We start from the raw sequence: 114247 nt of genomic DNA, 5'->3' as shown, positions 1-114247 counted from the left end.
AAGGGTTCTATGAGCGGAACCAGTGCAAACTGTTCGCCGGCGACGCGCGCTTCATCGACGCCAACACCGTCAGCGTCAGCTACATGGACGGCACCCAGGACACCATCCGCGCCGATCACATCGTGATCGCCTGCGGCTCGCGTCCTTACCATCCGGCCAGCGTCGACTTCAACCATCCGCGCATCTACGACAGCGATTCCATTCTCGAGCTGAGCCATGAGCCGCGCCACGTGATCATTTACGGCGCCGGGGTGATCGGCTGCGAGTATGCGTCCATCTTCCGCGGCCTAAACGTCAAGGTCGATCTGATCAACACCCGCGATCGTCTGCTGGCGTTCCTCGATCAGGAGATGTCGGATTCGCTCTCTTACCACTTCTGGAACAACGGCGTGGTGATCCGCCACAACGAAGAATTCGAGAAGATCGAAGGCACCGAAGACGGCGTGATCGTGCACCTGAAGTCCGGCAAGAAGGTGAAAGCGGACTGCCTGCTGTACGCCAACGGCCGTACCGGCAACACCGATTCGCTGGGGTTGGAGAACGTCGGCCTGGAGTCGGACAGCCGCGGGCTGCTGAAAGTAAACAGCATGTATCAAACCGCGCTGTCGCACATTTATGCGGTCGGTGACGTGATCGGCTATCCGAGCCTGGCTTCCGCCGCCTACGATCAGGGCCGCATCGCCGCGCAAGCGATCGCCTCCGGCGAAGCCAGCGGTCACTTAATCGAAGATATCCCGACCGGCATCTACACCATTCCGGAAATCAGCTCCGTCGGCAAAACCGAGCAGGAACTGACCGCGATGAAGGTGCCGTATGAAGTGGGCCGCGCCCAGTTCAAGCATCTGGCGCGCGCGCAGATAGCCGGGATGAACGTCGGCAGCCTGAAGATCCTGTTCCATCGCGACACCCTGCAGATCCTTGGGATCCACTGCTTCGGCGAGCGTGCGGCGGAGATCATCCACATCGGCCAGGCGATCATGGAACAGAAAGGTGAAGGCAATACTATCGAGTATTTCGTTAATACGACCTTCAACTATCCGACCATGGCCGAAGCCTACCGGGTGGCGGCGCTAAACGGCTTAAACCGCCTGTTTTAACGCGCTGTCGATGTAGCCCTGCATGTGTTCGCGGATCGCCTCGGCCAGTTGCTCATAACGGCTGCGCAAAGGGGAGCCGGGGCGGTACACCAGCGCGATGGTGCGCTTCGGCTCCGGCTTGTAGCAATCCAGATAGCAGACGCCGTCGCGTTCGCGCTGCGGCGGTACCGCCAGTGACGGCAGCAGGGTAATGCCGCTGCCGGCCGCGACCATATTGCGCAGCGTTTCCAGACTGGTGGCGCGGAAGTGGGTATCTTCGTCCGCGCCCGCCTGGAAGCAGAAGCCCATCGCCTGATCGCGCAGGCAGTGGCCATCCTCCAGCATCAGCAGTTTCTCACCCGCCAAATCCGGCATCGGCACGCGCTCGCGCTGCGCCCACGGGTGATCGGAGTACACCGCCAGCTTCATCGGTTCATCGAACAAAGGCACTTCGATAAACGCCTCGGTTTCCTTAACCAATGCCAGAATGGCGCAGTCCAGTTTGCCGCTGTCGAGTTGCGCCAGCAGCTGATGGGTTTGCGCTTCGTGCAGGTACATTTCCAGTTTCGGGAACGTTTTGTGCAGCGTCGGGATGATCTGCGGCAGCAGATAAGGCCCCACGGTCGGGATCAGGCCGATGTGCAACGGTCCGGACATGGCTTCGCCCTGCTGGCTGGCCATCTCCTTCAATACTTTCACTTCTCGCAGCACGGTACGCGCCTGCTCCACCAGCAACAGACCCGCCTGGGTGAACAGCACCTTGCGGCTGGTGCGTTCGAGCAGCATGACGCCCAACTCGTCTTCCAGCTTGCGGATCTGCCCGCTCAGCGTGGGTTGGCTTACATGGCATGAATCGGCCGCGCGGCGGAAGTGCCGGTGCTCGGCCAAGGCGACCAGATACTCTAAATCACGAATATTCATTGTTTCCCTCCATTCCATGATAGCTCATGGCGATAGATAAGATAGCAATGAGCGATTAGATCTATCAAGTCCCAGCGACAATAATGTGTCCCAACGAAGCGATATCGCGCTAAATGCTAAAAATTACTTTTCCTAATTAAGGGGTTAATCAATGTTTACCAGTCAAGAAGGCAAGAAAGTTCCTCAGGTTACTTTCCACACCCGTCAGGGCGACCAATGGATTGATGTGACCACTGATGACCTGTTCAAAAACAAAACCGTCATTGTTTTCTCGCTGCCGGGCGCGTTCACGCCGACCTGTTCTTCGAGCCACCTGCCGCGCTACAACGAACTGTCCAGCGTATTCAAGCAGCACGGCGTCGACAGCATTCTTTGCGTCTCCGTGAACGACACCTTCGTCATGAACGCCTGGAAAGCCGACCAACATGCGGAAAACATCACCTTCGTGCCGGACGGCAACGGTGAATTCACCAAAGGCATGAACATGCTGGTCGAGAAAGCGGATCTGGGCTTTGGCCCTCGCTCATGGCGCTACTCGATGCTGGTACGCAACGGCGTGGTCGAGAAAATGTTTGTTGAGCCGAACAAGCCGGGCGACCCGTTTGAAGTGTCCGACGCCGACACCATGCTGAAATACCTGGCGCCGGAATTCAAAGTGCAGGAATCGGTCTCCCTGTTCACCAAACCGGGCTGCCCATTCTGCGCCAAAGCCAAGCAGATGCTGCAAGAGCGCGGCATTCAGTATGAAGAGATCGTGCTGGGCAAAGACGCCACCACCGTCAGCCTGCGCGCCGTCAGCGGCCGCGCCACGGTGCCGCAGGTCTTCATCGGCGGCCGTCACATCGGCGGCAGCGACGATCTGGAAACATTCCTGTCAGCTTAATAAGTAATAACAAAGCCAACGTGAACTTTGGCGGGCTACGGCCCGCCCTTTTTTTACCTTTCAGGAGCGGATATGAAACTGTTGAACGTTGATGTCGCGGTCATCGGCGGCGGCACCGCAGGGCTCGGCGCCTATCGCGCGGCCAAACTGTCTACCCCCAGCGTGGTGATGATTGAAGGCGGGCCGTACGGCACCACCTGTGCGCGCGTTGGCTGCATGCCATCCAAATTACTGATCGCCGCCGCCGAAGCGGTGCATCAAATCGAACGTGCGCCGGGCTTTGGCGTGCACCCAACCGGCAAAACGCGTATCGACGGACGCGAGGTGATGGCGCGCGTCAAACGCGAACGCGATCGTTTCGTCGGCTTCGTGCTGGAAGGCGTGGACGAGATCCCGGCCGCCGACAAAATTCAGGGCTATGCCCGCTTTATCGACGACAACACGCTGCAGGTCGATGACCATACGCGCATCGTGGCGCAGCGCATCGTGATCGCCACCGGCTCTCGCCCCAGTTGGCCGGCGCCGTGGAATGAACTGGGCGATCGCCTGATCGTCAACGACGATCTGTTCAACTGGGATGACTTGCCGCAGTCCGTGGCGGTATTCGGCCCCGGCGTGATCGGGCTGGAGCTGGGGCAAGCGCTGCACCGCCTCGGCGTCGACACCAAGGTCTTCGGCATCGGCGGCGCCGTCGGGCCGCTGACCGACAGCGCCGTGCGCGATTACGCTGCGAAGGCGCTGGGGGAAGAATTCTACCTCGACGCCGACGTGAAAGTGGAGATGATGCAGCGCGAAGGCGACCGCGTATTTATCCGCTATCAGGATCTGCAGGGCCAGTCGCAGGAGATCCTGGTGGACTACGTGCTGGCCGCCACCGGCCGCCGCCCCAACGTCGATCGGCTGGGCCTCGAAAATACCGGCCTGCAGCTCGACGCTCGAGGCGTGCCGCTGGCCGACCGCCTGACGATGCAAACCAGCGTGCCGCATATCTTTATCGCCGGCGACGCCAGCAACCAGCTGCCGCTGTTGCATGAGGCCAGCGATCAGGCGCGCATCGCTGGCGCCAATGCCGGCAGCTTCCCGGAGATCAATCCGGGTCTGCGCCGCAGCGCGATTTCGGTGGTGTTCTCCGATCCGCAGATCGCCATGGTCGGCTCGACCTTCCGCGAGCTGAGCGAGAAGTTCAGCGCCTGCGGCTGTTTTGAAGTGGGCAAGGTCTCGTTTGAGAATCAGGGTCGCTCGCGGGTGATGCTGCGCAACAAGGGCGTTCTGCACGTTTACGGCGAGCAAGGCACCGGCCGTTTCCTCGGCGCGGAAATGATCGGCCCGGACGCCGAACACATTGCGCACCTGTTAGCCTGGGCGCACCAACAGCAGATGACCGTCGATCAAATGCTGGACATGCCGTTCTATCATCCGGTGATCGAAGAAGGCTTGCGCACTGCGCTGCGCGACCTGCAGGCGAAGCTCAAACTCGGCACGGCCGAAATCGAGCGCTGTCAGCGCTGTCCGGGCGAATAACGCCTCCTTCTCCGTTCACACCTACCGGGCCTTCAGGCCCGGTTTTTTTGCGCAGCGCTTTCCAGATTTTCCTCCCTCCTCTTGCCTCACGGCCCTCCTGCGCTCATTTTTTATGCTTTGATATTGAAGTGATATCAATAATAATACTAAAATGGAGGCAACATGAACGAGATCAGGGATGACATCGCTGATTTGCAACAGCGGCAGAACAGCATCAAATTCGCCGAGTTAGCGAAAATCTGCGTGCGATGGTTTGGGCCGCCGCGCATAAACGGTAGCAGCCATCACGTTTATCGCATGCCCTGGCCAGGCGATCCGCGCATCAATATCCAACGCGGCAACAACGGCGCGGCCAAGGCATATCAGGTTAAGCAGGTCATCGCCGCACTGGCCAGAATGGAGGAAGAACATGGAAAAGCATGAACACTATACCTATCGCATCACCTGGTCAGCGCAAGACCGTGAATATGTCGGGCTGTGCGCCGAATTCCCCTCGTTGTCCTGGCTGGCCGCCACGCGTACCGGCGCATTGGAGGGTATCGAGAAAGTGGTGAGCGAAACGATCGCCGACATGCTGGCGCAAGGCGAAACGCCGCCGCAGGCGTTGGCGGAGAAAAATTTCAGCGGCAAACTGGTGCTACGCATGACGCCGGAACAGCATCGCCGGCTGGCGATCGGCGCGATGGAAGAAGGCGTGAGCCTGAACCGTTATCTCTGCGCACGCCTGGCGGGGTAAAGGTTCAAGGGCGGCGCCAGGCCGCCCTCGTCGTCAAGCCAAACGCTGTTTCGCTGCGGCGATGGCCGCGGCCACCTGCTGCGGCGCGACGCCGCCTTTGGCCGCACGTTTGTCCAGGCAGGATTGCAACGCCAGGATCGGATAGACATCGTCGCCAATCGTCGCGCTGAACTGCTGCAAATCCGCCAGCGGCAGCGCTTCCAGCGGTTTGCCCTGGCGAATGGCTTCTACCACCGCCTCACCGACGATATGGTGCGCTTCGCGGAACGGCACGCCTTTGGCGACCAGGTAGTCCGCCAGCTCGGTGGCATTCGCATAACCCTGCTCCGCCGCTTCCCGGCAGCGCGGGCGCTTCACCTGAATGCCGTCCAGCACCAGCGCCGCCATCTGCAGGCAGTCCATCCAAGTGTCGAGCGCGTCGAACAGCCCTTCTTTGTCTTCCTGCATGTCTTTGTTGTACGCCAGCGGCAGGCCTTTCAGCGTCATCATCATGCCGGTCAGCGCGCCCTGTACGCGGCCGCACTTGCCGCGGATCAGCTCCAGCGCGTCCGGGTTTTTCTTCTGCGGCATCAGCGAAGAGCCGGAGGTCACGCGGTCAGACAGCTCGACAAACGCCGCCTCGCCGCTGTTGAAGAAGATCAGATCTTCGGCGAAGCGCGACAGGTGCACCATGCTGATGGCGGCGTTGGACAGCAGCTCCAGCACGTGATCGCGATCGGATACGCTGTCCAGGCTGTTGCGGGTCGCCGAGGCGAAGCCCAGCCAGCCGGCCAGCTGCTCGCGATCGATAGGATACGCGGTGCCGGCCAGCGCGCCGCTGCCCAGCGGGCTGACGTCCAGCCGTTTCAGGGTATCCTGCAGGCGGCTTTCATCGCGCGCCAGCATCTCGACATAGGCCAGGCACCAGTGCGCGAAAGTCACCGGCTGCGCGCGTTGCAGATGGGTATACCCCGGCATCACCGCATCCTGGTTGGCTTCGGCGGTCTCCACCAGCGCCTGCTGCAGCTGGACGATCGCCTGATGCAGATCGCCGATCTGCTGTTTGCACCACAGCTTCAGATCGGTCGCGACCTGATCGTTGCGGCTGCGGCCGGTGTGCAGCTTCTTGCCCAAATCGCCGACCTTCTCGATCAGCTTCTGCTCCACCCAGCTGTGGATGTCTTCGGCATCGCTTTGGACGATCGCCAAAGGATCGGCTTGGACTTCCGTCAGCAAGGCATTCAGCGCCTGCTCCAGTTGCTGTTGCTCCGTTGCCGTCAACACGTTAACGGTCACCAGCGCCTTCGACCAGGCCACCGAGCCCACGATATCTTGCTCCGCCAGGCGATAATCGAACCGCAGCGAATCGTTGAGTTGCTTGAACCGCTGATCCGCCGCCTGAGTGAACCGTCCGCCCCAAAGTGCCATACCTTTACTCCTGAATTTTTATGCGAAAGGGCGCAGCATGCTGCGCCCTTGCAGAGTCACGCCAATCGGTTATTTATTCTTTTTCTCGTTCAACGCGCGGATGCGTGAAGACAGAGAGAACAGGCGGATAAAGCCGCCCGCGTGGCTGTGATCGTAAACTTCGTCTTCGCCGAAGGTGGCGAACTCTTCGGAGTACAGGCTGTTGGCGGATTTTTTCTGGGTCGCCGTCACCTGGCCTTTGTACAGCTGCAGCACCACTTCACCGTTCACCTCTTCAGCCAATGCTTCGGCAGAGGCCTGCAGCGAGCGGCGCAGCGGCGCGAACCAACGGCCGTCGTACACCACATAGGACATCTCCAGGCCCAGCTGCTCGCGCCATTTGAAGCTATCGCGATCCAGCACCAGTTGCTCGATGGCGCGCAGCGCCGCCACCATGATGGTGCCCCCCGGGGTCTCATAGCAGCCGCGGGATTTGATGCCCACCAGACGGTTTTCCACGATGTCGATACGGCCGACGCCGTGCTTGGCGCCCAGCGCGTTCAGGGTTTCCAGGCACTGGTACGGCGACAGCGCTTTACCGTTAACCGCCACGACGCGGCCTTTCTCGACGGTAACGGTCACCTGCTCAGGCTGGTCCGGCGCTTCCTGCGGATCGACGGTCCATACCCAGCAATCCTTGTTTGGCGCGTTCCACGGGCTTTCCAACACGCCGCCTTCGGTGGAGATGTGCCAGGCGTTCTCATCGCGGCTGTAGATTTTCTCCAGCGATGCGGTGGTCGGGATATTGCGCTCTTTCAGGTAATCCAGCAGCGCTTCACGGGAACGCAGGTTCCACTCGCGCCACGGCGCTACCACTTTCAGCTGCGGCGCCAGCGCGGTGTAGGTGGTTTCGAAACGCACCTGATCGTTGCCTTTGCCGGTCGCGCCGTGGCACAGCGCGTCTGCGCCCACTTTCAACGCCAGCTCGACCTGCGCCTTGGCGATGATCGGCCGCGCCATCGAGGTGCCCAGCAGGTAGCTGCCCTCGTACAGGGCGCCGGTCTGCAGCACCGGATAAACGTAATCGCGGATAAATTCTTCACGCAGATCGACCACGTGACATTCAGAGGCACCGGACTGCAGGGCTTTTTGCTCCACGCCTTCCAGATCGCTGCGCTCCTGGCCGATGTCCGCCACGAACGCCACCACTTCACAGCCGCCGTAGTTCTCTTTCAGCCATGGAATGATGGCCGAGGTATCCAGGCCGCCGGAGTACGCCAGAACGATTTTTTTGATGCCTTGGTTTTGCATGATCTATTCCTTTCTAATTCTAAAATTAAGCGAGGATCCGGGTGCCAATCGACACGCCGTTAAACAAAGCAGGAAGCTGATCGGCATGGCGCCAGCTGGCGATATCCACCGGGCGGCCGAGGGTGCGGGCAGCGTCGAGCGCCGCATTCACCTTCACCACCATACCATCGGTGATGATGCCTTGCGCGATCAGTTGTTCCGCTTTTTGCGCCGTCATTTCCGCAATGCGTTGGCCCTTGCCGTCGAGGATGCCGCTGACGTCCGACAGCAGGATAAGGTCCGCCCCCAGCGTCGCCGCCAGCGCCGTCGCCGCCTGATCGGCGTTCACATTCATTAACTGCCCTTCGGCGGTGATGCCGATGGAGCTGACAACCGGCAGGTAGCCGGCGTCCAGCAGGGTATTGAGCAGCGCGGGCGAACCGGGCTGCGCGTTGCCGACGTGGCCCAATGCCGGATCGAGCGGGGTCACGACCGCGCTGCCGCCGTCCGCCAGGCTCAGGCCGACGGCGTTGATTTGGTGTTTAATCGCCCACGCCAGCAGCGTTTTGTTGGCGGTGCCGGCCAGCGCCCCGGTGATGATGTCGATCTGATCGGCCGGCGTGACCCGCAGGCCGTTCTTTTTCACCACCGGCAAAGCGAGCTGCTTCATCAGTTCGTCCACCACGCAGCCGCCGCCGTGCACGATCACCAGCGGGCGCTGGTGCTGCTGCCGATAGCTGTCCAACGCGGTAAACAGACGCTCCAGCGCTTCTTCACTGTCTAATAACACGCCACCTAACTTGATAATTAACGGGTTCATTGCTGTTTACTCACGCTGGTTTAAAGGAGTGATTGGGTTTCCGGGAAGCCGAAACGGATATTCAGGCATTGCACCGCCTGCGCCGCCGCGCCTTTCAGCAGATTGTCTTCCACCGCCACGGCGATCAGATGCTCGCCCTGCACCGCAAAACCGATGTCGCAGAACGGCAGCCCCACCACCGCTTTCAGCGCCGGCACGCCCTGGTCGTACAGCCGCACCAGCGGCTTGTCGTCATAGGCGGCATGATAGGCGGCCGCGACGTCCTGCGCGGTCACGCCGGCTTTCAGACGGCAGGTGATGGTTTCAAGGATGCCGCGCGGGAAATTGCCCAGGTGCGGCGTAAAGATGACCGGCACGCCCAGGTGCGCGGCGATCTCCGGCTGGTGCCGATGAGTGAAAATACCGTACGGCTGCAGGCTCACTTCGCAGAAGCTGGTGGTCATGCTGGCCTTGCGCCCGGCGCCGCTGACGCCGCTGGTGGCGTTGATCACCGGCCACTGATCCAGATTCAGCAGCTGTTTTTCGATCAACGGTTTCAGCGCCAGCTGCGCCGCCGTCGGGTAACAGCCCGGCACCGCGATCAGCTGCGCCTGTTTAATCTTGTCGCTCTGCCACTCCGCCAGGCCGTACACCGCCTGCTCCAGCAGAGCGCCATGCTGATGCTCGAAACCGTAGTACTGGCTATAAAAACCGGCGTCCTGCACGCGGAAGGCGCCGGACAGATCGAACACCACGCAGCCCGCCGCCAGGAAAGCCGGTGCGATATCGTGGCTGACTTCATGGGCGGTGGCGAGGAACACCACGTCGATGCCCTGCGCCGCCTTGGCGACGTCAGTCAACGGCTGCAGCGGCAGATCGACGATGCCTTTCAACTGGGGATGGAGATCGGAAAGCAACTTTCCTGCATCTGCACTTTGCGCTGAAACCGCTAAAGCGGTTATGTTCATGTGTGGGTGGCGATTCAGGTAAGCCGTGAGCTCCGCTCCGGCGTAACCGCTGGCACCAACGATCAGCGTATTCAACATGTGGCCTTTCACCTTCTAAACTGACGTGCGGTCGCTTGCGACCCAGGTAACAGGGCTAGCCAGCGTTGTTGCGCCGTTCACCCACGGAGCCAGGCGTTGATGCTTTTATAAACATCCGGGCATCGGGTTCCCTTACGCTTCGGCTTACTGTATTTTTATTCAAAATAAATGAATGAATATTGATACTATCCTAACCTAAGGCTGTCAACAGTGAAGATGAAATTACCTCCATTTATTGAGCTGTACCGGGCGTTGATCGCCACTCCGTCAATCAGCGCCACCGATGCCGGCCTCGATCAGAGCAATGAGGCGTTAATCAACTTGCTGGCCGGATGGTTTGCCGACCTGGGCTTTCGCGTCGACGTACAGCCGGTGCCGGAGTCGCGCCACAAATTCAACCTGCTGGCCAGCATCGGCGAAGGCAGCGGCGGCCTGCTGCTGGCCGGCCACACCGATACCGTGCCCTACGACGAAGGCCGCTGGACGCGCGATCCCTTCACCCTGACCGAGCACGACAACAAGCTCTACGGGCTGGGCACCGCCGACATGAAAGGCTTCTTCGCCTTTATTCTGGATGCGGTGCGCGATATCGACGCGAGCAAGCTGACCAAGCCGTTGTACATTTTAGCCACCGCAGATGAAGAAACGACGATGGCCGGCGCGCGTTACTTCGCCGCCTCTACCGCCATTCGTCCGGATTTCGCCATCATCGGCGAGCCGACCTCGCTGCAGCCGGTGCGCGCGCACAAGGGCCACATGGCCAACGCCATTCGCATCGTCGGCCAGTCCGGCCACTCCAGCGATCCGGCGCGCGGCGTCAACGCCATCGATCTGATGCACGAGTCCATCGGCCGCCTGATGGAGCTGCGCAAGACCCTGCAGGAGCGCTACAACAACCCGGCGTTCGCCGTGCCTTATCCCACCATGAACTTCGGCCATATCAGCGGCGGCGACGCGGCCAACCGCATCTGCGCCTGTTGCGAACTGCACCTGGATATCCGCCCGTTGCCCGGCATGACGCTCGACAACATCAACGAACTGATGCATCAGGCGCTGGAGCCGGTAAGCCAACGCTGGCCGGGCCGCCTGACCATCGAAGAGCTGCACGCGTCGGTGCCGGGCTACGAATGCCCGACCGACCACCGCATGGTGGCGGTGATCGAGGAGCTGCTGGGCACCCGCACGCAGGTGGTCAACTACTGCACCGAAGCGCCGTTCGTGCAACAGGTCTGCCCGACGTTGGTGCTCGGCCCCGGTTCCATCGATCAGGCCCACCAGCCGGACGAATACATCGACACCGCGTTTATCGAACCGACGCGCAAACTGTTGGGCCAGCTGGTCAATCACTTTTGCCGGCAATAAACCCGACATTTAGCAGGGGAAATGCTTTATGCTTCCCCTAACTCAAAATAAGTAGAAAGCAGCGAAATAAGCCACGCTGATAACCCACGCGGCGTAATTAAATTTCAGAAAATGCGCCGATTTTGATGTTTTTTTGCTAAAAATAGTGTCAATTGACGATTGGACAGGAACGCGATGGGATCAGGCAGGCGGTCTGCGCCTGACGCGTGAAATTTATTTACAAGATAAAAATCATACATACAGAACTGGGTCAGGGGTTATATGAACGAACAATATTCGGCAATGCGCAGTAATGTCAGTATGCTCGGCAAATTGCTCGGCGATACCATCAAAGAAGCGCTGGGCGAGCATATTCTCGATCGCGTTGAGACCATCCGTAAGCTTTCCAAATCCTCACGCGCCGGCAACGAAGCGCATCGCCAGGAGCTGCTCTCCACCCTGCAGAACCTGTCCAACGACGAGCTGCTGCCGGTGGCGCGCGCCTTCAGCCAGTTCCTCAACCTGACCAACGTCGCCGAGCAGTACCACAGCATTTCGCCCAACGGCGAAGCCGCCAGCAACCCGGAAGCGCTGGCCCAACTGTTCAGCCGTCTCAAAGACAAAAAGCTCAGCGACAAAGAGCTGCAGCACGCGGTGTCGCAACTCTCCATCGAGCTGGTGTTGACGGCGCACCCGACGGAGATCACCCGCCGCACCCTGATCCACAAGCTGGTGGAGGTCAACACCTGCCTCAGCCAGCTCGATCACAACGATCTGGCCGACTACGAGCGCAACAAGATCATGCGCCGCCTGCGTCAGCTGGTAGCCCAGTCGTGGCACACCGATGAAATTCGCAAACACCGCCCTTCCCCGATCGACGAAGCCAAATGGGGTTTTGCCGTCGTGGAAAACAGCCTGTGGGAAGGCGTGCCGGCGTTCCTGCGCGAATTCAACGAACAGCTGGAAAACTCCATCGATTACAGCCTGCCGGTAGAAGCGGTGCCGGTGCGCTTCACCTCCTGGATGGGCGGCGACCGCGACGGCAACCCGAACGTCACCGCCGAAATTACCCGCCATGTGCTGCTGCTCAGCCGCTGGAAAGCCTGCGACCTGTTTACCCGCGACATCCAGGTGCTGGTCTCCGAGCTGTCGATGACCGAGTGCACCCCGGAGCTGCGCGCCCGCGCCGGCGGCGATGAGGTGCAGGAGCCTTACCGCGAAATCATGAAGCAGCTGCGCAGCCAGCTGATGAGTTCCCAGGCTTATCTTGAAGGTCGCCTGAAGGGCGAGCGCGTGCTGAAACCGCACGACCTGCTGGTGAACAACGAGCAGCTGTGGGAGCCGCTGTATGCCTGCTACCAGTCGCTGCAGGCCTGCGGCATGGGCATCATCGCCAATGGTCAACTGCTGGATACCCTGCGCCGCGTGCGCTGCTTCGGCGTGCCGCTGGTGCGCATCGACGTGCGTCAGGAGAGCACCCGCCATACCGAAGCCATCGCCGAGCTGACCCGCTATCTGGGGCTGGGCGACTATGAAAGCTGGTCGGAAGCCGATAAGCAGGCGTTCCTGATCCGCGAACTGAACTCCAAACGCCCGCTGGTGCCGCTGAAATGGCAACCGAGCGCCGACACGCAGGAAGTGCTGGAAACCTGCCGGGTGATTGCCGAAGCGCCGCAGGGCTCGATCGCCGCCTATGTGATTTCGATGGCGCGCACGCCTTCCGACGTGCTGGCGGTGCACCTGCTGCTGAAAGAGGCCGGCTGCCCGTTCGCGCTGCCGGTCGCCCCGCTGTTCGAAACCCTCGACGACCTGAACAACGCCGACGACGTAATGACCCAGTTGCTGAACATCGACTGGTATCGCGGCTTCATCCAGGGCAAACAGATGGTGATGATCGGCTATTCCGACTCGGCGAAAGACGCTGGCGTGATGGCCGCTTCCTGGGCACAGTACCGCGCGCAGGACGCGCTGATCAAAACCTGTGAAAAGGCCGGCGTGGCGCTGACGCTGTTCCACGGCCGCGGCGGTTCCATCGGCCGCGGCGGCGCTCCGGCGCATGCGGCGCTGCTGTCGCAGCCGCCGGGCAGCCTGAAGGGCGGCCTGCGCGTCACCGAACAGGGCGAGATGATCCGCTTCAAGTTCGGCCTGCCGGAAGTCACCATCAGCAGCCTGGCGCTGTATGCCGGCGCGATCCTCGAGGCCAACCTGCTGCCGCCGCCGGAACCGAAGAAAGAATGGCGGGCGCTGATGGACGACCTGTCCGAGACCTCCTGCCGAATGTATCGCGGCTACGTGCGTGAAAACCCGGACTTCGTGCCTTACTTCCGCGCGGCCACGCCGGAGCTGGAGCTGGGCAAACTGCCGCTGGGCTCACGCCCGGCCAAGCGCAAGCCGAACGGCGGCGTAGAGAGCCTGCGCGCCATTCCGTGGATCTTCGCCTGGACGCAGAACCGCCTGATGCTGCCGGCCTGGCTCGGCGCCGGCGCCGGATTGCAGGAAGCGGTGAAAGCCGGCAAACAGGCGGAGCTGGAGGCGATGTGTCGCGATTGGCCGTTCTTCTCCACCCGCATCGCCATGCTGGAAATGGTGTTCGCCAAAGCCGACCTGTGGCTGGCGGAATACTACGATCAGCGCCTGGTGGATAAATCGCTGTGGCCGCTGGGCCAACAGCTGCGCGATCAGCTGGAAAGCGACATCAAGGTGGTGCTGACCATCGCCAACGATGCGCACCTGATGGAAGACCTGCCGTGGATCGCCGAATCCATCGCGCTGCGCAACGTCTATACCGACCCGTTGAACGTCTTGCAGGCCGAATTGCTGCACCGTTCGCGTCAGCAGGAGCAGCCGGACGCCCGCGTGGAGCAGGCGCTGATGGTTACCATCGCCGGCGTCGCCGCCGGGATGCGCAACACCGGCTAGTGAGCCTCATCGCGGCCCCGTTTACCGGGGCCGTTTTTTTATGTCCCCCCCACAAAAAAGGGCGCCGCGGTAAAGCGGCGCCCTTGTCAATGGAGCAAGCCCGTCAGGCGGCGGCCACCGGTCGCACACCCAGCGTGTGGCAGATGGCGTAGCTCATCTCGGCGCGGTTCAGGGTATAGAAGTGGAAATCTTTCACCCCTTCGCGGCTCAGGATCTTCACCATGTCCATGGCGATGTTGGCACCGACCATTTTGCGGGTCTCCGCATCGTCGTCCAGCCCTTCGAACATGCTGGTCATCCAGCTTGGCACCCGCACGTTGGTCATGGTGGCGAAGCGCTGCAGCTGCTTGAAGTTGGACACCGGCAGAATGCCCGGCACGATTTCCACGTCGATACCGGCGGCGACGCAGCGGTCGCGAAAGCGCAGGTAGCTCTCAACGTCGAAGAAGAACTGGGTAATCGCGCGACTGGCGCCGGCATCGATCTTGCGTTTCAGGTTAATCAAATCGGCCTGGGCGCTCTTCGCCTCCGGGTGCACTTCCGGGTAAGCGGCGACGGAAATGTCGAAGTCACCCACGTCTTTCAGCAGCGCCACCAGATCGGTCGCGTACATTTCCGGCTTGCCGCCGCCCGGCGGCAGATCGCCGCGCAGCGCCACGATATGGCGGATGCCGCTGTTCCAGTAATCGGTCGCGATGTCGCGCAGCTGCGCCGGGCTGGCATCGATGCAGGTCAGGTGCGGCGCCGCCTCCAGGCCGGTGCGTTCCTTGATCCCTTTGATGATGCTGTGGGTGCGATCGCGCTCGCCGGAGTTGGCGCCGTAGGTGACGGAAACGAATTTAGGTTTGAGAATGCTCAGACGATCGATCGACTGCCACAGGGTCTCTTCCATCTCGCTGGTGCGTGGCGGGAAGAACTCGAATGATACGTTAATCTGGCCGTTCAACTCCGCCAGACTCTGATTCAGCGCTTCCCGCTGGTTTGCGTGGAAAAAACTCATACCCTGCTCACCTCTTATCGATCACTGTTTTTATTTCATCTTGATGAGCGTCTATACGTTTAGACGTCTAGATAGAAAATGCCGCATGTTGGCTAAAGAGTCAACAGGAAAATGAGGGGAATAAGATGATTAATCCTCACCCGCTCAACGAGGGAATTTCATGATCGCGACAAAGATAAGTATGGCAGGAAAAGCCAAGGGGCGCGGTGAGCCCGCGCCCGCAGAGGATTAAAGCAGCTGCGCCAATCGGTTAAGGTCTGACTGGATCGCGCCGGCGGTCACATCGCGGCCGGCGCCCGGCCCGCGGATCACCAGCGGATTATCGCGATACCAGCGGCTTTCGATGGCGAACACGTTGTCGCACGTCAGCAGCGAGGCCAGAGGATGCTCAGGGCGCACCGCCTCTACGCCGACCCGCGCCTTGCCGTTGGCGTCGAAACGCGCCACGTGGCGCAGCACCAGGCCCATTTCGCTGGCGGCCTCAAAGCGCTGTTGCATCTGCTGATTCAGCGCCTCACCGTTCTCGAAGAACTGATCGACGGAGCCTAGCTCGCACCCCGCCGGCACCAGCGACTCGACCCGCACCTGGTTCGGTTCGATGTCGTAGCCCGCCTCGCGCGCCAGGATCACCAGCTTGCGCATCACGTCCTGGCCGGAGAGATCGACCCGCGGATCCGGTTCGGTCAGCCCCTGCTGCCAGGCCTGATCCACCAGCTCGGTGAACGGCACCGTGCCGTCATACTGCAGGAACAGCCAGGAGAGCGTGCCGGAGAAGATGCCGCTGATCGCCAGAATGCTGTCGCCGCTGTCGCGCAGATCGCGCACCGTGTGGTTGACCGGCAGGCCGGCGCCGACGGTGGCGTTATACAGCCAGTGGCGGCCGGTTTTGGCGAAGGCGTCGCGTATTTGGCGATAGCTGTCGCTGCACGAGGCCCCCGCCAACTTGTTGGCGCTGATCACGTGGAAACCGTAGCTGGCGAAATCCAGATACTGCCCGGCCAGCTCTTCGCTGGCGGTCACGTCGAGCACCACCAGATCGTCGAACGGGTGCGCGCGCATCCACAGGAACAGCGATTCTTCATCCAGCTCCTGCGCTTCGTCCTCAAAGAATGCCAGCGCGCGGCTTGCATCCAGCCCGTCATAGTTCAGCAGGCTGCGGCGGCTGTCCACCACCCCCGCCAGGATAAATTCGAAGCCGCTGCGCGCGGAGATATTGGTCTGCTCACGGGCGAACAGCTCCAGCCAGCGCGACCCGATATTGCCCTTGCCGAACAGCACCAGACCGATGCGCTTCTCGGCGCGGAACAGGCTTTGGTGCAGCCCCTGGATCAGCAGCGCGGTCGGCCCCTGGCGCAATACCGCCACCAGGCTGATGCCATCTTCCGCCTGCCAGATAAACTCGACCGGCTGATCTTTCAGCTGCTGATAGAAACGGTGGCTGTGCAGCGGGTTCTTGCACACCCCGGCGCCGACCATCGCCACCAGCGCCAACCCTTCGCGCAGGCGCAGCTCGCCTGGCAGCACCGCGGCCTGCAGCGTCGCCAGCGCGCTGTTGACCACCTCGGAGGTGTAGCACAGCTGCACCAGGTTGCGGTCTGGGTGGATGCCCACCGCCAGCGGTTTGATCTGCGCGCGCTTGAGCACCAGATCCAACTCTTTCTGCGCCAGTTTGAAGTCATGCTGAGCGGCAACGTGCAGTTCAATCAGGCACACATCGTCGTGGCTGGTGACAATCTTGGCGCCGGTGCCGGAAGCCAATACGCGCTCAATGCGCGTCGAGCCCTGCTCCGGCTGATAGCTGCAGCGCAGCTGAAGATCGATATCGCTACCGGAGACCGGCTGCAGGGTACGGGTATGCAACACCGGCGCAGCCAGACGCGCCAGCTCGCTGGCTTCGTCCAGACGCAGCAGCGGCAGCAGGCAGGCGTCTTTCACCTTGCGCGGATCGGCGCTGTAAACCCCGGCCACGTCGCTCCAGATGGTGACGCGCGCAGCGCCGGCCAGCGCGCCGACCTGAGTGGCGGAGTAGTCGCTGCCGTTACGCCCCAACAGCACGGTTTCCCCGGCGTCGTTGCGCGAAATGAACCCGGTCACCACCAGGCGTTTACCCGGGTGTTGGGCCATCAATTGTTGCAACAGCGGGTAAGAACGGCCTTCATCCACCTGCGGCTGCGCGGCGCGCTCGGCGCGCAGGAAGTCACGCGCATCCAGCCAGGCCGCCTGCATGTCCAGGTGGTTGAGCACCGCCGCCATCAGGCGCGCCGACCAAATCTCGCCGTGCCCGACCACTTCGGCGTAGCACACCTCGTCGACATTGCCGTCCAGCAGCGCCGCCAGGCGTTCCAGATCCTGAATGAACTCGGCGATCAGCGGCTCGGCGCTTTCCGGCGGCAACAGGCCGCTGATAAGATCGCTGTGATAACGACGCAACGTCTGCTGCACCTGGTGCGCAGACAGGCGATCGCTCTGGCTGAGCTTCAGCCAGTTGATCAACTGGTTGGTGGTACTGCCGGCGGCCGATACCACCATCATGTCGCCCGGCTGGCTGTATTCCGCCATAATCCCGGCCACACGCAGATAACACTTCACATCCGCCAGACTGCTGCCGCCAAACTTGTGCAGTTGACGCCCGCTCACCGGCCCTGCTACAGCAATTGCATTCATGCTTACCTCGTTGCCGCCGCCTGGAAAGCGCGTTCCAGATCGGCAATCAAATCTTCACTGTCTTCAATACCCACGGAAATGCGCAGCAGGCTCTCGGAGATGCCGGCCGCTGCCCGCGCCTCCGCCGCCATGCCGGCGTGAGTCATGGTCGCTGCATGCGAGATCAGGCTTTCTACGCCGCCCAACGATTCTGCCAGAGTAAACAGCTCAAGGGCAGAGAGAAAACGGCGCAGCACCGCTTCATCGCCGTCCAGTTCAAAACTCAGCATCGCGCCGAAACCGCGCTGCTGACGACGGGCGATCTCATGCCCCGGATTCTCCGGCAGGGAGGGATGATACAGCTTTTTCACCAGCGGTTGCTGCTGTAAATAGTCAACAATCGCTTCAGCGTTTTGTTGCGCCGCCTTGATGCGTGGCGACAACGTGCGCATGCCGCGCAGCAACAAATAGCTGTCGAACGCGCCGCCGGTCACGCCGATGTTGTTCGCCCACCAGGCCAGCTCGACCGCCAGCTCAGGATCTTTGGCGATCACCGCGCCGGCCACCACGTCCGAATGCCCGTTCAGGTATTTGGTGCAAGAATGGACCACCAGATCGGCACCGAGTTCGATCGGCTGTTGCAGGGCCGGGCTGAGGAACGTGTTGTCCACCACCGTCAACGCGCCCGCCGCGTGCGCGGCAGCGCAGATCGCCGCGATGTCCACCACCCGCAGCAGCGGATTGCTGGGGCTTTCTATCAACACCAGCTTCGGCTTTTGCGCCAGCGCCTGTTGCAGGGCGGCCTCATTGCCTTGATCGACGAACAGCACGCGATAAGCGCCGCGCTTGCTCAGGCTGTCGAATAACCGATAGCTGCCGCCGTAACAGTCGTGCGGTGCCACCAGCAGATCGCCGGGCTTCAGCAGTACGGTGGTCACCAGATGGATCGCCGACATCCCGCTGCCGGTCATCACCGCGCCGGCGCCGCCTTCCAGCTCCGCCAACGCGCGCTGCACCACGTCGCGCGTCGGGTTGCCGCGGCGCGAGTAGTCATGAGCTCGGGGTTGATTGAAGTCGGTAAAGTTATAGGTGCTGGACAGATGAATCGGCGGGACAACGCAGCCGTACTGTTCGTCGTCGTTCAGGCCGCTGCGTACGGCAATCGTGGCTGGTTTACGCGTCATGGGCTCGCTCGGCTCTCGGTTCGGTGAATGAGGCCTAAAGAGTAATCGCAGGATTGATAGACGTCAATACATCTGGACATCTAAACTTCTTTGCGTATAGATTGAGCAATGACACAATACCCGCTAAAATTATGCCGATATGACATGACGATAAGATGTTAAGCGGCAATGCCTAGCCGAAGCGGGGCATTCAGTGACCCTGGTCGCGTAAAATTGACATTTATTTAGTGAGAACAGTGAAGATCGGGCATAATTGGCCGGTTTTTAGAATTTTGTAATTTTTCTGACAAAGTTAAGGTGTCCCATGGCTGAGTGGAACGGCGAGTATGTCAGCCCTTACGCTGAACACGGTAAAAAAAGCGAGCAAGTCAAAAAGATCACGGTATCCATTCCGCTGAAGGTCCTGAAAATCCTCACCGACGAACGGACCCGTCGCCAGGTGAACAACCTGCGCCACGCCACCAACAGCGAACTTCTGTGCGAAGCGTTTCTGCATGCCTTTACCGGCCAGCCGCTGCCGAACGATGAAGACCTGCGTAAAGAGCGCAGCGATGAAATCCCGGAAGCCGCAAAAGCGTTGATGCGCGAACTGGGTGTCGATCCCGATACCTGGGAATATTGAGAACCGCCCGGCGAACGCCGGCGGCAGAAAAGAAAAAAGGCGCCCAGGGCGCCTTTTTCATCGGTCGATAAGAAATCTTATTTCTTAGCGCCTGGTACGCTGAAACGCTTGTTGAAGCGGTCAACGCGGCCACCGGTAGCAACATCACGCTGCTTGCCAGTGTAGAACGGGTGGCATGCGCCACAAACGTCCAGGTTCAGATCGTGGCCCACGGTGGAGCGGATCTTCATCACGTTACCGCAAGAGCAGTTAGCAGTAACTTCTTCGTATTTTGGGTGGATACCTTGTTTCATGGGAAACCTCAGTTAAGGCCGTGTCGCTATCCAGCCCTGTTTCGCCAGACACCACACGTGGTTGATAATAGAATTTTGGTATCGAATTATACCAAAGGCGGCAAATTATACAGCATTAGTCGGGGCGCGCAATCGGAACCGTACATTTGCCGATGCGCCGTGTAAACTGATGCCCACTTTTTTTCAATTTGGATGAGATCATGCCCGTCGTACACGTTGCTTTGCCGGTCCCCCTCGCCCGCACCTTCGACTATCTGCTGCCGCCCGGCATGCAGCCGGTGGCCGGCGCGCGCGTGGGCGTGCCCTGGGGCAGGCAGCATGCAATCGGCATCGTCACCGGCTGCAGCGACACCAGCGAACTGCCGTTGGACAAGCTCAAACCGATCGACAGCGTGATCGACACGGAATCGCTGTTCTCCCCCAGCCTGTGGCGCATCCTGCGCTGGGCCAGCGATTACTACCACTATCCCATCGGCGAAGTGCTGTTCCACGCGCTGCCGATCCTGCTGCGCCAAGGCAAACCGGCCGAGGCCGCGCCGCTGTGGCAGTGGTTCGCCACCGAAGAGGGGCGCGCCACGCCGCCCGAAAGCCTGAAACGCGCGCCGAAACAGCAGCAGGCGCTGGCGGCGCTGTTGCAACGCCCGGTCTATCGCCATCAAGTCAGCCAGCTTGAGCTGACGGAAAGCGCCCTGCAGGCGCTGCGCGCCAAAGGGCTGATCGATCTGCGCGCTCAGGTCGCGGCCACGCAGGACTGGCGCCCCAACTTTGCGGTGCTCGGCGAGCGGCTGCGGCTGAATACCGAACAGGCCACCGCCGTCGGGGCGATCCGAAGCGAAGATGAGCAGTTTGCCGCCTGGCTGCTGGCCGGGGTCACCGGCTCCGGCAAGACCGAGGTGTATCTCAGCGTGCTGGAGAACGTGTTGGCCAAAGGCCGGCAGGCGCTGGTGCTGGTACCGGAAATCGGCCTGACGCCTCAAACCATCGCCCGCTTTCGCGAGCGCTTCAACGCGCCGGTGGACGTGCTGCACTCCGGGCTGAACGACAGCGAACGGCTGGCGGTTTGGCTGCGCGCGCGCAGCGGCGAAGCCGCGATCGTCATCGGCACCCGCTCGGCGCTGTTCACACCGTTCCGGCAACTGGGCGTTATCATCATCGACGAAGAGCACGACAGCTCTTATAAACAGCAGGAAGGCTGGCGCTACCACGCCCGCGATCTGGCGGTGTTCCGCGCCCGGGAAGAAGATATCCCGATGGTGATGGGCTCCGCCACGCCGGCACTGGAAACGCTGCACAACGTGCAACTGGGCAAATATCGCCAGTTGAAGCTCACCCAACGGGCAGGCAACGCCAAACCGGCGGCGCAGCATCTGATCGATCTGAAAGGGTTGCCGCTGAAGGTCGGCCTGTCGCAGCCGCTTTTGAAAAGCATGCAGCACCATTTAAAAGCCGGCAATCAGGTGATGCTGTTCCTCAACCGCCGCGGTTACGCCCCGGCGCTGCTGTGCCACGAGTGCGGCTGGATCGCCGAGTGCCAGCGCTGCGATCACTATTACACCTTCCACCAGCATCAGCGCCAGCTGCGCTGTCACCACTGCGACAGCCAGCGACCGGTGCCGCACCAATGCCCGCAGTGCGGCTCCACCCACCTGGTATCGGTCGGCGTCGGCACCGAACAGCTGGAACATGAGCTGGCGCCGCTGTTCCCCGACACGCCGATCACCCGCATCGATCGCGACACCACCAGCCGCAAAGGGTCGCTGGAGCAGCACCTGGCGGATATTCATCGCGGCGAAGCGCGCATTCTGATCGGCACGCAAATGCTGGCCAAGGGCCACCATTTTCCCGACGTCACGCTGGTGGCGTTGCTGGACGTGGACGGCGCGCTGTTCTCCGCTGACTTCCGCTCCGCCGAGCGTTTTGCTCAGCTCTATACCCAGGTCTCCGGGCGCGCGGGGCGAGCGGGCAAACAGGGTGAAGTGCTGCTGCAAACCCACCACCCGGAGCACCCGTTATTGCAGGTGCTGCTGCAACAAGGTTACGACGCCTTCGCCAAACAGACGCTGGCGGAGCGCAACAGCGTGTTTCTGCCGCCCTACACCAGCCACATCATCGTGCGCGCCGAAGATCACGATAACCAACAGGCCCCGCTGTTCCTGCAGCAGCTGCGCAATCTGTTGGAAGCCAGTCCGCTTAAGGACGATTCGCTGTGGGTGATGGGCCCGGTGCCGGCGCTGCAGTCCAAACGCGGCGGCCGTTTCCGCTGGCAGCTGCTGCTGCAGCATCCGACACGGCGCGTCCTGCAACAGCTGATGAAAAGCTCGCTGCCGCTGATCGGCACCCTGCCGCAAACGCGCAAGGTGAAATGGACGCTGGATGTCGATCCGATCGACAGCTGATCCCGGAAAAGTCCGATTTAGCTGCCGTCATGCAAACGTTTACCCTTTAAATTGCGAGCGAACGCTAAAAAACCTTCTCAGGTCACATTTTTTATGCAAATTAGGTAACAAAGGCGGGGCGTATTCTGTTTAGAATGTCTGCGAGGGCAAATTTTGTCGCCACATCGCAGCGCGACGGAGTGCTCGAACGCGAGTGGCGCTCAATGACAACAATCCCGCCACCGCATGCCGGACATTGTGAGCAAACAGCAGTAGTGGCGTCGGCATGGGGCTGACGCAAGGAGAAAGGCGTTGGAACACAAGAAAGAGTTATCCATGGCGACCATGAAAGACGTCGCCGAAATGGCGGGCGTTTCAACGGCTACCGTATCGCGTGCGCTGATGAATCCGGAAAAGGTGTCAACGCCAACGCGTCAGAAAGTGGAACAGGCCGTGCTGGCCGTGGGTTATTCTCCTCATGCTCTGTCACGCAATATCAAACGCAACGAATCTCGCACCATCCTGGTGATCGTGCCCGACATCTGCGATCCGTTTTTCGCGGATGTGATCCAGGGGATCGAACAGACCGCCGCCCAACAAGGCTATCTGGTGCTGATCGGCGACTGCGCGCAGCAAAACCAGCAAGAACGCACCTTCGTCAATCTGATCATCACCAAACAGATCGACGGCATGCTGCTGCTGGGCTCTAATCTACCGTTCGACGCCAGCAAGGAAGAGCAGCGCAACCTGCCGCCGATGGTGATGGCCAATGAGTTCGCGCCCGAGCTGGAACTGCCAACGGTGCATATCGACAACCTGACCGCCGCCTTTGAAGCCGTGCATTATTTGCATCAATTGGGCCACCGGCAGATCGCCTGCGTCGCCGGGCCGGAACAGATGCCGCTGAGCCATTATCGGCTGCAAGGTTATGTTCAAGCGCTACGCCGTAATGGCATTACCGTCGAAAGCAGCTATATTACCCGGGGTGATTTTACCTACGAAGCCGGCGCGCAAGCGCTGACCCAGTTGATGGCTCAGCCGAAACCGCCGACGGCGGTGTTCTGCCACAGCGACGTCATGGCGATCGGCGTGCTGTCCCAGGCGAAGAAAATGGGGCTGCGGGTACCGCAGGATCTGTCGATCGTCGGCTTTGACGACCTCAAGCTGGCGCAGTATTGCGATCCGCCGCTGACCACGGTGGCGCAGCCGCGCTTCCAGATCGGCCAGCAGGCGATGTTGTTGCTGTTGGAGCAGTTGAACGGCCAGACGGTGGCCAGCGGCTCCCGACTCTTGGACAGTGAATTGATTATCAGAGGCAGCACCGCTGCTCCGAAACGCTAGTCAAATATTTTAGGGTTCAGTAACATGACGGACTTATCCTCTCATCAGGACACAGCGGAATAATAGTGGCACAAAAAGACTATGTAAGCCGTGGGCGCGCAGCAGGAGCTAAGCGCAAAACCCCCAGCCGTAAAAAACGCAGTTCTCCGAAGGTTTCCAAAACCGTGCTGGCGTTAGCCGTCGCGTTGCTGGTTGTCTTTGTCGGTGGCCTCTATTTCATTACGCACAACAAGCCGGAAGACGCGCCGTTGTTGCCTGCGCACACCACTCGCCCAGGCAACGGCCTGCCGCCGAAGCCGGAAGAGCGCTGGCGCTATATCAAAGAGCTGGAAAACCGACAGATCGGCGTGCAAACCCCGACCGAACCGACGGCCGGCGGCGAGCTCAATTCCAAAACTCAGCTGACCGCCGAACAACGGCAACTGCTGGAGCAGATGCAGGCCGACATGCAACAGCGCCCGACGCAGCTGAATGAAGTGCCGTATAACGATCCGGGCCAGGCCAACGCGCGCGGCAACCGCCAGCAGCAGATGCAACAACCGCAAATGCAGCAGCAGCCGGTACAGCAACAGCAGCAGGTCACTCAGGCGCCGCGCAACCCGTTCAACAACGGGGCCGCCACCGCGCCGGTGCAGCAGCACCAGCAGCCGAAGCAAGTCACCCCGCCGCCGGCGCAGGTGAAACAGCCTGAGCCGAAGCCGCAACCGAAGCCGGAGCCCAAACCGGAAGTGAAACAGGAAACGGCCAAGCAGGACACCAAACCGGAATCGAAACAGAAGTGGATGGTGCAATGCGGTTCGTTCCGCGCCACCGATCAGGCTGAATCCGTGCGTGCGCGCCTGGCGTTCGAGGGCATCGAGAGCCGCATCACCGCCGGTGGCGGTTGGAATCGCGTGGTGCTCGGCCCCTACAGCAGCCGCGCCGCAGCGGACAAAACCCTTTCGCGCCTGAAGGGCGTCGGCATGTCGAGTTGCATTCCCCTCTCCGTTGGGGGTTGAAAAGCGTCAATCCCCCCCCATCTATACTCTCAATATGCCTCGTAGCGTCTGCGAAAGCAGGCGCTGCGGGGACTTCTTTCCGTCTTTAACGAGGGTCTGCTCGTGACAACAATTGTAAGCGTACGCCGCAACGGCCAGGTCGTCATCGGTGGTGATGGCCAGGCAACCCTGGGTAATACGGTGATGAAGGGTAACGTCAAGAAAGTGCGTCGCCTGTATAACGACAAAGTGATCGCCGGTTTCGCCGGTGGCACCGCTGACGCCTTCACGCTGTTTGAACTGTTTGAACGCAAACTGGAAATGCATCAGGGCCACCTGGTGAAAGCCGCCGTCGAGCTGGCGAAAGACTGGCGCACCGACCGCATGCTGCGCAAGCTCGAAGCGCTGCTGGCGGTCGCCGATGAAACCGCCTCGCTGATCATCACCGGCAACGGCGATGTGGTGCAGCCGGAAAACGATCTGATCGCCATCGGCTCCGGCGGCCCGTACGCCCAGGCCGCCGCCCGCGCCATGTTGGAAAATACCGAGCTGAGCGCCCGCGACATCGTTGAGAAATCCCTCAACATCGCCGGCGACATCTGTATTTACACCAACCATTTCCACACCATTGAAGAATTGCCTTCCAAAGCGTAAGGATCGAATACCATGTCTGAAATGACCCCGCGCGAGATCGTCAGCGAACTGGACAGCTATATCATTGGCCAAAACAAGGCCAAACGCGCTGTCGCCATTGCCCTGCGCAACCGCTGGCGCCGGATGCAGCTCAACGAGATGCTGCGTCACGAAGTGACCCCGAAAAACATTCTGATGATCGGCCCGACCGGCGTCGGTAAAACCGAAATCGCCCGCCGTCTGGCGAAGCTGGCCAACGCGCCGTTCATCAAGGTTGAAGCCACCAAGTTCACCGAAGTGGGCTATGTGGGCAAAGAAGTGGACTCCATCATCCGCGATCTGACCGATGCCGCCATCAAAATGGTGCGCATGCAGTCGATCGAGAAAAACCGCACCCGTGCCGAAGAGTTGGCCGAAGAGCGCATTCTCGACGTGCTGATCCCGCCGGCCAAAAACAACTGGGGCCAGCCGGAAGAAGGCCAGGAACCGTCCGCCGCCCGCCAGGCATTCCGCAAGAAGCTGCGCGAAGGCCAGCTGGATGACAAAGAGATCGAAATCGATCTGGCCGCCGCGCCGATGGGCGTGGAAATCATGGCGCCTCCGGGCATGGAGGAGATGACCAACCAGCTGCAGTCGATGTTCCAGAACCTCGGCGGCCAAAAGCAAAAACCGCGCAAGCTGAAGATCAAAGAAGCCTTCAAGCTGCTGGTGGAAGAAGAAGCCGCCAAGCTGGTGAACCCGGAAGAGCTGAAAGAGCAGGCGATCGAAGCGGTTGAGCAACACGGCATCGTGTTTATCGATGAGATCGACAAAATCTGTAAGCGCGGCGGCCAAAGCTCCGGCCCGGACGTTTCCCGCGAAGGCGTGCAGCGCGATCTGCTGCCGCTGGTGGAAGGCTGCACCGTGTCCACCAAGCACGGCATGGTGAAAACCGACCACATTCTGTTCATCGCTTCCGGCGCGTTCCAGACCGCCAATCCGTCGGATCTGATCCCGGAACTGCAGGGCCGTCTGCCGATCCGCGTTGAGCTGCAGGCGCTGACCACCGAAGACTTCGAGCGCATCCTGACCGAGCCGAGCGCGTCGCTGACCGAACAGTACAAAGCGCTGATGGGCACCGAAGGCGTCAATATCGAGTTCACCGCCGACGGCATCCGCCGCATCGCCGAAGCCGCGTGGCAGGTCAACGAAAGCACCGAGAACATCGGCGCGCGTCGTCTGCACACCGTGCTGGAGCGTCTGATGGAAGATATTTCCTACGATGCGAGTGAAATTAATGGCCAATCCATTACAATTGATGCGGATTACGTGCGCAGTCATCTGGATGAACTGGTGGCGGATGAAGATTTGAGTCGTTTTATCCTATAATCGCTCAATCATTGTCTTGTCAGTCATCTGTGTGGGAGGCATTGCCTCCCACAATTATTTCTAACGGACACCGCAACTTACTGACAGAAGCGAAACATGAGCTCATCAACCTCCACCACCCCGATTTCCGCCTGGCTCGAAAGTCTACGCCCCCGCACCCTGCCGTTGGCCTTTGCCTCCATCGTGGTCGGCTCGGCGATCGCCGCCTGGCACGGCAGCCTGAAACCTGAAGTGGCGCTGCTGGCGCTGGTGACCGCCGGTCTGCTGCAGATCCTCTCCAACCTGGCGAATGACTACGGCGATGCGGTCAAAGGCAGCGACAAAGAAGATCGCATCGGGCCGTTGCGCGGCATGCAAAAGGGCATGATCACCCAGGCGCAGATGAAACGGGCGCTGGTGGTGACGGTAGTGCTGATCGCCCTCGCCGGCTGTTCGCTGATCGCCGTCGCCTGCGAGCAACCCAGCGACGTGGTGGGCTTCCTGGTGCTGGGCGGGCTGTCTATCGTGGCGGCCATCACCTACACCGTCGGCAACAAACCCTACGGGTATTTGGGGCTGGGCGACATCTCGGTGCTGGTGTTCTTCGGCTGGCTGAGCGTGGCCGGCACCTACTATTTGCAGACGCACACCTTCGACAGCGTCGTGATGCTACCGGCTACCGCCTGCGGCCTGCTGGCGACGGCGGTACTCAACATCAACAATCTGCGCGATATCGAAAGCGATCGCGAAAACGGCAAGAATACGCTGGCGGTGCGTCTCGGCCCGCACAAGGCGCGCATTTACCACGCCCTGCTGCTCGGCGGCGCGGTGCTGTGTTTCGCGCTGTTCACGCTGTTCAACCTCCACAGCCCGTGGGGTTGGCTGTTCGTGCTGGCGATCCCGCTGCTGGTGCGCCACGGCCTGCGCGTGCTGCGCGATCCGACGCCGGTCGGCATGCGGCCGATGCTGGAGCATATGGTCAAGGCGGCGTTGCTGGCCAACCTGCTGTTCGCCATCGGCGTGGCGCTCAGTTAAAAACTGATGATTTTGCCAACAGGGCGAATAAAGGGATATACTGAACATTCCTGCGGCAAACAGACGTAAAATCCTATGAAATACGATACTTCCGAACTTTGCGACATCTATCATGAAGAGGTGAACGTTGTTGAACCTCTGTTCTCCAATTTTGGCGGGCGTACTTCATTTGGCGGGCAGATCACCACGGTGAAATGCTTTGAGGATAACGGCCTGTTATTCGATCTGCTTGAAGAAAACGGTCGCGGCCGCGTGCTGTTGGTCGATGGCGGCGGTTCGGTACGCCGGGCGCTGATCAACGCCGAACTGGCGCGCCTGGCCGCCCAGAACGAATGGGAAGGCATCGTGGTGTACGGCGCGGTGCGCCAGGTGGACGATCTGGAAGAGCTCGACATCGGCATTCAGGCGATGGCGGCGATCCCGGCGGGTGCCGTAAGCGAAGGCGTGGGCGAAAGCGATATCCGCGTCAACTTCGGTGGCGTCACCTTCTTCTCCGGCGACCACCTGTATGCCGACAACACCGGCATCATCCTCTCCGAAGACCCGCTCGACATCGAGTGATTTTCAGACATGAAAAAGGGCGCCTCAGGCGCCCTTTTCGTTGCTGCATGGCGTAAGGAATCAAACCTCTTCCATTTTGCCCAGCAGCGCGCGCAGGCGATCTTGCCATACGTGCTGTTCTTCTTTCAGCTGTTGGTTTTCGCGCACCAGCGCTTCGTGGTTGCCGGAGGCAGCCTGAACTTCCTGCGACAGAGAGTTGTTTTTGTCTTTCAGCTCTTCAATTTCCATCTGCAACAAGGTGATGGTATCAATCGCCTGCTGTACTTTTGCTTCCAGTTTCTCAAATACTTCAAATGACATGCTTCAGTCCCCTCATGATAGCAAGGCGTACATCTATAAGTAGCGGCCGCAACGTCGGCTGCAGCTACTGCGAATATTGCATCGCGCTCAGTGACGCGCGCCGTTACGGAAGGCGCGCCAGTCTCGATTCGTTAAAAACGATTGTAAGTAGCCAGTCTCCGCCTGTCTAGCAACATACCGGATCATCGCGCAGTCTGTTGCAATTTTCCTGCCCTCGCCATCAGTAAAAACTGAAAATCCCCGCCGCCGCCGCCGCGAGTTGTTAATGCCCCTCGCCAAACCACTGGTCAGATCACACTTTTATGGCTCAGAAAGAACACTGAACGACGCGAAATCGCTCAATTTTATGACGCGCCACACACATTTTGATTTCGCTATTTCTCGTTTATGTTCGTTAACGATAAATTTACATCACGTCCTCATTCAATAATTGGACGAGATGAAAAAAACTGTGCCCATAGGTCAGATGTATACCTGGCTGAGCCTATAAACCAACAACCGCCGTTTTGCAGGACACCAACATTATGAGCCAAACCACCAGTCCGACATTAAAAGGCCAGTGCATCGCCGAGTTCCTCGGCACGGCGCTGCTGATCTTCTTTGGCGTAGGCTGCGTTGCCGCACTGAAACTGGCGGGCGCCAGCTTCGGCCAGTGGGAAATCAGCATCATTTGGGGCCTCGGCGTCGCCATGGCCATCTATCTGACCGCCGCCATTTCCGGCGCGCATCTCAACCCGGCGGTCACCCTCGCCCTGTGGCTGTTCGCCTGCTTCGACGGGCGCAAAGTGGTGCCTTACATCATTGCGCAGATCGCCGGCGCCTTCTGCGCCGCCGCCCTGGTCTACGGGCTGTACTACAACCTGTTCTTCGACTTCGAAGCGGCTCACCATATGGTGCGCGGCAGCAACGAAAGCCTTGAACTGGCCGGCATCTTCTCGACTTACCCTAACGCGCACATCTCCGTCGGCCAGGCATTCCTGGTAGAAATGGTGATCGCTGCGATCCTGATGTGCCTGATCCTGGCGCTGACCGACGACGGCAACGGCATTCCGCGCGGCCCGCTGGCGCCGCTGCTGATCGGTATTCTGATTGCCGTGATCGGCGCCTCCATGGGACCATTGACCGGCTTTGCGTTGAACCCGGCGCGTGACTTCGGGCCGAAACTGTTCGCCTACCTGGCCGGCTGGGGCAAAGTCGCCTTCACCGGCGCGCGCGACATCCCGTACTTCCTGGTGCCGATCTTCGCCCCTATCGTCGGCTGTGGCCTGGGCGCTTTCGGTTACCGCGCGCTGATTGGCCGCCACCTGCCGTGCGACGTCTGCGTGACGGAAGAAGAGCCCGACGCCAAGACCCAGCAGCGTAAAGCGTGATGGGTGCAGTTTTAAACGGTTAACAACAGCAGGATAATTACCATGACTGTAGAAAAAAAATACATTGTCGCACTCGACCAAGGGACCACCAGCTCACGCGCCGTCGTGCTCGATCACGACGCCAACATCGTTGCGGTATCGCAACGCGAATTCCCGCAGATCTATCCAAAGGCCGGCTGGGTTGAGCACGACCCGATGGAGATCTGGGCGTCGCAAAGCTCGACGCTGGTAGAAGTGCTGGCGAAGGCCGACATCAATTCCGATCAGATCGCCGGCATCGGCATCACCAACCAGCGCGAAACCACCATCGTCTGGGAAAAAGAGACCGGCAAGCCGGTCTACAACGCCATCGTCTGGCAGTGCCGCCGCACCGCCGACATCTGCGAGAAGCTCAAGCGCGACGGCCTGGAAGAGTACATCCGTCACAACACCGGCCTGGTGGTTGACCCCTACTTCTCCGGCACCAAGGTGAAATGGATCCTGGACAACGTCGAAGGCGCCCGCGAGCGCGCCAAACGCGGCGAACTGCTGTTCGGCACCGTCGATACCTGGCTGGTGTGGAAGATGACCCAGGGGCGCGTACACGTCACCGATTACACCAACGCCTCACGCACCATGATGTTCAATATCCACGAGCTGGACTGGGACGAACGCATGCTGGAAGTGCTGGACATTCCGCGCGCCATGCTGCCGAAAGTCCGTCCTTCCTCCGAGGTATACGGCCAGACCAACATCGGCGGCAAGGGCGGCACGCGTATTCCTATCGCCGGTATCGCCGGCGACCAGCAAGCGGCATTGTACGGCCAGCTGTGCGTTCAACCGGGCATGGCGAAGAACACCTACGGCACCGGCTGCTTCCTGCTGATGAACACCGGCAAAGAAGCGGTGCGCTCGAAAAACGGTTTGCTGACCACCATCGCCTGCGGCCCGCGCGGCGAAGTGAACTATGCGCTGGAAGGCGCGGTGTTCATCGGCGGTGCGTCTATCCAGTGGCTGCGCGACGAGCTGAAACTGATCAGCGACGCCGCCGACTCCGAATATTTCGCCACCAAGGTGAAAGACAGCAACGGCGTCTATGTGGTGCCGGCCTTCACCGGCCTGGGCGCGCCCTACTGGGATCCGTATGCCCGCGGCGCCATCTTCGGCCTGACCCGCGGTGCCAACAGCAACCACATCATCCGCGCCACGCTGGAATCCATCGCCTTCCAGACGCGCGACGTGCTGGACGCCATGCAGGCCGACGCCAACACCCGCCTGCAATCGCTGCGCGTGGACGGCGGCGCGGTCGCCAACAACTTCCTGATGCAGTTCCAGTCCGATATCCTCGGCACCCGCGTAGAACGCTCTGAAGTGCGTGAATCGACGGCGTTGGGCGCCGCGTTCCTGGCGGGCCTGGCCATCGGCTACTGGAACGATCTGGATGAAGTGAAGAGCAAAGCGGTGATTGAGCGTGAATTCCGTCCAAGCATCGAAACCACCGAACGCAACTACCGCTACAGCGGCTGGAAAAAAGCGGTGGCTCGCGCGCAGGCGTGGGAAGATCACGATTAAACCCAGCCTTGCCGTTACCCCAAAATTGCGCTGCCTGCGGGCGGCGCTTTTTTTTGCCCCGCCCCGCCGCCGCCGCGCTGTGATAGACTTTGCCGATATTTTCTTCCCTTTCTCACAGACAGGTTTGCCATGAAACGTGAATTAGCCATCGAATTTTCCCGCGTTACCGAAGCCGCCGCGCTGGCGGGCTACAAATGGCTGGGACGCGGCGACAAGAACGCAGCCGACGGCGCGGCGGTCCACGCCATGCGCATCATGCTCAACAAGGTGGATATCGATGGCCGCATCGTGATTGGCGAAGGCGAGATCGACGAAGCGCCGATGCTGTATATCGGCGAGCAGGTCGGCAGCGGCCAGGGCGACGCGGTCGACATCGCGGTCGATCCGATCGAGGGCACCCGCATGACCGCCATGGGCCAGTCCAACGCGCTGGCGGTCTTGGCGGTGGGCGATCGCGGCACCTTCCTGCACGCGCCGGACATGTACATGGAGAAGCTGGTGGTCGGCCCGGCGGCGCGCGGCGCCATCGATCTCAATCTGCCGCTGGCGGAGAACCTGCGGAACGTCGCCGAACGACTGGGCAAACCGCTGTCGCAGCTGACGGTCATCGTGTTGGCCAAACCGCGCCACGACGGCGTCATCGCGCAGATGCAGCAGTTGGGCGTGCGGGTGTTCGCCATTCCTGACGGCGATGTGGCGGCCTCCATTCTCACCTGCATGCCGGAAAGCGAGGTCGATGTGATGTATGGCATCGGCGGCGCGCCGGAAGGGGTGATCTCCGCCGCGGTGATCCGCGCGCTGGACGGCGACATGCAGGCGCGTTTGCTGGCGCGCCATGAAGTGAAAGGCGACAGCCCCGAGAACCGCCGCCTCGGCGAGCAGGAGCTGGCGCGCTGCCGTGAGATGGGCATCGAGGCCGGTCAGGTCTTGCGCCTGGACCAGATGGCGCGCAACGACAACGTCATCTTCTCCGCCACCGGCATCACCAAGGGCGATTTGCTGGAGGGCATCAGCCGCAAGGGCAACATGGCCACGACCGAAACGTTACTGATCCGCGGCAAGTCGCGCACCCTTCGCCGTATCCGTTCAACCCACTATCTGGATCGCAAAGACCCGGCGCTGCACGAGTTTCTGCTGTAACGAAACAGGGCGCCGAATGGCGCCCTGATGATTGATGACAAACCTCATGCCCTTGCCGGGTTGATAGAGAGCAGCAAATAGAAAACAAGGAAAATCAATTCATTGATTTTCGGCTGATCCCCGCAAAGGGGGGAAAAACCACGCTTTTTCTCCCCTTTGTCAACGGTATGAGGGCGCCGAATGGCGCCCTGTCGTTATGCGGTGTGTCCCTGATGCTGCATCCGGTTGGACAGCGGCCACCAGCACAGCAGGATCAGCACCGCCATCGCGAACATCAGCAAGCCGAGGCTGAACTGCCCGGTTTGCGGCAGCATGGCGGAAAGCCAGGTCGCCAGACCGGAGCCCATGTTCTGCATGCCGCCCACCAACGCGCCCGCCGCGCCGGCCAGGTAAGGGAACGGCTCCATCGCCCCGGTGGTCGCCAGCGGGAACAGCATGCCGGCGCCGAAGAAGAACAATGCAGCCGGCACGATCAGCGTCCAGATGTTCATTACGCCGAACCAGCCCGGGATCCACATCATCGCTCCCGCCAGCAGACAGCTCAGCACCGAATGCCACATCAGCGTATGGAAGGTCTTGCCGTCGCGCCCGGCGTACCAGGCGCCGAAAAACGCCGCCGGGATCGGCAGAATGAACAGGATGCTGACGGTCAGGCCGCTCAGCCCCAACACACCGCCCATCAACACGCCGCAGCTGGCTTCAAATACCGCAATCCCCGCCAGCGCGCCGATCAGCATCACCAGATAGCAACTGAAGGTGCTGTCGCTCAGCAGCTGGCGGAAACTGGCCAGCATGCGGCGTTTTTCTGTCTGGACCGGACGGGTCTCCGGCAGCCAGCGGAACATCGCGAAGGCGACGCAGGCGCACAGCGCCAGCAGGAAGGCGTAACAGGCTCGCCAGCCGAACACCATCGCCAGCGCGCCGCCGATCACCGGCGCCAACAGCGGGCTGACCAAAATCCCCATATTCAGCAGGCTGTTGGCATAGCGCAGCGCGGTGCCGGCATACAGATCGCGCGGCATGGTGCGCGCCATCACGCCCGCCACGCCGGTGCCCATGCCCTGGATGGCGCTGGCGGCGACCAGCATCGTCAGGTTGGTGGACAGCAGCGCGCCCAGCGCCCCCACCAGGAAGATCATCATGCCGGTCAGGATCACCGGACGACGCCCGATACGATCCGATATCGGCCCGTAAATCAGCTGGGAGAAACCGTAGGTCAGCAAATACGCCGCCATCACCCGCTGCACGGCGCCGGTGCGCACCGACAGATCGTGAGCGATGTCAGCAATAACGGGAACATAAATGGTTTGCGCCATCTGGCCGACGGCGACCAACAGGATAAGCATCACCAGCAGGTGAAAGTTCTCTAGTTTTCTCATTATCTTCGTTAACGTTTCAACTCGTCACAGCGTCCCGGTATGGCCGTTGCAGCAGCCAGAACGGCGAGCAGCCCTCTATGGCGGCATAAGCTAATCAAATCTGATTTTTTTAGCGAGTTTCAGACAAATATTGATCCAGGTCACACTGGCAGCAAACCCGACCAGGCTCGTAAATTAAACTGTACGTCTAACGCTTTGGGGGTAAAAATTAGCGCGTTTGCAGTAGCTGCGCTTTAGCATTTAATCGATAATTATTTTCATCAACTTGAAATAAAATAACACCATAGGGATTTGGTTCATGAAAACACCTGAGCTGATTTTATTGCAGTTAAAGGCTCTCGGCCCGCACTCCGCCAAAATGCTGGCGGAGCGTCTGGACATCACGCCGATGGGCATCCGACAACATCTGCAATCCCTGGAAAAACGTGAGCTGGTTTGTTACGAAGAAGCGCGCAGCAAGGTCGGCCGCCCGACGCGCTACTGGTCGCTGACCGAGCGGGGGCACGCCTACACGGCCGACGATCAGGAGCGACTGCGGGAATCCGCGCTGCAGCTGTTTGGCGGCGCCGGCGTGGAACCGTTGCTCATCGCGCGCGAAGAGCAGCTTTATCTGCGCTATGCCGAAGAGCTGTCCGCCGAGCGCAGCCATCAGGATCGGCTAACCCGCCTGGTTCGCCTGCGGCAACACGACGGTTACATGGCCGAATTGCTCGATCATCCGCACGGTGCGCTGCTGGTGGAAAACCACTGTCCGATCGGCGTGGCCGGTTCCAACTGCAGCAGCCTGTGCAATTCCGAGCTGCAGCTGTTTCACCGGCTGTTCGGCAACGACTACCGGGTAGAGCGCACCGCGCACGCCATTTCCGGCTCACGACATTGTGCTTATTTGATTCGACCACGGGAGCTTTAGAGTATGGCTGAATGGGTAAACGGCAAGGTTACGCAGGTAAAACAATGGACCGACGGGCTGTTCAGCCTGGTGGTCAATGCCCCCATCGATCCTTTCACAGCCGGGCAATTCGCCAAGCTGGCGCTGGAGATCGACGGTGAACGGGTGCAGCGCGCCTACTCCTACGTCAATGCCCCCGATGACGCCAACCTGGAGTTCTATCTGGTCACGGTGCCGGAAGGCAAACTGAGCCCGCGCCTCAATCAGCTGCGGCCGGGATCGGACCTGATGGTGACCAAAGAAGCCGCCGGCTTCTTCGTGCTGGACGAGGTGCCCGACTGCGACACGCTGTGGATGCTGGCGACCGGCACCGCCATTGGCCCCTATTTATCGATTCTGCAGCAAGGCGCCGGCCTCGAGCGCTTTAACAACCTGGTGCTGGTGCACGCCGCGCGTTTTGCGCGCGACCTGAGCTACCTGCCGCTGATGCAGCAACTGCAGCAACGCTACAACGGCAAGCTGCGCATCCAGACCGTCGTCAGCCGTGAAGAGACGCCCGGCTCACTGACCGGCCGCGTGCCGGCGCTGATCGAGGACGGCCGACTGGAAGCGGCGATCGGCTTGACCATCGACGCCGAAACCAGCCACGTGATGCTGTGCGGCAACCCGCAAATGGTGCGAGATACGCAGCAAACGCTGAAAGACCAACGCCAGATGCGCAAGCACCTGCGCCGCAAGCCGGGCCATATCACCAGCGAACACTACTGGTAACCCGGCGGGGATCAGCGGAACTTCACCGGTTCGGCTTCCGGGCCGAACCGATTGTCTCCCGGCGTGCCGACGAAGGCGCCCAAATCGATCATCATCATCACGATAATCAGCGTCGGAATGAAACGCCCGACGCCCCATTGCCAGATCGGTGCCAGCATCTGCCAGTTCCCCGCCGCCAGCATCCACGCCAGGATCAGCAGCAGCGCCCACCAGCCGGCCTTGTTGCGATCGTGCAGGCGCTTGACCAGCACCGCCGCCGTCGGCCACAGCAGCGCCACGATAAAGAAAGCGATGGATTGGATGGCGATCAGCTGATAGTTGGCCAGCGTAAACGCCGCCGCCATCAGCACCAGCCACAGCCCCATCCAGATCCAGAAGTCGCGCCGCCCGATGCGGCCCTTAAAAGAAAAACACCACTGTTGTAACGTCATCGATTCCTGCGCTCTAAGCCTGCCCATATTCTGCGCCGCAGTGTAACATAGGCGCTGCCGGGCCGAGTTTTCCGCCTCGCATAACGCGGCGCGCCGCACAGCTTTCTCGTCAGCGAACCGATAATGGCGTGGGATCTTTGACAAGGCCTGCGGGTTATCGCTTTAATCGGAGCCATCTTTGTCCTTGATGCCATACGCCATGCTGAGAAAAACCCTCGCCATCGCCTGCCTGCTGCAGGCCGCCGCCAGCGCCTGGGCCGAACCGCCCGCCGCCGAAGCGAAACCGACCGCGCCTTACCTGCTGGCCGGCGCGCCGACGTTCGACCTGACGGTGATTAAATTCCGTGAAAAGTACAACCGCGATAACCCGAAGCTGCCGATTGGCGAATTCCGCGCCATTCCCGCCGCCGAAGACGATTCGCCGCTGCTGACGCGCGCCGCCAGTAAACTCAACGAAAACCTGTACGCCTCCACCGCACTGGAGAAAGGTACCGGTAAAATCAAAACGTTGCAGATCACACATCTGCCGCTGCAGCAGGCCAATGAAGAAAAAGCCGCGCGCGCCATCGCCATCAACTACATGGCGGCGCTGATGCGTCAGTTCGAACCGGCGCTGACGGTGGAACAGAGTCAGAACAAGGTGAACAGCCTGCTGGAAAAAGGCAAAGGATCGCGTTTTTACCAACAGCAGGTCGGCGCCATTCGCTATGTCGTCTCGGACAACGGCGATAAAGGGGTCACCTTCGCGGTTGAACCGATTAAGCTGGCGCTTTCCGAGCCGTAACGGCGCGGCATTTAATGACGAAAAGCAAAGCCTTCGCGCTTAATGATCTCTATACTGTTGGGCAGGTAAACTGCCGGTCCGGCAGTTGTCATTTCGACTCTCGCGTTCCCTAGTTGGAGGAAAAAACATGCGTCATCCATTAGTTATGGGTAACTGGAAGCTTAACGGCAGCACCCACATGGTCAACGAACTGATCGCCGGTCTGCGCAGTGAGCTGAGCAGCGTTGACGGCTGTGGCGTCGCCATCGCCCCGCCGGTGATGTATCTGGATCAGGCCAAGCACGCGCTGGCCGGCAGCCGCATCGCGCTGGGCGCGCAGAACGTGGACGTTAACCTGTCCGGCGCCTTCACCGGTGAAGTTTCCGCCAACATGCTGAAAGACGTCGGCGCTCAGTACATCATCATCGGCCACTCCGAGCGTCGCACCTACCACAAAGAAAGCGACGAAGTGATCGCCGAGAAATTCGCCGTGCTGAAAGAAGCCGGTCTGATCCCGGTGCTGTGCATCGGTGAAACCGAAGCGGAAAACGCAGCGGGCAAAACCGAAGAAGTGTGCGCGCGCCAGATCGACGCCGTACTGAAAACGCTGGGCGCACCGGCGATGAAAGGCACCGTGATCGCCTATGAGCCGGTCTGGGCCATCGGTACCGGCAAATCCGCCACCCCTGCGCAAGCGCAGGCCGTGCACAAATTTATCCGCGATCACATCGCCAAACACGATGCCGCGGTCGCCGCTGAAATCATCATCCAGTACGGCGGTTCGGTGAACGACAAGAACGCCGCAGAGCTGTTCTCCCAGCCGGATATCGACGGCGCGCTGGTGGGCGGCGCCTCGCTGAAAGCCGACGCTTTCGCCGTGATCGTCAAGGCCGCTGCCGCAGCGAAAAAAGCCTGATTGTCTTAGGCTTGTCATAAAAAAACCCCGGCTTGCCGGGGTTTTTTATTGCCGCTCGAACGGGATCAGCGTTTGCTTATCTCGTCGAAGACGCCGCCGGTGGCGAAATGCACCTTCTGCGCTTCGGTCCAACCGCCGAAGGTGTCATCCACGGTGAACAGCTTCAGCTGCGGGAACTGGCCGGCGAACTTGGCCGCCACCGCCGCATCGCGCGGGCGATAATAGTGCTGCGCCGCGATAGTCTGCCCTTCCGGCGAATACAGATACTTCAGGTAGGCGGTCGCCACGTCGCGGGTGCCGCGTTTATCGACCACCTTATCCACCACCGACACCGTCGGTTCGGCCAGAATCGATTCGCTCGGGGTGATTATCTCGAACTTGTCTTTGCCCAGCTCTTTCTCCGCCAGCAGCGCTTCGTTTTCCCAGGCGATCAGCACGTCGCCGATGCCGCGCTCAACGAAGGTGTTGGTCGAGCCGCGCGCGCCGGAATCCAGCACTTCTACGTTCTTGTACAGGTCTTTGACGAACGCCTGCGCCTTGGCCTTATCGTTGTTGTTGTGATGCAACGCGTAGCCCCAGGCGGCGAGGTAGTTCCAGCGGGCGCCGCCGGAGGTTTTCGGATTCGGGGTGATCACCGACACGCCCGGCTTGATCAAGTCAGGCCAGTCATGAATTTGTTTCGGGTTGCCTTTGCGCACCAGGAAGACGATGGTCGACGTGTAAGGCGCCGAGTTGTCCGGCAGGCGTTTTATCCAGTCTTTCTCAATGCGCCCGCGTTCAGCGATGGCGTCGACGTCATAGGCCAACGCCAGCGTCACCACGTCGGCCTCGATGCCGTTGATCACCGAAGTCGCCTGTTTGCCGGAGCCGCCGTGCGACTGACGCACCGTCACCTTGTCGCCGGTTTCCGCCTGGTAATGCTTGCTGAATGCCGTGTTGTAAGCCTGATAGAACTCACGCGTCGGATCGTATGACACGTTCAGCAACTGAATATCCTTCGCCATGGCGCCGGACGCCAACAGCACCAATGTCAGACCTACACCCCATTTACGCATCGACAGGCTCTCCCAGAAAATTAACGCAACCTCAATCGGTTGATTTAGCATCAGAGCCTGCCAGAAACTTTCCCGGCAATTAAAGAATAAAAAAGTTTGGGATAGATGATTCTGGAATATGTCACCGGCGAGCATAAAAAAGCCCCCGCAAGCGGAGGCTTTCAGCGCGCGGTGAGCGGCGAATCAGTACAGCTTTTTCGCCGTTTCCAGCCAGTCGCCCTTGAACGGACGCTTCATGTTTTCGATCGCGTCGATGATGTCGTGATGCACCATCTTTTCGTTCTGGATACCGACGCAGCGGCCGCCGTAACCCTGCAGCAGCAGTTCGATGGCGTAGGCGCCCATGCGCGAGGCCAGGATGCGGTCATAGGCGACCGGTGAACCGCCGCGTTGAATGTGGCCCAGCACGGTAGCGCGGGTTTCACGCTTGGTTTCCTGCTCGATGTGGCGCGCCAGCTCATCGATATCGCAGATGTGCTCGGTGATCGCTACGATGGCGTGCTTTTTGCCCTTGGCGATACCGGCCTTGATTTCGCACACCAGATCTTCGCGATTGAATTCGATTTCAGGCAGCACGATGAATTCGCAGCCGCCGGCAATCGCCGCCGCCAGCGTCAGATCGCCGCAGTAACGGCCCATCACTTCCACGATAGAGATGCGCTGGTGCGACGAGGAGGTATCGCGCAGGCGGTCGATCGCTTCCACCACGGTTTCCAGCGCGGTGAAGTAACCGATGGTGTAGTCGGTACCGGCGACATCGTTATCGATGGTGCCTGGCAGGCCGATGCACGGGAAGCCTTCTTCCGTCAGGCGTTTGGCGCCCATGTAGGAACCGTCGCCGCCGATCACCACCAGCGCGTCGATACCGCGATTCTTCAGGTTTTCAATCGCCTTGGCGCGCACGTTTTCATCCCTGAATTCCGGGAAGCGGGCAGAGCCGAGGAAGGTGCCGCCGCGATTGATCATGTCGGACACGCTATAGCGGTCCAGCTGCTCCATGCGATCTTCGTACAAGCCAAGGTAGCCATCGTAAATACCAAAAACTTCCAGACCTTCTGAAAGCGCAGAACGCACAACGCCGCGGATTGCAGCGTTCATACCCGGCGAATCACCGCCGCTCGTCAGTACACCGATTTTCTTGATCATGACTACCTCTGAACTGTGTAGATGCAATTTCTTAAGAATTCTGTCTCCGCCGATCGTCTTGAAACCTCTCCGGCTGCAGAAAACCAGCTTTACGGCTTATTGCTGGATATTATATCAAAAACACCCAGCTGAATTGATTCAAGTCACGCAATATAACGGTTAAAACACCGCATGGCACGCTGAGCTAACTCAGATATTCATGATAATACGTTGCGCTATGCCTCTATATGATTATAGCTCCCAATGCCCCTGCCTACCCGGCGGCACCACGGAGCACGGATCCAGGTGAATGATGACGTCCGCCCCCGCAAAACGTTGCCGCAGGGCTTGTTCCACCTGATCGGCCAACCGGTGCGCCTCGCGCAGCGGCAGCGTGTCCTCCATCTCCAGATGCAGCTGGATGAAACGCGTCGGCCCCGACTGACGCGTGCGCAGATCGTGTGCGCCTTTCACGCCGGGCCAGGAGGAAACCACGGCGATAATCGCCTGGCGCTCGTCATCCGGCAACGCCCGATCCAACAGCGACTGCACCGCTTCATAGCCCATGCGCAACGCGCTATAGAGGATGTAAACGCCGATGCCCAGCGCGAACAACGCATCCGCCCGTTGGAAGCCGTACCAGCTTAGCCCAAGAGCGATAAGAATAGCACCATTCATCATGACATCTGACTGATAATGCAGCATATCTGCGCGTACGGCCTGACTGCGCGTTTTTCTGACCACCCAGCGTTGATAGGTGACCAGAATCAGCGTGCTGACCAACGCGATCACCGTCACCACGACCCCGACGCCGGGATCGCGCAGCGCTTGCGGCGCATACAGGTGCTGGAAGCCGGTGAGGAACAAAAACAGGGCGGAGCCGGAAATAAACATGCTTTGCGCCAGCGCCGCCAGCGATTCCGCTTTGCCGTGGCCGAAGGTGTGCTCGGCATCGGCCGGCTGCAGCGAATAGCGCACCACCAGAAGGTTGGTCAGCGAGGCGGCGATATCGACCAACGAATCCACCAGCGCCGCCAACAGGCTGACCGAACCGGTGTGGTACCAGGCGACGATTTTAATCAACAGCAGCGACGACGCCAGCGCGGTTGCGGCCAACGCGGCGGACTTTACCAGGCGTGCATAGCGCTGTTCCATAAGGGGCCCCGGCCAAAAGGTGTGGCGCTCAATATAGCGAAATGTCGGATAAAAAAAACCCCGCCATCATGGCGGGGAAGACAGGGATGGTGTCTATGGCAAGGAAAAACAGGGGACTACTCAGTCGTACTTCACTTCTGGGCAGAAGCTTGCTGCAAACCAGAAATTTGTTGCTCCATCTGCTGCATGCGCTGCTGATGTTTCTGGTCTAAAACACTTTTTTGCTCTGGCGTCAGCAGGTTATACATTTGGTTGCGCACCCGGGCCATTTCGACCTGGCGCTTGACCTGCTGTTGGGCCATCTTTTCCGCCTGGGCGTACACGGCGGCTTCGTCAAATTTCTCTGCGGTCACCAGTTTATGCATGGCTTCCATTTCAGCTACATTGACACCAGGCAGATCGTGCCGGGCCTGGCGCATCAAATCGCGCATTTGCTGGCGCTGCTGTTCGCTGAGGCTGACACCGTCGAACATATGGTGCTGGCCGGGTATTCGGGTCATCGCGTCGTTGCCGGGAGGTTGGGCTGTGTCCGGTATAGTGTCGGCAGCGAAGGCAGCGGTCGAACCAATTGCCAGCAGTGATGCCATAACTAATGCGGTCACCTTACGCATTTCAACTCCTCAAGCTTTCTCACTTTGCGAATCAACGAGGAGCAGTGTACCGCCACACCTGAAAACCTGCGTCAGTGCATGTAAAACTACGTAAAGTCATGGAATGGCAACAGTTGATGACGTATTTTGCGTCTGGAGGTAAATCATAATGAACAAGATTCTGTTAGTTGACGACGACCGCGAGTTGACCTCGCTGTTAAAAGAACTGCTTGAAATGGAAGGTTTTAATATCGTCGTCGCGCACGATGGCGAGCAGGCGTTGTCGCTGCTGGACAGCTCCGTCGATCTGCTGCTGCTCGACATCATGATGCCGAAGAAAAACGGCATCGATACGCTGAAAGAACTGCGCCAACATCACCAGACGCCGGTCATCATGCTGACCGCGCGCGGCAGCGAGCTGGACCGCGTGCTGGGCCTGGAGCTGGGCGCCGATGATTACCTGCCGAAACCCTTCAACGATCGCGAGCTGGTCGCGCGCATTCGCGCCATTCTGCGCCGTTCCAACTGGAGCGAACAGCAGCAACAGGTCGACAGCGGCGCCCCGACGCTGGATGTCGATGGCCTGCAGCTGAACCCCGGCCGCCAGGAGGCCAGCTTCGACGGCCAGGTGCTGGATCTGACCGGCACCGAGTTCACCCTGCTGTATCTGCTGGCGCAGCATCTCGGCCAGGTGGTGTCGCGCGAACTGCTGAGCCAGGAAGTGCTGGGCAAACGCCTGACTCCGTTCGATCGCGCTATCGACATGCACATCTCCAACCTGCGGCGTAAGCTGCCGGATCGCAAAGACGGGCATCCGTGGTTCAAAACCCTGCGCGGGCGTGGTTATTTGATGGTATCTGCAACATGATCAACAGTTTGACGGCACGCATCTTCGCCATTTTCTGGTTCACGTTAGCCCTGGTGCTAATGCTGGTGCTGATGGTGCCCAAGCTCGACTCCCGCCAAATGACCTCGCTGCTCGACAGCGAGCAGCGGCAGGGGTTGATGCTGGAACAGCACGTCGAGGCCGAGCTGCAAAACGATCCGGCCAACGATCTGATGTGGTGGCGCCGCCTGTTCCGCGCCATCGACAAATGGGCGCCGCCGGGCCAACGCCTGCTGCTGGTCACCAGCGAAGGCCGGGTGATCGGCGCGCAGCGCAACGAAATGCAGATCGTCCGCAACTTCATCGGCCAATCCGATAACTCGGATCATCCGAAGAAGAAAAAATACGGCCGCGTCGAGCTGGTCGGGCCGTTCGCGGTGCGCGACGGCGAAGACAACTACCAGCTGTACCTGATCCGTCCCGCCAACAGCCCGCAATCCGATTTCATCAACCTGATGTTCGACCGGCCGCTGCTGCTGCTGATCGTCACCATGCTGATCAGCGCCCCGCTGCTGCTGTGGCTGGCCTGGAGCCTGGCGAAGCCGGCGCGCAAGCTGAAGAACGCCGCCGATGACGTGGCGCGCGGCAACCTGAAGCAGCATCCGGAGCTGGAGGCCGGTCCGCAGGAGTTCCTGGCCACCGGCGCCAGCTTCAACCAAATGGTCAGCGCGCTGGAGCGCATGATGAACGCGCAGCAGCGGCTGATCTCGGACATCTCGCACGAGCTGCGCACGCCGCTGACTCGCCTGCAGTTGGCCACCGCGCTGATGCGCCGCCGCCACGGCGAAGGCCACGAACTGGCGCGCATCGAAACCGAAGCGCAGCGGCTGGATTCGATGATCAACGATCTGCTGGCGCTGTCGCGCGGGCAGCAGAAGGGCGAGCTGGCGCGCGAGCAGTTGAAGGCCAACGAACTGTGGGCCGACGTGCTGGACAACGCCCGTTTCGAAGCGGAACAGATGGGCAAGCAGTTGGAGATCGCTGCGCCGCCCGGCCCGTGGACGCTGTTCGGCAACGCGAGCGCGCTGGACAGCGCGTTGGAAAACATCGTGCGCAACGCCCTGCGTTATTCGCACACCCGCATCGCCGTGGCGTTCAGCGCCGACAATCAGGGCGTGACCATCCAGGTTGACGACGACGGCCCCGGCGTCAGCGCCGAAGATCGCGAGCAGATTTTCCGCCCGTTCTACCGCACCGATGAGGCGCGCGACCGTGAGTCCGGCGGCACCGGCCTTGGTCTGGCGATCGTCGAGGCGGCGGTCAATCAGCATCGCGGCTGGGTGAAGGCCGAAGACAGCCCGCTTGGCGGTCTGCGGCTGGTGCTGTGGCTGCCGCTGCATCATCAACGCCTATCGTCTAAGACAGAACAGTAAGAGTTTGCTATCCTGCGCCCCTCGTTCACGAGGGGCCTGCAACATGCTGAACATCGTTTTATTTGAACCCGAGATTCCACCCAATACCGGCAATATCATCCGCCTGTGCGCCAATACCGGCTTTAATCTGCATCTGATCGAACCGCTGGGTTTTCCGTGGGACGACAAGCGTCTGCGCCGCGCCGGGCTGGATTACCATGAGTTCACCCGCGTCCACCGTCATGCCGACTACGCCGCTTTTCTCGCCGCCGAGGATCCGCAACGGCTGTTTGCTCTCACGACCAAAGGCATGCCGGCGCACAGCGCCGTCAGCTATCAGGCTGGCGACTACCTGCTGTTCGGCCCGGAAACGCGCGGGTTGCCCGCCGACATCCTCGATGCGCTGCCCGCGCAGCAAAAAATCCGCATCCCGATGCAGGCGCAAAGCCGCAGCATGAACCTGTCGAATGCCGTCGCGGTGGTGGTTTATGAAGCCTGGCGGCAGCTGGACTATGCCGGCGCGCTGATCAAGGCGTAATCCGCAACGACGCGCCATACTGAAGGAGGCATCGTTGCGATGCTCTCTCCAGGAACGGCACATGGCTTTCGTCGAGGATATTGTCACCCCGCTTCGCCGGCTCGAGTCGGCGCTGAACGAGGCGCTACAGCGGCTGCAACAGGCGCCGGACAGCGAAGCGCTGCACGATTTGCGCGTCAGTCTGCGCCGTATCCGCAGCCTGCTGCGCCCGTTGCACGGTTGCCCCGGCGCAACGCGGCTCGATCGGGCCGCCGCCCAGTTGGGCAGGCTCACGACGCCGCTGCGCGATCTCGAGGTGCTGATCGCCGAACTGGCGCACCATCATCTGGATTGGCAGGCCAACGTGCGCCAGAGCGATTTTCAGGCCCGCTGCCGCCAACTGCTCGCCAACCCGCAGCTCATCCGCTTCCCTTCGCTATTGCACGCCTGGCCGCACCGCTTTCGCCGCACCGCGCAACGCGCCGCCAAACACCGTGTGAACCGACGCCTGCAGCGCCAGCAGCGGCAATTGCGCCGGGCGTTGGCTGATACCGGCTACGATCGCCACCGTCTGCGGCTGCTGGTTAAACGCCTGCGTTACGCGGCCGAAGCCTACCCGCAACGCCTTCCCCTTTCTCCCGCCGCGATAGCGAGCCTGAAAGCGGCGCAAAATGCCCTCGGTGATTGGCACGACCGGGAGGTTTGGTGCCTGCAAGCCGAACATCAGGCGGATCTCTGGCCATTGTTGCCACAGTGGCAAGCTGAGCTACGCCTGACGCTGGCCAGAGCGGATGCCTCACTCGCCGCCTTATCACCGGCGCTGGCGACAAAAACCGGCGGCGCATCACGATCCTGAAAAAAGGCCGCGACAGGGCACGCCCGGCCCCGAAAATGCCCGCTACGCCGCAGATAATGCGCTATGTTTTGTAAGGGTAATCACCACTCATCATAGGAAACCACATGAAAAAACAACGCTTGAGCGTTGCCATGGCCGTTCTGGCAGCGGGCCTGTTGCTGGCGGGCTGTTCGTCCAAAGTCACCCAAACGTCGCAATATTCGGGCTTCTTGTCCGATTACAGCAAACTGCAGGAAACCACCTCGCCCAGCGGTCATAAAACGCTGCGCTGGGTAGATCCGAGTTACAAGGAATCCAACTATCGCGGCATCTATTTCCAACCGGTGGTCTATTTCCCGGCGGAGAAACCCACGGCGCGCGTCAGCCAGGACACGTTGAACAAGATTAAGGCCTACGCGACCCAGCGGATCAAAACCGCGCTGCAGAACCGCTTTACCATTCTGCCAAGCCCGGCGGGCTCGCGCGTGCTGGTGGCCAAACTCGCCATCACCGCCGTTTCGGCCGAAAACGAAGACATGAAGTTCTATGAGGTGGTGCCGGTCGCTGCGGTGGTTGCCAGCACCATGGCGGCTACCGGGCACCGGACGCAAAATACCGCGCTGTATATCGAAGGCGAGTTGATCGACCAGGATACCGGTAAAACGGTGATGGAAGTGGTGCGCAAGGCCTACGGTAAAACTGTCAACAACGACAGCACGCCGGTCACGGCGGATGACGTCAAGGCGGCGATCGACGATATCGTTACCGATATCACCCAGTTCCCGAAACAGGGCTGACCGCCGCTTGAAAAACACAGGGGGAGCCGAAGCTCCCCCTGAATGGACCCGCAGGCACGGCTTAGATGCCGTCGCCGTACTCGAATCCGTGGTTGGTGCCGTTGAAGTATTGATCCATATCCATCGACGGCGTATCGCTCTCCGGGCGCCCGACGATGCGCGCCGGTACGCCGGCGGCGGTGGTGTGCGGCGGCACCGCCTGCAAGACCACCGAGCCCGCGCCAATCTTGGCGCCCTTGCCCACTTCGATATTGCCGAGAATTTTGGCGCCGGCGCCAATCATCACCCCTTCGCGAATTTTCGGGTGACGGTCGCCGCTGGTTTTACCGGTACCGCCCAGGGTGACCGACTGCAGAATAGAAACGTTGTTTTCCACCACCGCCGTTTCACCAATCACGATGCCGGTGGCGTGGTCGAGCATGATGCCGCAGCCGATGGTCGCCGCCGGGTGGATGTCTACGCCGAAGGCGACGGAAATTTGATTTTGCAGGTAGATCGCCAGCGCTTGCCGCCCTTGCTGCCACAGCCAGTGGCCGATGCGGTAAGCCTGCAGCGCGTGGAACCCTTTCAGGTAAAGCAGCGGCGTGGAGTATTTATCGACCGCCGGGTCGCGCAGCCGCACCGCGAGAATATCGCGCGCCGCCGAAACGATCATCTGATTGTCGGACTTGTAGGCCTCTTCCACCACCTCGCGCACCGCGATGGCGGGCATGATCGGCGTCGCCAGCTTGTTGGCCAACATATAGCTGAGCGCGCTGCCCAGGTTCTCATGCTTGAGCAACGTCGCATGGAAAAAGCTGGCCAGCATCGGTTCACAATCAGCCAGTGCTCGCGCTTCTGATTTAATGCTGTTCCAGACCTGTTCCAACTCTTCTGACGACATCACATACCCCTTTGCCTTGCCAAACGGGCCGCTTCACACGGTGGCGCGGAGCGGCCCAGGTCATTTGCGGGGTCAGCATTCCGCTGCCCCGACATATCGTTTTATGTCACGCGCTGGGCTTTTCGTCCTTTCGGGCTCGCCCCAGCAGGCTCAGCGCCGCTTCGCGGGCGTCCTTGTTGCAGTAAAGCACCTGATAGATCTGTTCGGTGATCGGCATTTCCACGCCGTGCCGCTGCGCCAACGCCAACACCTCTTTGGTATTGCGATAGCCCTCGACCACCTGACCGATGCTGTCCTGCGCTTCCTGCACGCCTTTGCCCTGCCCCAGCATAATGCCGAAGCGGCGGTTGCGCGACTGGTTGTCCGTGCAGGTTAGCACCAGATCTCCCAGCCCCGCCATGCCCATGAACGTCGAAGGGTCGGCGCCCAGCGCAGAACCCAGACGGCTCATTTCCGCCAGCCCGCGCGTAATCAACGCGGTGCGGGCGTTGGCGCCGAAACCGATGCCGTCGGACATGCCGGCGCCGATGGCGATCACGTTCTTCACCGCGCCGCCAAGCTGAACGCCAATGAAGTCGGGATTGCTGTAGACGCGGAAGCTCTTGCCGCAGTGCAGCAGCTGTTGCAGATCGTCGGCGAACTGCGCATCGGTCGCCGCCAGCGCAATCGCCGTCGGCAGGCCGGCGGCCAGCTCTTTGGCGAACGTCGGCCCGGAGAGCACCGCCAGCGGGATCGCCTCGCCCAACGCCTCACGCGCCACGTCCTGCAGCAACCGGCCGGTTTCAGCCTCCAGCCCCTTGGTGGCCCACACGATGCGGGCGTCAGGGCGCAGATGCGGCTTCAGCTGGCGCAACACGTCGCCGAACACATGGCTCGGCACCACCACCAGCACGTCGCGGCTGGCAGCCAGCGCACGCGCCAAATCGGCTTCAAGCAGCAGGGTATCGGGGAAAGGAACGTCGGGCAGAAACGCCTGATTGCAGCGATCGCGCTGCAACGTTTGAATTTGCGCGGGGTTATGCCCCCACAACACCACGGTGTGGCCGTTACGCGCCAGCGTGATGGCCAATGCGGTGCCGTACGAGCCGGCACCGATGACAGTCATTGAAGCATTGACGGTGTTCATCAGGCATCCTGATGTGGTGCGGCACCTTCGCCTTCCGCCTGCTGCTGCAGATAGTTCATGAACAGCGCGTCAAAGTTGACCGGTGCCAGGTTCAGCTGCGGGAATGTGCCGCGGGAAACCAGGCTGGTGATGCACTCGCGCGCATACGGGAACAAGATGTTCGGGCAGTATGCGCCCAGGCAATGCGCCAGCTGCGTGCCTTCGATGCCTGCTACCGAGAAGATGCCCGCCTGTTGCACTTCGCACAGGAACGCCGTCTCTTCGCCCAGGGTCGCCGTCACGGTTACGCGCAGTACCACTTCATACACTTCGTCAGCCAGTTGGCTGGACGCGGTATCCAGATCAAGTTTAACTTCCGGCTGCCATTCCTGCTGGAAAACCTGCGGCGCGTTCGGCGCTTCGAAGGAGATGTCCTTGGTATAAATACGTTGGATCTGGAAAGCCATTTCAGTGCTGTTTTGTTCTGACATGTGAGTAATACCCTTGGTTAAACGTCCTTATTGACACTCGGTGAACCGGCAAGCTGCTTAAAGCAGCGGATCCAGGCCGCCGCGAGCATCGAGTTCATATAAATCATCACAGCCGCCGATATGCCGGCCGTCGATGAAAATCTGCGGCACGGTGGTGCGCCCGCTGCGCTCGATCATCACTTCGCGCTTGGCGCTATCGCCGTCGATGGCGATCTCGTTAAACGCCGCGCCCTTGCTGTTCAACAGCGCCTTGGCGCGATGGCAGAACGGGCAAGTCGCTTTGGTGTAGATATCAATGTTAGCCATGGATTGCCACCTCAAATAGGTTTAACGGTTACTTGCCGCGCACCAGCGGCAGGTTTTCTCCGCTCCAGCCGGCGATGCCGTCTTTCAGCATCGTTACCTTTTCAAAACCGGCCTTGCTCAGGTTCTCCGCCGGTTCGCGGGAGGCGGTGCCGTTGGCGCACACGACGATGATCGGCTGCGCTTTGTGTTTTTCCAGCTCGCCCAGGCTGCCGCTTTTGATTTCGCTGGCGGTCAGGTTGATGGCGCTGGCCAGGTGACCACGGCGAAAATCGTCGCGGCTGCGGGTGTCAACCACCACGGCATCTTCTTTGTTGATCAGGCGGATAGCTTCACCGCGAGCGATCTCTTTGACCTTGGAGAAACGGCTTTTGAAGGTCATGACGATCACGGCGACCAGCAGAGCGATCCAAGCCAGGCTCAGAATAGGGTGTCTGCTTACGAATGGCATAATTTCTTGCAGCATGGGGTGTAACAACTCCCGTCAGTTAAGGGATAAATAAGTCAAGGTTCCAGAGTATACCTGCCGAGTGCGGCAAATACAGCCAATAAGCAAGCGCGATTGTAGAAACTGCGGGCTGCGCTGAGAAATTCCCGAGGTCAGAGCATAAAAGCCCGCGCGATTCGCCGCAACCTTGATCTCTTTGGGCTATTTATCGCCGGCGGCGGTGTAAAATCAGCCGGTTTTTCGAGGGCGAACAGCCATGCTTCCGGCGGGCGCATGGCTATTCGCAGCTTAAAAAGTTCATAAGAGGTCAATGCAATGTCGAGCAACAAAAAACCGATGGTACTGGTGATCCTGGACGGTTACGGCCACCGTGAAGAGCGGCAGGACAACGCGATCCTGAACGCCGGCACCCCGGTGATGGATCGCCTGTGGCGGGAGCAGCCGCATACGCTGATCGCCGCTTCAGGGCTGGATGTCGGCCTGCCCGACGGCCAAATGGGCAACTCCGAAGTCGGCCACGTCAACCTGGGCGCCGGGCGCATCGTATACCAGGATCTGACCCGGCTGGACAAAGCGATCGCCGACGGCGACTTCTTCGCCAATCCGGTCCTGACCGCCGCCGTCGATAAGGCCGTGGCGGCCGGCAAAGCGGTGCATATCATGGGCCTGCTGTCGCCGGGCGGCGTGCACAGCCACGACGAGCACATCCTGGCCATGATTAAACTGGCCGCCCGGCGCGGCGCCAAAGCCGTCTATCTGCATGCCTTCCTCGACGGACGCGACACGCCGCCGCGCAGCGCCGAAGCCCCGTTGCAGCGCTGCCGCGAGGCCTTCGCCACGCTGGGCGTCGGGCGCATCGCTTCACTCATTGGGCGCTACTACGCCATGGATCGCGACAACCGTTGGGATCGCGTGCAGCTGGCCTATGACCTGCTGACCGCGGCCAAAGGCGACTACGTGGCCGACGATGCGGTAGCCGGTTTGCAGGCCGCCTACCAGCGCGGTGAAAACGACGAGTTCGTCAAACCGACCGTCATTCGCGCCGCCGGCGAGGCCGATGCCGCGATGCAGGACGGCGATGCGTTGATCTTCATGAACTTCCGCGCTGACCGCGCGCGCCAGATCACCCGCGCCTTCGTGAACGCGGATTTCGACGGTTTCCCACGCGCCAAACAGGTGCAGTTCGGCGATTTCGTGATGCTGACCGAGTACGCCGCCGACATCGACACCGCCTGCGCCTATCCGCCGGCGTCGCTGGCCAACACCTTCGGCGAATGGCTGATGAAGCACGACAAAACCCAGCTGCGCATCTCGGAAACCGAAAAATACGCCCACGTCACCTTCTTCTATAACGGCGGCGTGGAAGCGCCGTTCAAAGGGGAAGACCGCGTGCTGGTCAATTCGCCGAAGGTCGCCACCTACGATCTGCAGCCTGAGATGAGCGCCGCCGAACTGACCGACAAACTGTTGACCGCCATCCGCAGCGGCAAATACGACGCCATTATCTGCAACTACCCGAACGGCGACATGGTGGGGCATACCGGCGTGTATGAAGCGGCGGTCAAAGCGGTGGAAACGCTGGACGCCTGCATCGCCCAGGTGGTTGACGCGGTGCGCGACGTCGACGGTCAGTTGCTGATCACCGCCGATCACGGCAACGCCGAGCAGATGCGCGATCCGGCCACCGGCCAGGCGCATACCGCCCACACCAGCCTGCCGGTGCCGCTGATTTACGTCGGCAAACCGGCGCAGGCGGTCGAAGGCGGCAAGCTTTCGGACATCGCGCCAACCCTGTTAACGCTCATGGGAATGGAAATCCCGCAAGAGATGACTGGTAAGCCGCTGTTCATCGTGGAATAATCCTTCTCCATGAGGGAGAAGGCGTTTTTTGCACTATCAAGGGTAACCCGAAGCGCAAACGCAGGCAGCCGGCCGCTGCCTGAACGCACCGCGCCAAGGACGTTCACCGCCATGTGCGCCAGCGTATTTTGCGCTGGCGTCTTGCTGTTGCCGCTCGCCGGCCAGGCGGCGGAAGACAATAAATCCCAGCTGAAAGACATTCAGCAGAGCATCGCCGAGAAAGAAAAAGCGGTGAAGCAGCAGCAACAGCAGCGCAGCTCGCTGCAGGATCAGCTGCGGCAGCAGGAAAAAACCATCGCCCAGGCCAGCCGCCAGTTGCGCGACACCCAGGGCACGCTCACCCAGTTGGGCAAGGACATTTCCGGCCTGAACGCCTCGATCGCCAAGCTGCAAAAGCAGCAATCGACCCAGCAAAACCTCCTCGCCAAACAGCTTGACGCCGCCTTCCGGCAAGGGCAGCACAGCGCCGTGCAGCTGATCCTCAGCGGTGAAGAAAGCCAGCGCAGCGAACGTATTCTGGCCTATTTCGGTTATCTGAACGAAGCGCGCCAGAAAACCATCGAAGAGCTGAAACAGACCCGCGCCGAGCTGGCGAAGCAAAAAACCACGCTGGTGGCCAAACAGGGCCAGCAAAAATCCTTACTGAGCGAACAACAGACGCAGCAGCAGAAGTTGGAGCAGGCGCGCGGCGCCCGCAAGAAAACGCTGACCGCGCTGGAAGCCTCGCTGGAAAAAGACCAACAACGCCTGGTGGAACTGCGCCAAAACGAAGCCCGCATGCGCGACAAGATCGCCCGGGCGGAGCGCGAAGCCCGTGCGCGCGCCGAACGCGAAGCGCGTGAAGCGGCCAAGGTGCGCGAACAGGTGCGCATCAAGGAACAGCAGGCGAAGAAAACCGGCACCACCTACAAACCTAGCGAAGCCGATCGCTCGCTGATGGCGCGAACCGGCGGCCTCGGCCGTCCGGCCGGCCAGCTGATGTGGCCGGTGCGCGGCCGCACGCTGCACGGCTTTGGCGAGCAGCAGCAGGGCGAGCTACGCTGGAAAGGCATGGTGATCGAAGCCCGCGAAGGCAGCGAAGTGAAAGCCGTCGCCGATGGCCGCGTGCTGCTGGCCGACTGGCTGCAAGGCTATGGCCTGATGGTGGTGGTCGAACACGGTAAAGGCGACATGAGCGTGTACGGCTATAACCAAAGCGCGTTGGTCAACGTCGGGGCGCAGGTGCGCGCCGGCCAGCCGATCGCTCTGGTCGGCACCAGCGGCGGCCAGGGAACGCCGTCGCTCTATTTCGAAATCCGTCGTCAGGGACAGGCGGTTAACCCACTGCCGTGGTTGGGAAGATAGATTTGCGCTATGTCAAAACCCGTACAGCTCTGTTAATGGGCTGTCTGCTGCAGGCTTACGCTGCGCAGGCAGGAAAACTCTCCATCGTCATCGATGACGTGGGCTACCGCCCCCACGAAGAAAACGCGGTGCTGCAAATGCCGACGGCGATCTCGGTCGCAGTCTTGCCCAACGCGCCGCACGCCCGCCTGATGGCCACCCGCGCCCACAGCCAGGGCCGCGAAGTGCTGATCCACATGCCGATGGCGCCGCTCAGCAAGCAGCCGCTGGAGCGCGATACCCTGCAGCCCGCCATGAGCAGCGACGAGATCCAGCGCATCATCCGCAACGCGGTGAACAACGTGCCTTACGCGGTCGGCATGAACAACCACATGGGCAGCGCCATGACCTCCAGCCTGCCGGGCATGCAGAAAGTGATGCAGGCGCTCGAAAGCTACCGTCTGTACTTCCTCGACAGCATGACCATCGGCAACAGCCAGGCGACCCGCGCCGCGGCCGGCACCGGCGTGAAGGTGATCAAACGCAAGGTGTTCCTCGACGATACCGCGAACGAAGCCGATATCCGCCGTCAGTTCAACCGCGCGGTTGAACTGGCGCGGCGCAACGGTTCCGCCATCGCCATCGGCCACCCGCGCCCGGCAACGGTGAAAGTGCTGCAGCAGATGCTGCCGTCGCTGCCCGCCGATATCGTGCTGGTCAAACCGAGCGCGCTGCTGAACGAATCGCAGGGCAACGGTGGCGGCAGCTACGTCCCGCCGCCATTCAAACCGCAAAAACCGCAGCCGAAGAACCCGTTCAGCGGCGGCATCAAACAGTGCAAGGTCAAACCGCCGAAGGAAAAAACCAACGCCGGCACCGCGCTGGGCGTTATCGCCGACAGCATTGCCACCTCGCCGCCGGTGACCTTCATCAAGCGTCATTGGCAGCACTGGACGCAAACCAAACCGCAAGCATAAAAAAAGGGCCGGAATTCCGGCCCTTTTCACGCCTGCCGAGATCAATCCCAGCTCAGCACCACTTTGCCCGACTTGCCGGAGCGCATGGCGTCGAAGCCCTGCTGGAACTCGTCGATCGAGAAACGGTGGGTGATGATCGGGGTCAAATCCAGACCGGACTGGATCAGCGCCGCCATCTTGTACCAGGTCTCAAACATTTCGCGGCCGTAAATCCCTTTGATAAACAGCCCTTTGAAAATCACCTGGTTCCAGTCGATCGACATATCCGAAGGCGGAATGCCCAGCATGGCGATGCGCCCGCCGTGGTTCATGGCGTTCAGCAGCGTGCGGAACGCCGGCGGCGCGCCGGACATTTCCAGACCGACGTCGAATCCTTCGGTCATGCCCAGCTCGGCCATCACGTCGTTGAGGTTTTCCTTGCTGACGTTCACCGCGCGGGTCACGCCCATCTTGCGCGCCAGTTCCAGACGATATTCGTTAACGTCGGTGATCACCACATGACGGGCGCCGACGTGCTTGCAAACCGCCGCCGCCATGATGCCGATCGGGCCGGCGCCGGACACCAGCACGTCTTCCCCGACCAGATCGAACGACAGCGCAGTATGCACCGCGTTGCCGAACGGATCGAAGATCGAAGCCAGTTCGTCGGAGATGTTATCCGGGATCTTGAAGGCGTTGAACGCCGGGATCACCAGATATTCCGCGAAGCTGCCCGGACGGTTCACACCCACGCCGATGGTGTTGCGGCACAGGTGCGTGCGGCCGCCGCGGCAGTTGCGGCAGTGGCCGCAGGTGATGTGGCCTTCGCCGGACACGCGATCGCCGATGCTGAAGCCTTTGACTTCCTGACCGATCGCCACCACTTCGCCCACGTATTCATGGCCGACCACCATCGGAACCGGAATGGTTTTTTGCGACCACTCGTCCCAGTTGTAGATATGCACATCGGTGCCGCAGATCGCGGTTTTGCGGATTTTGATCATGATGTCGTTGTGGCCCAGCTCCGGCTGAGGCACGTCGGTCATCCAAATCCCTTCTTCCGCTTTCAGTTTTGACAGTGCTTTCATGGTTTTACCTTATGCAATAACGCCAAGATCCTTACCGATACGTGTAAACGCCGCCACTGCGCGTTCGATTTGCTCCGGGGTGTGGTCGGCGGACATCTGGGTGCGGATGCGCGCCTGGCCTTTCGGCACCACCGGATAGAAGAAACCGGTCACATAGATGCCTTCCTTGAGCAACGCATTGGCGAATTCCTGCGCCAGCTTCGCCTCCCCCAGCATGACCGGGATGATGGCGTGATCGGCGCCGGCCAGGGTGAAGCCGGCGGCGGTCATTTTTTCGCGGAACAGACGCGCGTTGGCCCACAGGCGATCGCGCAACGCATCGCCCTCTTCCAACAGTTCCAGCACTTTGATCGACGCGGCGACGATCGCCGGCGCCAGCGAGTTGGAGAACAGGTACGGGCGCGAACGCTGGCGCAGCCACTCCACCACTTCTTTCTTGGCGGCGGTGTAGCCGCCGGACGCGCCGCCCAGCGCCTTACCTAACGTACCGGTAATGATATCGACGCGGCCCATCACTTCGCAGTATTCATGGGTGCCGCGCCCGTTGGCGCCGACAAAGCCCACCGCGTGGGAGTCATCCACCATCACCAGCGCCTGATACTCGTCCGCCAGATCGCAAACCCCTTTCAGGTTGGCGATCACGCCGTCCATCGAGAACACGCCGTCGGTGGCGATCAGAATGTGGCGCGCGCCGTCGGCTTTGGCCTGTTTCAGCTGCGCGGCCAGCTCGGCCATGTCGTTATTGGCGTAGCGATAGCGCTTGGCCTTGCACAGCCGCACGCCGTCGATGATCGACGCATGGTTCAACGCATCGGAGATAATGGCGTCTTCCGGGCCGAGCAGGGTTTCGAACAGCCCGCCGTTGGCGTCGAAGCAAGAGGAGTACAGGATCGCATCTTCCATGCCCAAAAAGGCCGCCAGTTTCTGTTCGAGCTGCTTGTGGCTGTCCTGGGTGCCGCAGATGAAGCGCACCGACGCCATGCCGAAACCGTGGCTGTCCATCCCCGATTTGGCGGCGGCGATCAGCGCCGGATGGTTGGCCAGGCCCAGGTAGTTATTGGCGCAGAAGTTGATCACATGGCTGCCGTCAGCGACGGCGATGTCCGCCTGTTGCGCGGAGGTAATGATGCGTTCTTCCTTGAACAGCCCTTCACTGCGCGTGGCGGCAAGCTGTTGTTCCAACTGCTGATAAAAAGACGCTGACATTCGGTTATCTCCAGGATTGGGCTAATTGCGGCATATTTTACTGATTTGTAACCAAACTGACGAGAATGCGCGGGAGAGAATATTAAAATTGCAGCAGATATCACGGCAAACGGCGGACTTCAATGGCAATGCGGGATATTCGGAGCCCTTCCGCTGTTTGCCGCGGCATGAAATGCTATGATAACCGCCATTGAGCGTGGGGCATTGTGCCCCACCAGGCAGCTTAGCAGGGGTAACCCAATGATTATCGTTACTGGCGGCGCCGGCATGATCGGCAGCAACATCATTAAGGCACTGAACGACAAGGGATATCGCGATATCCTGGTGGTGGACAACCTGAAAGACGGCACCAAGTTCGTCAACCTGGTCGATCTGGACATCGCCGACTATATCGATAAAGAAGACTTTATCGCCAGCATCGTGGCCGGCGACGATCTGGGCGAGATCGAAGCGGTGTTCCACGAAGGCGCCTGCTCTGCGACCACCGAGTGGGACGGCAAGTACATGATGGACAACAACTATCAGTACTCCAAAGACCTGCTGCACTACTGCCTGGATCGCGAGATTCCGTTCCTGTACGCCTCCTCCGCCGCCACTTACGGCGGCCGCGAAGAGTTTATCGAAGAGCGTCAGTATGAAGCGCCGCTCAACGTGTACGGCTATTCCAAATTCCTGTTCGATCAGTACGTGCGTGAGATCCTGCCGGAAGCGGACTCGCAGATCTGCGGCTTCCGCTACTTCAACGTTTACGGCCCGCGTGAAGGCCACAAAGGCAGCATGGCCAGCGTCGCCTTCCACCTGAACACCCAGATCAACCGCGGCGAAAACCCGAAACTGTTCGCCGGCAGCGAAAACTTCAAGCGTGACTTCATCTACGTCGGCGACGTGGCGGCGGTCAACCTGTGGTTCTGGGAAACCGGCAAATCCGGCATCTTCAACTGCGGCACCGGCCGGGCGGAAACCTTCCAGGCGGTGGCTGACGCGGTGGTGGACTTCCATCAGCAAGGCGCGGTGGAATACATCGAGTTCCCGGAGAAGCTGAAGGGCCGCTATCAGGCGTACACCCAGGCCGATCTGACCAAGCTGCGCGCCGCCGGCTACGACGCACCGTTCAAAACGGTCGCCGAAGGCGTGAAAGAGTACATGGCCTGGTTGAACCGCACCGCATAAGCTGAAGGAATTAACGCTGGGTATGAAAATACTGGTTATCGGCCCTTCTTGGGTTGGCGACATGATGATGTCGCAAAGTCTCTATCGCACCCTGAAGGCCGAATACCCGTCGGCGGAGATCGATGTGATGGCGCCGGCCTGGTGCCGCCCGTTGCTGGCGCGCATGCCGGAAGTCAATCAGGCGCTGGCGATGCCGCTGGGCCACGGCGCGCTGGGGCTCGGCGAGCGCCGCCGCCTGGGGCGCGCTCTGCGCGCCAACCGTTACGATCGCGCTTACGTTCTGCCCAACTCGTTCAAATCCGCGCTGGTGCCTTTCTTCGCCGATATCCCGCAGCGCACCGGCTGGCGGGGCGAAATGCGCTACGGCCTGCTGAACGACGTCCGCGTGCTCGACAAGGCGGCTTTCCCGCTGATGGTGCAGCGCTATGTGGCGCTGGCCTATGACAAAGGCCGCGTTCAGCGCGCCGACGATCTGCCGCAGCCGCTGCTGTGGCCGCAGCTGCGGGTGAGCGACGAAGAGATCGCCGAAACCACCTCGGCCTTCAACCTGACCGACAGCCGCCCGATCGTCGGCTTCTGCCCAGGCGCGGAGTTCGGCCCCGCCAAGCGCTGGCCGCACTATCACTACGCGGCGCTGGCTCAACGGCTGATCGAGAGCGGCTATCAAATCGCGCTGTTCGGTTCGGCAAAAGACCATGAGGCCGGCGAACAGATCCGCGCCGCGTTGCAGGACGACGCGCGCGATTTCTGCCTTAATCTGGCCGGAAAAACCCAGCTGGAGCAGGCGGTGATCCTGATCGCGGCCTGCCGGGCGGTGGTCAGCAACGACTCCGGTTTAATGCACGTTGCCGCAGCGTTGAACAAACCGCTGATAGCCTTGTACGGCCCAAGCAGCCCCGACTTCACGCCGCCGCTCTCCGACAAGGCGCGGGTTATCCGCTTGATCAGCGGCTACCACAAGGTGCGTAAGGGCGATGCCGAACAAGGGTATCACCAAAGTTTGATCGATATTCAGCCGCAGCAAGTGTTGGATGCGCTGACGCCGTTGCTTGTCGCCAGCGAGGAATAGTCATGCAGGTGTTAATCGTAAAAACGTCCTCGATGGGAGACGTGTTGCATACGCTGCCCGCCCTGACCGATGCGCTGCAGGCCATTCCCGATATCCGCTTCGACTGGGTAGTGGAAGAAGGTTTCAGCCAAATCCCCACCTGGCACCCGGCGGTGGATCGCGTGATCCCGGTGGCCATTCGCCGCTGGCGCAAAAACTGGTTCGGCAGCGACACCCGACAGCAGCGCTGCGACTTCAAGCGCGCGCTGCAAGAACGCCGTTACGACGTGGTGATCGACGCGCAGGGCCTGATGAAAAGCGCCGCGCTGATCACGCGCGTCGCCAAGGGCAGCAAACATGGCCCGGACTGCAAAAGCGCGCGCGAACCGTTCGCCAGCTGGTTCTACAACGTGCGCCATGAGATAGACAAACGGCAGCACGCGGTGGAACGCACGCGCGAGCTGTTCGCCAAAAGCCTCGGCTACGATAAACCGGGCAGCTACGGCGACTATGCCATCGCCGCGCGTTTTCTCAGCCAGCCGCCGGCCGATGCCGGTCAATATCTGGTGTTTTTGCACGCTACGACCCGCGACGACAAGCATTGGCCGGAGCAGAACTGGCGCGAGCTGATCGCGCTGACGGCCGACAGCGGGCTGAAGATCAAACTGCCCTGGGGGGCGGAGCATGAACATCAGCGCGCGCTGCGGTTGGCGGAAGGTTTCCCACATGTCGAGGTGCTGCCGAAGCTCAGCCTGCAGCAGGTGGCTGACGTGCTGGCGGGCGCCAGGGGCGTGGTCTCGGTCGACACCGGGCTCAGCCATTTGACCGCCGCGCTCGACAAACCGAACATCACGCTGTTTGGGCCGACCGATCCCGGCCTGATCGGCGGCTACGGGCAAAATCAGCACTCGCTGATTTCGCCGGAAAAAAGCATGGCGACAATCGACGCCGATACGGCATGGCAGGCGTTGCAAAAGGTTATAGCATGAAAAAACTGCACATTATCAACCTGGGTAAAATGGGCGGCGTCGAGCGCCTGTTCCTGCAGTACATCAACGATACCACCGACGGCAGCAACCAGGTCCTGTGCATCAGCGGCGACATCGGCGAGGAGATCCGCCGCCAGTTGCCGGCGCACCAACCCGTCACCTTCGCCAACCGCCTGATCAATGCGCTGCCGCTGCGCTGCCCGCAGTTCCTGCGAAAATTTCTGTTGAAGTGGAAAATCGAGCGGGCCAACGCCGACGTGGTGATCGTCTGGGACCTGGTGCCGGGGCTGGCGGCCAAACCCAAGCGCGGCAAGCTGGTTTACTACGATCACGGCTGCTCCTGGCGCTACCCGAAAAATCAAAAGACGCTGCGTTTCTTCGCCATGCTGGACGGCGTGATTTCCGCCTCACACGCCTCGAAACGGGTGATGGAGCTGCGCTTTAATCTGCCTTGCCCAAACCACGTGGTGATCAACCGCATCAAGACGCCGGCGGGGATCGACAACACGCCGAAAACGCTGTCACAGCCGATCAGAATCGGCACCGCCTCGCGTCTGGTCAGCCTGAAAGGCATCAGCGTTTCATTATTGATGATGCAGGAACTGCTGCGACGCGGGCATGACGTCACGCTGGAAGTGGCCGGCAAAGGGCCGGATCGCGCGGCGTTCGAGGCGCTGGCGGCCCGGCTCCAGCTCGGCGATCGCGTCACCTTCAGCGGTTACCAGGATGACGTCGCCGGCTTCTTCAATCGTACGCACATTTACATGAGCACGCCGATCACCGAGCCGTTCGGCTTGTCCTGCATGGAATCACTCTATTTCGGCGTGCCGGTCATCTTCCCGCAGGTTGACGGCCAGCCGGAAGCGGTGAAAGACGGCGTCTGCGGCATTGGCCTGGTTCCGTCGGTCACCATCGAACAACACCGGCAGCTCACCGATATCGAGGTCGACTTCCCGCATGAAGTCTACGATCCGTTAACCGACAGCCTGGTGTCGCCCAAGCTGTTGTCGCATATCGACTGCGCGGATGCCGTTGAGACATTGCTGGCGGGCGAAACCTACCAGACGTTGAGCCGAAACGCGCAGCGCTATCCTGCTGAACATTTCAACTATGCTCAGTTCAAAGCTGAGTTTGACGACACACTGCGATCCTTCATCGTTTAATCAACACGTGAGCCGGAAAACACGCCCGATGCTAAAACAAAAAACGCCGCACCCTGCCTTCAGTTATCTGATTTATCTGGGATGTGCCATCGCTTTTTGCACCATTCCTTTCGGTTCCGCGACCGGACGCAATCTGTTTTACGTTTCCAGCTACATCGCCTTTATCGCCGTTTGCCTGTATCCGCGCTACTACTTCAGCAACGTTAAAAATCTGCTGTTGCCCGCGCTGATGTTCTGCGTCGGCATGGGCACCATCCTGTGGATGCATCATTTCAAACAGCCGGGCGAATATATCAATGTTTATCGTTCCTATATGTCGACCGGCAAACTGCAGCTCGCGACCGCTTTCATTTTGCTGATTGCGCTCAATGAACGGCTGTGCGTGCAGCGCCTGCTGATCGTCGTGGCCCTCGTTACCGGTTTGGCGGTCAACGGCTATTCCCTCTATCAAGGATTGCGGCTGGATATTCCTCGTGTGGAGCTCAACTTCGATCGCGCCACGGTCGTTGCCTACCTGATGACGGCCATCGATCTGGTGATGATGCAAGCCATCCTGATGCTGCGCACCCGCTACCGTCTGGTGCTGTACATTGCGGCGTTCCTGCTTTCCTTCTCCGCGCTGGTGCTGACCGGCACGCGCGCGGCGATGCTGGTTTACCCGGTGGCGGTTTGTCTGTCGCTGCTGGCGACCAAACATCTGGTATCCAGAAAACACAAGTTTGTGCTGGTCTCCTCGGTACCGTTGTTGCTGCTCATCTGCGGATTCGTCTTTAAGACGCAGATTGAACAACGCATTGCCGACTTCAAAACCAACATGCAACTGATCGATAAACCCGAGATAGATAACTCCATCATTTCCCGTCTATCGATGCAGGTGATTGCATGGCGTACAGGAACGGATGCCCCATGGGGTCAATCCGCCGAGCAGCGCGGTGAAGAGATCCGCGCCATCGTTGCGCAGCAACCGCACCTGTCTGGCGTCATGCCTTACATCAACGTGCATCTGCATAACGAGCTGCTGGAGACCTATTCGCTCAAGGGGGTCTGGGGGGCGTTGCTGTTGCTGGCGCTGTATATCGGCCTGTTCTTCTCTTCATTCCGGCCGCAGCGCAACGCGCTGCTGCTGAGCGTGAGCGCCAGCCTCTTCGTTTACGGTCTTAGCGACGTCATCTTCTTCAGCACGGAAGGCACCGTCATATTCTGTCTGGCGCTGATCGCCGCCGTGCTCTCCGTGGCGAAACCGCCTTCCGCCCAGGAGCAGACCGCGTGAAAACTCATCAGCCACCGCTGCTCAGCGTTATCGTGCCGTTTTACAATAACGAAGCGTTCGTCATCGCTGCGCTGGATTCGTTATTTACGCAGATTTCTGATGAGATTGAAGTGGTCATCATCGACGATGGCTCTACCGATGCGTCAGGGGCGCTGGTCAGCCGGTATCTGGCTCAGCGGCAGCATCCGCACGTGGCTTTTATTTCACAGGCCAACGGCGGCATTGCGCACGCCCGCAATGTCGGCCTGCAGCGAGCCACCGGGCGCTACGTCACCTTTCTCGACGGCGACGATCTGCTGAGCGACGACTATCTGGCGCTCCTGCGGCCCCTGCTGATCGCCGATGAATATGACCTGATCGATTTTAATTATCAGAAGTTCACCGAACAACCGCCGAAACCCGAGAACCGCGCGACGCAGCCCGCAGCCTACGACTTTTCCTCGTTGGGGCTGGGCAGCCTGCAACCGCTGTTCGCACGCTCGATGTGGCATCTCTGGAGCCGGGTATATAAGCGCACGCTGCTGGCAGGGGAAACGTTCGAAGACGGCAGGCGTTATGAAGACGTGATTTTCACGCCTTTTCAGTATTTCAAAACTCGCCGCATCGCCCATCTTGACTGCGAACTCTATTTCTACCGGGATAACAGCCAGGGCATCACCCGCAATATCAAACCCAAAGATATTGAAGATTTGCTGTTCGCCATGGAGAAGATGCTGCGCTTTGTGGCGCAGCATCCTGGGGATGAGCCGCTGCGCCGGTTGGCCGCCCTGATGCTGGCCAACTGCTTTTCCGAGGTGAAAAGCATGTCGAAGGCGGTGTACGGTTATTATCATTACGCGCCGGCAACGCTGCAAATTCTGCGCCGCGCCGCCGCTGTCTGCCGCAACAGCGACGTGCCGGGCAAAAAAGTCCGCCAGATGCGCTATGCGCGAGTGGATACCTTTCTTTCGAAGCTGCGCGGGCGCAACCCACGCTAACCGCATCGGCCTGGCGGCCGATGCGTCGCCGCACCTCTAGCGCGCTAAAGGCACGTGCGCGACCAGTTCGTCATAAATCCGCTGCGGCTGAATGACCCCCATCGGGCTTTCCGCCTCCAGCGGCATCGTATAGCCGGTGCGCGACACCTGAATGATGCGGTGCAGTTCAGGATCCTGAATCGGCCCGGTGGAGCGTGAATCGGCGGTCACGAACAGGCTGATGGTTTTCACCTTCAACGCCACTGCCAGATGCAGCGGCCCGGTGTCGCCGGTGACCAGAACATGGAAACTGTCGAGCAACGTCAGCAAGCCTTGCAGCCCCGTTTTACCGATCTGATTATCCACGCAGGCCTGCGTTTGCGGGCCGATCAGGCTCATAAACTGCTGGGCCTTGCCGTCGTCAAGCGGTGCGCCAATCAGCACGATGCGCACATTGGGGTGCTTCGCCACCAGCTCATCGGCCAGGCGCGCATAGTGCGACACCGGCCAGCAACGCGACTCCGTCGATGCCCCCAGTTGAAAACCGATGGTGGGATGGTCGCTGCTTTTGACGCCGCGCTGATAGTCCACGGGAATTTCCATCGTCGGATCGTCGCTGCGGCAGCCCAAAATGGAAATCAGCTCCAGTTTGCGGCGCACGAAATGGCCGTAATAATGGAAGATATAGTTGGTTAACCAAGGTTCCAGCCCGCAAATGCCCGAGCTGTAGTTATCCCTGATGATGTACTTTGCCCCCGCCATGACGGCGCTGATGATGTCATAAGGCAGATGAGAGTGCAGGATCAGCGCCAAATCCGGCTGATGTTCGCGCAGCGATTTCAGCAATGGGCGTATCGTCTTGATCTTGCTGTCCCAATACACCACGCGATCGTAATAGCGGCCGTTCTCCACCAACTCGCGGTTTTTCTTGTGCACCACCAGCGTGATGTGCGCGTTGGGATAGCGTTCCCTCATCGCCCTCAATGCCGGCGTGTTGAACATGAAGTCGCCCAACGCCGTGGTGGAATAGATGACGATATTGTCAAACTGCTGGGCGCCGTCGAACGTCGCCTTGTCCTGAAAACGGCCGTACTTCGCCGTATAGCGCCGCAAGAACCAGTCGGCAACCTTGATTTTCCATTTCTTCGACATGTGCGTGCTTAGTTCGCTTTAAGTTGATAATACTCGGCCAGCGTCATGCCCACCGTGCGCTGCTGCAGCCAGTCAAACAGCTGCTCCAGATCGCGGTACAGCACTTCGATATCCTGCTCGGTTTTGAACGTCGGGCTGCCGCCCGGCATAAACTCGGAGGAGTGCAGCATAAACTCGACGTAGTCATGCCCCTGCGCCAACGACGTCTCGGCCACGCTTATCATCTTGGCCACGTTGCCGCCACTCGGCCGCAGCCAGTTGACGGACGGCGAACGCCGCTTGCCGCGCAGCCGATCATAGCCCTGCTTGAACGCATTCATCAGCGCCGAATGCTTGTACTGGATGCTCATCGGCACTTCCAGCAGCGACGAAGCGCCCGGCTTGGCGATGTTCTGCGGATCGATGAAATAGGCGTGCGACGGGAACCGGCTGTAATCGGTACCGCCGTTGCCCTGCGGGTTGCCCGGCGAAAACTGCCAGTTGACCCGCGGCGTAACCGAACAATCCACCTGATAGCCGTATTCCAGCAGCAGTGAGGCATAGTATTCGTTGAACGCCCAACGGCCGGCGCGATGGCTGAGCATTTTGGTCTGGAAGGCGTCCTCCAGCAGTTTGGTCATGTGGTCGACTTTGGCGCGTATCTGATCGGCGGGATACTCGATCAAATAAGGCTTGTGGCGCCAGTCGTCATCGGTGAGCGGCGTCAGCGGCGGGCTGTTCCAGGCGTGCAGATGCATGCCGACTTCACCGGCGCCGCGGGCGATCACGTCACGCGCGAACTCGACGTAAGCCGGATCCATCGCCATTTCATAGTTGGTGAGATAAACCGGCTTGAAGGCATATTTCTCGCACAGCGCCTGAAAGCGCGGCAAGAAACGCGTGTTTTCGGTCGCGATGCGATCGTGGTTTTGCCACAGATTATCGCCTTCGGTATCAATGGTGATGAGAAACGCCGGTTTAGTCATGAATATCGAACCTGATATCAACAGAATACGCTATGTTACGCAGGCCGTTTCGCCAGGGCAAACGACTTTGCTGCCTGGTTTGGACAACGTTGAAGCGCATTCGTCCCTGCTCCGGCGATTTTTTTGCGGCTCGGCAAGAAAACCGAGCAACAGTAGCCACATGCGATCGGGTCATTTAGAATCAAAGATTGGTTTCCCAGAAAGCGACTCATGATGAACGACGCGCCAGCCCTAACTTCCGCCCCATCCGTACAGCGTATTCTGATCATAAAACTGCGCCACCACGGCGATATGCTGCTGGTCACGCCGGTCATCAGCAGCCTGCGGCAAAACTACCCGCAGGCCCGGATCGATGTGCTGCTGTATCAGGAAACGCAGGAGATGCTGGCCAGTAATCCGGAACTGTCGACCCTGTTCGCCATCGATCGCCAATGGAAAAAACAGGGCGCCCGCGCTCACCTCGGACATGAGCTGGCGCTGCTGCGCCGCCTGAAGGCGCAGCGCTACGATCTGGTGGTCAATCTGGCCGATCAGTGGCGCAGCGCCATCATCACGCGCCTGACCGGCGCGCGCATCCGTTTGGGCTTCGATTTCCCCAAACGCCGCGGCTTCCTGTGGCGCCACTGCCACACGCAGCTGGTGCCGGTAGACAATCACGCCCACTTGCATACCGTCGAACAAAATCTCTCGTTGCTGGCGCCGCTGAACCTGCCCGCGCTCAATGAGCATGTCACCATGAGTTATGATCCGCAGGATTGGCAGACCTGTGAGCAACTGTTGCAGAAACAGGGCGTCGCCGGCAGTTATATTGTGGTGCAGCCCACCTCGCGCTGGTTCTTCAAATGCTGGAGCGAAGAGAAAATGGCCGCCACCCTCACCGCCTTGCAGGCCGACGGCCACCAGTTGGTGATCACCTCCGGCCCCGACGCCAGAGAAAAAGCCATGGTCGAGCGCATTTTGGCGCTCTGCCCGCCGCAGGGCGTAATCTCGTTGGCCGGCCAGCTGACGCTGCGCCAACTGGCCGCCCTGATTGACCACGCCAAGCTGTTTATCGGCGTGGACTCGGTGCCGATGCATATGGCCGCCGCGCTGCAAACGCCGTGCGTGGCGTTATTCGGCCCTTCCAAGCTGACTTTCTGGCGGCCATGGCAGGCTACCGGCGCCGTGATCTGGGCCGGCGACTTTGGCGAACTGCCCGACCCGGACGCCATCGATACCGGCACCGATGAACGGTATCTCGACCTCATTCCTACAGACGCGGTGATTGCAGCCGCGCGGAGCACGCTGGCATGAAAGCATTTCGTTTGGCGATCGTTCGCCAAAAATACCGCCCGGACGGCGGAGCCGAACGTTTCGTTTCCCGCGCCCTGGAGGCGCTGGAGCAACAGGATCTCGATCTGAACGTCATCACTCGCGAATGGCAGGGTGACGCCAATCCAAACTGGCATATTCACCTGTGTAACCCGTTGAAACTCGGCCGCATCAGTCGCGAACGGGGCTTCGCCGTGGCGGCCAGGGCGCTGTGGCAGAAAGAGCGCTTCGATCTGGTGCAAAGCCATGAGCGCATTCCCGGCTGCGATATCTACCGCGCCGGCGACGGCGTACACCGCCGCTGGCTGCTGCAACGCGCGCGGCTGCTGCCGGAGTGGCGCCGCAAGTGGCTGTTTTCCAACCGTTATCACCGCTATGTGATGTGCGCCGAGCGCGCCATGTATGCCGCACCGGAGCTGAAAGCCGTCATCTGCAACGCCGAGATGATCAAACGGGAAATCATCGCCGACTTTGGCGTGCCCGCCGACAAAATCACGGTGATCTATAACGCCATCGACAATCAAAAGTTCCCGCCCGCCGACGAGGGCCAGCGCCAACGCCTGCGTGAGCAATATCAGATCCCGCAACAGGCGCACTGCCTGATCTTCGTCGGCTCCGGTTTCGAGCGCAAAGGGCTGGCCGCCGCCATCCGCGCCGTGGCGGCGACCGACAGCCACCTCTTGGTGGTCGGTAAAGACAAAGCCGAAAAGCGTTACCGGGCGCTGGCGCAGTCGCTGGGCTGCGGCGATCGCATTCACTTTATGGGCGTGCAGAAGCAGACCCTGCCGTTCTATCAGGCCGCGGATGCGCTGCTGCTGCCGACGCTGTACGATCCGTTCCCGAATGTGATTCTGGAAGCGATGTCCTGCGGCCTGCCGGTTATCACCAGCACCACCTGCGGCGGAGCCGAGTTTATCACCCCGGGCCAGAACGGCTTCGTGACCGACGCGCTCGACGTGCCGGCCATCACGGAAGCCATTCGGGCGCTGCCGCGCCAGGCGCTGGGATCCTCCATGGGCGAAGCGGCAAGATTGCGCATTATGACGGCTACGCCGGCGCATCTCTCCGAACAGCTCATTTCCCTCTATAACCGGTTACTGGATTAGCTATGCGTATTCTGATGATCATCGATGGCCTGCCGGGAGGCGGCGCGGAAAAAGTGGTGCTGACCCTGTGTCAGGGCATGCAGCAACAGGGGCATGACGTCAGTCTGATCTCGCTGCGTGACGTCTGCAATTACCCTATCCCGTCAGGCATTGATTATCAGGTGGTGGCCGATCGCAGCCGAGCCCCCTGGCGCAAGCTGACCGAGCTGTCGCGCCGCGCCGCCGCGCTGGATCGGGCGATAGCCGAACACGAGCGCCAACACGGCGCGTTCGATCTGGTGTTCTCCAACCTGCACAAAACCGATCGCATCGTCAGCCGCAGTAAGCGGCTGGCTTCGGATCGCCTGTGGTTCTGCATTCACGGCATTCTCTCCACCTCCTACCTCGGCCACCGCAAAGGCCTGGATCGCTGGCTCAAGCAACGTAAAATCGCCAACGTTTACCAGGGGAGAAATATCGTCGCCGTTTCACAGGCGGTCGGCGGCGATCTGCAGCAGAATTTGCCGATCCGCCCGCGTCGGCTGGCGGTCATCAATAACCCGTTCGACATCGACGCCATCCGGCAACAGGCGGCGGCGCCTTGCGAACTGGCCGGTCAGGACTATCTGGTGCACGTCGGCCGCTTTCACGCCACCAAGCGGCATGACCGCCTGCTGAAAGCCTATGCGCAATCCGGCATTCAGGCGCCGCTGGCTTTGATCGGCACCGGGGATGACGCCCGCGTCGCCGAGGTCAAGCGTCTGGCGGCAGACTTGGGTATCGCAGAGCGCGTGCTGTTCCTCGGCTTCCAGGCCAATCCCTATCCGTTTATCCGTCATGCCTCGCTGTTGGTGCTCAGCTCCGATAGCGAGGGGTTTGGCAATGTGCTGGTAGAATCGCTGTTGTGCGGCACGCCGGTGGTCAGCACCCGCTGTCCGGGCGGCCCTGCGGAAATTCTGGAAAAAGCTGGCATGGCTAACGCGTTGGCGGAATTAAACGAAGCGTCGCTGGCAGAAAAAATGGCGGAAATTTACGCCAATCCGCCGCAGATAAATCAACAGCAATTGCTGAGCTATGGGCTGGAGCCTATTTGCCGTCAATATATTGAGCTGAAAGAAAAATAATAAAGTAATAAAAAGGCAGGTGATACCTGCCTTATTTTCTTCGCTAGCTTAGCGCCTGCATTTTCTGCCAAACCTCATCGACAGAAACATCTTCACAGTGCCCCGACTCACTCTGCAAAATATGATGACGGCCGGTCCATGGATGCCAGGACGTTTTATCGGTATCGCCAAAGAACACCACCATATCCTTATTCAGCGCGGCGGCAAGATGCATCTGCCCGCCGTCGCTGCACAACACCCGGTCGCATAAATCGAACCCGCCCAACAGCTCGCGCACCGAGGCCGTCGGATAAAGCGCGACGCGTTCGTTTTGGCACAGCGCCAACAGCTGTTCTGCGCGCTGCTGATCGCCGATGTCGTCCGGCGCCAGCGTGCCCTGCGGCGACCAGAAGATCAGCACGCCGGTGCGGGGATCGGCGGTCAGGCGGTTGATGATTTCGGCATAGCGTTCAACCGGCCAGCGCCTTTTCGGGCTGCGGCTGCTGATATGCACGGCGCAAACCCGTTCGACCGATGGCAGGCGTTCCTGCAGCCGCTGCGCCGCCAGCTGCCGCTCTTCCGGCGTCAGGAATACCCTCACCGGCGGGATCGGAATGGTTTGATCGGTTATCGCCGATAAATAGCTGTAGGTGTGTTCGACCTGATGTAGACCGCGGAAATCGTCCTTGCGGAACGGGCGCTGAATATCTTTCGTGCCCAAATCGGCGCCGATGATATGGGTGGCGCCGGCCATTTTCGCTAAACGCAGGCTGTATTTGCAAGGCACCGGGTTGGCCAGAATGACCGCATCGAACTTTATTTTGCGCAGCTTCAGGAAGATCATCAGACGTTCGAAATAAACGCCCAACGTCGTTTCATTTTTCGCCTTGTGCTTGGCCTTTTTATAGACAAAGACTTTCTCGAGATGAGGGTTGTTTTTAACAACGTCCTGGCTGACTTTATTGATCAGCAGATAAACTTTTGCGTCTGGATAGGCAATTTTCACCCCTTCAATCAGAGGCGTGGTGCAAACAAGATCGCCGATGTTGTCGCGGCGAATAATTAAAATATTCTTCATTCCGAGCCTATCGGCGAAATCGCTCGCCGGTTGTCTGAAACTGACACCCAAGGTTACCAAATTAGCGCCTTTCCCTTCCAGTTATGGTACTATTCCGAATAACCCATATAAATGAAATTGATAGAATGTTGCTGCGTTTATATCAGGTACTACTCTACCTCATCCAACCCCTGATCTGGCTCCGCTTACTGCTGCGCAGCCGCAAAGCTCCAGCCTACCGTAAACGCTGGGCGGAACGCTATGGCTTCTGCGCCGGGAAAGTCGTGCCGGGCGGCATTATGCTGCATTCCGTCTCCGTCGGCGAAACGCTGGCGGCCATCCCGCTGGTGCGGGCGCTGCGCCATCGTTACCCCGCTTTGCCGATAACTGTGACCACAATGACCCCGACAGGTTCAGAACGCGTCCAGTCCGCTTTCGGCAAAGACGTGCATCATGTCTATCTGCCCTACGATCTGCCCGGTTCCATGAACCGCTTCCTCGACCAGGTGAATCCCAAGCTGGTGATCATCATGGAAACCGAGCTATGGCCTAACCTGATCAACGCACTGCATCAGCGGCAAATCCCCCTGGTGATCGCCAATGCGCGCCTGTCGGCGCGATCCGCCGCCGGCTATAAGAAAATTGGCGGATTCATGCGCGATATGCTGCGCCGCATTACGCTGATCGCCGCACAGAACCAGGAAGACGGCGATCGTTTTATCGAACTGGGCCTGAAACGCTCGCAGCTGGCCGTTACCGGCAGCCTGAAATTCGATATCTCCGTCACCCCGGAACTGGCCGCCCGCGCCGTTACGCTGCGCCGCCAATGGGCGCCGCGCCGCCCGGTGTGGATCGCCACCAGCACCCATGAAGGCGAAGAAACCATCTTGCTCGAAGCGCACCGCAAGCTGCTGGAAAAACACCCCGACCTGCTGCTGATCCTGGTGCCGCGCCACCCGGAACGCTTCCCGACCGCCAAGGAACTGGTACAGAAGGCCGGCTTCAGCTACACCCTGCGCAGCAGCGGCGAAATCCCGTCCGGCAGCACCCAGGTGGTGATCGGCGATACCATGGGCGAACTCATGCTGTTGTACGGCATCGCCGATCTGGCCTTTGTCGGCGGCAGCCTGGTGGAACGTGGCGGGCATAACCCGCTGGAAGCCGCCGCCCACGCCATCCCGGTGCTGATGGGCCCGCACACCTTCAACTTTAAAGACATCTGCGCCAAGCTTTCGCAGGCCGAAGGCCTGATCACCGTGACCGACGTGGATTCGCTGGTAAAGGAAGTGGAAACCCTGTTGACCGACGAAGACTACCGCCGTTACTACGGCCGCCATGCGGTGGAAGTGTTGTATCAGAATCAGGGAGCGTTGCAGCGCCTGCTGCAGCTGCTGGAACCGCACCTGCCGCCCCGGAGTCACTGAATGAGCAGCCGCAAAAGCCTGTCGGTGGTGATGATCGCCAAAAACGAAGCCGGGCTGTTGCCGGACTGCCTGCGCTCTGTCGCCTGGGCCGATGAAATCATCGTGCTGGACTCCGGCAGCGAGGACGACAGCGTCGCCGTCGCCGAAAGTCTGGGCGCCAAAGTCTTCACGCACACCGACTGGCAAGGATTCGGCAAGCAGCGCCAGCTGGCGCAAAGCTACGCCAGCCATGACTACGTATTGATGATCGACGCCGACGAACGCGTCACCCCCGAACTGCGGCAATCCATCGAGCGGGTGTTGAACGCGCCGGACGACGGCGCCGTTTACAGCTGCGCGCGGCGCAACCTGTTCCTTGGCCGCTTCATGCGCCACAGCGGCTGGTATCCCGACCGCGTCAACCGCCTGTACGCCAATTCACGCTATCGCTATAACGACGATCTGGTGCACGAGTCGCTGAACATCGGCGACGCCAAAGTGATCCCCCTCAGCGGCGATATGCTGCACCTGACCTGCCGCGACTTCTTCGCCTTTCAGCGCAAACAGCTGCGCTATGCCGAAGAATGGGCCACACAGCGCCACCGGGCCGGCAAGCGTTGCGGCTATCTGTCCATCCTGACCCACACGCTCGGCGCCTTCGTCAAAACCTGGCTGCTGCGGGCCGGCTTCCTCGACGGTAAACAGGGGTTGCTGTTAGCGGTGGTCAACGCGCAATATACCTTCAATAAATATGCCGCATTATGGGCATTGGGCCGCAACTACTCAGAGAAGTGAATCATGACCAGCAAAGCCATCTATCCCGGGACGTTCGATCCCATGACCAACGGCCACCTGGATTTAGTGACGCGCGCGTCGCTGATGTTCGATCACGTGATTCTGGCCATCGCCGCCAGCCCGAGCAAAAAGCCGCTGTTCAGCCTGGATGAGCGTGTGGCGCTGGCGACGCAGGTCACCTCGCATCTGGACAATGTGGAGGTACTGGGCTTCAGCGAGCTGATGGCGCATTTCGCCGCTCACCAGAATGCCAATATCCTGGTGCGCGGCCTGCGGGCGGTGTCTGACTTTGAGTACGAACTGCAGCTGGCGAACATGAACCGCCATTTGATGCCGACGCTGGAAAGCGTGTTCCTGATGCCTTCCGAAGAGTGGTCGTTCATCTCCTCATCACTGGTGAAGGAGGTCGCCCGCCACGGCGGCGATATCGCGCCTTTCCTGCCCGATGTGGTCACTCAGGCGCTGATGGCGAAGCTCGCCGCCGCGTGATGCTCAGCGCTGGCAGCGTCGGCAAAAGAAGGTGCTGCGCTGCCCGTGCCTGGCGGATTCAATCGGCGTGCCGCATGTGCGGCACGGTTCTCCCGCCCGTCCGTAAACCTGCAGCTCCTGCGCGAAGTACCCCGGTTTCCCGTCCGACTGCAAAAAGTCGCGCAATGTGGTGCCGCCCTGCTCGATGGAGCGTTGCAACACCGCCTTGATGGTCTTCGCCAACAGCGCCGCTTCGGCTTTGGTCAAGGATCCCGCCGGACGATCGGGCAGGATCCCGGCGCTGAACAGCGATTCACTGGCGTAAATGTTACCGACCCCGACCACCAGCTTATTATCCATCAGCCACGGTTTGATCAGCGTGCGCTTATTACGTGATTTTTCATACAGGTAGTCGCCGTTGAACGCCTCACTCAGCGGTTCCGGCCCCAGATGCGCCAACACGCTGCTGGTCGCCAGGTCTTCGCACCACAGCCAGGCGCCGAAGCGGCGCGGATCGGTATAACGCAGGATCATACCGTTGTTGATCACCAGATCGACGTGGTCGTGTTTGCCGGCTTCGTCTTCGTTTTCCTCACGCAGCATGCGCAGGCTGCCCGACATGCCCAGATGCACGATAATCCAACCGCGCTCCAGCTCAATCAGCAGGTATTTGGCCCGACGCTGCACGCTGAGCACCGGCTGATCGCTCAGCGTCAGGATCTGCTCGGAAACCGGCCAGCGCAGGCGCGCGTTGCGCACCACCGCATACTGAATGCTGTGGCCGACAAGATAAGGCTCTATACCACGTCTGCTCGTCTCAACTTCCGGTAATTCAGGCATCTGGCTTCCCCTCCGATGTTTTCTACCCTTTATAAAACAAAAAACCCGGCCAAGGCCGGGTTTTTCATTAATCCACTAAAATTATTTAATTTTAGCTTCTTTGTATACTACGTGCTGACGGACAACTGGATCGAATTTCTTCAGTTCCAATTTTTCCGGCTTAGTACGCTTGTTCTTCGTGGTGGTATAGAAGTGACCAGTACCAGCAGAAGAAACCAGCTTGATCTTCTCGCGAACACCTTTAGCCATGATTCAGTTCCTTAATACTTCTCACCACGGGCACGCAGATCGGCCAGAACCGTCTCAATACCCTTCTTATCGATAACACGCATACCTTTAGCAGATACACGCAGAGTTACAAAGCGCTTCTCAGCCTCAACCCAAAAACGGTGTGAGTGCAGGTTAGGCAGAAAACGGCGTTTGGTCGCGTTCATTGCGTGGGAACGGTTGTTACCGCTCACCGGGCGCTTGCCAGTAACTTGGCAGACTCGGGACATGTCTATTCTCCAAAAATCAAATCAGCTCGAGCTTCGTATAGGGTATGGCCGCCTCGTCAGGCTTTTAGAGCCCATCTCAGCAAACTTCATACTGAGGAGACTCTCGTCATCAGGTAGAAACCACACATCAGGTCAGAAACCTGCTGAGATAGGCTCTTGCGCCAAACCCAAGATTCTCAAAGGTGGCGTAGTATACGCTCTGAAGCGTAAGTGCTCAAGTCCCGAACAGCTAAAGATCCCACAAGGATCGCGAAAAAATCGCTTAAAGCCATCCGCGCTCGGCAAAAGAGACGCATTCACCCCGACCGATCACCAAATGATCGAGCACTCGGATCTCCAATAACTGGCAGGCTTTCACCACCTGTTCAGTTATCAAACGGTCGGCATGACTGGGTTCAGCCTTACCCGAGGGGTGATTATGCGCGAGAATCAGCGCGGCGGCATTAGCCTTCAACGCTTCACGCACAATTTCTCTCGGGTAGACGACGACGCTGCTGATGGTACCAGCAAACATCTCCTGATGGCGAATAACCCGATGCTGATTGTCTAAAAACAATACCAAAAAGACCTCTCGCTCACGATGCGCCAGCAGGCTTTGCAGATAATGCTGGGTGACGCGCGGGTTAAGCATGGCGTTTTCCTGCGAGAGATGGCTGGAAAAGAAGCGAAGCGCCAGCTCGGCAATCGCCTGCAGCTGCGTATAGCTGGCGTCGCCCAAGCCTTTTTGACTGCAAAACGCCTGATGATCGGCCGACATCAGATGGTAAAGCGAGCCGAATCGGCGCAGCAGCTGCTCCGCCAGCTGCATTACGTGCACGCCGGGCAACCCGGTGCGCAAGAAAATGGCCAACAGCTCTGCGTCGGACAGCGCCGCGGCCCCCTGCATCAACAGCTTTTCACGCGGCGCCAGCGCGCCCGGCCAGCACGCCACAGTCGGGTTGCTCATCGTGTTCCTCCCTGAAAGGGCTACAGCATGCCATGCGCCCCCCGGCGCGTTCGACAGGTGTTTGATAACATTGCGAAGTGTTTCGCAAAGCACAATGTAACGCCCTGCAGCCATTGCGGAATCGCTCACCTGAACGGCGGATATGCTAAAATGGCGCATCTTTCGGCTTTCAATCGGACAATGATGATGACGGGACTTTCCGGCAAACATATTGTGCTTGGCATCAGCGGCGGCATCGCCGCCTACAAATGCCCAGAGCTGGTGCGCCGCCTGCGCGACAGGGGCGCGGAAGTGCGCGTGGTGATGACCCACGCCGCCAAGGCGTTCATTACGCCGCTGACGCTGCAGGCCGTTTCCGGCCACCCGGTGTCCGACGATCTGTTGGATCCCGCCGCCGAAGCCGCCATGAGCCACATCGAACTCGGCAAATGGGCGGATCTGGTGATTCTGGCGCCGGCGACCGCCGATCTGCTGGCGCGCGTCGCCGCCGGCATGGCCAACGATCTGCTGACTACCGTCTGCCTGGCGACCGACGCCCCTATCGCCGCCGCCCCCGCCATGAACCAGCAGATGTATCGCGCCGCCGCCACGCAGGCCAACCTGCAAACGCTGCAGGCGCGCGGCATGCTGCTCTGGGGGCCGGACAGCGGCAGCCAGGCCTGCGGCGACGTTGGCCCGGGCCGCATGCTGGATCCGCTGGACATCGTCGAGCTGGCGAACGGTCATTTCTCCGCCCCGCAGGATCTGCAACATTTGCAGGTTATGATCACCGCCGGCCCGACGCGCGAAGCGCTGGATCCGGTACGCTTCATCAGCAATCACAGCTCCGGCAAAATGGGCTTCGCCATCGCCCGCGCCGCCGCCGCCCGCGGCGCGCAGGTGACGCTGATCGCCGGGCCGGTGAGCCTGCCGACGCCGCCGAAGGTCACACGCGTGGACGTCACCAGCGCGCTGGAGATGGAACAGGCGGTGCAACAGCGCGCCGCTCAGCAGCAGATTTTCATCTCCTGCGCCGCCGTAGCCGACTACCGTCCCGAGCGGATCGCCGATGAAAAAATAAAAAAACAGGGTGATGAAATCGTCCTCAAGATGGTAAAAAACCCCGATATCGTCGCCGGCGTGGCGGCGATGACCAAAAATCGACCGTTTGTCGTGGGGTTTGCCGCCGAAACCCAGAATGTGGAAGAATACGCGCGGCAAAAACTGGCGCGTAAGAAGCTGGATTTGATTTGCGCTAACGATGTATCGCTTGCAGAGCACGGGTTCAACAGCGACACCAATGCCCTGCACCTTTTTTGGCAGGATGGAGAGAAACGCCTGGCGCAGAGCGACAAGGCACTCCTTGGCCAACGTTTAATAGACGAGATAGTCAGCCGTTATGATGAAAAAAATCGACGTTAAGATCCTCGACCCGCGCATCGGTCAGGATTTCCCGCTACCGACCTACGCCACTCCGGGCTCCGCCGGTCTCGACCTGCGCGCCTGCCTGGACAGCGCGGTGGAGCTGGCGCCGGGTGAAACCACGCTGCTGCCTACCGGTCTCGCGATCCATATCGCCGACGCCGGCCTGGCGGCGGTGATCCTGCCGCGCTCAGGCCTGGGCCATAAGCACGGCGTCGTGCTGGGCAATCTGGTCGGCCTGATCGACTCCGATTATCAGGGCCAGCTGATGGTGTCGGTCTGGAACCGCGGCCAGAAGTCATTCACTATCGAACCGGGCGAACGCATCGCGCAGATGGTCTTCGTGCCGGTGGTGCAGGCCGAGTTCAACCTGGTGGAAGAGTTCGACAGCAGCGAGCGCGGCGAAGGCGGCTTCGGCCACTCGGGGCGCCACTAAGCGCCACCCAATGCACGATGGCCGGCAGGGAAACGTCGCCTGAACCTTGCCTTTCCGGGGAGAAGGATGTCTCTGCGGCAAGGTTTTACCGCGACAATTGCAGCGCACACCAGGCAGCGCGGAAAAAGGCCGTTAAGGCCGCTGACCCCAGCATCGTAAAAAAGCTATCACATAAGCCGCACAGAGCCTGCTCTGCAGCGGCCGGTGCCCGGGTTTCCGTCAGTTAAGTTTTAGCAAGGGTCTAATCAGACATGGCAGAAAAAGAAAATACGAAAAGGAATCGGCGCGAGGAAATATTGCAGGCGTTAGCCCAGATGCTGGAATCCAGCGACGGCAGCCAGCGCATTACCACCGCCAAGCTCGCCGCGAACGTGGGTGTTTCTGAAGCTGCGCTGTACCGGCATTTCCCCAGCAAGACACGGATGTTCGACAGTCTGATCGAGTTTATCGAAGACAGCCTGATCACCCGCATCAACCTGATCTTGCAGGACGAGAAAGAGACGTTTAATCGTCTGCGCCTGATTTTACTGCTGATTCTGGGCTTTGCGGAACGCAACCCGGGGCTGACGCGCATCATGACCGGCCACGCGCTGATGTTTGAACAGGATCGCCTGCAGGGCCGCATCAACCAGCTGTTCGAACGCATCGAGGCGCAGCTGCGTCAGGTGCTGAAAGAGCGCAAATTGCGCGAAGGCAAAGGCTTTATCGTCGATGAAACGCTGCTGGCGAGCCAGCTGCTGGCCTTCTGCGAAGGCATGTTGTCGCGCTATGTGCGTTCGGAATTCCGCTATCGCCCAACGCAGGAATTCGACGCCCGCTGGCCGCTGTTGGCGGCCCAGCTGCAATAAAGATAACGCCGGGCATGCCCGGCGTTTTTACTTATATCCCGTACTGCTCGCGGTAAGCGCGCACCGCCGCCAGGTGATCCGCCATTTCCGGTTTCTCTTCCAGATAGGCGATCAGATCCTTCAGCGTCACGATCGAAATCACCTTGCAGTGGTAGTCGCGTTCCACTTCCTGAATGGCGGAGATGTCCGCGCGGCCGCGTTCCTGGCGGTCGAGGGAGATCAGCACGCCCGCCAACGAAGCGCCGCTGGCGCCGATGATTTCCATCGACTCACGGATCGCGGTACCGGCGGTGATCACATCGTCCACCAGCATCACGCGGCCCTGCAGCGGGCTGCCCACCAGCGAACCGCCCTCGCCGTGGGTCTTGGCTTCCTTGCGGTTAAAGCAGTAAGGCACGTCGCGCTCATGGTGTTCCGCCAGCGCAACCGCCGTGGTGGTGGCGATAGGAATGCCTTTATAGGCCGGGCCAAACAGCAGATCGAAATCGATGCCGGAATCCATCAGGGCTTCGGCATAGAAGCGCCCCAACAGCGCAAGATCGCGCCCGGTATTAAACAGGCCGGCGTTGAAGAAATACGGGCTGGTGCGGCCGGATTTCAGGGTGAACTCGCCGAATTTCAATACCTGCTTGTTAAGCGCGAACTCGATAAACTGGCGCTGATAGGCTTTCATTACTGCTTCTCCTCGTCTGAATCTGCTTGGGTCTTGTCATTACTGCCGCCCGATCGGCGGGCATAAAAAAGGCGACTTCTCAGTCGCCTTGAAAAATTAGTCCGCCAGCGCCGCTTTCTGCGCCTGGAAGATGGTTTCGATGCCCCCTCGGGCCAGCGCCAATAGCGCCAACAGCTCATCGTGGCTGAACGGCTCGCCTTCGGCGGTGCCCTGCACTTCAATCATGCGGCCGTCTTCCATCATCACCACGTTCATGTCGGTTTCCGCCGCGGAATCTTCCACATACTCCAGATCGCACAGCGCTTCGCCGTTGACGATGCCGACGGAAACCGCCGCCACCATGCCCTTCATCGGATTGGCTTTCAGCTTACCGTTGGCCACCAGGGTGTTCAGCGCATCGGCCAGCGCCACGCAGGCGCCGGAGATGGAAGCGGTGCGGGTACCGCCATCGGCCTGCAGTACGTCGCAATCGAGAGTGATGGTGAATTCACCGAGCTTTTTCAGATCCACCGCGGCGCGCAGCGAACGGGCGATCAGGCGCTGGATTTCCAGCGTGCGGCCACCCTGTTTGCCTTTGGCGGCTTCACGGGCGTTGCGGCTGTGGGTGGAGCGCGGCAGCATGCCGTACTCGGCGGTGATCCAACCTTGCCCCTGGCCTTTCAGGAAGCGCGGAACGCCCTCTTCTACCGTGGCGGTGCACAAGACTTTGGTATCGCCAAACTCAACCAGCACTGAACCTTCAGCGTGTTTGGTATAGTGACGGGTCAGTGTCAGGGGGCGAACTTGCTGTGGTGCTCTGCCTGCAGGACGCATGGGCTCTCTCCGGCTTCAAATCAACTATTGGCTGCGCATTATACGGGCTTCGTGACGTAATGCCTATCCTGCCCGCAGCCGCGACGCTATAATCGCCCCATCTTTTCCTATTACGGGTACGCATCAATGATCCGCAGCATGACCGCCTACGCCCGGCGTGAAATCAAGGGTGAATGGGGCAGCGCAGCCTGGGAGCTGCGTTCCGTTAACCAGCGCTACTTAGAAACCTACATCCGCCTGCCGGAACAATTCCGCAGCCTGGAGCCGGTGATCCGTGAACGTATCCGTGGCCGCCTGACCCGCGGCAAAGTCGAATGCAACCTGCGTTTTGAACTGGATCCAAGCGCGCAAAGCTCGCTGATCCTGAACGAAAAACTGGCCAAACAGCTGGTCGAAGCCGCCAACTGGGTGAAAATGCAGAGCGACGAAGGGGAAATCAACCCGATCGACGTGCTGCGCTGGCCGGGCGTGATGTCCGCGCAGGAGCAGGATCTGGACGCCATCAGCGCCGAGCTGATGCAAGCGCTGGACGGCGCGCTGGATGACTTTATCGTCGCACGCGAAAGCGAAGGCGCCGCGCTGAAAACGCTGATCGAACAGCGCCTCGACGGCGTCAGCGCCGAAGTGGTCAAAGTGCGCGCCCAGATGCCGAACATCCTGCAATGGCAGCGCGAGCGCCTGGTCAGCAAGCTGGAAGAGGCGCAGGTGCAGCTGGAAAACACTCGCCTGGAGCAAGAGCTGGTGCTGATGGCGCAGCGCATCGACGTCGCCGAAGAGCTGGACCGCCTGGAAGCGCACGTGAAAGAGACGCACAACATCCTGAAGAAGAAAGAAGCCGTCGGCCGCCGCCTCGACTTTATGATGCAGGAGTTCAACCGCGAATCGAACACCCTGGCCTCCAAGTCAATCAATGCCGACGTCACCGCCTCCGCCATCGAGCTGAAGGTGCTGATCGAACAGATGCGCGAGCAGATCCAGAACATCGAGTGATCCGCTCCGCACGCCATCAAGCCCGCGCCACGCGGGCTTTTTTATGGCTATAGATCAGCGATAGGCGGCCGCCTGTTCCTCACCGATCAACCCCATTGTCTGCAGTTGCACCGCAATGCTCCAGGTTGAACGCTCGAACTCATCGCTCAGCGCCTCCAGCGTCGCCCCGGCCGCATGGCTCTCACGCAGCCGCAGTTTTTCTTCTTCCGGCCAAGGGAAGTAGGCATTGGCCGGCCGGCCCTCGGCCAGATTCTTCTGCCGCTTTTCTTCCGGCGTCAGTCTGGCTTTTTTCTGCAGTTCAGATTCACCGTCAAACTCGTCGGCCAACGCGAACAGCAGGCGGATAGCCTCCGGCGCACAGGCCGCTGAAGCCGGTCTCAACAGCTCGCCGGTGTCGGGATTAACGCCGTTGGCCAGCGCCCTGAGCAACGTGCCGATATTCATCGTTCGTCTCCTTGTTCGATAAAATGCGCGCCGATCGCGACCGGCGCCTTGTCCAAACATGTTTCTCTTCCTCAGCCAAGAAAGCCACGCTTTGCGCCATGAAAAATCGCCCATTGCGAGCCAGATTCCAGGTGCCTGAACGTGCGGGACGGTGGTTGCATCAGGCTGCGAGCCGACAGGCATCATGGAAGACGGTTCACTAAGGAACGTCGGGGGCTTATGAAAAACTGCCGAGCAGCGCGTGCGGATGACAATCGGCAAGATATCCCGCAGGCCATAAGTATTTTGTTCTAATTATCACGCAAGGTAATGAAAGGACGGCGATGCTGTGGCTAAATGTGTTTTTTTCCTGCCCGTGAACCGTACGGACCGTTTATGCCACAAACTCTGCAATTTATTATGGCCCTGGTGGTGATCATCGCCCTGGCGCTGCTGGTCAGCAATAATCGCAAGAAAATCCGCCTGCGCTATATCATCCAGCTGTTGGTGATCGAAGGCGCGCTGGCCTATTTCTTCCTGCACTCCGCCAGCGGGCTCAGCGTGATCAAACACGTCGCCGGCTTCTTCGACACCCTGCTCGCCTACGCCGCACAAGGGTCGGAGTTCGTGTTCGGCGGCATGAGCAAAGATGGCCTGGCGTTTATCTTCCTCGGCGTTTTGTGCCCTATCATCTTTATTTCCGCCCTGATCGGCATTTTGCAGCATTTCCGCATCCTGCCGCTGATCATCCGCCTGGTGGGCACCCTGCTGTCCAAGGTCAACGGCATGGGCAAGCTGGAATCGTTCAACGCCGTCAGCACGCTGGTGCTGGGGCAGTCGGAGAACTTCATCGCCTACAAGGGCATCATCGGCGACATCTCGCCACGCCGCATGTACACCATGGCCGCGACCGCCATGTCGACGGTATCGCTCTCCATCGTCGGCGCCTACATGTCGATGATCGACGCGCAGTACGTGGTGGCGGCGTTGATCCTTAATATGTTCAGCACCTTCATCATCCTGTCGATCATCAACCCGTATCAGGTCGAAGACGAGCCGGAGCTGAAGCTGAACAAGCTGCACGAAGATCAGAGCTTCTTCGAAATGTTGGGCGAGTACATTCTGGCCGGCTTCAAAATTGCGATGATCATCGCGGCGATGCTGATCGGCTTTATCGCGCTGATCTCCGCCGTCAATGCGCTGTTCTCGGCGGTGCTCGGCATCAGCTTCCAGCAAATCCTCGGCTACGTGTTCTATCCGCTGGCCTGGCTGATCGGCATCCCGGCGGAAGAGGCCCTGAAGGCGGGCAGCATCATGGCGACCAAACTGGTGGCCAACGAATTCGTGGCGATGATTGAGCTGAAGAAAATCGCGGCGGAGCTGTCGCCGCGCGGGCTGGGCATTCTGTCGGTGTTCCTGGTGTCGTTCGCCAACTTCGCCTCCATCGGCATCGTCGCCGGCGCCATCAAGGGGCTGAATGAGCAGCAAGGCAACGTGGTTTCCCGTTTTGGCCTGAAGCTGGTTTACGGCTCGACGCTGGTGAGCCTGTTGTCGGCGGCCATCGCCGGCCTGGTGCTGTAATCCCCACTCCCGGCCGCAGGGCCGGGAGTTCGCTTTAAAACGCCACGCACACCGGCGCATCCACCCGCATTACCGAATCCTGCGCAAACTGCTGCTTATAGCCGCTGCGCAGCGCCTCGATATTCGCCTCGCTCTCTTTGCCCGGCGCATGGATCAACAGCAGCGCCTTGCTGTTCTCGCGCGCCAGCTTGCCGTCGTGACCCAGCCACTGCCCTTTGGCATCAAACACCGTCAGCCCGTCTTTAAAACGCGGCGTCACCTGGCTATCGACGAAGGTTTGCCACTCGGCGGCGGTGATCGCCGGCCCCGCCGGCCGGTTCAGGCCGAAGTAGAGCGTTGTCTGCACCAGCGGATCGCCGATGCGACAAGTCGGGGCGGGGGAAACAGCCTGGTGGCCTGGCGCCACGCAGCCACTCAGCAGCAGGGCGGCCACCATGGCGCCGGCGGCCAGTCTCGGGGAGTTTTTCATCTGCAGTCTCGATTTTTCGGTTGAAGGATTCGCTGCAAAAGTCATAGTCAGCGATGGAAATTAGCGCGAAATTTCTAATGCTTTCATTAACAACCAGATGTTAAAAAAGGCTGGTTATCGGCAATAAAAATGGAGTTTGGATTAGCCATATTAATCCGAAGCGCCATCGGTGAAAAAAACTCAGTGGCGCGCGTCCTCGGCGGCGATTACCCTGCCGGCCATCATTCTGACGCAATTACGCTGTGAACCCCTTATGTTACTGAGCATCCTTTATATCATCGGCATCACCGCCGAAGCCATGACCGGCGCGCTGGCGGCCGGCCGCCGCCAAATGGACATGTTCGGCGTGATCATCATCGCCTCTGTCACCGCAATCGGCGGCGGGTCGGTGCGCGATATGTTGCTCGGGCATTTTCCGTTGGGCTGGGTCAAACACCCGGAATACATCGTCATCGTCGCGATAGCGGCGATCGTCACCACCTGGGTGGCTCCTCTGATGCGCCATCTGCGCCGCCTGTTCCTGGTGCTCGACGCCGTCGGCCTGATCGTCTTCTCCATCATCGGCGCGCAGGTGGCCCTGGATATGGGGCACAGCGCCATTATCGCCGCCATCGCCGCGGTGATCACCGGCGTCTTTGGCGGGGTGCTGCGCGATATGTTCTGCAACCGCATCCCGCTGGTTTTCCAGAAGGAGATCTACGCCGGCATCTCCTTCAGCGCCGCCTGGCTGTATATCGGCCTGCAGCACCTTAGCCTGCCGCACAATCTGGTGGTGATCCTCACCTTGGTCGCCGGCCTGAGCGCGCGTCTTATCGCCCTGCGCTTCCGCCTCGGCCTGCCGGTGTTCAACTACCAGCATCCGGATCACTGATCTCGGGGCGGCAACGCGCCGCCGCCGAGGCCAAAACTGCAAAAATGTCGCCCTTCGACGCGCAAATTCGCCCTTTCGGCGCTTTTTCCACGCAAAGCCGCGGGCAAAATGCGAGCTAACGCTGCACCCGGCGCGTTAGCCGTGTATACTGTGCGGAGAAAATACACATCCGCTGTTTTTGGCATATCAACCGTTATCAACGAACATCATCATGGCTCAAGGCACGCTTTATATTGTCTCTGCTCCCAGTGGCGCAGGTAAATCAAGTCTGATTCAGGCTTTGTTAAAGACGCAACCGCTGTACGACACGCAGGTTTCGGTTTCGCACACCACGCGCGACAGTCGCCCGGGTGAAAATCACGGCGAGCACTATTTCTTCGTCTCGAAAGACGAATTCCGCCGGATGATCGAGCAGGACGCGTTTCTTGAGCACGCCGAAGTGTTCGGCAACTATTACGGCACCTCGCGCGCCGCCATCGAACAAGTCTTGTCGACCGGCGTGGATGTGTTTCTGGATATCGACTGGCAGGGCGCGCAGCAAATCCGCGCCAAAATGCCGCAGGCGCGCAGCATCTTCATTCTGCCGCCGTCGAAGGAAGAACTGGGCCGCCGCCTGCGTGGGCGCGGGCAGGATTCCGAAGAGGTGATCGCCAAACGCATGGCTCAGGCCGTGGCGGAAATGACGCATTACGCGGAGTACGATTACCTGATCGTGAACGATGATTTCGATCTGGCGCTGTCCGATCTGAAGACCATCATTCGCGCCGAACGCCTGCGTTTGGGCCGCCAGTTGCTGCGGCATGACGCTTTAATCAGCAAACTATTGGCAGACTGAAGGCAGTTTCAGTATCATGCCCAGTCTTTTCGTCACCTGTGGAGTAGCACAAATATGGCACGCGTAACTGTTCAAGACGCTGTAGAGAAAATTGGTAACCGTTTTGACCTGGTGTTGGTCGCTGCTCGTCGGGCGCGTCAGATCCAGACCGGCGGCAAAGATGCACTGGTTCCGGAAGAGAACGACAAGTACACCGTTATCGCCCTGCGCGAAATCGAAGAAGGCCTGATCACCAGCCAGATCCTCGACGTGCGTGAGCGCCAGGAACAGCAAGAGCAGGAAGCCGCAGAGATTCAAGCGGTTACCGCGATTGCTGAAGGTCGTCGTTAATTAGACTGCGAGTCCGCCTTGTACCTGTTTGAAAGCCTGAATCTGCTGATTCAACGTTACCTGCCCGAGGAGCAGATTAAGCGCCTCAAACAGGCATACCTCGTCGCGCGCGACGCGCACGAGGGCCAGACACGCTCCAGCGGTGAGCCCTACATTACTCACCCGGTCGCCGTGGCCTGCATCCTGGCGGAAATGCGTCTCGATCACGAGACGCTGATGGCGGCGTTGCTGCACGACGTCATCGAAGACACCCCAGCCACCTATCAAGATATGGAACAGCTGTTCGGCAAGAGCGTCGCCGAACTGGTTGAGGGCGTCTCCAAGCTCGACAAGCTGAAGTTCCAGGACAAGAAAGAAGCGCAGGCGGAAAACTTCCGCAAGATGATCATGGCGATGGTGCAGGATATCCGCGTCGTGCTGATCAAGCTGGCCGACCGTACGCACAACATGCGCACCCTCGGTTCGCTGCGCCCCGACAAACGCCGGCGCATCGCGCGTGAAACCCTGGAAATCTACAGCCCCCTCGCCCACCGTCTGGGTATTCATCACCTGAAAACCGAGCTGGAAGAGCTGGGCTTCGAGGCGCTGTACCCGAACCGTTATCGCGTGATCAAGGAAGTGGTGAAAGCCGCGCGCGGCAACCGCAAAGAGATGATTCAAAAAATCCTCTCCGAGATCGAAGGGCGGCTGACCGAGGCCGGCATCGCCTGCCGTGTCAGCGGGCGGGAAAAACACCTCTACTCCATCTACCTCAAGATGCACCTGAAAGAACAGCGTTTCCATTCCATCATGGATATCTACGCATTCCGGGTGATCGTAAAAGAGGTCGATACCTGCTACCGCGTGCTCGGCCAGGTGCACAGCCTGTATAAACCGCGCCCGGGGCGGGTCAAAGATTACATCGCCATTCCCAAGGCCAACGGCTACCAATCGCTCCATACCTCGCTGATTGGCCCGCACGGCGTGCCGGTCGAAGTGCAAATCCGCACCGAAGACATGGATCAGATGGCTGAGATGGGGGTGGCCGCGCACTGGGCTTACAAAGAAAGAGAACAGGGCGAAACCGGCACCACGGCGCAGATCCGCGCCCAACGCTGGATGCAAAGCCTGCTGGAACTGCAGCAAAGCGCCGGCAGTTCGTTTGAATTTATCGAGAGCGTTAAATCCGATCTGTTCCCGGATGAGATTTACGTTTTCACCCCGGAAGGCCGCATCGTCGAGCTGCCCGCCGGCGCCACGCCTGTCGACTTCGCCTATGCGGTGCATACCGATATCGGCCATGCCTGCGTCGGCGCGCGCGTCGATCGTCAGCCATACCCGCTGTCGCAGTCGCTGACCAGCGGCCAGACCGTCGAGATCATCACCGCGCCGGGCGCACGGCCCAACGCCGCCTGGCTGAACTTCGTGGTCAGCTCGAAAGCGCGCGCCAAGATTCGCCAGATGTTGAAGAACCTCAAGCGCGACGACTCCGTCGGCCTCGGCCGCCGTCTGCTCAACCATGCGTTGGGCGGCAGCCGCAAGCTGGCCGAAATCCCGCAGGAAAACATTCAGCACGAGCTGGACCGCATGAAGCTGGCGACGCTGGACGATCTGCTGGCGGAAATCGGCCTCGGCAACGCCATGAGCGTAGTGGTGGCCAAGAACCTGCAGGGCGATCAGTCCAGCCTGGGCTCCACCTCCGGCGTGCGCAACCTGGCCATCAAGGGCGCCGACGGCGTGTTGATCACCTTCGCCAAGTGCTGCCGTCCGATTCCGGGCGACCCGATTATCGCTCACGTCAGCCCGGGCAAAGGGCTGGTGATCCACCATGAATCCTGCCGCAATATTCGCGGCTATCAGAAAGAGCCTGAGAAGTTCATGGCGGTCGAGTGGGATAAAGAGACCGAGCAGGAGTTCATCGCCGAGATCAAGGTGGATATGTTTAACCACCAGGGCGCGCTGGCCAACCTGACGGCGGCAATCAACGCGGCCGAATCCAATATTCAGAGCCTGAACACCGAAGAGAAAGACGGTCGGGTTTATAGCGCCTTTATCCGCTTGACCACCCGCGATCGCATCCATTTGGCAAACATTATGCGTAAAATCCGTATCATGCCGGATGTGATCAAAGTTAACCGCAACCGAAACTAGCGCTTATGAGTCCTGAACGCTATGCGCGGATTTGTGAAATGCTCGCGACCCGGCAGCCGGATTTGACGGTCTGCCTGGAGCAAGTGCACAAACCGCATAACGTCTCCGCCATTATCCGCACCGCCGACGCCGTCGGCGTGCATCAGGTCCACGCCGTGTGGCCCACCACCCGCATGCGCACCCTGGTTTCCTCCGCCGCCGGCAGCAACAGCTGGGTCAGCGTTAAAACCCATCCCACCATCGGCGACGCGGTCGGCCACCTGAAAGCGCAGGGCATGCAAATTCTGGCCACCAACCTGTCTGCGCGCGCGGTCGATTTCCGCGAGGTGGACTACACCCGGCCAACCTGCGTGCTGCTCGGCCAGGAAAAAACCGGCATCACCGAAGAAGCGCTGGCGCTCGCCGATCAAGACATCGTCATTCCGATGATCGGCATGGTGCAATCGCTCAACGTCTCCGTGGCTTCGGCGCTGATCCTGTATGAGGCGCAGCGCCAGCGGCAAAACGCCGGCCTGTATCGCCGCGACAACAGCATGCTGGACGAAGAAGAGCAGCAGCGTCTGCTGTTCGAAGGCGGCTATCCGGTGCTGGCCAACGTGGCCAAGCGCAAGGGGCTGCCGCGTCCGCAGATCGACGAACAGGGCCAGGTGGTCGCCAGCGCCGAATGGTGGGCGGCCATGCAGGCGACGGTGCGCAAATGAAAGGCCGCCTGCTGGATGCGGTCCCACTCACCACGCTTTCCGGGGTTGGCGCCAGCCAGGCGGACAAACTGGCCAAGCTTGGCCTCGACACCATTCAGGATCTGCTGCTGCACCTGCCGCTGCGCTACGAAGACCGCACCCGCCTCTACCCGATCAACGATCTGCTGCCGGGCATCTACGCCACGGTAGAAGGGGAAGTGCTGCGCAGCGACATCAGCTTCGGCCGCCGCCGCATGCTGACCTGCCAGATCAGCGACGGCACCGGCATCCTCACCATGCGGTTCTTCAACTTCAACGCCGCAATGAAGAACAGCCTGGCCACCGGCCGCCGCGTGACCGCCTACGGCGAGATCAAACGCGGCAACCACGGCGCGGAGATCATCCATCCGGAATACCGTATTCAGGGCGAAACCAGCGAGGTTGAGCTGCAGGAGTCGCTGACGCCGGTCTACCCCACCACCGAGGGGGTGCGGCAGGCCACGCTGCGCAAGCTGACCGACCAGGCGCTGGAGCTGCTGGATACCTGCGCCATCGCCGAACTGCTGCCGCCGGAGCTGAGCAGCGGCCTGATGAGCCTGCCGCAGGCGCTGCACACCCTGCATCGCCCGCCGCCGGACATCCAGCTGGCGGATCTGGAGCTGGGCAAACACCCGGCGCAAAAGCGTCTGATCCTCGAAGAGCTGCTGGCGCATAACCTCAGCATGCTGGCGGTGCGCGCCGGCGCGCAGAGTTATCAGGCGCAGCCGCTGCTGCCGGACGATCGGCTGAAAAACCGTTTTCTCGCCCAGTTGCCGTTCTCGCCAACCGGCGCGCAAACGCGCGTGGTGGCCGACATCGAAGCCGATATGCAAAAAGACTTCCCGATGATGCGGCTGGTGCAGGGCGACGTCGGCTCCGGCAAAACGCTGGTGGCGGCGTTGGCGGCGCTGCGCGCCATCGCGCACGGTAAGCAGGTGGCGCTGATGGCGCCGACCGAGCTGCTGGCCGAACAGCATGCCAACAACTTCCGCCAGTGGTTCGAGCCGCTGGGGCTGGAGGTCGGCTGGCTGGCGGGCAAACAGAAAGGCAAGGCGCGCATCGCGCAGCAGGAAGCCATCGCCAGCGGCCAGGTGTCGATGGTGGTCGGCACCCACGCCATCTTCCAGGAGCAGGTTCAGTTCAACGGCCTGGCGCTGGTGATCATTGATGAGCAGCACCGCTTCGGGGTGCATCAGCGGCTGGCGCTGTGGGAGAAAGGCGAAGAACAGGGCTTCCACGCCCATCAGCTGATCATGACGGCCACGCCAATCCCGCGCACGCTGGCGATGACCGCCTATGCCGATCTCGATACCTCGGTCATCGACGAGCTGCCGCCGGGCCGTACGCCGGTGACCACCGTCGCCATTCCCGATACCCGCCGCGCCGACATCATTCAACGGGTGAAAAGCGCCTGTCTGGAAGAAGGACGGCAGGCTTACTGGGTGTGTACGCTGATCGAAGAGTCCGAGCTGCTGGAAGCGCAGGCGGCGGAAGCCACCTGGGAAGAATTGAAAGCCGCGCTGCCGGAGCTGAAGGTGGCGCTGGTGCACGGCCGCATGAAAGCGCAGGAAAAGCAGGCGGTGATGCAGGCGTTTAAACAGGGCGAGCTGCAGCTGTTGGTCGCCACCACGGTGATCGAAGTCGGCGTCGACGTGCCGAACGCCAGCCTGATGATCATTGAAAACCCGGAACGGCTGGGCCTGGCGCAGCTGCACCAGCTGCGCGGCCGCGTAGGGCGCGGCGCGGTGGCTTCACACTGCGTGCTGCTGTACAAAACGCCGCTGAGCAAAACCGCGCAAACGCGCCTGCAGGTGCTGCGCGACAGCAACGACGGCTTCGTCATCGCACAGCGCGATCTGGAGATCCGCGGCCCGGGCGAGCTGCTCGGCACCCGCCAGACCGGCAGCGCCGAATTCAAGGTGGCGGACCTGTTGCGCGACCAGGCGATGATCCCCGAAGTGCAGCGCGTCGCTCGCCATCTCCATCAGCACTACCCGGAACACGCCCAGGCGCTGATCGAACGCTGGTTGCCAGAGAAGGCGCGCTACTCCAACGCATAAAAAAGGGCGCCGCAGGCGCCCTTCTCATGATGACTCGCGATATCACCCCACCGCCGGGAACACCGGCAACAGCAGATACAGCTTGATGACGATGGCGTTGGCGATATCGATAAAGAACGCCCCCACCATCGGCACCACCAGAAATGCCAGGTGCGACGGGCCGAAGCGATCGGTGATCGCTTGCATGTTGGCGATCGCCGTCGGCGTGGCGCCCATGCCGAAGCCGCAGTGGCCGGCGGCCAGCACCGCCGCATCGTAGTTCTTGCCCATCACCCGGTAGGTGACGAAGATCGCGTACAGCGCCATCACCAGCGTCTGTACGGCCAGGATCGCCAGCATCGGCAGCGCCAGCGAAGCCAGCTCCCACAGGCGCAGGCTCATCAACGCCATCGCCAGGAACAGCGACAGGCTGACGTTGCCCAGCACCGATACTGCCCGCTCGAACACGGTATAGAAACCGGTGAAGGCCAGCGTGTTACTGAGGATCACCCCGACGAACAGCACGCAAACGAAGTTAGGCAGTTCAAACACCGTACCGCTCAGCAGACCGGCAATCAGTTGCCCCAGGCTCAAACAAATGGCGATCATGGCGATGGTTTCAATCATCACCAGCGAGGTGATAAGGCGGCCACTTTCCGGCTTCTCGAAGCCGCTCGGCTGCACGCTGTCTTCCGGTGTGCCTTCCGGCGTAGAGGAGTGTTTAACCAGATAGCGCGCCACCGGGCCGCCGATCAGGCCGCCCAGCACCAGGCCGAAGGTGGCGCAGGCCATGGCGACTTCCGTCGCGTTTTCAAAGCCGTAACGCTCGATGAACAGCTTGCTCCAGGCCGCCCCGGTGCCGTGGCCGCCCGACAGGGTGATCGAACCGGCGATCAGGCCCATCAACGGATCCAGCCCCAGCATTTTCGCCATGCCGATGCCGATGGCGTTCTGCACCAGCAGCAGCCCCAACACCACGAACAGGAATACCATCAGCGCTTTGCCGCCGGCGCGCAACCGCGCCAGGTTGGCGTTCAGGCCGATAGTGGCGAAGAAGGCCAGCATCAGCGGATCCTTCAACGACATGTCAAAGCTGATTTCCCAGTTGGCGAATTTTTTCAGGACTAACAGCAGGAGGGCCACCAGCAAACCGCCGGCGACGGGAGCGGGAATAGTATATTTTCGCAGCAGAGGAATACTTCTGACGCACTTGCCCCCAAGGAGCAAAACCAGCGTCGCCGCGACTAACGTGCCATAAGTATCAAGATGAAACATCCAGGTACTCCATGTAAGGGAAAAGATCCAAATAAAAATAATAAGTTATAGAAAACCACGTAGTTTTTAAACTTGATGAGTGCAGGATTAGAAGTAAAAAACGCTGAGATGACAAGAAAAAATGAATGAAAATGCGACATAAACGGGAAAGTCGGCAACATAATATTTAGGCGCAACCGTTTGCTTTTGCGGGGCGGCGCATTAAAATGCCTGCTTTGCCGTATCTGGAAACGCCACACCATGAGCATGTCATCCTCCGAGCTTGATGCCGCACGCCAAACCGCCTCTGAACCCCGCGCCAGCGAACTGATTTATCGCCTCGAAGACCGCCCGCCGCTGCCGCAAACGCTGTTTGCCGCCGGCCAGCACCTGTTGGCGATGTTCGTTGCGGTGATCACTCCGGCGCTGCTGATCTGCCAGGCGCTGGGTCTGCCGGCGCAGGATACCCAACACATCATCAGCATGTCGCTGTTCGCTTCCGGTCTGGCTTCCATTCTGCAAATCAAAACCTGGGGGCCGGTGGGCTCCGGGCTGCTGTCGATTCAGGGCACCAGCTTCAACTTCGTTTCGCCATTGATCATGGGTGGCCTGGCGCTGAAAAACGGCGGCGCCGACGTGCCGACCATGATGGCCGCGCTGTTCGGCACCCTGATGGTCGCCTCCTGCACCGAAATTTTGCTGTCGCGCGTGCTGCATCTGGCGCGCCGCATCATCACCCCGCTGGTTTCCGGCATCGTGGTGATGATCATCGGCCTGTCGCTGATTCAGGTCGGCCTGACCTCGATCGGCGGCGGCTATGCCGCGATGAACGACCACAGCTTTGGCTCGCCGAAAAACCTGCTGCTGGCCGGCGCGGTGCTGGCGGTCATCATCCTGCTGAACCGCCAGCGCAACCCTTACCTGCGCGTCGCTTCGCTGGTGATCGCCATGGCGGTAGGCTACCTGCTGGCCTGGGCGATGGACATGCTGCCCGCCGACGCTCCGGCGGCGCCGACGGCGGCGATTACCATTCCAACGCCGCTCTATTACGGCCTGGGCTTCGACTGGAACCTGTTGCTGCCGCTGATGTTGATCTTTATGGTCACCTCGCTGGAAACCATCGGCGACATCACCGCCACCTCTGACGTCTCCGAACAACCAGTTAGCGGGCCGCTGTACATGAAGCGTCTGAAAGGTGGCGTACTGGCCAACGGCCTGAACTCGATGCTGTCGGCGGTGTTCAACACCTTCCCCAACTCCTGCTTCGGCCAGAACAACGGCGTGATCCAGCTGACCGGCGTCGCCAGCCGCTACGTCGGCTTCGTGGTGGCGCTGATGCTGATCGCGCTGGGGCTGTTCCCGGCGGTGGCCGGCTTCGTGCAGCACATCCCCGAGCCGGTACTGGGCGGCGCGACCATCGTGATGTTCGGCACCATCGCCGCCTCCGGCGTGCGCATCGTGTCGCGCGAACGCCTGAACCGGCGCGCCATCATGATCATGGCGCTGTCGCTGGCCGTCGGCATGGGCGTCTCCCAGCAGCCGCTGATCCTGCAGTTCGCGCCGGACTGGCTGAAAACCCTGCTCTCTTCCGGTATCGCCGCCGGCGGCATTACCGCCATCGTGCTGAACCTGGTGTTCCCGCAGGAACACGAGAAAAAGTAACCCGCCCATTGGCGTTCAAACGGCCGCTTGCGGCCGTTTTTTATTGTCTATCAGACCATTGCCCTTGAGATGCCCGGCCAATTGCGGCATAAACAGGGTATCTTTTTTGACCGATGCGGATGTAGACGATGAAATTTATCGGAAAGCTGTTGCTGACGTTGCTGCTGCTGATCGTGCTGGCGGTGGTGGTGCTGTATCTGGTGGGGCAAACCCGCTGGGCGGCAGGCCGTCTGAGCGCCTGGATCAGCGACAACAGCGAATACCGCCTGTCGATAGGAAAAATCACCCACTCGTGGAATCAGCCGGGCCAGATCGGTCTGGAAGACGTGCAGCTGGCGCGCAGCGGCCAACCTCAGGCGCTGGTCGCCAAACGCGTCGATCTCGGCCTCAGCCTGCGCCAAATCACCGAACCGCGCTATTTTTACAGCGTCACGCTGCGCGACGGCACGCTGAACGTGCAGCCACAGGCTGTTGCGCTGCCCGTACAGGCCGACGTGCTGCAACTGAGCAACATGGCGCTGCAGTCCAACGATAGCGAGTGGCAGCTCAACGCGCAGCAGGTCAATGCCGGCATCACGCCGTGGCGCCCGCTGGCCGGCCATCTGCTGGGGGACAACAACCAGTTCCAGTTCAGCGCCGGTTCGATGACGCTGAACGGCATCCCCGCCTCGAAGGTGTTGGTGCAGGGGGAGCAAAAACAAGGCCAGCTGCTGTTGAACAACTTCGGCGCCGATCTGGCGCAGGGCGACCTGACCGGCGTGGCCAGCCGCGCCACCGACGGCAGCTGGCAGGTGGATCGCCTGCGGCTGAGCGGCGTGCGCATGCAGACCCCGATGACGTTGGCGGAATTCATGCGGCGCTTCACCGCTCTGCCGCCGGTCACCCTCAAGCGTTTCGATCTGATCGATGCGCGCCTGGAAGGCAAGGCGTGGGCGGTTAACGATCTCGACCTGTCGCTGCAAAACGTCAGCGTCGAAAAAGGCGACTGGCGCAGTGAAGACGGCTCGCTCAACTTCAACGCCGGCGACGTGGTCAACGGCGGTTTCCACCTGATCGATCCGATCGCCACCCTGCGGCTCTCTTCCGCCGGCATCGCCATTCAGCAGTTCACCACCCGCTGGGAAGGCGGGCTGCTACGCACCTCCGGCAACTGGCTGCGCGCCGGCAAACGCCTGCAGCTGGATGAAGTGGCCATGGCGGCGCTGGAGTACACCCTACCGATCGACTGGCGCGAGCTGTGGCTGAAACCGCTGCCGGACTGGCTGGCGGAGGTGTACGTCACCAAGCTGACCACCAACCGCAATCTGATTATCGATATCAACCCGGCATTCCCGTTCCAGATCACCGCGCTGGACGGTTACGGCAGCAACCTGCTGCTGGCGCGCGACCACCAGTGGGGCATTTGGTCCGGTTCGCTGAACCTGAACGGCAGCGAGGCCACCTTCAACAAAATCGACGTGCGACGCCCTTCGCTGGCGCTGAACGCCGACGCCAACCAGATCGCCGTCACCGAGCTCAGCGCCTTTATGCCCAATGGGTTGCTTGAGGCCAAAGCGACCGTCGATCAGCTGCCGGGCAAGCCGTTCCAGTTGACGCTGCACGGCCGTTCGGTACCGATCAACACCTTGCAGCAATGGGGATGGCAGCCGGTGCCGCTGACGGGTGACGGCAACCTTGAGCTGCAGTTGAAAGGGCTGCTGAACAGCGATGGGCCGTTCAAGGCCTCATTGAAAGGCAATCTGCAGGCCACCGCCGGCGACGGCCAAGCGGTGAACCAACAACTGCCGTAGTGCACTGCGCGGCCCGCCCTCAGGGCAGGGCCGCCGCCTTACTCCTCCAGCGCTTCAGAGCCGCCCTGATCCAACGGTACATCCGGCTCGGCCGGCAACACCATATAGGTACCTTCGAACACTGCGCCCTTGTCCTCGTCACCGAACAGATGCACTTCGGCGTGTACGCGCGCGCGGCGGCCACGCGCCAGACGCGCCAAATCGCCGCTCAGCGAGCCGAGATCCGCCACCGCCCGCGGCCTGCCGGTAATCGGTTTGCTGTAGCGAATGTGCGCGTCCGCCAGAATGATGGTGCCGCCCAGATGGCGCTCGCGCAGCAGCAGCCAAATCAGCCCCCAGGCGGTCAGCGTCGCCAGTGAGAACAGGCTGCCGGCAAACAGCGTATGGTGCGGATTCTGGTTGCCGATCTCCGGCATGGTGGTGACGAAGCGCTGGCCGGTGTATTGGCTGATGCGCACGCCCATCTTTTCGCTCAGCGGGATGTGTTCATACCAGGCCTGCTGCAATTGGCCGCACCAATCGGGGCGATGCAGGATATCGTCCAGCGTCGCCACCGGTTTGATCATCAAAAAGTGACGGATCGGGGTGGTCTGCGGCGCGGTGATCTCGCCCTGATTGACGAAGCCCAGTTTGGCGAAGAAATCCACCGCGTCTTCACGGGCGCTGCACACCACCCGCTTCACGCCTTCCTGCCGCGCGACGGACTCCAGCGTCATCGCCACCAGCGTCCCCAGCCCTTTATCCTGCAGCGTCGGATCTACCGCCAGAAAACGGATCGCCGCCTCGTTGTCGGCATTGATGTACAGCCGCCCGATGGCGACGATTTTACCGGCCTCGTCCACCACCATTTGGTGATGGGCCATGGCGTCATAGGCATCCTTTTCCGAACCCACCGGCTGGTGCAGCGGCTTGCGCAGCATTTCCCAGCGAAACTGGTAATACTCCTTCAGTTCTTGCTCTGTTACGGGTACTCGTAGGTGATACATAGACGCCTGTTCTCCGAATGCTTAGACCTGTAGCCAGAATGTCACCGGACCATCGTTGACCAGCGCCACCTGCATGTCGGCGGCGAACTCGCCGGTCTGGGTCTCTACGCCGCGTTCGCGGCACTGGCCAACAAAATATTGATACAACCGATCGGCGACCAAAGGCGCGGCGCCGCGCGAGAAGCTGGGCCGCATGCCCTTCTGGGTGTCCGCCACCAGGGTGAACTGCGAGACGACCAGCACGCTGCCCCCGGCCTGCTGGACGTTGAGGTTCATCTTGTCGTTCTCGTCGCCGAAAATGCGGTATCCCAACACGCGTTCGCACAGGCGCTGCGCTTTTTGCTCGTTATCGCCCTGCTCCACGCCCAATAACACTAACAAACCGGGGCCAATCTTGCCTACCGTCTCGCCACCTACCGTGACGCTGGCGTTTAACACCCGTTGAATCAACGCAATCATTCCTGCTGCCCTTCTGGTTTTTGTTCCTGTTGCTCCGCCTTCTGCCGGCGGTAGTCGCGGTATTCGCCGATGGTCACGGTGATTTCCGCGCCGAGTAACACGATACACCAGCTCCAGTAGACCCACAGGAATAAAATCGGGATCACCGCCAGCACGCCGTAAATCAGCTGATAGGAGGGGAACATGGTGACGTACAGCGCGAATCCCTTCTTGCCCAGTTCGAACAGCAATCCGGCCACCACCGCGCCAATCAGCGCGTCTTTGGGCGGCACGCGCACCGTCGGCACGATGCAATACAGCAGCCAGAAGGAGGTGCACGACAAAATCAGCGGAAAGATGCGCAGCACCTGATCCACCAGGCCGTTGACGCCGGTCTGCGCCAGCCAGTTGAGCGACAGCAGGTAGGAACTGATGGCCATGCTGGCGCCCACCAGCAGCGGCCCCAGCGTCAGCACCATCCAGTACACGGCGAAGGAGAAGACGATCGGCCGTTTGTTCTTGCTGCGCCAGATGGTGTTCAGCACGCTGTCCACCGAGGAGATCAACAGCAACGCGGTAACGATCAGCCCGCAGGTGCCGACGGCGGTCATCTTGTTGGAATTGGCGACGAACTGTTCCAGGTAGTTCTGGATCACGTTGCCGGCGGCTGGCACGAAATTGGAAAAGATGAAGCTCTTCAGCTGTTCGCTGATGTCGGAAAACATCGGGAAAGCGGCGAACAGCGCGAACACCACGGTGACCAGCGGCACCAGCGACAGCAGGGAAACGTAGGCGAGATGGCCCGCCAACATCGTCAGGCCATCGTGGTCGATGCGTTGGTACAGCAGCCGTCCGAAGGTGACGCTTGGCTTAATCGCAGAAGGCAGCTTCTTGCGGCGGAAAAACGACATGGTCACTCCTTGATGTCCGTTGATACGCCTTAAGCTTAACGCGCCCTGCGCTCATTGAGCAAAATAGGCCGGCACCACGTCGCGATCGGTGACGTGCACCGTCTTGATCCCCAGCGCCTGCGCGGCGAGGACGTTCGCCGGGTGATCGTCAAAGAACACCACGTCGGCGGCGGCGGTGTTTTCCGCAGCCAGCACATGCCGGTAGATGTCAGCTTCAGGTTTGCGCATGCCGAGATCTTGCGACAAATAGAGATGATCGGCGGCGGCGGCCACTTCAGGATAGTGCTGCGGCCAGTAATTGCAGTGCAGACGGTTGGTGTTCGACAGCACCACCACCCGGTGACCTTCTTTGCGCAGGCGCTGCATGATGTCGATCACCTCCGGGCGCAGCGCGACGAATACCGCCTGCCAACCGGTGGCGAACTGCTCAAAGCTGAGCGCGATGCCCATTTCATCGCACAGTTTGCCGGCGAAGTCTTCATCGCTGATTTCACCGCGCTCATGCTGCTGGAACACCTCACCCATGGTGAAACGATCGGACAACACCGCCAACGGCGTGCCGCTCAAATTGCTCCACACGCCCAGCACACGCTTGAAATCGATATCGACGATCACATTACCTAAATCAAAGATATACAGCATAGTCCTCTCCTGATGGGCCGGTGAGATTTCACTGTAGCGGGAAAAGGAACAGCTGAACAGGGAGCGAACGGAAAAGCGCATAGCGCGCCGCACAAACGGGGAACAACAGAGGAAAAAACTCAGGGCGCGAGAGCCGCGCCCTAAGCATGAGACACTCAATCAGTGATTAAGCGTCTTTTGGACCGCGGCTGGCACGCTTACGATCGTTTTCCGTCAGGTGACGCTTACGGATACGGATCGAGGTTGGCGTCACTTCTACCAGTTCGTCGTCATCGATGAACTCCAGAGCTTGCTCCAGGGTCATTTTGATGGCCGGAACCAGGGTAGTCGCTTCGTCGGTACCGGAAGCACGCATGTTGGTCAGCTTCTTACCGGTCAGGCAGTTTACGGTCAGGTCGTTGGAACGTGAGTGAATACCGATGATCTGGCCTTCATACACTTCCGCACCGTGGCCCAGGAACAGCTTGCCGCGATCCTGCAGGCCGAACAGCGCGAACGCGACCGCTTTGCCCTGGCCGTTGGAGATCAGCACGCCGTTCTGACGCTGGCCCACTTCGCCCGGACGCACGTCGTCGTAGTGGCTGAAGGTGGAGTACAGCAGACCGGTACCCGAAGTCATGGTCATGAATTCGTTACGGAAGCCGATCAGACCGCGGCTTGGGATCACGTAGTCGAGACGTACGCGGCCCTTACCGTCCGGATCCATGTTTTTCAGGTCGGCTTTACGCTCACCCATCGCCTGCATCACGGAACCCTGATGCTGCTCTTCGATATCCAGCGTCACGTTCTCGAATGGCTCCTGCTTACGGCCATCGATTTCGCGGAAGATAACTTTCGGACGGGAAACCGCCAGCTCGAAACCTTCACGGCGCATGTTTTCGATCAGCACCGACAGGTGCAGCTCGCCACGACCGGATACGCGGAAGGCGTCAGCATCGTCGGTTTCTTCAACGCGCAGCGCCACGTTGTGCACCAGCTCTTTGTTCAGACGGTCAAGGATCTGACGCGACGTCACGTACTTACCTTCTTTACCGCAGAACGGCGAGGTGTTGACGTTGAAGAACATGGTTACGGTCGGTTCGTCGACGGACAGCGCCGGCAGCGCTTCTACGGCGTTGGTGTCGCAGATGGTGTCGGAGATGTTCAGCTCGCCCAGGCCGGTGATGGCGATGATGTCGCCCGCTTCCGCCAGGGTGCTGTCGATACGCTCCAGACCCAGGTGACCCAGCACTTTACCCACTTTACCGTTGCGAGTTTTACCTTCGCTGTCGATGATGGTGACCTGCTGGTTCGGCTTCACTTTACCGCGCTTGATGCGGCCGATGCCGATAACGCCCAGGTAGTTGTTGTAGTCCAACTGGGAGATCTGCATCTGGAATGGCGCTTCCAGCTCAACCTGCGGCGCAGACACGTGGTCGACGATCGCCTGATACAGCGGGGTCATGTCTTCCGCCATGTCGGTGTGGTCGACGCCGGCGATGCCGTTCAGCGCAGAAGCGTAGATGATCGGGAAGTCGAGCTGCTCGTCGGTCGCGTCGAGGTTCACGAACAGGTCGAACACCTGATCCACAACCCAGTCAGGGCGCGCGCCAGGGCGGTCAACCTTGTTGATTACCACGATCGGCTTCAGACCGTTGGCGAACGCCTTTTTGGTCACGAAGCGGGTTTGCGGCATAGGGCCATCCATTGCATCCACAACCAGCAGCACCGAGTCAACCATCGACATCACGCGCTCTACCTCACCGCCGAAGTCGGCGTGTCCTGGGGTATCCACGATGTTGATGCGGTAACCATTCCAATTAATGGCGGTGTTTTTTGCGAGGATGGTAATCCCACGCTCTTTCTCCAAATCGTTGGAGTCCATTACGCGTTCGGTGGCTTCCGCACGCTCTCCGAAAGTACCGGATTGTTGCAGCAGCTTGTCAACCAGGGTGGTTTTACCATGGTCAACGTGGGCAATAATGGCGATGTTACGCAAATTTTCGATCACAGCTTTGCCTCGGGCATTAGAAATAGCGCGCTATTGTACACGTATTAAGCGAGGGACTAAACAAGATCAGAACCATCTCTTATAAACAACCGCGTACCGGTCAGTTTGTGATCCCTTTCACGGTGCAAAAAGCCGCAATCGTTGCACTTTTGCACCATTTCAGTGCCCACCCCCACGCTTATTGCACCATAACAGTGCAAACTATCGCTGATGGTGCATACTGTGTCTGGGTAAAACCCGCGCAGAAAGGCGATGAAAGCCTTTTTAAAAAGTTGGCACGCTTTTCGCTTTAGTCTTTTCAAGGCGAAAAAAAGCCAGTTCCACAGATTCGTTCCACGACGACGACAATGATAAACCGGGAGAGTTAAGTATGTCCGCTGAACACGTTTTGACGATGCTGAATGAGCATGAAGTGAAATTCGTAGACCTGCGTTTCACTGACACCAAGGGTAAGGAACAGCACGTGACTATCCCGGCTCATCAGGTAAACGCCGACTTCTTCGAAGAAGGCAAAATGTTTGACGGCTCCTCTATCGGTGGTTGGAAGGGCATCAACGAATCTGACATGGTACTGATGCCGGATGCCAGCACGGCGGTTCTGGATCCGTTCTTCGAAGAACCTACGCTGATCATTCGCTGCGACATTCTCGAGCCGGGCACCATGCAAGGCTACGATCGCGACCCGCGCTCCATCTCCAAACGCGCCGAAGACTTCCTGCGCTCCTCCGGCATCGCGGACACCGTGCTGTTCGGGCCAGAGCCTGAGTTCTTCCTGTTCGACGACATCCGCTTCGGCAGCAGCATCCGCGGTTCCCACGTGGCCATCGACGACATCGAAGGCGCCTGGAACTCCGGCACAAAATACGACGGCGGCAACAAAGGCCACCGTCCGGCCGTGAAAGGCGGTTATTTCCCGGTTCCACCGGTCGACTCTTCGCAGGATCTGCGTTCCACCATGTGTCTGACCATGGAAGAGATGGGCCTGGTGGTTGAAGCGCACCACCACGAAGTGGCGACCGCCGGTCAGAACGAAGTGGCGACCCGCTTCAACACCATGACCAAGAAAGCCGACGAAATTCAGATCTACAAGTACGTGGTGCACAACGTGGCGCACGCCTTCGGTAAAACCGCGACCTTCATGCCGAAACCCATGTTCGGCGACAACGGTTCCGGCATGCACTGCCACATGTCGCTGTCCAAGAACGGCACCAACCTGTTCGCCGGCGACAAATACGGCGGCCTGTCTGAAACCGCGCTGTTCTACATCGGCGGCATCATCAAGCACGCCAAGGCGATCAACGCGTTGGCAAACCCGACCACCAACTCGTACAAACGTCTGGTGCCGGGCTACGAAGCGCCGGTGATGCTGGCCTACTCCGCCCGTAACCGCTCCGCGTCCATCCGCATCCCGGTGGTCGCCAGCCCGAAAGCGCGCCGCATCGAAGCCCGCTTCCCGGATCCGGCGGCTAACCCATACCTGTGCTTCGCCGCACTGCTGATGGCCGGCCTGGACGGCATCATCAACAAGATCCACCCTGGCGACGCCATGGACAAAAACCTGTACGACCTGCCGCCGGAAGAAGAAGCCGAGATCCCAAAAGTGGCCGGCTCGCTGGACGAAGCGATGGCCGCGCTGAACGAAGACCGCGAGTTCCTGACCCGCGGCGGCGTATTCACCGACGATGCGATCGATGCCTACATCGAACTGCGCAAAGAAGAGATGGACCGCGTTCGCATGACGCCACACCCGGTCGAGTTCGAACTGTACTACAGCGTCTAAGCCCTACCCGCGCCGTCTGCAAAGGCGGACGGCGCCCACAATTTTTGTTATCGCTTTTTTGTTGCCGTGGAAACTTTCAGCCCATCTTCGGATGGGTTTTTTTCTCCACCGTATTTTCTGCAAAACTATTCCATACCGCGCCGATCCCGGATGGAGTAGGATAGATGCACTAAAAAGGTGCAGGAGTCTGCTGTATGGCAACTGGCAAGCTGCCCGATGCTGGGCAGATCCTCAATTCACTCATCAACAGCATCCTGCTGTTGGATGACTCACTGGCGGTTCACTACGCCAACCCTGCGGCACAGCAGCTGCTGGCGCAAAGCTCCCGCAAGCTGTTCGGCACGCCGCTGCCCGATCTGCTCGGCTATTTTTCGCTGAACGTCTCTCTGATGCGTGAAAGCCTGCGCGCCGGTCAGGGCTTCACCGACAACGAAGTGACCCTGGTGGTCGATGGCCGCGCGCATATTCTTTCCCTGACCGCTCAGGCGCTGCCGGAAGGCTATATCCTGGTCGAGCTGGCGCCGATGGACAATCAGCGCCGCCTGAGCCAGGAACAGCTGCAGCATGCCCAACAGGTGGCCGCCCGCGATCTGGTACGCGGTTTGGCGCACGAGATTAAAAACCCGCTGGGCGGCCTGCGCGGCGCGGCACAGCTGCTGGCCAAAGCGCTGCCCGATCCGGCGCTGACCGAATACACCAAGGTGATCATTGAGCAGGCCGATCGGCTGCGCAATCTGGTGGATCGTCTGCTCGGGCCGCAGCGCCCCGGTCAGCACATCACCCAGAGCATCCATCAGGTCGCGGAGCGCGTCTGCCAGCTGGTGTCGCTGGAAATGCCGGATAACGTCACGCTGGTGCGCGACTACGATCCCAGCCTGCCGGAAATGGCCCACGACCCGGATCAGATAGAACAGGTGCTGCTGAACATCACCCGCAATGCGCTGCAGGCCTTGGGCGAGGCGGGCGGCACCATTACGCTGCGCACCCGCACCGCGTTTCAGATAACGTTGCACGGCACCCGCTATCGCCTGGCGGCGCGTATCGATGTCGAAGACGACGGCCCCGGCGTGCCGGCGCAGCTGCAGGACACGCTGTTCTACCCGATGGTCAGCGGCCGTGAAGGCGGTACCGGCCTGGGATTATCCATCGCCCGCAATCTGATCGATCAGCATTGCGGAAAAATTGAGTTCAACAGTTGGCCAGGTCATACCGAATTCTCGGTCTACCTGCCCATTCGTCAGTGAGGTTTGCAATGCAACGAGGGATAGTCTGGATCGTCGATGACGATAGCTCCATCCGCTGGGTGCTTGAGCGCGCGCTCACCGGCGCGGGCATGAGCTGCGCCACCTTCGAAGGCGGCAATGACGTGCTGGAAGCCTTGGCCACGCAAACTCCCGACGTGTTGCTGTCCGATATCCGCATGCCGGGCATCGATGGTCTGGCGCTGCTCAAGCAGATCAAACAGCGCCACCCGATGCTGCCGGTGATCATCATGACCGCGCATTCGGATTTGGATGCGGCCGTCAGCGCCTATCAGCAAGGGGCCTTCGACTACCTGCCGAAACCGTTCGACATCGACGAAGCGGTGGCGCTGGTCGAGCGCGCCATCAGCCATTATCAAGAGCAGCAGCAGCCGGTGCGCAGCCAGCCGGCCAGCGATCCGGCGGCGGACATCATCGGCGAAGCGCCGGCGATGCAGGACGTGTTTCGCATCATCGGCCGGCTGTCACGTTCGTCGATCAGCGTGCTGATCAACGGCGAATCCGGCACTGGCAAAGAGCTGGTGGCGCATGCGCTGCACCGCCACAGCCCGCGCGCCAAGTCGCCGTTCATCGCCCTGAACATGGCCGCTATTCCCAAGGATCTGATCGAGTCCGAGCTGTTCGGCCACGAGAAAGGCGCCTTCACCGGCGCGAACCAAATCCGTCAGGGACGCTTTGAACAGGCCGACGGCGGCACGCTGTTCCTCGACGAGATCGGCGATATGCCGCTCGACGTGCAAACGCGCCTGCTGCGGGTGCTGGCGGACGGCCAGTTTTACCGGGTCGGCGGCTATGCGCCGGTGAAGGTCGACGTGCGCATCATCGCCGCCACGCACCAGAACCTGGAATTGCGGGTACAGGAAGGCAAGTTCCGCGAGGATCTGTTCCACCGCCTGAACGTGATCCGCGTACACCTGCCGCCGCTGCGCGAGCGTCGGGAAGACATCCCGCGGCTGGCGCGCCACTTCCTGCAGATCGCCGCCAAGGAGCTGGGCGTAGAGGCCAAGAACCTGCATCCGGAAACCGAAACCGCGCTGACCCGCCTGCCTTGGCCGGGGAACGTGCGCCAGCTGGAGAATACCTGCCGCTGGCTGACGGTGATGGCCGCCGGGCAAGAGGTGCTGATTCAGGATCTGCCGAGCGAACTGTTCGAAACCGCCGCACCGGAGAGCCCCAGCCACAGCCTGCCGGACAGCTGGGCCACGCTGCTGGCGCAGTGGGCCGATCGCGCGCTGCGTTCCGGTCATCAAAATCTGCTGTCGGAAGCGCAGCCGGAGATGGAGCGTACACTGCTCACCACCGCCTTGCGTCACACCCAGGGGCACAAACAGGAAGCCGCACGCCTGCTGGGCTGGGGCCGCAATACCCTGACCCGCAAGCTCAAAGAACTGGGCATGGAATAGGCGCTGAGGTTGATGATAAAAAACGCAGCCCAGCGCACAAAAAAACGCCAACCGCAGACTTTACAGCCGGTGCGGGCGCAGTATGATCGTGTCGCACACTCTGGAGGTTGACGATGCTGGACTCATTCATCGTGTTCATTTCTCAGGGCGCGGAGCTGGGCTCCGCCGCCAGCCACACCCCGCAGGCGGCGGTCGCCGCGGTGTTGTGCGCCGCGCTGATTAACTTCTTCAGTTAAAAAAACAGCCGCATCAGCGGCTGTTTTTTCATCCTCAGATCACCCGAGAGAACTGCTGGCTGCGCGCCTGTTGCCGCAGATAACGGTCGAAGCACATGCAGATATTGCGGATCAGCAACCGCCCGCGCGGCGTGACGCGAATGCCTTGCTCGTCGCGCTCCACCAGCCCATCGCGTTCAAACGGCGCCAGCAGCTGCAGGTCTTCGGCGAAGTAAGCGGTGAAATCGATGCCGTATTGCCGTTCAAGTGGCTGATACGCCAACCGGAAGTTGCAGATCAACGTTTTGATCAGATCGCGCCGCAGGCAATCGTCGTCCGTCAGCGCCAACCCGCGCCACAGGGCGTTGCCCTGCGCCGGTACGCTCTCATAGTAACGCTTCAGCTCTTTCTGGTTCTGCGCATAGCTGTCGCCAAGCATGCTGATGGCCGACACGCCCAACCCCAGCAGATCGCTGTCGCCCTGGGTGGTGTAGCCCTGGAAATTGCGGTGCAGCTTGCCTTCGCGTTGCGCAATCGCCAGCTCATCGTCCGGGCGTGCAAAGTGATCCATGCCGATAAACTGATAGCCGGCGTCAGTCAGGAACGCGATGCTCTGCTGCAGGATATCCAGCTTCTGCTGCGCGCTGGGCAGATCGGCGTCTTTGATTTTGCGCTGGGCGGCGAATAAATTCGGCATATGCGCGTAGTTGAACACGCTGAGGCGATCGGGATTCAGTTCAGCCACCCGCTGCAGCGTGAAGGCGAAGCTTTCCGGCGTCTGTTTCGGCAGGCCGTAGATCAGATCGATATTGGTCGAGCGAAAGCCCAACACTTTGGCCCGCTCGATCAGGGCGAAGATAAAGGCTTCATCCTGCTCGCGGTTGACCAACGCCTGCACCTGCTTGTTGAAATCCTGCACCCCCATGCTCAGGCGGTTAAAGCCTTCGGCGCGTAAATGATCGAGCACATCCAGCGCTATCTCGCGCGGATCGACTTCGATCGACATCTCCGCATCGGGCAGAAAATCAAAATGTTCGCGCAGCAGCGCCACCAGCCGGCTGATTTGCGCTTTGTCCAGATAGGTTGGCGTACCGCCGCCCCAATGCATCTGACCGACCTTGCGGCCGGCGAACAGCGGCGCACGGCTGGCGATCTCTTGCGCCAGGACATTCAGGTATTCATCGGCCTTGTGCGTCTGACGCGTCACCAGTTTGTTGCAGCCGCAGAAGTAGCACAGCTTATGGCAGAAAGGGATATGCACGTACAGCGACAGCGGGCGCTCAGGGTAGCGCGCCGCGGCGCGTTGAAACGCCGCTTCGTCGTAGCGCTGGTTAAACTCCAGCGCCGTGGGGTATGAGGTATAACGCGGCCCTGAGTAGTTATATTTTTGGATCAGGGCCAAATCCCAGACAATCGTCTGCTCTGACATGCTCACTCCTTCCGATATCTTTTTCTACCGGGCCGGGAGAGAGGCGGTTGTCTGCGCTGTCTGGCCACGGAAGCGCTGCGAAAACGCGCTTTGCGCTTAGACAGCCGCCATAGTTTACCGAATAACCACAGCAGATAACACATCAAGAGTAGGGCTATTGTCGGGATCAGCCACATGGCGCGTTAAAAAGCGTCCTTCGGGTTGCCGCCTTTCAGCAGCTTCAGAATATCTTCCTGCTTCTCCTCTTCTTCCTCGTCGTCTTCATCGCCCAGCTCGATGCCCAGCACGTCCATCAGCACATCGATGCGATCCAGCGTCTTGTCGACATACGCCTGCTCTTGCGCGTTCAGCGTTTCGCCATCGTCGATGCGATCCAGCAGCGCGTTCAGACGTTCGTCATTTTCCAGCTTCGCCAGCTCTTCTTCCGGCGACAGGCGCGGTTTCGCTTCGGCCTTTGGCTTCGGCTGCGGTTTGGCCTTCACTTTGGTTTCGTCGACCACCAGCGCAACCGGCACTTTACTGCCGATACGCGGATCTTTGGCTTCCGCCGCCGATTTGTTTTTCTGGCTGCCGGACTCGACCTGAGTGCGCGAACCGGAAGCGTGGCCGCGGCGTTTTTTCAGGCGTTTGCGCTCACGCGCTTCCTGATCGAGCTCCATACGGCTTTTCTTTTTCGTTTTTGACTTCGCCGCGCTGCCGCGAGGTGCTTTTGATGGCTGGTTCATAGCGTGTGCTCTTAGGTATGTAGATTCAGTATAGAATTGCGGCGGAATCTAGCAGAAAGCGGACAAAGAAAAAAGGCGGCAGGTTAAACCTGCCGCCTATTTCGCACCTTCTTGCGAAGGGTATTCCTGTTACGCGCTCCTTGCGTACATGCAACATCCCGGTTTTTCCTTCTGCTATAACCGCATTCCCTGCCACTACGTCCTTCATCCTGAAAGGAAAATCGTCCATGGCGCAATCCATTCGCATCCGCTCTTCCCGAGCGCGCTTCCTGCGGGCATCCAAACTGCCGATACTTCACCATCCAATGTGCCTGCCGCCTATTCCGGTGCGAAAGGGTCACTTCCTTTTGCGTTCATCCTGGCACTCATTGCACGCCCTGTGCATTCCCTGAGATTTGTCATCCTTCCCGGATGTTCCCTAATCCTGCGCAACCCTGCGTTAACGAGTACTTTACGTTATTGTTGCGAAGGCTCAAGGCACCAGAGGCCGATTTGACTGACATTTCCACACAACGAAAAAACAACACATTGTTTTTAAAAAAGAAAAATAAATATCGCTTTCGAATAAAGCGACATTACCCGCGATTCGAATGGCAAATGTCTCACAACGTACGAGCGGCTTAACCGTCGTTTTATCGCGCCCCGCCGCTTAAAAACGGAGAAACACGCCATTTTTACCGCTGATGCAGTTATAATCGCCAACCAGTTAGCCATCCTCACGGAGACGAAAAATTTTGACCAGCAAGAACTACAACTATCATGTGACCCATTTCGTCACCAGCGCACCCGATATTCGCCATCTTCCGGGGGATGCAGGAATTGAAGTCGCCTTTGCCGGCCGTTCCAACGCCGGTAAATCCAGCGCGCTGAATACGCTGACCAACCAAAAAAGCCTGGCGCGCACCAGTAAGACGCCGGGGCGCACCCAGCTGATTAACCTGTTCGAAGTGGAAGACGGCATTCGTCTGGTCGACCTGCCGGGTTATGGCTACGCCGAAGTGCCGGAAGAAATGAAGCGCAAATGGCAACGCGCGCTGGGCGAATACCTGCAGATGCGCAACAGCCTGAAAGGGCTGGTGGTGCTGATGGATATCCGCCATCCGCTGAAAGATCTCGACCAACAGATGATCCAGTGGGCGGTCGACGTCGGCACGCCGGTACTGGTGTTGCTGACCAAGGCCGACAAGCTGGCCTCCGGCGCACGCAAGGCGCAGCTCAACATGGTGCGTGAAGCGGTGCTGCCGTTTATGGGGGATATCCAGGTCGAAGCCTTCTCATCGCTGAAAAAGATCGGCGTCGACAAGCTGCGCCAGAAGCTGGACACCTGGTTTAACGAGATCCCGCCGGAAGTGCTGCCGGAAGAAGACATCGGCGAATAGGCCCTGATCGCACGTTTGAGCCGATGCCTCGCCGCATCGGCTTTTTTATGCCCGCAGATCGGCCGCAGGCGGGATTTTTCGTTATCTAATTACATTTTTGAAATAAAGCCATCATAAAGACTTATCGCCAAAACGGGCTTGTTTCGCCGAATTACGCGGATTGAGGGAGCGGAAGTTGAAATGAAAGTCGGGGCTGAGCGATAGGAAAAACGTATGGTTTGCTGCTGTTTTTACAATAAAAAACGCCCCAGTCAATACTGACTGGGGCGGCTAAATATTCAGCCAAATCCGATTACGTGAAGTAAAAGGTCTGAAAGATAGAACATCTTACCTCTGTACCCTACGCCTGTAACTCTACATCATTTTTTCGCAGGGCAAAAGAATTTTTTGTAGTTTACTTACACAATTTGAGACGCAAGAACGGCGAAGTTGGGGAAACTATCGCCGCATCTTGTAGCTTAATTACGAAAAGTGCTTAGCTTCTCGCCAGTTAGCGCATACGGCGATAACCCGGCGATCAGTGCGCCTCATCCCAGTTCATGCCGACGCCCACATCGACCTTCAGCGGCACCGCCAGCGTCATGCTGCCTTCCATCAGTTGGCGGATACGTTGGCTGGCTTCGTCGATCACCGACTCGTGCACCTCGAACACCAATTCATCGTGCACCTGCATGATCGCGCGCACCAACGGCTTCTCCTGCCCCTGCAGCCAGGCGTCGACCTCGATCATCGCACGCTTGATGATATCGGCCGCCGTGCCCTGCATCGGGGCGTTGATGGCGGCGCGCTCGGCCGCCTTGCGGCGCATGGCGTTGCTGGAGCGGACGTCCGGCAGATACAGACGGCGGCCGTCCAGCGTGCTGACATAGCCCTGCTCGGAAGCCTGCTGACGGGTGCGCTCCATGTAATCCAGCACGCCCGGGTAACGTTCGAAGTAGAGATCCATATAGCGCTGGGCTTCCCCACGCGGGATCCCCAGCTGACGCGCCAGGCCGAAGGCGCTCATGCCGTAAATCAAACCAAAGTTAATCGCCTTGGCGCTGCGGCGCTGCTCGCCGGTCACTTTATCCAACGGCACGCCGAAAACTTCCGACGCCGTGGCGCGGTGAATGTCTTTCCCTTCGGCGAAGGCCTTCAGCAGCCCTTCATCCTGAGACAGATGCGCCATGATGCGCAGCTCGATCTGCGAGTAGTCGGCCGCGACAATGCGGTAGCCTTCCGGCGCAATAAAGGCCTGGCGAATGCGCCGCCCTTCTTCGTTGCGCACCGGGATGTTCTGCAGGTTCGGATCGCTCGAGGAGAGACGGCCGGTGGCGGTCACCGCCTGATGATACGAGGTATGCACCCGCCCGCTGACCGGATTGATCATCAGCGGCAGCTTGTCGGTATAGGTGGTCTTCAGCTTCGCCAAACCGCGGTATTCCAGAATCACCTTCGGCAGCGGGTAGTCGAGCGCCAGCTCGGCCAGCACTTCTTCGTTGGTGGATGGCGCCCCGCCCGGAGTTTTCTTCAGCACCGGCAGCTTTTGTTTTTCGTACAAGATAGCCTGCAGCTGCTTGGTCGACGCCAGGTTGAACGGCTCTTCCGCCAGCTCGTGGGCCTGCGCCTCCAGCTCAGCCAGACGCTTGGCCAGCTCCTGGGAGTGGGCCGATAAAATGGCCGGATCGATCAGCACCCCGGTGCGTTCGATATGCGACAGCACCGGCAGCAGCGGCATTTCAATCTCGTTGAACACCGTCAGCAGTTCCGCGCTCTGTTTCAGCTGCGGCCACATCGCCAGATGCAGCTGCAGCGTGACATCGGCGTCTTCGGCAGCGTATGGCGCCGCCTGCTCAAGCGCGATCTGATTGAACGTCAGCTGGTTCTTGCCCTTGCCGGCGATCTCTTCGAAGGTGATGGTTTTGTGGCCAAGATAACGATCGGCCAGGCTGTCCATATCATGACGGCCGCCGACGCTGTCCAGCACATAGGACTCCAGCATGGTGTCGTAGGCGATGCCGCGCATCTCGATGCCGTAACGCGCCAGCAGGCTCATGTCGAACTTCAGATTTTGCCCGACCTTGAGCGCTTTCTCGTCTTCCAGCAGCGGCTTGAGCGCCTCCAGCACGTAAGCGCGATCCAGCTGCGCCGGCGCATCCAGATAATCGTGTGCCACCGGCAAATAAGCCGCTTCGCCCGGCGCGATCGCAAAGGACAGGCCGATCAGATTGGCGGTCAGGGTATCCAGGCCATCGGTTTCGGTATCGAAGGCAAACACGTCGGCTTTTTTCAACCGCGCCAGCCAGTCGGTAAAGGTCGCTTCGTCCAGGATGGTGACATAACCGTCCTGAGACAGCTTGGCCTCCGCCAGCGCTTTCGGCGCTTCCGCGGCTACGGCTGGTTTGGCGGCGCCGGCAGCTTTCGCACCCGCGCCTTTCTTGTTTTCCAACCAGACGCCGGCTTCTACGTCCGCCAGCCAGCGTTTGAACTCGTACTGTTTGAACAGCTGTTGCAGCGTGTCGACATCCGGCGCGGAGACCGTCAGGTCCGCACAGGTCAGATCCAGCTCGACGTCGGTTTTGATCGTCGCCAGCTTATAGGAGAGGTACGCGACCTCTTTATTCTGTTCCAGCTTGGCCGCCATGGTTTTGGCACCGCGGAAGCTCAGCGTGGCGATGTTATCCAGATTGCCGTACAGCGCATCCAGGCCGCCGATACCCTGCAGCAACGCCTGGGCGGTTTTCTCGCCCACGCCCGGCACGCCGGGAATGTTGTCCGATGAATCGCCCATCAGCGCCAGGAAGTCGATGATCAGCTCCGGCGGAATGCCGTATTTGTCGCACACTTCCTGCGGGCCGAGGATCGTGTTGTTCATGGTGTTGATCAGGGTGACGTTCGGCGTCACCAGCTGCGCCATGTCTTTGTCGCCGGTGCTGATCAGCACCGCGTGGCCGGCCTTTTCAGCCTCCAGCGCCAGCGTACCGATGACGTCATCCGCCTCTACGCCGGGCGTCACCAACAGCGGCAGGCCCATCGCCTTGACCATGTTGTGCAGCGGCTCGATCTGCGCGCGCAGATCGTCCGGCATCGGCGGCCGGTGCGACTTGTATTCAGCGAACAGATCATCGCGGAAGGTCTTCCCTTTGGCATCAAACACCACGGCAACGTGGCTCGGTTGATACTGCAACAGCAGACTGCGCAGCATATTCAGCACGCCGTACATCGCGCCGGTCGGCTCGCCCGCCGAATTGGTCAGCGGCGGGAAGGCGTGATAAGCGCGGTAGAGGTAAGAGGAACCGTCAACCAGGATTAGTGGGTTTTCTGCAATCTGGGCCATAGCGTTTCTTTATCGTGATCGGACATAGGGGTAAGCATGCCATAGCTGGCCGCCGGAGACGAACCTTAGCGTGCATTGCGGACGAAAATGATGTGATTGTGCGCGAGGATCCGCAAGATCTTACCTGTGGATAACTTTGTGCATAGAAAAGAGACCGAATTATAACGCTGCGATTATCGTTATAACGGCGAATAAAATTCCTATTTAAATCACCGCGTTAAAAGAACGAATTCCGGCGACGCTTAATTATTGGCTTTCATTGGATTTGTGGATATAACTTTCGCCGGATTTTAATCGCACTATTAATCAAATTCGGCGCCTCAATTACCATAGCACAAGCTGGACAAGTTGCACGAAAACTCAGCAAATGGTTATCCGATGAGACGAAAAACAGTGATTTTAAGCGGCGCTTTACCCCGGCGATTTCTGTTAAAATGCGTTTTTGTTCATGCGCTTTGGCATGCAACGATGTTCCCACCAACCGTCAGCCCATAATCATGCCAAGATTGTTAACGCCTGTTATCTTTATCATTTCCGTCATACTTACCATTCTGGTGACGGTGTTATGCTCCATCCCCATCACGCTGGCCGGCATCGTGAAACTCGTGGTGCCCATTCCCGCCGTTTGGCGATATATCTCGGCTTTCGCCGATTTCATGATGTGGTGTTGGTGCCAAGGGCTGGCGCTGTTATTGCGCATTAACGGGCAATTGCGTTGGGATATTGAAGGGCTGGAAGGGTTGGATCGCAAAAACTGGTATCTGCTGATCAGCAACCACGAAAGTTGGTCAGACATTGTCGTGTTATGCGTGCTGTTCAGAAATCATATTCCAATGAATAAGTATTTCCTCAAACAGCAGCTCGCCTGGGTGCCGTTTGTCGGCCTGGCCTGCTGGGCGCTGGACATGCCATTCATGAAGCGTTACTCCCGCGCCTATTTGCTCAAGCACCCGGAAAAACGCGGCAAGGATATCGAAACGACGCGCCGTTCCTGCGAAAAATTCCGCCAGCGCCCAACCACCATCGTCAATTTCGTCGAAGGCTCACGCTTCACCGAAGCCAAGAAAATTAAAAGCAATTCACCTTATCGCAATTTGCTGGCGCCCAAAGCTGCCGGCATCGCGTTTACCCTTAGCGCGCTGGGCAATCAGTTCGACAAAGTGTTGAACGTCACCCTGCTTTATCCGGAAAATAACCAGCGGCCCTTTCTGGATATGCTGTGCGGCCGCCTGACGCGTATCGTGGTGAGAATAGAGACGCTACCGATCGATGAAACCCTGCACGGTGATTATTTCAACGATAAACAGTTCAAGCGGCGCTTCCAGCTGTGGCTGAATACGCTGTGGCAGGAAAAAGACCGGTTGCTGGATAAATTGAAGCGGCAATACGGATAAAAAAACGCCGGCGATGCCGGCGTTTTTCATGTTGAATCAGGCTTATTTCTGCTGGCTGAGGAATTTAACCACATCGGCGAACTGCTTCACGTAAGCGTCCATCGAGCTGGTGTCCAGGCCATCGTTTTTAACCATGTATTTGCCGTTGACGAATACCGCCGGCACGCCGCGCAGCTGCAGATCTTCTGCGGCTTTCTCCTGTTGAACCACCAGAGATTTCACCACGAAGCTGTTCCAGGCCGCGTCATAATCTGCGGCGGTTACGCCCGCTTTCACGAAGACGTTACGGATATCGTCCGGCGTTTGCACGGTCTGGGTTTTCTGCACCGCTTCAAACATCAGCGGGCTTACTTTGTCTTCCACGCCCAGCGCCATCGCGACCGCCCACGCCTGAGTCAGCTGTTTGCCCAACGGCCCCAGGAACTCCACGTGGTACTTGGTCATTTTGGTGCCGGCAGGCAACGCTTTTTTCACGTTCTCGGACACGTGATAGACCTGCTCAAACTGGTAGCAGTGTGGGCAGTAAAAGGAGAAGAACTCCAACACCTGCGGCTCACCGGTCACCGGCTTGTCCAAGGTCACGTACTGAGTGCCATCGCTAAACTGTGCCGCCGAGGCGCTGAATGCCATCACCATGCCAACGAGCGCCAACCATATTTTTTTCATAAGACTAAACTCTCCATTGTGTTAAAGCTTCAATACATTGGCGTCAGCTGCAGAGGAGGCTCCTGCAACAGCTTAACCTGTTCATTAAACGCCGCAGTCTGAGATAACCAGAAATCAGACTCCGCCATCCACGGAAAACTCTTAGGGAAGGCCGGATCCTGCCAACGGCGAGCGACCCAGGCCAGGTAATACACCATACGCATCGCCCGCAGTGGCTCAATTAACGCCAGCTCGCGCTGATCGAACTCGGCAAATTCGCCGTACGCCTCCAGCAAAACGTCCAGCTGCATCAGTTGGTCGCGACGTTCGCCGTGCAACAGCATCCACAGATCCTGAACCGCAGGGCCGTTGCGCGCGTCATCAAGATCGACGAACAGCGGGCCATCGCGCCACAGAATATTGCCCGGATGGCAATCGCCGTGCAAACGCCGCGGCTGCCAGTTCAGATTCCAGTGTGGCTTGATCGCCGCAATCAGGTTATCCGTCGCCTGCAGAAAGGCATCACGCTGAGCCGCCGGCAACAGCTCGCAATTGGCCAGCGCCTGACGCGGGGCAACAAGATACTCTTCAATCCCCATGGTTGGACGCTCGGCAAACAAACGCTCGCCGCCAACCTGATGGATACGCCCCAGAAAACGGCCTACCCATTCCAACTGCTCCAGATTGTCTATCTCGTATTGCCGGCCCCCCACGCTGGGGAACAGGGCAAAGAAAAAACCGCCGTGCGTATGCAGCGTAGCGCCTTGCAGCGCCAACGGCGCCACCGCCGGGATCTCCGCGCCGGCCAGATCCAGAGCGAACTGATGTTCCTCACCGATTTGTGCGGCGCTCCAGCGCTCCGGGCGGTAAAACTTCACCACGTAGCGTCGACGATCCTCGTCCATAAACTGATAGACGCGGTTCTCATAGCTGTTCAGCGCCGTCAGGCCGGAATCGACGCGCAGGCCAATCCCTTCTAGCGCGTCCATGATCAAATCGGGCGACAGGGTGTCGAAATTAAAAGCTGAGTTATTCATAACGTTCGTTTGATCGCTGACAGCACGGTGCCGGGAATGAGAAATAGTAGCATTAATGGCGCATTTCACGCGCTATGCTTTCTCGCACCGCACGAGGATCAATCCTTGATAACGCCGCGAGCGCGCAGCAACGCTGTTTTAAAATCTTCTTCGTAATCTTTCTTCAGGCCCGGGATCTGATCCGTGCCGGCGCTGCCGCGCATTTTCAGATGGTAAATAAGAATATCGTCGCTCAACTCGGACAATTCGCCCTGGAAGCCCGCTTCTTTCGCCAGCTTTTGCAAAAACTGCATCAAATTGAGATCGGGATCTTCCTGCCAGGCCGGGTGCAACAGCTCGATCAACTCGTTTACGCGATGCGTTTTCATCTCAATATCGTCCAATAGCATGAATAAACTCACAAAGTAACAGGCTTACCCACGCAGTGAAAGAACCGGCTTGTCAATAAAGGTAAATCCTGATGTCGCGCCGGCTTTAGCGCTACAATCAGCGCATCGACAAGGCGGGATAAACGAGATGCATAAAGAAATCAGCGGCGTCATTTTGGCCGGCGGACGGGCCACGCGCATGGGCGGTGAGAACAAAGGCCTAGTGTCGATTGGCGGGATCGCACTCTATCAACACGTATTGGCTCGGTTACGCCCGCAGGTGGCTTCCGTCGCCATCAGCGCTAATCGCAATCAGGCACGTTACCAGGCGAGCGGTTTGCCGGTGATTGGCGATCTGACGCCCGATTTCGCCGGGCCGCTGGCAGGCATGCTGGCCGGGCTCAAACAGGCTCCCAGCGAATGGGTGGTCTTCGTCCCTTGTGATGTCCCCGACTTTCCCGCCGACTTAGTCGCTCAGCTATGGCAGCAAAAAGGCGCGGCGCAGGCGGCCTTTGCCAGCGATGGTGAACGAGATCACCCCACGCTGGCGTTACTGCATAGCCAAATAGCGCCGCAGCTGGCCGACTATCTGGCGCGCGGTGAACGCAAGCTGATGCTGTTCTTGCATCAAATTGGCGCACAACGCGTAGTGTTCAGCGGGCAGCAAGCGGCATTTCATAACCTGAATACGCCGGCTGACTGCCTGAATTGGCAACAAACGCGAGAGCTCAAAAAATGAATCGTTCATTGCCTCCCTTGCTGGCCATCGGCGCCTACAGCGGAACGGGGAAAACGACCCTGCTCAAACAGCTGATCCCGTTGCTGAAACAACGCCAGGTAAGGATTGGACTGATCAAACATACGCATCACGACATGGATGTGGATACGCCGGGTAAAGACAGCTATGAGCTGCGTAAAGCAGGCGCCGAGCAAACGCTGGTCGCCAGCGATCGTCGCTGGGCATTAATGACCGAAACGCCGGAGCAACAACCTTTGGATCTGCGCTATCTGGCTGGGCGCTTTGACGCCGATAAGGTCGACTTGATTCTGGTGGAAGGGTTCAAACATGAGCCGGTCAGCAAGATCCTGCTTTATCGGGCCGAGATCGGCAGGCCGTTGGAAGACATGCTGGATCAGTTTGTCGTCGCGGTAGCCAGCGATCGACCGCTATCCATTTCGGCTAAGCAGTTGGATCTCAATCAACCGGAAAGCATCGCCGACTTTATTGTCGAGTGGTTGAAAGGCGCAGCGTAGCTGCGCTTTTTTACGTTTCACGCATAGCAAAAAGCCCTGAACGTCAGTTCAGGGCTTTTTGCTTTATTTGATGCCTGGCAGTGTCCTACTCTCGCATGGGGAGACCCCACACTACCATCGGCGCTACGGCGTTTCACTTCTGAGTTCGGCATGGGGTCAGGTGGGACCACCGCGCTA

109 protein-coding genes and 1 rRNA gene (1 of these 110 cut by a window edge) are annotated in these 114247 nt (G+C 59.8%); 63 read left to right on the top strand and 47 right to left on the bottom strand.

Annotated features, from left to right (window positions below):
- Positions 1 to 1097, top strand: the 3' portion of a protein-coding gene (sthA, locus tag H7A77_RS16595) for a Si-specific NAD(P)(+) transhydrogenase (RefSeq protein WP_004931047.1). The gene continues 301 nt to the left of window position 1, outside the view; only the last 1097 of its 1398 coding nucleotides appear in the window; its start codon lies off the left edge, out of view; the stop codon is at positions 1095 to 1097.
- Here the strand turns inward: sthA and oxyR are convergent.
- Complete coding sequence (gene oxyR, locus H7A77_RS16590) at positions 1080 to 1997, bottom strand: DNA-binding transcriptional regulator OxyR (RefSeq protein WP_033652202.1); 918 nt, start codon at positions 1995 to 1997, stop codon at positions 1080 to 1082. The two genes, sthA and oxyR, sit on opposite strands and share 18 nt — an antisense overlap.
- Before the next feature lie 151 nt (positions 1998 to 2148).
- On the opposite strand from oxyR, the gene H7A77_RS16585 reads away from it, so the two are divergent.
- The 4 genes from H7A77_RS16585 to H7A77_RS16570 all read left to right on the top strand — a co-directional run bounded on the left by H7A77_RS16585 (position 2149) and on the right by H7A77_RS16570 (position 5137).
- The gene (locus H7A77_RS16585) at positions 2149 to 2880 is read left to right on the top strand and encodes a glutathione peroxidase (protein WP_015379403.1); all 732 of its coding nucleotides are present in this window, start codon (positions 2149 to 2151) and stop codon (positions 2878 to 2880) included.
- Positions 2881 to 2952: 72 nt separating this feature from the next.
- The gene (locus H7A77_RS16580; RefSeq protein ID WP_033645220.1) at positions 2953 to 4401 is read left to right on the top strand and encodes a dihydrolipoyl dehydrogenase; all 1449 of its coding nucleotides are present in this window, start codon (positions 2953 to 2955) and stop codon (positions 4399 to 4401) included.
- A 162-nt stretch (positions 4402 to 4563) separates the two neighbouring features.
- Entirely contained in the window at positions 4564 to 4824 is a 261-nt protein-coding gene (locus tag H7A77_RS16575) for a toxin HicA (protein WP_033652203.1), read from the top strand.
- A complete protein-coding gene (locus tag H7A77_RS16570) occupies positions 4811 to 5137 on the top strand; it encodes a type II toxin-antitoxin system HicB family antitoxin (RefSeq protein WP_033652204.1) in 327 nt (108 codons plus the stop codon). Before H7A77_RS16575 ends, H7A77_RS16570 begins: the two co-directional genes overlap by 14 nt.
- A gap of 33 nt (positions 5138 to 5170) precedes the next feature.
- Here the strand turns inward: H7A77_RS16570 and argH are convergent, their stop codons facing one another.
- The 4 genes from argH to argC all read right to left on the bottom strand — a co-directional run bounded on the left by argH (position 5171) and on the right by argC (position 9658).
- Entirely contained in the window at positions 5171 to 6544 is a 1374-nt protein-coding gene (gene argH / locus H7A77_RS16565) for an argininosuccinate lyase (protein WP_004931059.1), read from the bottom strand.
- A 69-nt stretch (positions 6545 to 6613) separates the two neighbouring features.
- The gene (locus H7A77_RS16560; RefSeq protein ID WP_004931061.1) at positions 6614 to 7834 is read right to left on the bottom strand and encodes an argininosuccinate synthase; all 1221 of its coding nucleotides are present in this window, start codon (positions 7832 to 7834) and stop codon (positions 6614 to 6616) included.
- 25 nt (positions 7835 to 7859) lie between these two features.
- A complete protein-coding gene (gene argB, locus H7A77_RS16555) occupies positions 7860 to 8633 on the bottom strand; it encodes an acetylglutamate kinase (RefSeq protein ID WP_182074422.1) in 774 nt (257 codons plus the stop codon).
- 20 nt (positions 8634 to 8653) lie between these two features.
- Positions 8654 to 9658 carry an N-acetyl-gamma-glutamyl-phosphate reductase gene (argC, locus tag H7A77_RS16550; RefSeq protein ID WP_025304655.1) on the bottom strand — a complete coding sequence of 335 codons (1005 nt, stop codon included), beginning with the start codon at positions 9656 to 9658 and terminating at the stop codon, positions 8654 to 8656.
- A gap of 216 nt (positions 9659 to 9874) precedes the next feature.
- Here argC and argE point away from each other — a divergent pair, with 216 nt between their 5' ends.
- Together argE and ppc are read left to right on the top strand one after the other, a co-directional pair.
- The gene (argE, locus tag H7A77_RS16545; protein ID WP_015379410.1) at positions 9875 to 11020 is read left to right on the top strand and encodes an acetylornithine deacetylase; all 1146 of its coding nucleotides are present in this window, start codon (positions 9875 to 9877) and stop codon (positions 11018 to 11020) included.
- A gap of 261 nt (positions 11021 to 11281) precedes the next feature.
- Positions 11282 to 13918, top strand: a complete 2637-nt coding sequence (gene ppc, locus H7A77_RS16540; RefSeq protein ID WP_004931070.1) for a phosphoenolpyruvate carboxylase — start codon at positions 11282 to 11284, stop codon at positions 13916 to 13918.
- Between the two features lie 103 nt (positions 13919 to 14021).
- On the opposite strand, the gene metF is transcribed toward ppc, so the two are convergent.
- The 3 genes from metF to metB all read right to left on the bottom strand — a co-directional run bounded on the left by metF (position 14022) and on the right by metB (position 18745).
- A complete protein-coding gene (metF, locus tag H7A77_RS16535) occupies positions 14022 to 14918 on the bottom strand; it encodes a methylenetetrahydrofolate reductase (protein WP_033645217.1) in 897 nt (298 codons plus the stop codon).
- Positions 14919 to 15146: 228 nt separating this feature from the next.
- Positions 15147 to 17582: a bifunctional aspartate kinase/homoserine dehydrogenase II gene (locus H7A77_RS16530; protein ID WP_182074421.1), complete on the bottom strand. Its 2436-nt coding sequence runs from the start codon at positions 17580 to 17582 to the stop codon at positions 15147 to 15149.
- Between the two features lie 2 nt (positions 17583 to 17584).
- Positions 17585 to 18745 carry a cystathionine gamma-synthase gene (metB, locus tag H7A77_RS16525; protein ID WP_033645215.1) on the bottom strand — a complete coding sequence of 387 codons (1161 nt, stop codon included), beginning with the start codon at positions 18743 to 18745 and terminating at the stop codon, positions 17585 to 17587.
- A gap of 304 nt (positions 18746 to 19049) precedes the next feature.
- On the opposite strand from metB, the gene metJ reads away from it, so the two are divergent.
- Positions 19050 to 19367, top strand: a complete 318-nt coding sequence (gene metJ / locus H7A77_RS16520; RefSeq protein ID WP_004931076.1) for a met regulon transcriptional regulator MetJ — start codon at positions 19050 to 19052, stop codon at positions 19365 to 19367.
- Positions 19368 to 19444: 77 nt separating this feature from the next.
- Here metJ and rpmE read toward each other — a convergent pair whose 3' ends face one another.
- Positions 19445 to 19660: a 50S ribosomal protein L31 gene (gene rpmE, locus H7A77_RS16515; protein ID WP_004931078.1), complete on the bottom strand. Its 216-nt coding sequence runs from the start codon at positions 19658 to 19660 to the stop codon at positions 19445 to 19447.
- A 200-nt stretch (positions 19661 to 19860) separates the two neighbouring features.
- On the opposite strand from rpmE, the gene priA reads away from it, so the two are divergent.
- From priA to rraA, 7 genes are all read left to right on the top strand, one after another.
- Positions 19861 to 22056, top strand: a complete 2196-nt coding sequence (priA, locus tag H7A77_RS16510; protein ID WP_046687963.1) for a primosomal protein N' — start codon at positions 19861 to 19863, stop codon at positions 22054 to 22056.
- A 291-nt stretch (positions 22057 to 22347) separates the two neighbouring features.
- The gene (cytR, locus tag H7A77_RS16505; protein WP_025304661.1) at positions 22348 to 23376 is read left to right on the top strand and encodes a DNA-binding transcriptional regulator CytR; all 1029 of its coding nucleotides are present in this window, start codon (positions 22348 to 22350) and stop codon (positions 23374 to 23376) included.
- Positions 23377 to 23441: 65 nt separating this feature from the next.
- Complete coding sequence (gene ftsN / locus H7A77_RS16500) at positions 23442 to 24374, top strand: cell division protein FtsN (protein ID WP_047025847.1); 933 nt, start codon at positions 23442 to 23444, stop codon at positions 24372 to 24374.
- A 102-nt stretch (positions 24375 to 24476) separates the two neighbouring features.
- A complete protein-coding gene (hslV, locus tag H7A77_RS16495) occupies positions 24477 to 25007 on the top strand; it encodes an ATP-dependent protease subunit HslV (protein ID WP_004931085.1) in 531 nt (176 codons plus the stop codon).
- A 12-nt stretch (positions 25008 to 25019) separates the two neighbouring features.
- A complete protein-coding gene (gene hslU / locus H7A77_RS16490) occupies positions 25020 to 26354 on the top strand; it encodes an HslU--HslV peptidase ATPase subunit (protein ID WP_033645212.1) in 1335 nt (444 codons plus the stop codon).
- 96 nt (positions 26355 to 26450) lie between these two features.
- Positions 26451 to 27368 carry a 1,4-dihydroxy-2-naphthoate polyprenyltransferase gene (locus tag H7A77_RS16485; protein WP_108682193.1) on the top strand — a complete coding sequence of 306 codons (918 nt, stop codon included), beginning with the start codon at positions 26451 to 26453 and terminating at the stop codon, positions 27366 to 27368.
- 75 nt (positions 27369 to 27443) lie between these two features.
- Positions 27444 to 27929: a ribonuclease E activity regulator RraA gene (gene rraA, locus H7A77_RS16480; protein WP_004931090.1), complete on the top strand. Its 486-nt coding sequence runs from the start codon at positions 27444 to 27446 to the stop codon at positions 27927 to 27929.
- A 60-nt stretch (positions 27930 to 27989) separates the two neighbouring features.
- Here rraA and zapB read toward each other — a convergent pair whose 3' ends face one another.
- Positions 27990 to 28229: a septal ring assembly protein ZapB gene (zapB, locus tag H7A77_RS16475; protein ID WP_004931092.1), complete on the bottom strand. Its 240-nt coding sequence runs from the start codon at positions 28227 to 28229 to the stop codon at positions 27990 to 27992.
- Between the two features lie 524 nt (positions 28230 to 28753).
- Between zapB and H7A77_RS16470 the strand changes: the two genes are divergently transcribed.
- The 3 genes from H7A77_RS16470 (at position 28754) to glpX (ending at position 32290) form a co-directional block, all read left to right on the top strand.
- Entirely contained in the window at positions 28754 to 29599 is an 846-nt protein-coding gene (locus H7A77_RS16470; protein WP_004931095.1) for an MIP/aquaporin family protein, read from the top strand.
- Positions 29600 to 29641: 42 nt separating this feature from the next.
- Positions 29642 to 31150, top strand: a complete 1509-nt coding sequence (glpK, locus tag H7A77_RS16465) for a glycerol kinase GlpK (RefSeq protein ID WP_182074420.1) — start codon at positions 29642 to 29644, stop codon at positions 31148 to 31150.
- A 129-nt stretch (positions 31151 to 31279) separates the two neighbouring features.
- Entirely contained in the window at positions 31280 to 32290 is a 1011-nt protein-coding gene (gene glpX / locus H7A77_RS16460) for a class II fructose-bisphosphatase (RefSeq protein WP_072626426.1), read from the top strand.
- A 194-nt stretch (positions 32291 to 32484) separates the two neighbouring features.
- Here the strand turns inward: glpX and emrD are convergent, their stop codons facing one another.
- A complete protein-coding gene (gene emrD / locus H7A77_RS16455) occupies positions 32485 to 33669 on the bottom strand; it encodes a multidrug efflux MFS transporter EmrD (protein WP_042785565.1) in 1185 nt (394 codons plus the stop codon).
- A gap of 298 nt (positions 33670 to 33967) precedes the next feature.
- Here emrD and H7A77_RS16450 point away from each other — a divergent pair, with 298 nt between their 5' ends.
- Together H7A77_RS16450 and fpr are read left to right on the top strand one after the other, a co-directional pair.
- The gene (locus H7A77_RS16450; protein ID WP_033631328.1) at positions 33968 to 34579 is read left to right on the top strand and encodes a metalloregulator ArsR/SmtB family transcription factor; all 612 of its coding nucleotides are present in this window, start codon (positions 33968 to 33970) and stop codon (positions 34577 to 34579) included.
- 3 nt (positions 34580 to 34582) lie between these two features.
- Positions 34583 to 35329, top strand: a complete 747-nt coding sequence (gene fpr, locus H7A77_RS16445; protein WP_033652210.1) for a ferredoxin--NADP(+) reductase — start codon at positions 34583 to 34585, stop codon at positions 35327 to 35329.
- Between the two features lie 11 nt (positions 35330 to 35340).
- Here fpr and H7A77_RS16440 read toward each other — a convergent pair whose 3' ends face one another.
- Positions 35341 to 35760 carry a DUF805 domain-containing protein gene (locus tag H7A77_RS16440; protein ID WP_016929710.1) on the bottom strand — a complete coding sequence of 140 codons (420 nt, stop codon included), beginning with the start codon at positions 35758 to 35760 and terminating at the stop codon, positions 35341 to 35343.
- 199 nt (positions 35761 to 35959) lie between these two features.
- On the opposite strand from H7A77_RS16440, the gene H7A77_RS16435 reads away from it, so the two are divergent.
- Positions 35960 to 36544, top strand: coding sequence for a DUF1454 family protein (locus H7A77_RS16435; RefSeq protein WP_033645207.1), 585 nt, complete (start codon positions 35960 to 35962; stop codon positions 36542 to 36544).
- Between the two features lie 127 nt (positions 36545 to 36671).
- On the top strand, positions 36672 to 37439 hold the full coding sequence (gene tpiA, locus H7A77_RS16430) for a triose-phosphate isomerase (protein WP_033652212.1): 768 nt from the start codon (positions 36672 to 36674) through the stop codon (positions 37437 to 37439).
- A 65-nt stretch (positions 37440 to 37504) separates the two neighbouring features.
- Here tpiA and H7A77_RS16425 read toward each other — a convergent pair whose 3' ends face one another.
- The 4 genes from H7A77_RS16425 to cpxP all read right to left on the bottom strand — a co-directional run bounded on the left by H7A77_RS16425 (position 37505) and on the right by cpxP (position 41385).
- Positions 37505 to 38494 carry a sulfate ABC transporter substrate-binding protein gene (locus H7A77_RS16425; RefSeq protein ID WP_033645235.1) on the bottom strand — a complete coding sequence of 330 codons (990 nt, stop codon included), beginning with the start codon at positions 38492 to 38494 and terminating at the stop codon, positions 37505 to 37507.
- Positions 38495 to 38677: 183 nt separating this feature from the next.
- Positions 38678 to 39640, bottom strand: a complete 963-nt coding sequence (gene pfkA, locus H7A77_RS16420; RefSeq protein ID WP_004931116.1) for a 6-phosphofructokinase — start codon at positions 39638 to 39640, stop codon at positions 38678 to 38680.
- Positions 39641 to 39871: 231 nt separating this feature from the next.
- Positions 39872 to 40774 carry a CDF family cation-efflux transporter FieF gene (gene fieF, locus H7A77_RS16415; protein WP_072626428.1) on the bottom strand — a complete coding sequence of 301 codons (903 nt, stop codon included), beginning with the start codon at positions 40772 to 40774 and terminating at the stop codon, positions 39872 to 39874.
- A 131-nt stretch (positions 40775 to 40905) separates the two neighbouring features.
- Positions 40906 to 41385, bottom strand: coding sequence for a cell-envelope stress modulator CpxP (cpxP, locus tag H7A77_RS16410; RefSeq protein ID WP_004931122.1), 480 nt, complete (start codon positions 41383 to 41385; stop codon positions 40906 to 40908).
- Between the two features lie 148 nt (positions 41386 to 41533).
- Here cpxP and cpxR point away from each other — a divergent pair, with 148 nt between their 5' ends.
- The 5 genes from cpxR (at position 41534) to H7A77_RS16385 (ending at position 45751) form a co-directional block, all read left to right on the top strand.
- Positions 41534 to 42232 carry an envelope stress response regulator transcription factor CpxR gene (gene cpxR, locus H7A77_RS16405; protein WP_004931124.1) on the top strand — a complete coding sequence of 233 codons (699 nt, stop codon included), beginning with the start codon at positions 41534 to 41536 and terminating at the stop codon, positions 42230 to 42232.
- Positions 42229 to 43623, top strand: a complete 1395-nt coding sequence (gene cpxA / locus H7A77_RS16400) for an envelope stress sensor histidine kinase CpxA (RefSeq protein ID WP_015379421.1) — start codon at positions 42229 to 42231, stop codon at positions 43621 to 43623. Before cpxR ends, cpxA begins: the two co-directional genes overlap by 4 nt.
- Positions 43624 to 43666: 43 nt before the next feature.
- A complete protein-coding gene (gene trmL / locus H7A77_RS16395; RefSeq protein WP_182074419.1) occupies positions 43667 to 44140 on the top strand; it encodes a tRNA (uridine(34)/cytosine(34)/5-carboxymethylaminomethyluridine(34)-2'-O)-methyltransferase TrmL in 474 nt (157 codons plus the stop codon).
- 61 nt (positions 44141 to 44201) lie between these two features.
- The gene (locus tag H7A77_RS16390) at positions 44202 to 44975 is read left to right on the top strand and encodes a CHAD domain-containing protein (RefSeq protein WP_182074418.1); all 774 of its coding nucleotides are present in this window, start codon (positions 44202 to 44204) and stop codon (positions 44973 to 44975) included.
- 104 nt (positions 44976 to 45079) lie between these two features.
- Entirely contained in the window at positions 45080 to 45751 is a 672-nt protein-coding gene (locus H7A77_RS16385; RefSeq protein ID WP_033645203.1) for a DUF3313 domain-containing protein, read from the top strand.
- Positions 45752 to 45812: 61 nt separating this feature from the next.
- Here the strand turns inward: H7A77_RS16385 and cysE are convergent, their stop codons facing one another.
- The 5 genes from cysE to H7A77_RS16360 all read right to left on the bottom strand — a co-directional run bounded on the left by cysE (position 45813) and on the right by H7A77_RS16360 (position 48999).
- Positions 45813 to 46634: a serine O-acetyltransferase gene (gene cysE, locus H7A77_RS16380; protein WP_025304676.1), complete on the bottom strand. Its 822-nt coding sequence runs from the start codon at positions 46632 to 46634 to the stop codon at positions 45813 to 45815.
- A 106-nt stretch (positions 46635 to 46740) separates the two neighbouring features.
- Complete coding sequence (gene gpsA / locus H7A77_RS16375) at positions 46741 to 47760, bottom strand: NAD(P)H-dependent glycerol-3-phosphate dehydrogenase (RefSeq protein ID WP_033652244.1); 1020 nt, start codon at positions 47758 to 47760, stop codon at positions 46741 to 46743.
- Positions 47760 to 48230, bottom strand: a complete 471-nt coding sequence (gene secB, locus H7A77_RS16370; RefSeq protein WP_004931139.1) for a protein-export chaperone SecB — start codon at positions 48228 to 48230, stop codon at positions 47760 to 47762. Before secB ends, gpsA begins: the two co-directional genes overlap by 1 nt.
- A gap of 57 nt (positions 48231 to 48287) precedes the next feature.
- Positions 48288 to 48536, bottom strand: a complete 249-nt coding sequence (gene grxC / locus H7A77_RS16365; RefSeq protein WP_019452217.1) for a glutaredoxin 3 — start codon at positions 48534 to 48536, stop codon at positions 48288 to 48290.
- Positions 48537 to 48564: 28 nt separating this feature from the next.
- Positions 48565 to 48999, bottom strand: coding sequence for a rhodanese-like domain-containing protein (locus tag H7A77_RS16360; RefSeq protein WP_033645201.1), 435 nt, complete (start codon positions 48997 to 48999; stop codon positions 48565 to 48567).
- A gap of 297 nt (positions 49000 to 49296) precedes the next feature.
- Between H7A77_RS16360 and gpmM the strand changes: the two genes are divergently transcribed.
- From gpmM to H7A77_RS16345, 3 genes are read left to right on the top strand one after another with little or no spacing between them, the layout of a single operon-like run.
- Positions 49297 to 50841 carry a 2,3-bisphosphoglycerate-independent phosphoglycerate mutase gene (gpmM, locus tag H7A77_RS16355; RefSeq protein WP_033645200.1) on the top strand — a complete coding sequence of 515 codons (1545 nt, stop codon included), beginning with the start codon at positions 49297 to 49299 and terminating at the stop codon, positions 50839 to 50841.
- A gap of 9 nt (positions 50842 to 50850) precedes the next feature.
- Positions 50851 to 52185: a murein hydrolase activator EnvC gene (envC, locus tag H7A77_RS16350; protein ID WP_028128084.1), complete on the top strand. Its 1335-nt coding sequence runs from the start codon at positions 50851 to 50853 to the stop codon at positions 52183 to 52185.
- Between the two features lie 2 nt (positions 52186 to 52187).
- Complete coding sequence (locus H7A77_RS16345) at positions 52188 to 53141, top strand: divergent polysaccharide deacetylase family protein (RefSeq protein WP_147838902.1); 954 nt, start codon at positions 52188 to 52190, stop codon at positions 53139 to 53141.
- A gap of 41 nt (positions 53142 to 53182) precedes the next feature.
- Here H7A77_RS16345 and tdh read toward each other — a convergent pair whose 3' ends face one another.
- A complete protein-coding gene (gene tdh, locus H7A77_RS16340) occupies positions 53183 to 54208 on the bottom strand; it encodes an L-threonine 3-dehydrogenase (RefSeq protein WP_033645198.1) in 1026 nt (341 codons plus the stop codon).
- Positions 54209 to 54217: 9 nt separating this feature from the next.
- Positions 54218 to 55414: a glycine C-acetyltransferase gene (gene kbl / locus H7A77_RS16335; protein ID WP_033645197.1), complete on the bottom strand. Its 1197-nt coding sequence runs from the start codon at positions 55412 to 55414 to the stop codon at positions 54218 to 54220.
- A gap of 240 nt (positions 55415 to 55654) precedes the next feature.
- Between kbl and rfaD the strand changes: the two genes are divergently transcribed.
- From rfaD to H7A77_RS16305, 6 genes are read left to right on the top strand one after another with little or no spacing between them, the layout of a single operon-like run.
- Positions 55655 to 56584 (top strand): ADP-glyceromanno-heptose 6-epimerase, encoded by a 930-nt coding sequence (gene rfaD / locus H7A77_RS16330; RefSeq protein WP_033645196.1) that lies wholly within the window; start codon positions 55655 to 55657, stop codon positions 56582 to 56584.
- A 22-nt stretch (positions 56585 to 56606) separates the two neighbouring features.
- A complete protein-coding gene (gene rfaF / locus H7A77_RS16325) occupies positions 56607 to 57653 on the top strand; it encodes an ADP-heptose--LPS heptosyltransferase RfaF (RefSeq protein ID WP_047025854.1) in 1047 nt (348 codons plus the stop codon).
- 2 nt (positions 57654 to 57655) lie between these two features.
- Positions 57656 to 58621, top strand: coding sequence for a lipopolysaccharide heptosyltransferase RfaC (gene rfaC, locus H7A77_RS16320; protein WP_182074417.1), 966 nt, complete (start codon positions 57656 to 57658; stop codon positions 58619 to 58621).
- A complete protein-coding gene (locus H7A77_RS16315; RefSeq protein WP_042785577.1) occupies positions 58618 to 59784 on the top strand; it encodes a glycosyltransferase in 1167 nt (388 codons plus the stop codon). Before rfaC ends, H7A77_RS16315 begins: the two co-directional genes overlap by 4 nt.
- 28 nt (positions 59785 to 59812) lie before the next feature.
- Positions 59813 to 61054 (top strand): O-antigen ligase, encoded by a 1242-nt coding sequence (locus H7A77_RS16310; RefSeq protein WP_042785580.1) that lies wholly within the window; start codon positions 59813 to 59815, stop codon positions 61052 to 61054.
- A complete protein-coding gene (locus tag H7A77_RS16305; RefSeq protein WP_182074416.1) occupies positions 61051 to 62031 on the top strand; it encodes a glycosyltransferase in 981 nt (326 codons plus the stop codon). The genes H7A77_RS16310 and H7A77_RS16305 overlap by 4 nt, the downstream gene beginning before the upstream one ends.
- A gap of 36 nt (positions 62032 to 62067) precedes the next feature.
- Here H7A77_RS16305 and H7A77_RS16300 read toward each other — a convergent pair whose 3' ends face one another.
- Entirely contained in the window at positions 62068 to 63162 is a 1095-nt protein-coding gene (locus H7A77_RS16300) for a glycosyltransferase family 9 protein (protein ID WP_033652251.1), read from the bottom strand.
- Between the two features lie 8 nt (positions 63163 to 63170).
- On the bottom strand, positions 63171 to 64127 hold the full coding sequence (locus tag H7A77_RS16295; protein WP_042785585.1) for a polysaccharide deacetylase family protein: 957 nt from the start codon (positions 64125 to 64127) through the stop codon (positions 63171 to 63173).
- 210 nt (positions 64128 to 64337) lie between these two features.
- On the opposite strand from H7A77_RS16295, the gene rfaQ reads away from it, so the two are divergent.
- The 3 genes from rfaQ to H7A77_RS16280 are packed head-to-tail and all read left to right on the top strand — an operon-like array spanning position 64338 to position 67647.
- Complete coding sequence (rfaQ, locus tag H7A77_RS16290; RefSeq protein ID WP_033652252.1) at positions 64338 to 65420, top strand: putative lipopolysaccharide heptosyltransferase III; 1083 nt, start codon at positions 64338 to 64340, stop codon at positions 65418 to 65420.
- Complete coding sequence (locus tag H7A77_RS16285) at positions 65417 to 66544, top strand: glycosyltransferase family 4 protein (RefSeq protein WP_182074415.1); 1128 nt, start codon at positions 65417 to 65419, stop codon at positions 66542 to 66544. The genes rfaQ and H7A77_RS16285 overlap by 4 nt, the downstream gene beginning before the upstream one ends.
- A 2-nt stretch (positions 66545 to 66546) precedes the next feature.
- Positions 66547 to 67647, top strand: a complete 1101-nt coding sequence (locus H7A77_RS16280) for a glycosyltransferase (RefSeq protein WP_033652254.1) — start codon at positions 66547 to 66549, stop codon at positions 67645 to 67647.
- Positions 67648 to 67690: 43 nt separating this feature from the next.
- Here H7A77_RS16280 and H7A77_RS16275 read toward each other — a convergent pair whose 3' ends face one another.
- Complete coding sequence (locus H7A77_RS16275; protein ID WP_042785588.1) at positions 67691 to 68704, bottom strand: glycosyltransferase family 9 protein; 1014 nt, start codon at positions 68702 to 68704, stop codon at positions 67691 to 67693.
- A 125-nt stretch (positions 68705 to 68829) separates the two neighbouring features.
- Here H7A77_RS16275 and waaA point away from each other — a divergent pair, with 125 nt between their 5' ends.
- From waaA to coaD, 3 genes are read left to right on the top strand one after another with little or no spacing between them, the layout of a single operon-like run.
- Positions 68830 to 70107, top strand: coding sequence for a lipid IV(A) 3-deoxy-D-manno-octulosonic acid transferase (gene waaA / locus H7A77_RS16270; RefSeq protein ID WP_019452200.1), 1278 nt, complete (start codon positions 68830 to 68832; stop codon positions 70105 to 70107).
- Positions 70108 to 70881 carry a glycosyltransferase family 2 protein gene (locus tag H7A77_RS16265; RefSeq protein WP_033645184.1) on the top strand — a complete coding sequence of 258 codons (774 nt, stop codon included), beginning with the start codon at positions 70108 to 70110 and terminating at the stop codon, positions 70879 to 70881.
- Positions 70882 to 70884: 3 nt separating this feature from the next.
- The gene (coaD, locus tag H7A77_RS16260) at positions 70885 to 71370 is read left to right on the top strand and encodes a pantetheine-phosphate adenylyltransferase (RefSeq protein ID WP_033645183.1); all 486 of its coding nucleotides are present in this window, start codon (positions 70885 to 70887) and stop codon (positions 71368 to 71370) included.
- A gap of 3 nt (positions 71371 to 71373) precedes the next feature.
- Here the strand turns inward: coaD and mutM are convergent, their stop codons facing one another.
- From mutM to radC, 4 genes are all read right to left on the bottom strand, one after another.
- A complete protein-coding gene (mutM, locus tag H7A77_RS16255; RefSeq protein WP_042785589.1) occupies positions 71374 to 72189 on the bottom strand; it encodes a bifunctional DNA-formamidopyrimidine glycosylase/DNA-(apurinic or apyrimidinic site) lyase in 816 nt (271 codons plus the stop codon).
- Between the two features lie 81 nt (positions 72190 to 72270).
- Positions 72271 to 72438 carry a 50S ribosomal protein L33 gene (gene rpmG / locus H7A77_RS16250; RefSeq protein WP_002442576.1) on the bottom strand — a complete coding sequence of 56 codons (168 nt, stop codon included), beginning with the start codon at positions 72436 to 72438 and terminating at the stop codon, positions 72271 to 72273.
- Positions 72439 to 72449: 11 nt separating this feature from the next.
- A complete protein-coding gene (gene rpmB / locus H7A77_RS16245; RefSeq protein WP_004931195.1) occupies positions 72450 to 72686 on the bottom strand; it encodes a 50S ribosomal protein L28 in 237 nt (78 codons plus the stop codon).
- A gap of 262 nt (positions 72687 to 72948) precedes the next feature.
- Complete coding sequence (gene radC, locus H7A77_RS16240) at positions 72949 to 73632, bottom strand: DNA repair protein RadC (RefSeq protein WP_016929682.1); 684 nt, start codon at positions 73630 to 73632, stop codon at positions 72949 to 72951.
- A 183-nt stretch (positions 73633 to 73815) separates the two neighbouring features.
- Here radC and coaBC point away from each other — a divergent pair, with 183 nt between their 5' ends.
- The 3 genes from coaBC to slmA all read left to right on the top strand — a co-directional run bounded on the left by coaBC (position 73816) and on the right by slmA (position 76317).
- The gene (gene coaBC / locus H7A77_RS16235) at positions 73816 to 75033 is read left to right on the top strand and encodes a bifunctional phosphopantothenoylcysteine decarboxylase/phosphopantothenate--cysteine ligase CoaBC (protein ID WP_182074414.1); all 1218 of its coding nucleotides are present in this window, start codon (positions 73816 to 73818) and stop codon (positions 75031 to 75033) included.
- The gene (dut, locus tag H7A77_RS16230) at positions 75011 to 75469 is read left to right on the top strand and encodes a dUTP diphosphatase (protein WP_033652257.1); all 459 of its coding nucleotides are present in this window, start codon (positions 75011 to 75013) and stop codon (positions 75467 to 75469) included. The genes coaBC and dut overlap by 23 nt, the downstream gene beginning before the upstream one ends.
- 251 nt (positions 75470 to 75720) lie before the next feature.
- Entirely contained in the window at positions 75721 to 76317 is a 597-nt protein-coding gene (gene slmA, locus H7A77_RS16225; RefSeq protein ID WP_025304700.1) for a nucleoid occlusion factor SlmA, read from the top strand.
- Between the two features lie 31 nt (positions 76318 to 76348).
- Here slmA and pyrE read toward each other — a convergent pair whose 3' ends face one another.
- Positions 76349 to 76990 carry an orotate phosphoribosyltransferase gene (gene pyrE / locus H7A77_RS16220; RefSeq protein ID WP_042785593.1) on the bottom strand — a complete coding sequence of 214 codons (642 nt, stop codon included), beginning with the start codon at positions 76988 to 76990 and terminating at the stop codon, positions 76349 to 76351.
- 96 nt (positions 76991 to 77086) lie between these two features.
- Positions 77087 to 77803 (bottom strand): ribonuclease PH, encoded by a 717-nt coding sequence (rph, locus tag H7A77_RS16215; protein ID WP_025160305.1) that lies wholly within the window; start codon positions 77801 to 77803, stop codon positions 77087 to 77089.
- A 126-nt stretch (positions 77804 to 77929) separates the two neighbouring features.
- Between rph and H7A77_RS16210 the strand changes: the two genes are divergently transcribed.
- Positions 77930 to 78793, top strand: coding sequence for a YicC/YloC family endoribonuclease (locus H7A77_RS16210; protein WP_015379441.1), 864 nt, complete (start codon positions 77930 to 77932; stop codon positions 78791 to 78793).
- A 54-nt stretch (positions 78794 to 78847) separates the two neighbouring features.
- On the opposite strand, the gene H7A77_RS16205 is transcribed toward H7A77_RS16210, so the two are convergent.
- Positions 78848 to 79237 carry a hypothetical protein gene (locus H7A77_RS16205; RefSeq protein WP_033652260.1) on the bottom strand — a complete coding sequence of 130 codons (390 nt, stop codon included), beginning with the start codon at positions 79235 to 79237 and terminating at the stop codon, positions 78848 to 78850.
- A gap of 375 nt (positions 79238 to 79612) precedes the next feature.
- Here H7A77_RS16205 and H7A77_RS16200 point away from each other — a divergent pair, with 375 nt between their 5' ends.
- Complete coding sequence (locus H7A77_RS16200) at positions 79613 to 80797, top strand: NupC/NupG family nucleoside CNT transporter (protein WP_182074413.1); 1185 nt, start codon at positions 79613 to 79615, stop codon at positions 80795 to 80797.
- Positions 80798 to 80831: 34 nt separating this feature from the next.
- Here H7A77_RS16200 and H7A77_RS16195 read toward each other — a convergent pair whose 3' ends face one another.
- Entirely contained in the window at positions 80832 to 81266 is a 435-nt protein-coding gene (locus H7A77_RS16195; protein WP_042785595.1) for a DUF3574 domain-containing protein, read from the bottom strand.
- A 253-nt stretch (positions 81267 to 81519) separates the two neighbouring features.
- Between H7A77_RS16195 and H7A77_RS16190 the strand changes: the two genes are divergently transcribed.
- The 6 genes from H7A77_RS16190 to recG all read left to right on the top strand — a co-directional run bounded on the left by H7A77_RS16190 (position 81520) and on the right by recG (position 88211).
- The gene (locus tag H7A77_RS16190) at positions 81520 to 82137 is read left to right on the top strand and encodes a trimeric intracellular cation channel family protein (protein ID WP_025304704.1); all 618 of its coding nucleotides are present in this window, start codon (positions 81520 to 81522) and stop codon (positions 82135 to 82137) included.
- A gap of 211 nt (positions 82138 to 82348) precedes the next feature.
- Entirely contained in the window at positions 82349 to 82972 is a 624-nt protein-coding gene (gene gmk / locus H7A77_RS16185; RefSeq protein ID WP_033636481.1) for a guanylate kinase, read from the top strand.
- A 54-nt stretch (positions 82973 to 83026) separates the two neighbouring features.
- Positions 83027 to 83302, top strand: coding sequence for a DNA-directed RNA polymerase subunit omega (gene rpoZ, locus H7A77_RS16180; protein ID WP_004931221.1), 276 nt, complete (start codon positions 83027 to 83029; stop codon positions 83300 to 83302).
- 18 nt (positions 83303 to 83320) lie between these two features.
- Positions 83321 to 85432, top strand: a complete 2112-nt coding sequence (gene spoT, locus H7A77_RS16175; protein ID WP_048326716.1) for a bifunctional GTP diphosphokinase/guanosine-3',5'-bis pyrophosphate 3'-pyrophosphohydrolase — start codon at positions 83321 to 83323, stop codon at positions 85430 to 85432.
- A gap of 5 nt (positions 85433 to 85437) precedes the next feature.
- Positions 85438 to 86133: a tRNA (guanosine(18)-2'-O)-methyltransferase TrmH gene (trmH, locus tag H7A77_RS16170; RefSeq protein ID WP_033639122.1), complete on the top strand. Its 696-nt coding sequence runs from the start codon at positions 85438 to 85440 to the stop codon at positions 86131 to 86133.
- Complete coding sequence (gene recG, locus H7A77_RS16165; protein ID WP_182074412.1) at positions 86130 to 88211, top strand: ATP-dependent DNA helicase RecG; 2082 nt, start codon at positions 86130 to 86132, stop codon at positions 88209 to 88211. The genes trmH and recG overlap by 4 nt, the downstream gene beginning before the upstream one ends.
- A gap of 42 nt (positions 88212 to 88253) precedes the next feature.
- On the opposite strand, the gene gltS is transcribed toward recG, so the two are convergent.
- A complete protein-coding gene (gene gltS / locus H7A77_RS16160) occupies positions 88254 to 89465 on the bottom strand; it encodes a sodium/glutamate symporter (protein ID WP_033645177.1) in 1212 nt (403 codons plus the stop codon).
- Positions 89466 to 89705: 240 nt separating this feature from the next.
- Here gltS and H7A77_RS16155 point away from each other — a divergent pair, with 240 nt between their 5' ends.
- Together H7A77_RS16155 and H7A77_RS16150 are read left to right on the top strand one after the other, a co-directional pair.
- Positions 89706 to 91106 (top strand): NCS2 family protein, encoded by a 1401-nt coding sequence (locus tag H7A77_RS16155; protein WP_033645176.1) that lies wholly within the window; start codon positions 89706 to 89708, stop codon positions 91104 to 91106.
- Positions 91107 to 91234: 128 nt separating this feature from the next.
- Entirely contained in the window at positions 91235 to 92896 is a 1662-nt protein-coding gene (locus H7A77_RS16150) for an AsmA family protein (RefSeq protein WP_096242690.1), read from the top strand.
- Between the two features lie 38 nt (positions 92897 to 92934).
- On the opposite strand, the gene fabY is transcribed toward H7A77_RS16150, so the two are convergent.
- The 5 genes from fabY to typA all read right to left on the bottom strand — a co-directional run bounded on the left by fabY (position 92935) and on the right by typA (position 97863).
- Positions 92935 to 93882 carry a fatty acid biosynthesis protein FabY gene (gene fabY / locus H7A77_RS16145; protein WP_004931235.1) on the bottom strand — a complete coding sequence of 316 codons (948 nt, stop codon included), beginning with the start codon at positions 93880 to 93882 and terminating at the stop codon, positions 92935 to 92937.
- Positions 93883 to 93903: 21 nt separating this feature from the next.
- A complete protein-coding gene (gene dtd, locus H7A77_RS16140; protein ID WP_182074411.1) occupies positions 93904 to 94341 on the bottom strand; it encodes a D-aminoacyl-tRNA deacylase in 438 nt (145 codons plus the stop codon).
- Positions 94338 to 95231: a virulence factor BrkB family protein gene (locus H7A77_RS16135; protein WP_033652264.1), complete on the bottom strand. Its 894-nt coding sequence runs from the start codon at positions 95229 to 95231 to the stop codon at positions 94338 to 94340. Before H7A77_RS16135 ends, dtd begins: the two co-directional genes overlap by 4 nt.
- A gap of 51 nt (positions 95232 to 95282) precedes the next feature.
- Complete coding sequence (gene yihX, locus H7A77_RS16130) at positions 95283 to 95873, bottom strand: glucose-1-phosphatase (protein ID WP_182074410.1); 591 nt, start codon at positions 95871 to 95873, stop codon at positions 95283 to 95285.
- A 166-nt stretch (positions 95874 to 96039) separates the two neighbouring features.
- Positions 96040 to 97863 (bottom strand): ribosome-dependent GTPase TypA, encoded by a 1824-nt coding sequence (typA, locus tag H7A77_RS16125; RefSeq protein WP_004931243.1) that lies wholly within the window; start codon positions 97861 to 97863, stop codon positions 96040 to 96042.
- Positions 97864 to 98233: 370 nt separating this feature from the next.
- Between typA and glnA the strand changes: the two genes are divergently transcribed.
- The 4 genes from glnA (at position 98234) to H7A77_RS16105 (ending at position 102544) form a co-directional block, all read left to right on the top strand.
- Positions 98234 to 99643, top strand: coding sequence for a glutamate--ammonia ligase (gene glnA / locus H7A77_RS16120; RefSeq protein ID WP_025304715.1), 1410 nt, complete (start codon positions 98234 to 98236; stop codon positions 99641 to 99643).
- Between the two features lie 194 nt (positions 99644 to 99837).
- Positions 99838 to 100887, top strand: coding sequence for a nitrogen regulation protein NR(II) (gene glnL, locus H7A77_RS16115; protein WP_004931246.1), 1050 nt, complete (start codon positions 99838 to 99840; stop codon positions 100885 to 100887).
- An 8-nt stretch (positions 100888 to 100895) separates the two neighbouring features.
- Positions 100896 to 102308 (top strand): nitrogen regulation protein NR(I), encoded by a 1413-nt coding sequence (glnG, locus tag H7A77_RS16110; protein WP_033652266.1) that lies wholly within the window; start codon positions 100896 to 100898, stop codon positions 102306 to 102308.
- 113 nt (positions 102309 to 102421) lie between these two features.
- A complete protein-coding gene (locus H7A77_RS16105) occupies positions 102422 to 102544 on the top strand; it encodes a YshB family small membrane protein (protein WP_015379453.1) in 123 nt (40 codons plus the stop codon).
- Between the two features lie 34 nt (positions 102545 to 102578).
- Here H7A77_RS16105 and hemN read toward each other — a convergent pair whose 3' ends face one another.
- The gene (gene hemN / locus H7A77_RS16100; RefSeq protein WP_033645172.1) at positions 102579 to 103952 is read right to left on the bottom strand and encodes an oxygen-independent coproporphyrinogen III oxidase; all 1374 of its coding nucleotides are present in this window, start codon (positions 103950 to 103952) and stop codon (positions 102579 to 102581) included.
- A 182-nt stretch (positions 103953 to 104134) separates the two neighbouring features.
- A complete protein-coding gene (yihI, locus tag H7A77_RS16095; protein WP_015379455.1) occupies positions 104135 to 104677 on the bottom strand; it encodes a Der GTPase-activating protein YihI in 543 nt (180 codons plus the stop codon).
- A 734-nt stretch (positions 104678 to 105411) separates the two neighbouring features.
- On the opposite strand from yihI, the gene yihA reads away from it, so the two are divergent.
- Entirely contained in the window at positions 105412 to 106056 is a 645-nt protein-coding gene (gene yihA / locus H7A77_RS16090; RefSeq protein WP_004931258.1) for a ribosome biogenesis GTP-binding protein YihA/YsxC, read from the top strand.
- A 517-nt stretch (positions 106057 to 106573) separates the two neighbouring features.
- On the opposite strand, the gene polA is transcribed toward yihA, so the two are convergent.
- Positions 106574 to 109372: a DNA polymerase I gene (gene polA / locus H7A77_RS16085; protein WP_108682217.1), complete on the bottom strand. Its 2799-nt coding sequence runs from the start codon at positions 109370 to 109372 to the stop codon at positions 106574 to 106576.
- A 497-nt stretch (positions 109373 to 109869) separates the two neighbouring features.
- Between polA and H7A77_RS16080 the strand changes: the two genes are divergently transcribed.
- Positions 109870 to 110766: an acyltransferase gene (locus H7A77_RS16080; RefSeq protein ID WP_033645170.1), complete on the top strand. Its 897-nt coding sequence runs from the start codon at positions 109870 to 109872 to the stop codon at positions 110764 to 110766.
- 42 nt (positions 110767 to 110808) lie between these two features.
- Here the strand turns inward: H7A77_RS16080 and dsbA are convergent, their stop codons facing one another.
- The 3 genes from dsbA to H7A77_RS16065 all read right to left on the bottom strand — a co-directional run bounded on the left by dsbA (position 110809) and on the right by H7A77_RS16065 (position 112816).
- The gene (dsbA, locus tag H7A77_RS16075) at positions 110809 to 111432 is read right to left on the bottom strand and encodes a thiol:disulfide interchange protein DsbA (RefSeq protein ID WP_025304721.1); all 624 of its coding nucleotides are present in this window, start codon (positions 111430 to 111432) and stop codon (positions 110809 to 110811) included.
- Between the two features lie 29 nt (positions 111433 to 111461).
- A complete protein-coding gene (locus H7A77_RS16070) occupies positions 111462 to 112448 on the bottom strand; it encodes a serine/threonine protein kinase (protein ID WP_170853178.1) in 987 nt (328 codons plus the stop codon).
- A gap of 98 nt (positions 112449 to 112546) precedes the next feature.
- Complete coding sequence (locus tag H7A77_RS16065) at positions 112547 to 112816, bottom strand: YihD family protein (RefSeq protein ID WP_004931268.1); 270 nt, start codon at positions 112814 to 112816, stop codon at positions 112547 to 112549.
- 148 nt (positions 112817 to 112964) lie between these two features.
- Here H7A77_RS16065 and mobA point away from each other — a divergent pair, with 148 nt between their 5' ends.
- Together mobA and mobB are read left to right on the top strand one after the other, a co-directional pair.
- Positions 112965 to 113555 (top strand): molybdenum cofactor guanylyltransferase MobA, encoded by a 591-nt coding sequence (mobA, locus tag H7A77_RS16060; RefSeq protein ID WP_182074409.1) that lies wholly within the window; start codon positions 112965 to 112967, stop codon positions 113553 to 113555.
- Positions 113552 to 114070: a molybdopterin-guanine dinucleotide biosynthesis protein MobB gene (gene mobB / locus H7A77_RS16055; RefSeq protein ID WP_033652270.1), complete on the top strand. Its 519-nt coding sequence runs from the start codon at positions 113552 to 113554 to the stop codon at positions 114068 to 114070. The genes mobA and mobB overlap by 4 nt, the downstream gene beginning before the upstream one ends.
- Before the next feature lie 72 nt (positions 114071 to 114142).
- On the opposite strand, the gene rrf is transcribed toward mobB, so the two are convergent.
- A 5S ribosomal RNA gene (rrf, locus tag H7A77_RS16050) occupies positions 114143 to 114247 on the bottom strand; the annotation flags it as partial.

Origin of the sequence: Serratia sp. ME47 (genome assembly GCF_903970925.1) — a bacterium.
GTDB classification, from domain to species: domain Bacteria; phylum Pseudomonadota; class Gammaproteobacteria; order Enterobacterales; family Enterobacteriaceae; genus Serratia; species Serratia ureilytica.
The sequence above is the reverse complement of the archived record's forward strand: the minus strand, read 5'-3'. Positions and strand labels throughout refer to the sequence as shown.

Coding starts and splice junctions, on each gene's coding strand:
- oxyR (WP_033652202.1), bottom strand. CDS start 1,997: ATGAATATTCGTGATTTAGAGTATCTGGTCGCCTTGGCCGAGCACCGG.
- H7A77_RS16585 (WP_015379403.1), top strand. CDS start 2,149: ATGTTTACCAGTCAAGAAGGCAAGAAAGTTCCTCAGGTTACTTTCCAC.
- H7A77_RS16580 (WP_033645220.1), top strand. CDS start 2,953: ATGAAACTGTTGAACGTTGATGTCGCGGTCATCGGCGGCGGCACCGCA.
- H7A77_RS16575 (WP_033652203.1), top strand. CDS start 4,564: ATGAACGAGATCAGGGATGACATCGCTGATTTGCAACAGCGGCAGAAC.
- H7A77_RS16570 (WP_033652204.1), top strand. CDS start 4,811: ATGGAAAAGCATGAACACTATACCTATCGCATCACCTGGTCAGCGCAA.
- argH (WP_004931059.1), bottom strand. CDS start 6,544: ATGGCACTTTGGGGCGGACGGTTCACTCAGGCGGCGGATCAGCGGTTC.
- H7A77_RS16560 (WP_004931061.1), bottom strand. CDS start 7,834: ATGCAAAACCAAGGCATCAAAAAAATCGTTCTGGCGTACTCCGGCGGC.
- argB (WP_182074422.1), bottom strand. CDS start 8,633: ATGAACCCGTTAATTATCAAGTTAGGTGGCGTGTTATTAGACAGTGAA.
- argC (WP_025304655.1), bottom strand. CDS start 9,658: ATGTTGAATACGCTGATCGTTGGTGCCAGCGGTTACGCCGGAGCGGAG.
- argE (WP_015379410.1), top strand. CDS start 9,875: ATGAAATTACCTCCATTTATTGAGCTGTACCGGGCGTTGATCGCCACT.
- ppc (WP_004931070.1), top strand. CDS start 11,282: ATGAACGAACAATATTCGGCAATGCGCAGTAATGTCAGTATGCTCGGC.
- metF (WP_033645217.1), bottom strand. CDS start 14,918: ATGAGTTTTTTCCACGCAAACCAGCGGGAAGCGCTGAATCAGAGTCTG.
- H7A77_RS16530 (WP_182074421.1), bottom strand. CDS start 17,582: ATGAATGCAATTGCTGTAGCAGGGCCGGTGAGCGGGCGTCAACTGCAC.
- metB (WP_033645215.1), bottom strand. CDS start 18,745: ATGACGCGTAAACCAGCCACGATTGCCGTACGCAGCGGCCTGAACGAC.
- metJ (WP_004931076.1), top strand. CDS start 19,050: ATGGCTGAGTGGAACGGCGAGTATGTCAGCCCTTACGCTGAACACGGT.
- rpmE (WP_004931078.1), bottom strand. CDS start 19,660: ATGAAACAAGGTATCCACCCAAAATACGAAGAAGTTACTGCTAACTGC.
- priA (WP_046687963.1), top strand. CDS start 19,861: ATGCCCGTCGTACACGTTGCTTTGCCGGTCCCCCTCGCCCGCACCTTC.
- hslU (WP_033645212.1), top strand. CDS start 25,020: ATGTCTGAAATGACCCCGCGCGAGATCGTCAGCGAACTGGACAGCTAT.
- H7A77_RS16485 (WP_108682193.1), top strand. CDS start 26,451: ATGAGCTCATCAACCTCCACCACCCCGATTTCCGCCTGGCTCGAAAGT.
- rraA (WP_004931090.1), top strand. CDS start 27,444: ATGAAATACGATACTTCCGAACTTTGCGACATCTATCATGAAGAGGTG.
- zapB (WP_004931092.1), bottom strand. CDS start 28,229: ATGTCATTTGAAGTATTTGAGAAACTGGAAGCAAAAGTACAGCAGGCG.
- H7A77_RS16470 (WP_004931095.1), top strand. CDS start 28,754: ATGAGCCAAACCACCAGTCCGACATTAAAAGGCCAGTGCATCGCCGAG.
- glpK (WP_182074420.1), top strand. CDS start 29,642: ATGACTGTAGAAAAAAAATACATTGTCGCACTCGACCAAGGGACCACC.
- glpX (WP_072626426.1), top strand. CDS start 31,280: ATGAAACGTGAATTAGCCATCGAATTTTCCCGCGTTACCGAAGCCGCC.
- emrD (WP_042785565.1), bottom strand. CDS start 33,669: ATGAGAAAACTAGAGAACTTTCACCTGCTGGTGATGCTTATCCTGTTG.
- H7A77_RS16450 (WP_033631328.1), top strand. CDS start 33,968: ATGAAAACACCTGAGCTGATTTTATTGCAGTTAAAGGCTCTCGGCCCG.
- fpr (WP_033652210.1), top strand. CDS start 34,583: ATGGCTGAATGGGTAAACGGCAAGGTTACGCAGGTAAAACAATGGACC.
- H7A77_RS16440 (WP_016929710.1), bottom strand. CDS start 35,760: ATGACGTTACAACAGTGGTGTTTTTCTTTTAAGGGCCGCATCGGGCGG.
- H7A77_RS16435 (WP_033645207.1), top strand. CDS start 35,960: ATGCTGAGAAAAACCCTCGCCATCGCCTGCCTGCTGCAGGCCGCCGCC.
- tpiA (WP_033652212.1), top strand. CDS start 36,672: ATGCGTCATCCATTAGTTATGGGTAACTGGAAGCTTAACGGCAGCACC.
- H7A77_RS16425 (WP_033645235.1), bottom strand. CDS start 38,494: ATGCGTAAATGGGGTGTAGGTCTGACATTGGTGCTGTTGGCGTCCGGC.
- pfkA (WP_004931116.1), bottom strand. CDS start 39,640: ATGATCAAGAAAATCGGTGTACTGACGAGCGGCGGTGATTCGCCGGGT.
- fieF (WP_072626428.1), bottom strand. CDS start 40,774: ATGGAACAGCGCTATGCACGCCTGGTAAAGTCCGCCGCGTTGGCCGCA.
- cpxP (WP_004931122.1), bottom strand. CDS start 41,385: ATGCGTAAGGTGACCGCATTAGTTATGGCATCACTGCTGGCAATTGGT.
- cpxR (WP_004931124.1), top strand. CDS start 41,534: ATGAACAAGATTCTGTTAGTTGACGACGACCGCGAGTTGACCTCGCTG.
- cpxA (WP_015379421.1), top strand. CDS start 42,229: ATGATCAACAGTTTGACGGCACGCATCTTCGCCATTTTCTGGTTCACG.
- trmL (WP_182074419.1), top strand. CDS start 43,667: ATGCTGAACATCGTTTTATTTGAACCCGAGATTCCACCCAATACCGGC.
- H7A77_RS16390 (WP_182074418.1), top strand. CDS start 44,202: ATGGCTTTCGTCGAGGATATTGTCACCCCGCTTCGCCGGCTCGAGTCG.
- H7A77_RS16385 (WP_033645203.1), top strand. CDS start 45,080: ATGAAAAAACAACGCTTGAGCGTTGCCATGGCCGTTCTGGCAGCGGGC.
- cysE (WP_025304676.1), bottom strand. CDS start 46,634: ATGTCGTCAGAAGAGTTGGAACAGGTCTGGAACAGCATTAAATCAGAA.
- gpsA (WP_033652244.1), bottom strand. CDS start 47,760: ATGAACACCGTCAATGCTTCAATGACTGTCATCGGTGCCGGCTCGTAC.
- secB (WP_004931139.1), bottom strand. CDS start 48,230: ATGTCAGAACAAAACAGCACTGAAATGGCTTTCCAGATCCAACGTATT.
- grxC (WP_019452217.1), bottom strand. CDS start 48,536: ATGGCTAACATTGATATCTACACCAAAGCGACTTGCCCGTTCTGCCAT.
- H7A77_RS16360 (WP_033645201.1), bottom strand. CDS start 48,999: ATGCTGCAAGAAATTATGCCATTCGTAAGCAGACACCCTATTCTGAGC.
- gpmM (WP_033645200.1), top strand. CDS start 49,297: ATGTCGAGCAACAAAAAACCGATGGTACTGGTGATCCTGGACGGTTAC.
- envC (WP_028128084.1), top strand. CDS start 50,851: ATGAGGGAGAAGGCGTTTTTTGCACTATCAAGGGTAACCCGAAGCGCA.
- tdh (WP_033645198.1), bottom strand. CDS start 54,208: ATGAAAGCACTGTCAAAACTGAAAGCGGAAGAAGGGATTTGGATGACC.
- kbl (WP_033645197.1), bottom strand. CDS start 55,414: ATGTCAGCGTCTTTTTATCAGCAGTTGGAACAACAGCTTGCCGCCACG.
- rfaD (WP_033645196.1), top strand. CDS start 55,655: ATGATTATCGTTACTGGCGGCGCCGGCATGATCGGCAGCAACATCATT.
- rfaF (WP_047025854.1), top strand. CDS start 56,607: ATGAAAATACTGGTTATCGGCCCTTCTTGGGTTGGCGACATGATGATG.
- rfaC (WP_182074417.1), top strand. CDS start 57,656: ATGCAGGTGTTAATCGTAAAAACGTCCTCGATGGGAGACGTGTTGCAT.
- H7A77_RS16315 (WP_042785577.1), top strand. CDS start 58,618: ATGAAAAAACTGCACATTATCAACCTGGGTAAAATGGGCGGCGTCGAG.
- H7A77_RS16310 (WP_042785580.1), top strand. CDS start 59,813: ATGCTAAAACAAAAAACGCCGCACCCTGCCTTCAGTTATCTGATTTAT.
- H7A77_RS16300 (WP_033652251.1), bottom strand. CDS start 63,162: ATGTCGAAGAAATGGAAAATCAAGGTTGCCGACTGGTTCTTGCGGCGC.
- H7A77_RS16295 (WP_042785585.1), bottom strand. CDS start 64,127: ATGACTAAACCGGCGTTTCTCATCACCATTGATACCGAAGGCGATAAT.
- rfaQ (WP_033652252.1), top strand. CDS start 64,338: ATGATGAACGACGCGCCAGCCCTAACTTCCGCCCCATCCGTACAGCGT.
- H7A77_RS16285 (WP_182074415.1), top strand. CDS start 65,417: ATGAAAGCATTTCGTTTGGCGATCGTTCGCCAAAAATACCGCCCGGAC.
- H7A77_RS16280 (WP_033652254.1), top strand. CDS start 66,547: ATGCGTATTCTGATGATCATCGATGGCCTGCCGGGAGGCGGCGCGGAA.
- H7A77_RS16275 (WP_042785588.1), bottom strand. CDS start 68,704: ATGAAGAATATTTTAATTATTCGCCGCGACAACATCGGCGATCTTGTT.
- waaA (WP_019452200.1), top strand. CDS start 68,830: ATGTTGCTGCGTTTATATCAGGTACTACTCTACCTCATCCAACCCCTG.
- H7A77_RS16265 (WP_033645184.1), top strand. CDS start 70,108: ATGAGCAGCCGCAAAAGCCTGTCGGTGGTGATGATCGCCAAAAACGAA.
- coaD (WP_033645183.1), top strand. CDS start 70,885: ATGACCAGCAAAGCCATCTATCCCGGGACGTTCGATCCCATGACCAAC.
- mutM (WP_042785589.1), bottom strand. CDS start 72,189: ATGCCTGAATTACCGGAAGTTGAGACGAGCAGACGTGGTATAGAGCCT.
- rpmG (WP_002442576.1), bottom strand. CDS start 72,438: ATGGCTAAAGGTGTTCGCGAGAAGATCAAGCTGGTTTCTTCTGCTGGT.
- rpmB (WP_004931195.1), bottom strand. CDS start 72,686: ATGTCCCGAGTCTGCCAAGTTACTGGCAAGCGCCCGGTGAGCGGTAAC.
- radC (WP_016929682.1), bottom strand. CDS start 73,632: ATGAGCAACCCGACTGTGGCGTGCTGGCCGGGCGCGCTGGCGCCGCGT.
- coaBC (WP_182074414.1), top strand. CDS start 73,816: ATGATGACGGGACTTTCCGGCAAACATATTGTGCTTGGCATCAGCGGC.
- dut (WP_033652257.1), top strand. CDS start 75,011: ATGATGAAAAAAATCGACGTTAAGATCCTCGACCCGCGCATCGGTCAG.
- slmA (WP_025304700.1), top strand. CDS start 75,721: ATGGCAGAAAAAGAAAATACGAAAAGGAATCGGCGCGAGGAAATATTG.
- pyrE (WP_042785593.1), bottom strand. CDS start 76,990: ATGAAAGCCTATCAGCGCCAGTTTATCGAGTTCGCGCTTAACAAGCAG.
- rph (WP_025160305.1), bottom strand. CDS start 77,803: ATGCGTCCTGCAGGCAGAGCACCACAGCAAGTTCGCCCCCTGACACTG.
- H7A77_RS16210 (WP_015379441.1), top strand. CDS start 77,930: ATGATCCGCAGCATGACCGCCTACGCCCGGCGTGAAATCAAGGGTGAA.
- H7A77_RS16205 (WP_033652260.1), bottom strand. CDS start 79,237: ATGAATATCGGCACGTTGCTCAGGGCGCTGGCCAACGGCGTTAATCCC.
- H7A77_RS16200 (WP_182074413.1), top strand. CDS start 79,613: ATGCCACAAACTCTGCAATTTATTATGGCCCTGGTGGTGATCATCGCC.
- H7A77_RS16195 (WP_042785595.1), bottom strand. CDS start 81,266: ATGAAAAACTCCCCGAGACTGGCCGCCGGCGCCATGGTGGCCGCCCTG.
- H7A77_RS16190 (WP_025304704.1), top strand. CDS start 81,520: ATGTTACTGAGCATCCTTTATATCATCGGCATCACCGCCGAAGCCATG.
- gmk (WP_033636481.1), top strand. CDS start 82,349: ATGGCTCAAGGCACGCTTTATATTGTCTCTGCTCCCAGTGGCGCAGGT.
- rpoZ (WP_004931221.1), top strand. CDS start 83,027: ATGGCACGCGTAACTGTTCAAGACGCTGTAGAGAAAATTGGTAACCGT.
- trmH (WP_033639122.1), top strand. CDS start 85,438: ATGAGTCCTGAACGCTATGCGCGGATTTGTGAAATGCTCGCGACCCGG.
- recG (WP_182074412.1), top strand. CDS start 86,130: ATGAAAGGCCGCCTGCTGGATGCGGTCCCACTCACCACGCTTTCCGGG.
- gltS (WP_033645177.1), bottom strand. CDS start 89,465: ATGTTTCATCTTGATACTTATGGCACGTTAGTCGCGGCGACGCTGGTT.
- H7A77_RS16155 (WP_033645176.1), top strand. CDS start 89,706: ATGAGCATGTCATCCTCCGAGCTTGATGCCGCACGCCAAACCGCCTCT.
- H7A77_RS16150 (WP_096242690.1), top strand. CDS start 91,235: ATGAAATTTATCGGAAAGCTGTTGCTGACGTTGCTGCTGCTGATCGTG.
- fabY (WP_004931235.1), bottom strand. CDS start 93,882: ATGTATCACCTACGAGTACCCGTAACAGAGCAAGAACTGAAGGAGTAT.
- dtd (WP_182074411.1), bottom strand. CDS start 94,341: ATGATTGCGTTGATTCAACGGGTGTTAAACGCCAGCGTCACGGTAGGT.
- H7A77_RS16135 (WP_033652264.1), bottom strand. CDS start 95,231: ATGTCGTTTTTCCGCCGCAAGAAGCTGCCTTCTGCGATTAAGCCAAGC.
- yihX (WP_182074410.1), bottom strand. CDS start 95,873: ATGCTGTATATCTTTGATTTAGGTAATGTGATCGTCGATATCGATTTC.
- glnA (WP_025304715.1), top strand. CDS start 98,234: ATGTCCGCTGAACACGTTTTGACGATGCTGAATGAGCATGAAGTGAAA.
- glnL (WP_004931246.1), top strand. CDS start 99,838: ATGGCAACTGGCAAGCTGCCCGATGCTGGGCAGATCCTCAATTCACTC.
- glnG (WP_033652266.1), top strand. CDS start 100,896: ATGCAACGAGGGATAGTCTGGATCGTCGATGACGATAGCTCCATCCGC.
- H7A77_RS16105 (WP_015379453.1), top strand. CDS start 102,422: ATGCTGGACTCATTCATCGTGTTCATTTCTCAGGGCGCGGAGCTGGGC.
- hemN (WP_033645172.1), bottom strand. CDS start 103,952: ATGTCAGAGCAGACGATTGTCTGGGATTTGGCCCTGATCCAAAAATAT.
- yihI (WP_015379455.1), bottom strand. CDS start 104,677: ATGAACCAGCCATCAAAAGCACCTCGCGGCAGCGCGGCGAAGTCAAAA.
- polA (WP_108682217.1), bottom strand. CDS start 109,372: ATGGCCCAGATTGCAGAAAACCCACTAATCCTGGTTGACGGTTCCTCT.
- H7A77_RS16080 (WP_033645170.1), top strand. CDS start 109,870: ATGCCAAGATTGTTAACGCCTGTTATCTTTATCATTTCCGTCATACTT.
- dsbA (WP_025304721.1), bottom strand. CDS start 111,432: ATGAAAAAAATATGGTTGGCGCTCGTTGGCATGGTGATGGCATTCAGC.
- H7A77_RS16070 (WP_170853178.1), bottom strand. CDS start 112,448: ATGAATAACTCAGCTTTTAATTTCGACACCCTGTCGCCCGATTTGATC.
- H7A77_RS16065 (WP_004931268.1), bottom strand. CDS start 112,816: ATGAAAACGCATCGCGTAAACGAGTTGATCGAGCTGTTGCACCCGGCC.
- mobA (WP_182074409.1), top strand. CDS start 112,965: ATGCATAAAGAAATCAGCGGCGTCATTTTGGCCGGCGGACGGGCCACG.
- mobB (WP_033652270.1), top strand. CDS start 113,552: ATGAATCGTTCATTGCCTCCCTTGCTGGCCATCGGCGCCTACAGCGGA.